The organism is Rosettibacter primus, assembly GCF_036860675.1.
GTDB classification, from domain to species: domain Bacteria; phylum Bacteroidota; class Ignavibacteria; order Ignavibacteriales; family Melioribacteraceae; genus Rosettibacter; species Rosettibacter primus.
Window position 1 is genome coordinate 22,501 of sequence record NZ_JAYKGK010000006.1, and the last position, 115,343, is coordinate 137,843.

Consider the following 115,343-nt stretch of genomic DNA (forward strand, 5'->3'; position numbering starts at 1 on the left):
CTTTTGATAATATTTTTGAAGCTGATTTATTTTCTCTCCAGAAGGTTGATGGAATAAGCAAAAACTTATCACAAAGATTGCTAAAAGCAAAATCACAATTACAAGAGATATCAGCCAAAATTGAAGAAGAACTAAAAAATCTTTCAAAAATAAATGCAAAAATTATTACTTACTGGGATAATGATTATCCTGATATTCTTAAAAAAATTTATTATCCACCTTTAATACTCTACACTTTAGGAAATTTCTCCGAACATGATAAATATTCACTAGCAGTAGTAGGTACAAGACAACCAACAAATTACGGTAAAATTCAAACTGAGAAAATAGTTAAAGAATTATGCGAAAAAAATATAACTATTGTGAGCGGATTAGCAAGAGGAATTGATTCTATTGCTCATAGAACTGCTCTTAATTGCAATTCAAGAACTATTGCTGTAATTGGTTCAGGGTTAGATATTATTTATCCACCAGAGAATCATAAATTATTTTATGAAATTGCTGAGAAAGGAGTTATAATTTCTGAATATGAACTGGGCACTAAACCAGATGCTCAAAATTTTCCAAGAAGAAACAGGATTATTTCAGGATTAAGTTTAGGAACTCTTGTTGTCGAAACAAAATTAAATGGTGGTGCTATGCAAACAGCTGCATATGCGATAGATCAAAATCGGGAAGTTTTTGCAATCCCTGGTAATATTAATGTAAAACAATCTGAAGGACCCAATGCATTAATCCAGCGAGGGGAAGCAAAATTAATTACAAGTGCTGAAGATATTCTTCTTGAACTTAAATTGAAATTAAAACCAGAGGTAGGGAAAAATATTCCCAAACCCTCGGTTGATTTAACATTATTTGAAGAAAAACTTTTGCAGGTACTTGGAACCGAAGCTAAACATATTGATGAAATTGCAACTTTAACTTCAATGTCAACTTCTGATTGTCTGGTAAATTTATTAACACTCGAATTCAAAGGTTTAATTAAACAGTTACCCGGGAAAATGTTTATGCTTGCTGATTAATATTTCTTTCTATTCTTCCAAATACTTTTCAATCTTTCCTTAATAGTTTTTTCCATTCCATTTTCAGTCGGGAAATAATATTGTTTGTTTTTTATTTCTTCGGGTAAATAATTTTCTTCTACAAAATGATTTTCAAAATTGTGAGGATATTTATAACCTGTACCATAACCAGCTTCTTTCATAAAATTTGTTGGTGCATTTCTTAAGTGAAATGGAACAGGATATTGTGGGAGTGTATTTACATCATGGATTGCATTATCAATAGCAAGATAAGATGCGTTACTTTTGGGAGCAGAAGCTAAATAAGTAGCACATTGAGAAAGAATAATTCTCGCTTCAGGCATACCAATTTTTTCGCAAGCACTAAATGTTGCTTCTGCAAGTACAAGTGCATTTGGCATTGCATTGCCAATGTCTTCTGAAGCTAAAATTACCATTCTTCTGGCAATAAATAGAGGGTCTTCACCTCCTTCAAGCATTCGAGCAAGCCAATAAACTGCAGCATCTGGATCTGAGCCTCGAATGCTTTTTATGAATGCTGATATTAAGTTGTAATGTTCTTCCCCACTTTTATCATAAATGATATTCTTCTTCTGTAAAACATTTTGTATTACTTTTTGAGTAATAACTATTTCATCATTATTAATTTCCTGAATTACAGAAGCCTCTAAAATATTGAGCATAATTCTTGCATCGCCACCAGAAATAAAAATCAAATAATCAGGGTCTTCAATCTTTATTTTAACTGAACTAAGAAATTCATCTTTAACAAGAGCACGATTTAAAATACTTTGCAAATCATTTTTGGTTAGTTCATTCAGTATAAATATCCTAACACGAGACCTTAAAGCGGAAATAATTTCAAAAGATGGATTTTCTGTTGTTGCCCCTATTAAAATAATTTCTCCTTTTTCAACTGAAGAAAGAAGCGCATCCTGTTGTGCCTTGTTGTAGCGATGTATTTCATCAATAAATAAAATTGTTCGTTTACTATAATTTTGATTTTCTTTCGCCTTTTCAATTACATTACGTAAATCTTTCACTCCAGATGAAACAGCATTCAACTGAATAAACTCAGAATTGGTGTTTTCAGCTATTATCTTTGCAAGTGTAGTTTTTCCAGTCCCTGGCGGTCCCCACAAAATTATTGAACTTAATGTGTCATTCTCTATCATTACACGTAAGGGTTTACCAGGACCTACAAGATGATTTTGTCCCTGAAATTCATCAAGGTTCTTTGGTCTAATTCTTTCTGCAAGTGGAACTTGTGGTATGTTAACTTTTTTTGTCAATTTAATATTCTTCTACTTTTAAAACTTTCTCTGTTGGTTTTAACATATGATATTTTTCGCGAGCAACCCTTTCTATCTTTTCTTTACTGGTTTTTAACGAATCAATTTCAAGTTGAAGTATATGTAATTTCATTTCTGCATCATTAATTTCCTGTTCAAGTTTTCGAATTTCTCTTCTATCTTTTATATATTTTAATATTCCATTTTCATTAAACAATAAATACATGAATGCTAATATCAAGAGTGAAAAAAATATAATATTATAAACTTTTCTTTTATCTAATTTCATTTAAGAGCATAATTAATTATTCGTTGAATCAATTCATCAAAACTAATACCTGCAGCTTTTGCCATTTTTGGCAATAAACTTGTGCTTGTCATACCCGGTAATGTATTCACTTCCAGACAATAAGATTTAAAGTCATTCGTCAATCTAAAATCGACTCTTGCATAACTTTCACAACCAATTGAATTAAAAGCCAGCAATGCTTGATGTTGAAGATGTTCAGCAACTTTTTTTGGTATATCTGCAGGCACTTCATATTCTGTCATCCCAGATGTATACTTAGAAGTATAATCATAAAAACCAGATTTTGGTTTAATTTCTAGAACAGGTAAAGGTTGTTGCCCTATTATTCCAACAGTAACTTCTCGTCCTGAAATATATTCTTCGATAAGAACTTTATCGGAGTATTGTTGAGCTAACTCAATTGATTTTTGAACTTCTGCATCCCCACGACAGATTGTAAGTCCAATTGTAGAGCCCTGGTCATTTGGTTTTACAACACATGGATAACCAAAAAACTTTTTGATTTTTTCTCTTATTAAATTATAATCTTTTTCATTCTTTCTGACGATGAACCATTTTGGCGTGTTTACATCATAATGCTGGAACATAATTTTCGACATACATTTATCCATTGATAAAGAACTCGCAAGAATTTTTGAACCTGTATATTTAATCCCTCGCATTTCAAGAAGTGACTGCAAGGTCCCATCTTCTCCCCATTTACCATGAAGTGCGATAAATGCTACATCAACATCATCAAATAATGAAGAATTAATTATTTCAATATAATTCCGTGTTGAAAGTTCAGAATAATTTCCGCTCTCAAAAAATTTATTTTCATCTTCAGGTTGATTAAGACCATAGGCAGGATCTAACACTTTTACTTTATAATTTAACTGACGAAGAGCCTGCAGTATTGATTTTCCTGTAGCTTTGGATACTTCTCTTTCTGGTGAAACTCCACCTAAAAGTAAAGCAATTGTCAGATTCGAATCGCTCATAATTATTTCAATATATTATTGAATAATGAAATTTATAGAACAAAAATATTTACAACTCCAATTTTACTACAACGATAAACATGAATAATGATAATACCATTTATACTTTTTTAATAATATTTTTCATTCATTTTGATAGGTTAATGTTATTAATACATATTTGCCCATCTCAACTGCATTATCTATACCTATGAATTCTCTTGAGAGAAACATTGTCTTTCTATCTCTTCAATTATCAGCATATTTTGAAGTGCATCTTCTCCTGTAACAAGTGGCAACTGTTTTTTAAGGAATGTTTTTTGAACAGAACGAATCATAAAAGTAATTTTATTAATTTTTTTTCTAAATACTTTTTTTGATTCTCCATGAAGTGCAATTGTCAATATTGTGGAGAAATTTTTTTTATCAACTTTACTCTCAAGATTAATAGAACCGTTATAACCTATAATATCAACTCGAATTATTGGTTCTTTTGTATCATAAGAAACATTGAATAAACCATAGCCGTCGTTTTGAAACTTTAATATTGCTGCGGCAAAATCTTCAACTTCACTTTTATAAATTATATTATCGAGATAACCCTTAACTTCGAAAACCTCTCCTCCAAAATATCTCAATAAATCTATCATTTGAGAACCAAGATCTCTAAGAACACCACCTCCGCTTAAACTTTTTTTGAATCTAAAATTTTCAGTTGGTGGATTATCTATATTGTAAGTCACATAAATAGAAATAATTTTACCCAGAATATTTTTTTCTAAAAGTTCTTTTGTTTTTATTATCAAAGGATGAAAACGATGCAGGTGGTCAACTATTAAAAAAACATTATTTTTTTTGCAGGTTTCTATCATTTCTTTTGCTTGTTGCGAATTAAGTGCAATTGGTCTTTCACATAAAATATTTTTACCTGCTTCAGCTGCTTTTAATACCTGCCAGTAATGGTCTGAATTTTTACTTGAAATATAAACCGCATCAATATCACTTTTTAAAAATTCATCATAGTTATCAAATGCAAATGGAGCACCAAATTTATTAGCTATAAATTGTGCACGATTAATATCATGACTGAAAACAGAAACGAGTTTACTTCTTTTAATATTTTGAAATGCGGGAAGGAAGGTATTCTCTGCAAAACTACTGCAACCAGCAATCCCCCATTTTAATCGTTTAGGAATTTTAACTTTAATGCTCAAATTTTTTGTTGCAGGTAATATCATTTAAAAACCTAATTTTTTCATAAGCAAATTAATTGGTTTTGAATTCTGCATAATGTAAAAATGAATAGCTGGAACCTTCTTGTTTATTAATTCTTCAACCTGCTTGTATGCCCAGTTTACGCCAATTTCAAGTGCATGTTCTGGTTTAGCTTTATCGAGTTCTTCAACCAATTCAGCAGGAATATCTATATAAAAATTTTTGGGTAATGTATGAGCATGTGATTTAGAAGTTATTATTTTTAGACCAGGAATAATAGGAACATCAATTCCTTCTTTCCTGCATAAATCTACATAATTAAAATAATCTTTGTTATCAAAGAACATTTGTGTTACTATATAAGAAGCACCAGCATCAATTTTAGCTTTTGTATAACGAATATCAGTAATAAGATTTGGAGCTTCATAATGTTTTTGTGGATAGCCACTTACTCCAATGCAAAAATCCATTGGTTCTGCATCAAGTAATCCTTCTTCAAGATATTTCCCTTGATTGAGATCCTGTATTTGCTTTACTAAATCAATTGCATATTCATTAACACTTCTTCCATATCGAACAGGCTTTTTGAAACCACTATCATCCCCTCTAACTGCGAGAACATTATCTATCTGCAAATAATGAAGCTCAATTAAAAAATCTTCAGTTTCTTCTTTTGTAAATCCCGTGCATAATACATGAGGTACAGCATCAACATTATATTTATTTTGAACAAGAGCACAAATTCCAAGTGTTCCGGGTCGTTTTCTTTTTACTTTCATTTTCATCTCACCACCAGGTGTTTCCTCATAAACAACTTCTGCAGGATGACTAGTTATATCAATAAATGGAGGATTAAATTTTACTATGTCATCCAGAACTTTCAATAATTCTTTAATATCACCTCCTCGTTTAGGGGGTATTATTTCAAAACTGATTAATGTTTCGTTGGCTTTTGCTAAATGTTCTGTAACTTTCATAAAAGTTTACTTTTTTACTTCTAAATTTAACATTTTGTTAGGTAAATAAAAGTTACTTATTCATGCGGTGTTAAGATTAATTTGTAAGGGGCATTTTTGCTGAAAATATTTTCATCCAGAGAAATCTTTATATAATCCCCTTTCAACCACTTTAGAGTCATATCTCTATAATGCTTACTCATTAAATTTCCTGATTGTCCTGTTGGCATTATAAATTCCATATATTCTGGTTTCCCAAAATCAAAAATATATCTCATTGAAGGTCCAAGATTATTTGCAAATGGTTTTTCTTTTAGAACTTTTAATTCATAATTGTTATCGTCGAATAAAGCTGTAAATGAATACTCAGTGTTGAATATTGTTGTTCCATCCCCACCAATGGGAAAGGGGCCAATATCAATTAAATCATTAATAAAAGAAGCAATGCCATGAAATGTGTGCTTAAAAGTCACTTGATGAATTTTTCCCCATTGCCATTTTGAAATATCTTTCCCATATTTTTTTTCAAGAAATATTAGTGCATCAACCAGACTTTTTCTAATAATTTCATTTTTTGATTCAATTTGTTGTGTATGAATATTATCAAACAAATAAGAATTATCACTCTCAAGTAATTCAAGAATTTTTCTGTAAGGAATATTAGCAAGAAAAACATATTCTTTAATCAAATCTTTTCCGAGCTCGTCTTCAAAAATATTTTTAATAAGATAATGAAGAAATGCAGCATAAATTGTAGGCACCTGGCTTTTTTCATTAAATTCATAATCCCAGTTGTTCAAAAGTTCAAGTGAGGTTTTCAAATTTTTTTCTTTCACTTTAACATTTAAAAAAGCATCAAGAATTTGTTTTGTTATTTTTTTTGCATAAGGTGAAATAAAATCAAGTTGATATTTCTTAAAGTCATTAACGGAATGAACATGTTTAGAAGTCAACAGCTCAGTAATTCTTTCAATTCTTGAAGATGGTTCCCAAATATTTGATATATGATACTTAAAATTCTTTACTGTTTTATTATTTGCTGAAGCAATAAAATTTTGTGATGGATTAAAAAGTTTCGGCATTTCTTCATAGGATACATAACCTTTCCAATCATTGGCACTTGTAGTTCCATCATAAATTAATGTTGGACTAATTGAATTTCTTAGTGGTAATTTTGCTGCGCAGATGTAACCAATATTTCCAAATTTATCTGCATAAATAAAATTTTGTCCGGGGGCGGTAAAATATCTTAACGCTTCTTTAAAATCATTCCAATGTTTTGATTTATTAATTAAGATTGAGGCATAAATTTCATCATTAAATTCTAATGCTGTCCATCTCATGCTTAAGTTTGCAAAAATTCTCCCTTCTTTCGGATAAAAAACATTGTAAGGATGAATATCAGAAATTATTGGTCCACGATGAGTCTTTTTAATTTCGAATACATAATTAGATGAATCCTTTACTGCAAATGAATCTTTTTCAACAACTAAATTTTTCCACTGCCCATCTAAAAAATATTTTGTTCCAGTTGAATCAATTTTTTCTACATAGAAATCAGCATCATCAGCCATAACATTTGTCATTGCCCATGCAATATTTTGATTTTTACCAATTACAACTGACGGAATTCCCGGCAGTGTAAACCCTTCCACATTTAAATCTTTACTTCTTATAATTACAAAATACCATTTACCTGGAGCTGAAAATGCAAGATGAGGGTCGTTGGCAATAATAGGTTTTCCTGAAGTAGACATTTTACCATTAACGACCCAGCTGTTTGATCCAATATGAGTCCCTGAAAAGCCAAAAAATTCTCTAAACTTTTTATCTGTTTCAAAAAAATGTTTTGATATTTGTGCAAACTTTTCAATTGATTCAGGAATAATTGTAGGTGCATTTTGCGGGTAATTCGGAATTAATTCTTTCGCTTTTTCTGTACCAAGTTTTTGAACAATATTTGAAAAAGCAACATCTGACCACCAGCTCAAATTTAATTCCCATGCCATTAATTTAGCTATTATTAAACTGTGTTCAGGTTTCCATGGATACGGGTCATATCCCAGCACATCAAATTCAATTTGATATTTCCCTTTTGATTCTTTTATAAATTCATTTACTCCTCTTGTATAAGCATCAAGAATTTTTTTTGCAACTGGATTTAAATACTTATAACTATTAAGAGCATTTTTATAAATCCCTATTGTTCGAAACATTTTATCGAATGCTATAGTCTTTTTTCCAAATATTTCACTTAACCTCCCCTCGCCTGCGCGTCTTGCTATATCCATTTGAAATAATCTTTCCTGCGCATGTACATAGCCAAGAGCAAATGCAGCATCCTCATCATTTTCAGCAATAATCATTGGTACAGCAAAAGAATCTCGATATATTTTTACTGTTGAGGTAATACCTTTAACAATTTTTTTACCATCATATTCAGGCAATGATTTTTTAAGCATATAAAATGAAATAATAAAAAGAAAGAGAACAAAAACAAATAAAGAAGCAGATACGCCAATTAAAACTTTTTTCCATTTCTTCATATTCAACTTCTCTGGTTTACAATTCTAAATTTATAAAATTATTCAATGATGAGTTAACAACATTTCAATTTATTTTTTATTTTGCTTTTGCTAAATATAATTTCATTAGGAGAGATTATGATAGAAATTGCTGTTGCAAGTATAATCATAATTATGATAATAATTTTGTTGATGATTTATTCAATCAATAAAAAAATAATTTCTTTCAATCAAGCAGAAATTAAAACAGAGTTCGAAAGAATTGACAGAGCTTTTAGGGATGAACTTTTTAGAAACCGTGAAGAAATTTCTAAGTCGTTAAAATCACAAAGAGAAGAATTAAGTAATTCAATAAATAATTTTGGAGAACTGCTATCAAACAGACTTTATGAAATTGCAAAGATGCAAAAAGCACAATTAGACATTTTTGCAGACCAGTTATTAAAGTTAACACAATCAAATGAACAAAAATTCGATAAACTTCAAATGCGTGTAGAAGACCAGCTAAAAGAAATTCAAGAAAATAATTCTAAAAAACTTGAGGAAATGCGTCAAACAGTTGATGAAAAGCTTCATGCCACACTTGAAAAAAGACTGGGAGAATCTTTCAAACTTGTAAGTGAGAGATTAGAGCAAGTATACAAAGGTTTAGGCGACATGCAGGAACTTGCAAGAGGAGTAGGCGATTTGAAAAATGTTTTAACTAATGTTAAAACAAGAGGCACGTGGGGTGAAATTCAACTTGAAAATTTAATTGAACAGATACTAACACGAGAACAATATGAAAAAAATGTTATTACAAAAAAAGGGAGTAATGAAAAAGTTGAAGTAGCAATTAAACTTCCAGGAAGAGATTCCTTAAAAACAGAAACAGTGTGGCTTCCTATTGATGCAAAATTCCCAATTGAAGATTATCAAAGATTGCTTGATGCACAGGATGCAGCCAATATTGATGCTATTAACGATGCAGCTAAAGGAATTGAAGCTCGCATAAAATCTGAGGCTAAAAAAATTGCTGAGAAATATCTTGACCCACCCAACACTACAGATTTTGCAATTATGTTTTTGCCAATCGAAGGGTTGTATGCAGAAGTTTTAAGAAGACCTGGGCTTGCTGAATTTATTCAAAGAGAGTATCGGGTTACAATTGCAGGGCCAACAAATCTTGCCGCAATATTAAATAGTTTACAAATGGGATTTAGAACTCTTGCTATAGAAAAAAGGTCGAGTGAAGTTTGGAAAATTTTAAGTTCTGTTAAAACTGAATTTGGAAAATTTGGTGATGTTCTTGAGGCAACTCAAAAGAAATTGCAGGAAGCATCAAACAAAATTGAAGAAGCAACAAAATCCACTCGTAAAATAGAAAGACAGTTAAAAGATGTTCAGGTTCTTCCTCCAAATGAACAAATTAAATTGCTTGAATAAAATTAGATTTATTTACCGATAAATTTCTGCACTTCGCCGATTTTTTCTTTATTCAATAAATTTTACTTCCTAATTTTCTTCAGAAAATTATGGAGAAATTATGGCTTATTATTTAAGAACAAGAATTTTAATTGGTCTAATCCTTATAATCATCGGCTTTCTATTCATTCTAAATAATTACGGAATTGAAATTATTCCTGAAGATTTTCTCACATGGGAATATTTTTTCATCTTTGTTGGAATACTCCTATTTACACTTTCTAAAAATAAAATTGCAGGCAGTATTTTTATAGCTATAGGACTTTTTAATTTAATACCTGAACTTTGGCCTCTAATTTTCGTTGTTATTGGTTTACTAATAATATTTCGAAGAAATAAAATTGGAAGTCATTACTGGAATATTCATAAATATAAAAGTTCATTTATGAGCAGAGAACCATCTGAAGATAAAACAAATAAAGGGAAAGAATTTCTCGAAGAAATATCTGTCTTTGGAGGCAGCACAAAAGTTTTACACACAGATAATTTTCGTGGTGGGAATATAATTTCAATATTCGGAGGTTCTGAAATTAACTTGTCTGATTGCATACTTGCAGAAGGTGAGAATGTACTGGAAATTACAGCAATATTTGGAGGTGCATCTTTAATTATTCCATCAAACTGGAAAGTCGAAATAGATGTATTGCCTATTTTTGGAGGTTTTGGGGACAAAAGAATAAAAACCCCTGACATTAAATATGAAGAAGGTAAAGTTCTTTTAATACGAGGTTTTGTTTTATTCGGCGGCGGCGAAATTAAAAATACTTTATAGAGGATAACATGGAACGACATAATTCAAGACTGTGGCTTGGTTTAATTTTTATAATTATTGGAGCTTTATTACTAATTGATAATCTTGGCTTCTTTTATTTTGGCTTTCGTCATTTAATATTTTCATGGCATACTATTTTTATAATAATTGGTATTATACTTTTAACGAAATCAAGAAACAGTACCCCGGGAATGATTTTCTTAGTAATTGGTCTGTATGGACTTTTTAATCACATTTTCAGACCATTTTTTAATTTCACATTTCGAGATTTATTCCCGTTAATTATAATTATCATTGGCTTGTATTTTATATTAAAAAGAAATGAAACAAAAAATGTTCATCAAAAAAATTTTAGACAACAACCTATTGATTCAGATAGTTTTCAAGAAATAAACAGTGATTATCTTGATGAAACTTATATTCTAACTCATTGCAATAAAAAAATTAAAACGAAAAACTTTAAGGGCGGAAGACTAACAATTATAGCTTCTGCAGTAAACATAAATCTCGTTGATTCTAATTTATCATCCGGCGAAAATATTCTTGAGATAACATGTCTTGCAGGAGGCTTCTCAATTTTAATTCCTAAAAACTGGAAAGTTATTACTAATGTAACAACAATATTTGGAGGATTAGACACAAAACAATACATAGTTGATAACTCCTTACCATTTGAAGAAGGATTATTAATTATAAAAGGCACAATATTCTTTGGCGGCGGTGAAATTAAAAGTGTGTAATAGTTTATGATTAATCCATTTATTAAAAACAAAAGACTGCTTTTAATTTATCTAATAATCTGGTTCTCAATTTTTTTACTGCACACAGTTATTCTTAATTGGTTCTTATCAATAAACTTGTATTCAGCTTTTATTGATAGTTTAATATTCAACTTGCTCTATTTATTTCTTGGTTTGAGTGTATGGTATACAGTAAACTTCAATTCACTTGACATTTATTCGATTTCAAAAATATTTATAAACCATATAGCCTCTGCTTTGATTATATCAGGTTTCTGGATTCTTATAGGATTTTATGTTACAAAAAATATTTTAGTAGATGACAATTTTTATCTCGTTTTTTTAAACAAATCACTTCTCTGGCGATTCATTATCGGCATAATGTATTATTCAATTCTTGTAGCAATTGACTATGTAATAATTTATTACAATAATTTTCAAGAAAAATTATTAAAAGAAGCAGAGCTCAAAACATTAATAAAAGAAGCAGAGCTTAAATCACTAAAGTATCAAATCAACCCACATTTTATTTTTAATTGTCTTAATTCAATAAGTGCATTAACTATCAGCAATCCATCCAAAGCTCAGGAAATGACAATTAAGTTATCAACTTTTTTAAGAAATACTCTTTCAAAAAATGAACATCAAAAAAATAAATTATCAGAAGAAATAAGTTATTCAAAACTTTATCTTGATATTGAAAAAATTAGATTTGGCGATAAATTTGATTTTATTGAAGAAGTTGAACAGGAATGTTATAATGTTGAAATTCCGAGCATGATTCTGCAGCCACTTTTTGAAAATGCAATTAAACATGGTGTTTATGAATCATTAGAAAAAGTTACTATAAAACTTAAGTGTAAGAAAATAAATGAATATTTAAAGATTATTGTTGAGAATAATTTTGATCCTGACTCTGTTCCAAAAAAAGGTGAAGGAATAGGATTAAAAAATATTCAAAACAGATTGAAATTAATTTATAATCAAGACAATCTTCTGAAAGCAGAAAAATCAAATAATAAATTTAGTGTAAACATATTCATCCCGGTTTAATTATGAATGAAATTATAAAAACAATAATAATTGATGACGAAAAATTAGCAAGAGATATTATCAAAACATATTTAGAAAAGTATGATAATATTCAAATTGTAGCTGAATGTTCGAATGGCTTCGAAGCTCTTAAGGAAATTAATGAACTTAAACCAGATATTATTTTTCTTGATATTCAAATGCCAAAAATATCAGGGTTTGAAATGCTAGAACTGCTTGAAGACCCTCCAATAATTATTTTTACAACTGCATTCGATAACTATGCAATTAAAGCATTTGAAGTTAGTGCAGTTGATTATCTTTTAAAACCATTTTCCGAAGAAAGATTTGATGATGCTTTAAAAAAAGCTATGAATTTAATTAAGAACAAAGATAATTCAATTAAAAAATTAGAATCACTTGCAAGAGCATTAGATGATAAAAAAGAATATTTAGAACGTATTGTAGTTAAACAAAATCAAAAAATAACAATTATCCCGGTTGACGAAATAAAATATATAGAAGCTCAGGACGATTATGTAATGCTTTACACCAGCAAAGGGAACTACCTCAAAGAAAAAACAATGAAATATTACGAAGAAAATTTAGACCCTAAAAATTTCATTAGAATACATCGTTCTTATATTGTAAAAATATCAAATATCAAACAAATAGATTTATTAGAAAAAGACTCTTACAAAATTATTTTAACTGATGGCACACATCTTCCAGTAAGCAAAAGTGGTTATCAAAAAATTACAAAACTGTTTAATTAAAATTTATTTACAAACTTGATATACATTAATATGTTTAAGCTATAATATTTTCCAGCTCATTTTTTCAAATTGAAGTTTGCATATGTTCTCTGTATTTTTAGTTAAAAATTTGAGAACAAAATGAACTTTGACAAAGATCTCCAATCAATCCAGGAAGCTCGCAACTTAGCTTCTCAAGCTAAAGAAGCACAACTCGAATTCAAGCATTTCAATCAAGAGCAGGTTGATAAAGTTATTAAAGCAATGGCTGAAGCTGGATTTAATGAAGCTGAAAGGCTTGCAAGATTAGCACACGAAGAAACAGGCTTTGGAAAAATTTCAGATAAAATTCTAAAGAATCAATTCGCAACACGAGATGTGTATGAATCAATAAAAAATTTAAGAACCGTTGGGGTTATTGATGTTCAAAGAAACGGGAAAATTATTAAAATAGCTGAACCGATGGGTGTGGTTGCAGCATTAATTCCGTCAACAAATCCTACATCCACTGCAATGTTTAAAGCGCTTATCTCGCTGAAGTGCAGAAACGGAATTGTAGCAAGCCCGCATCCTAAAGCAATTAATTGCACAATAGAAGCATTAAAAATATTATCAGATGCAGCTGAAAAAGCAGGCGCACCCAAAGGATTAATTCAATGTATGACAATTCCTACACTTGAAGGAACAGAAGCATTAATGAAAGACAAAAATATTTCTGTAATTTTAGCTACAGGAAGCACTCCAATGGTTCAAGCTGCTTATAGCTCAGGTAAACCAGCTTATGGAGTTGGTCCTGGTAATGTTCCTGCATTTATTGAAAGAACAGCAAATATTAAAAAAGCAGTTGCTGATATTGTTTACGGTACTACTTTTGATAATGGTGTACTTTGCTCTTCAGAACAAGCAATGATTGTAGATAGACCAATTAAAGAAAAAGTGATTCAAGAAGCTAAAAAATTGGGTTGTTATTTCTTAAACCCCGATGAAAAAAAGAAATTGGAAGATAGAGTTGCAAAGGGTGCCAGATTAAATCCAGAAATTGTTGGGAAAACTGCCAAATGGATTGCTGATTACAGCGGATTTTCTGTTCCTGACAATACAACAGTTCTAATTGCTGAATGCTTCAAAGTAGGAAAAGAAGAACCATTATCAATTGAGAAACTTTCACCAATTCTTGCCTTTTATACTGTTGATGGCTGGCTTGAAGGTTGTCATCGTTGTATCGAATTACTCGAATTTGGAGGAATAGGACACACATTAGCTATTCATTCAAATGATAAAGAAATAATTATGAAATTTGCTCTCGAAAAACCTGCTTTTAGGATTGTAGTTAACACACCTTCGTCACTTGGAGCTGTGGGATATACTACAGGTTTAATTCCTTCAATGACATTGGGACCAGGTACATGGGGAGGTTCAATTGTTTCTGAAAATGTTACTGCTTATCATTTAATTAATATCAAAACATTAGCCTTTGAAATTAGAGCAATTAATGAAGGAAGCGCTGTAAACTCTTTTGATATTCCTCAATTTACATCAAGAAAAGTTGAAAAAAGTTCACCTGGAAATTTTACAAAAATAATTGAAGAAAGATTGAGAGCTCGAGCAGGTAATCCACAGATAAATCCTGTTGGTAATGTAAGTAGAAAATCAGATACACAAAATTTAGGAGCTGGAATTACTGAGGAAGAAGTTAAGAAAATAATTAAGGAATTTAAGCTATAGAAAAAAATTAAATGTAGTTTTTATAAATATTACTCTTTATGCAAAATCACATTTATAATAACTGGAATATCAAAAAAGGAGATTATAAAAGAGACGAGTCAACAACCTGGAGATATCAAAAGAAAATTCAAATAAGAAAAACAATTAAAAAAATATTATTTATAATTTTATACTGTTTAGTAATAGCTGGAATTGCATATTATATTTTTAATAATTAAGAATATCTATCGAGCTTGAATTTTTCTCCAAGGTATAATTTTCTCACATCGCTGTCTTCAGCAAGATCGTGAGCAGAACCTTCTTTGAATATTTTACCATTAATCAAAATATATGCTCGATCTACTATACTTAAAGTTTCGTGAACATTATGGTCAGTAATTAAAATTCCAATTCCTTTATGCTTAAGATTAGCAACAATGTTCATAATATCTTCAACTGCAATTGGGTCAATCCCGGCAAAAGGCTCATCAAGCAAAATAAACTTTGGGTTGGTAGCCAATGCCCGTGCAATTTCGGTTCTTCTTCTTTCCCCACCGCTTAATTGAAAGCCAAGTGTTTTTCTAACATCTTTAATACCAAGTTCATCGAGCAATTTTTCCAAGCGTTCTTTTCGTTCTTTTTGTGAGATATCAAGCATTTGAAGAATAGCCATGATATTATCTTCTACTGTTAAACCACGAAAAATTGAAGCTTCCTGAGGTAAATAACCTATGCCTCTTTTAGCACGCTTATACATTGGTTCATTTGTAATTTCTACATTATCCAAAAAAACTTTACCACCATTTGGTTTTATCATTCCTACGATCATATAAAATGTTGTAGTTTTTCCTGCTCCATTTGGACCTAAAAGTCCTACTACTTCTCCCTGCTGTACTGAAATTGAAACTTCGTTAACAACGGTTCTTTTCTTATAGATTTTTTTAAGATTTTCACTCTTAAGTATTAATTCATTTCCCATTTATAACATCTAAAAGTTGTGTTAATAATTTTTCTTTTTTAAATAATAATTGTTCTTTTTTTGGTCTGCTTTGCACGAGTAAAAAAGTAGGCAAAGTAAAATCTTTTTCCTTACCTGCAATTAAGTTTTCAGGATGATATTCATTATTTGGATTACCATAATACATAACTTTTACAACATTTTTACCATCAAATAAAATTATAGATTTTTCTGCACTCGATTTAACCAATCCATTGGGTTCGCCATCTTCGTATAAATAATAAATACTCAATACATTTCCATTTACTTCTGTTTTTTCTAAACCATTTTCTCCGAAGAGTAAACTTATATTATTCCCGGATATCTGGTCATAACGAAATTCATAATTTTCATTTGATGAAATAATCATTGCATTTGAATTTAGATTCATTCTTTCAAGACGATTATCTTTCAAAAAAATATTGACTGTATCACCAATAAATTGTGTATTTTGATTCCATAATACGGGAGGAAGTCTATCATCTTCATTTTTATGTGTATATAGATGCTGTGAAGTCTGATAATAAATTGAAAAATTATTAATCGAAGCAAATTCACCTCGAAGAATTTTTACAGAATCTTTTGCTATTAATCTTTTTGCACTATCTCCATATGCTTCCATTATTTTAGCAGCAATAATCAAAGTATCAAGTTTATTCGAATTCGTTGTATCTATTTTTATTAAAAATGGATTACCAGTAATTCTTGAAAAATTTTTATCATGATAATCTTCAAGTTTCTCCCCGGATATTAACAATCTATTAGATGGGTCAACAATTCTAATATTTTTGTATGCATACGTAATCTTTTCATTCCTGAAATGAATTAATGAATCTGCATAAATAATTGCAGATGTATCTTGAACTACTACATTGCCAACAGCAATAGTTTTATCTTCATTGTCATAGTAAGTTAATGTATCGGCATTGAGAACTGAAACCGAATCATTCAATTTCACATTTTCGTAGAAAAAAGCTTTCTTCTCATTAAAATAGTAGAAACCATTTTTTGCTTTCAAGTGAACATGTCCATCAAAATAAGTAACCCCGCTTTTTGAAAAAGCTGTTTTAGAGTTCCCATTATAAAAACCAATATCAGTATAAATCGTAATGCTGTCCTGTGTAACAATCACATTGCCGAGTAATTCGGCTTCATTTCTTGTTACATTGTGAATTGCTTTAGCACAGGTAATTTTGACTGCTCCCTGTATCATAACTACATTACCATGAACCTCGCGGATTGATTCCCCATTTATATTTTTACCAACAAGACTATCACCCAAAACACGAATAATGTTTTCTTCCTGTGCAAAAAGATTAGCAACGAAAATAAAAATTAGTATAACAAATTTTATCTTCACTTTTTTTCTTCTTTTTTTAAGACAGCTGAATAGGTTATGTTGTAAATTACATAATTGGTTAAGTGCTGGTCTGATTCAAAACCATATCCCTCAATAATTTCATCTTTTGATTTTATAGAGACAAATTTATCAGTCAGAATTTTTTGGTCTTTATTTCTCCACATCAATTCGCTTGTTTTAAGAACAGTGCCGCTATCATTAACTGCAACAACACTGTCAATTGCATACATATCCATTGTTACATCATTCACTTTTCCATATTTAGATGTAAGAGTTGTTGATTTTTTCTGTGCTGTATTAAAGAAATCAACTTTAACACCTTCGAGAAAAGTAATTTTTTGAAGTTCATATTTTTTGAGATGGTCCGCATAAAGAATTGCTTTTAATTTACCTTCGCGACTAAAAACAACTTTTGAATTCCAGCTTTCATGAATTGGAATTTCTCCCTTAACCGAATTATCATCGATTTTGGGCTTTACTTTTTCTTCAGAGCATGAAACAAAAGAAATGAATGTGATAAATAACATAAATTTCTTCATCGGGGTTGAAGTCCTAATTTAACAAGGTCATGCAGGTGTACAATGCCTTCTGGTTTATAATTTTCATCAACTACAATTAGAGAGGTTATTTTATAATTTTCCATTTGCTGAATTGCAAAAGAAGCAAGTTTATCTTTTGTAATTGTCTTTGGTTTTCTTGTCATTACATCGCCAGCTGTTAAATTTTTTATATCAAGAGTTTTTTCAAGTAATCTTCTTAAATCACCATCAGTAATAATTCCTGTTAATATCCCTTCATCGTTAACAACACATGTAGTACCTAATCTTTTCGAAGAAATTTCATAAATAGTATCCTTCAAAGTTGTATTTTCTTTAACAATTGGAATGTCTTTCCCTTTAATCATAATTTCTTCAATATGAAGAGATAATCTTTTCCCAAGGCTTCCACCGGGATGCAGCATTGCAAAATCTTCTTCTGTAAAACCTCGCATTTCAAGTAAAACCATAGCAAGTGCATCGCCCATAACTAAAGCTGCTGTTGTAGAAGCTGTTGGAGCAAGGTCATAAGGACAGGCTTCTTCTTTTACACTGATATTCAAAATTATATCACATTCTTTTGCTAATTTAGAATCAAGAGAACCAAGCATTCCAATAAGTGTAACATTAATTCTTTTGAACATTGGAATTAATCTTAGCAGTTCTTCTGTGTTCCCACTTTTCGAAATTATAATTACAATATCTTCTTTACGAACCATTCCTAAATCGCCATGAAGTGCATCAGTCGGGTGCATAAAAATAGCTGCTGTTCCGGTTGAATTTAGCGTAGCTACAATTTTTCTGGCTATTAATCCTGATTTTCCCATCCCTGTAAAAACAACCCTACCTTTGGAATTATAAATTTCTTTTACTGCTTTAACAAACTGCCCATCAATGCTATTAACTAAATTTAGGATTGCATTTCCTTCAATTAAAATTACTTCTTTAGCTTTTACGATTATCTGGTCTTCTGACATTTTTCTATACGATTTTTTATGATTTTATTTTATCAAATAATTGTAATATTTCTTTAAATATTTCGTTTGAATTGCTGCTATTAATTATAAAATCAACTACTCTTTTTACTTCGCGTTTTGCGGATTTAGGAGCAGCCGATAAGCCACATTTTCTCAACAACGGGATATCAAGTATTCCATCACCAATAAAAAAAACATTATTACAATTCAATTGTTTACTTTTTATAATTTTTTCAGCTGCAGAAACTTTATCTATAGAAGAATCTAAAACATTGCAATCAGGAATTTCTTCTAAGCGTGCAATTAATTCATCGTGTTGCCTTGCTGTAATTATTGCAAAATCAATTTTTCTTTCTTTAAAATCTTTTACTGCTTTTTCAACAGAATTCAAAAGATTATCAATCAATTGATCATTGATTTCTGATTGAATAAGAAGTACTCCTTCTAAATCAAAAATAATAAGTTGAATCTGCTTTAATTTATCTATAATTGATTTGTTCATTTTTAACAAATTCATCAATTCTTTTTACTATTGAAAGAAGATTCTTTAATTCATTTAGGGGGAATTGACTTGCAGCATCGCTCAAAGCTTTTTCAGGTTCTGGATGAACTTCGAGGAAAAGTCCGGCAATCCCCACAGCTACAGCAGCTTTTGCCAAAGCTGGAATATATTTACGTTCACCTCCGCTTACACCTCCCTGACCTGGAATTTGAACTGAATGTGTCGCATCCATAATAACAGGATAATTAAATTGTTTCATTATTTCAAGACTGCGCATATCAACAATTAGATTATGATAGCCAAAAGTTGTTCCTCTCTCTGTCAGTAAAATTTTTTTGTTGCCCGTAGATTCAATTTTGTCGGCAACATATTTCATATCGTCGGGGGCTAAAAATTGTCCCTTTTTAACATTAACTGCTTTACCTGTTTTACCTGCTTCAAGTAATAATTCTGTTTGTCTGCATAAAAAAGCCGGTATTTGAATTACATCAACAACTTCAGAGACAATCTTAATTTCATTTTCTGAGTGAACATCAGTTAAAATTGTTAAAGAAAATTCTTCCCTAACTTTTTCTAATATTTTTAGAGCCTGCTCAAATTCCAAACCTGTAAAAGATTTTATGCTTGTTCGATTTGCTTTTTTGTAACTTGATTTAAAGATGTAGGGAATATTTAATTCTTCTGTAATTTTTTTAATCTTATCTGCAGTATGAAGTGTAATGTATTCATTTTCAATTACACATGGACCTGCTATCAAGATTAAAGGAAGATGGTTGGCGATTTTTATGTTATTAATTTGTATCATAAAATTTACTTTTCAAATAAGTCTGATTGACCATTAAATTTTTTTCTCTTTTTGTTAAATCTAAGATAAGCTAATTCTGTTGCTTCTCTTCCACGAGGTGTTCTTTGAATAAATCCTTGCTGTATTAAAAAAGGTTCATAGACTTCTTCAATCGTGCCAGCATCTTCATTGACTGCAACCGAGATTGTATTTAATCCTACGGGTCCACCGTTAAATTTTTCAATTATTGTAAGAATTATTTCTTTATCCATTTCATCGAGTCCATATTCATCAACTTCAAGAGCATTGAGAGCTTTTTTGGCTACTTCAATATCAATTACATTTTTATCTTCATAATCAGCAAAATCTCTTGTTCTTCTTAATAATCTATTTGCAATTCTTGGAGTTCCTCTTGAACGTTTTGAAATTTCTTGAGCAGCTTCATCATCAATTTTGATATTCAACAGGTTGGCAGAACGATGTATAATTTTTTTTATTAAGTCACTCTCATAATAATCAAGTCGAGCTTTAATGCCAAATCTATCTCTTAATGGTGCGGTTAATAATCCTGCTCTTGTAGTAGCTCCAATCAATGTATATTTAGGAAGTTTAATTTGAACAGTTCTTGCATTTGGTCCGCTATCAATCATTATATCAAGTTTAAAATCTTCCATAGCTGAATATAAATATTCTTCAACAACTGGACTTAGTCTGTGAATTTCATCAATAAACAGTACAGATTTTTCTTCCAAATTAGTTAGTATTCCAGCAAGGTCGCCTGGTTTTTCAAGAACAGGTCCAGATGTAACTTTAATTTTTACTCCAAGCTCATTTGCAATTATATGAGCAAGTGTCGTTTTGCCTAATCCTGGGGGACCGGTTAATAAAACATGGTCAAGACTCTCATTTCTTTTTTTTGCAGCTCCGATAAAGACTTTTAAATTATCAACAATTTTTGTTTGTCCTGTAAATTCTTCAAAAGTTTTTGGACGTAAAGATTGTTCAATCTTCTTATCTTCGTCTGTAACTAAAGGATTTAAATTTTCCGAACGCTTTTTCAATTTTTTGCTTATCCTAAGTTTCTAAAACAAATTTATTTTTTCTGTAACTCTTAAACTTTTCAATACCAACAACCATTAAAATCATTAACCCAATCATTAATATTGCTGCCAATATAGACATTGCGAGACTCATTCTTTTAGCAAATATTAAGTTTAATCCTGGTACCCATGCACTACCATATAAAATTACAACATGAACTGCATAAACAATTAGAGTATGTCTACCTACCCATTTTACTAAATCAGGTATATTTTTCAATTTTAATGCGAGATAAGACATTAAACTGTTTAATATCAATACCCAGCCCAATCTTAATGTTATTACATAGAAATTGTCCGTTACCAATGATTGATTATTAAAAAATATTACTTCTATAAATTCGATTATCCATGAAATAACCAAAAATCCAAATCCTGCTAAGAACAAATTTCTGCTAAACTTTTTAGTAGTAAATATATCCGGATTATGAGCAAGATAACTGCCGAGTACAGCTCCACTTATAACATAACCTGCCCATGGGAATAATGGAAATAAAGAACCAGTCTTATGAAATAAATAAGCAGCAAAAGGAATGGGCAAATAATTCAACCAGTTAATTTGTTCTGTAATATTGAACATTGCAAAAAAGAAAAACGCAGCTAATGAAAAAACCAAATAATCATTTGCTTTAAATTTTTCGGCTATGCATGAAAGAATTATTATAAATAATAAACCAAATCCTATGAGATGCAATGCGTCAACAGTAAAAAATGTTAACCATTGGGCTTTTGTAACAAAACTAAAATTAAAAAATGTGTAAGTGGGATATCGTAATAAATATCCGATAAGAACTAAAATTAAAAATCTTTTCAAACCTTTAACTATTCGTGGATTTTCATAAAAAGGAACTTTATGCAAACGAAGTAAATAAGTAAAAACAGTCCCGGATGAAAACATAAAAATAGGAGCTGTAAAACCTCGAATAGTGAACCAAATATTATAAAGAATAGATTCTGTAGTGCGGTATTCATTTGACAGAAAAGTATCAATTGTATGACCTTGAACCATCATGAGCACTGCAAATGCACGCATCATGTCAATAAATATTACTCTTTTGGGAGATATGTTATTCATCATGGAATAATTTATTAATTCAATTATTAAAAATAAATAAAGAAAATAACTTAATAAAATATTGACAATTTGTTAATGTTAATTAAAATAAAGAATTGAAGTATAAATTATTTTCTGTTGGCTTTTGAAAACCTTTCATAAAATTTTCTTGCAAGTTCAAGGTCCTTAGGAGTATCAATTGAAAGGCTGTCATATTCAGTTACAACAACTTTTATTTTTATTCCGTGTTCAAGTAATCGAAGCTGTTCTAATTTTTCAATTCTTTCTAAATCAGTCTGACGAAGTGATGTAAATTTAAGTAATGTTTCTTTTCTGAATACATAAAGGCCAATATGTTTATAAATTTCACCTGTTTCAATTCTTTCAAGATTTGTTTTAGCCTCTCTAACATAAGGAATTGGTGCACGGGAAAAATAGAGCGCATAATTGTTGTAATCAAAAACTACTTTTACAACAGAAGGGGATTTCATTTCTTCTACACTTGTAATCCTTTTAACAAGTGTAGAAACATTAACTTTTTTATCAAAAAGAAGTGGTTCAATTGCTTCGTCAATCATTTTGCCATTTATAAAAGGTTCATCGCCTTGAATATTGACAATTATATTAGCTTCGGGAAGTTCCTGAGCAACCAACGCAATTCTATCTGAACCTGAAGCAACATTTTGTGGAGTCATATATACTTCTGCCCCAAAACTTTTCACAACCTGAAAAACTTTTTCGTCATCTACAGCCACTACCACTTTATCAAGCAATTTAGACTTTCTCGCATTTTCCCAGGTATGCTGAATCATTGGCTTTCCACCAATATCAGCAAGTGGCTTACCCATTAATCTTGTTGATGCAAATCTAGCTGGTATAATTCCAACTATCATAATGACAACTATTTGTTAATTACTTTGGGAACTTTGAAAAATTCTTCTGTGCTTGATGGAGCATTTTTTAAGGCATCTTCTCTATCAATGGAAGGCTCAAGTTTATCTTCACGAAATACATTAAAATTCTCAATTGGGTGTGAAAGTGGTTCTACTTTTTCTGTATTCAGTTCGTTAAGTTTTTCAACATAATTTAATATTTCATTTAATTCATGAGTAAAGTTTTCTAGTTCTTCATCATTGAATTTTAATCTTGCTAACTTAGCAATATATTCTACATCCTGTTTGGTTACTGCCATTTTTTACCTCTCAAAATGAATAAAAATTATTACTGTTAAAAGTTCCTCGAATTTCTGAGTAATCTCCTGTATATGGATTATTCTTTATTCTTATTGTCAATGAATGAATATTATTGCCTCGCTTTGGACTTTTGTAGGTCAACAAATAAAAACTATTTGCATAACTAACAATTGATTTTTGTATGTTATCAAATTGTGCTTTTAATTCATTAATATTCGAAATAGAATAATAACCTGCTGTCCCTATTGCTTTGAGCACATCGGGTTGAATTTCGTTGCCAAGTCCAATTGTAAAAACTACTTTATTGTGAATAGCATTTAATGCTTCTGCCAATGTATTGGAACCTTGCGTATCTCTTCCATCTGTAAATACAATCATCATCCCCTGAACAATTTCATCAATTGAAAAAGAATCCTGCCACAAAGAAGTACCTTTAATAATTGCACCATAAAGATTTGTAGTGGAATAACCTAATTTGTAACGATTGATTGCATTGGTTAAAGAATCGAGATTACCTGTAAAATCACTAAGCATTTCGGGTTTATCAGAGAATTGATAAATAGAAATTTCCTGCTGTGAAATGATTTTTTCAATAAACGACTTTGCTGCATTTCTTATTTCTTCTATATTATTTTGAAGACTTGTGCTATTATCAAGCATGATTACTGTTTTTAACTTATAAGGTATTGTTTCCCTTCTTCTAATTTCTACCTGCGATTCTGATTGTGAAATTGGTTCCCCATCTTCTAAGATTTCAAAATCATTTTGTGTTAAATAATCTATTCCTCTGCCATTCAAATCAACTACCTGAAACATAACATGAACATAGCATGGAAGTTCAGTTTGAATTCCATAAAGATTCATTGCAAAGCCATTAAGTGTCGGATAGGTTTGAGGCAAAGTTGTAAAACTCCATACAGGTCCGTCAATTTTTGTTCCGTCACTATTTTTAACAATTACTTTCCAGTAATAAGTTGTATTATATTCTAAATTGGTGACGATAAGGGATTTAGATGTAATATCATTTGCAATTAAAATTTGAGGAGGATTTTTTTTATCAAGATAGACATCAAATTTTTGTGAACCTGCATAATTCCATTGCAATGTTATAACAAGAGGCTGATTAATAGATTTATCTTCGGGTTTAGGATTGCTCGGTAAAGTTTTATTTACAGCAGTTTCAGATTCAGATTGAGTTGGTGGATTATTGTCAAAGGTACATTGTGAAAGAAAAAACATAAATATCAAGAAAGAATATTTCTTAGCAGTTAAACTCATTATCCTCAAACTTATAATCATTTTTCTTTGCAAATATAATTATAAAATCGATTTATAAAATGTTTTATCCTGCACTTTTAATTAAAATAAAAGAAATGAAAAATTTTAGTTGAGTTTTTTTAGTGCAGTTATTCTGTTTTTAATTGAAGGATGGCTGTAAAAAAACCATTCAATAAGTGGATGAGGTTCTTTATCACCAAGATTTTGTTCAGTAAGCTTATTAAGTGTATTAATAAAAATTTCTTTCTTTTTCGTTACTTTTACTGCATACTCATCAGCTTCATATTCAAATTTACGAGAAATGTAGTTTGATAATGGAGTCAAAATTAAACCGATAATGCTTCCCCATAAAACTAAAACAGGAAGTGCCGAAATTTCTAAAATTGAGTTAAAGCCGAATAATTTTATAGTTGATTCATATAACTTAGCGATTAAATAAAAACTTGAGAAGCTAAGTATTGTACTGATAATTATATTTTTAACGATATGTTTCTTTTTATAATGTCCCATTTCGTGTGCAATTACGGTTTCTATTTCATCATTTGAAAAGTTATTCAATAATGTATCACCAAGTAAAATTCTTTTTGTTCTTCCCAAACCTGTGAATGCAGCATTTGCCTTTTTTGTATTCTTGCTCATATCAAATTTGAATACATTCTCAATTTTCAAATTTGCTTCTTTCCCGAGTTCAATTATTCTATTTTTCAAATCTTCATTATCTATTGCAGTAATCTTATAAAACAATGGCAATATAAAAACCGGAAAAATTTGTGCAAGAAACACTGAAAATAAAAACATTATTATCCCAAAAGGAAGCCACCAATAATTATTATAAGTTCTTAAAATGAAATAAAATATAATTAACAATGGCAATCCAATTGCCGCACCTAAAAGTGCTTCTTTAAGATTTTCCCATAGCCATCTCCCAAAAGATTGATTCGATAAATTAAATTTATGTTCAAGATAAAATTCTGAAAAATAGTCTAACGGGAAAAAAAGAATTGAAGAAGCAATACCTAAAATCAAAGTGAAAGCAATTAATCTTAAGTAGTCATTGTAAATGTAGAGTTCTATGAATTTTTCCAGATTATAACTAAAACCAAAGAATACAAAAAGAAATAAAATAACAAAAGAGACCAGTCCTTTAGAAATACCAATTGCTAATTTTGTATTATTATATTTTTTTGCATTATCCATTTGAGCAGAAATATTGCAATTAAATTTTTCCAAATTTATCATCAGGTATCCAGCCAATTTTTCCATCAGACAATCGAATTTTTGACCAATTATTTACATTATCTTCAACAATAAATTTTATTCCTTCATGGATTAAAAATGCATCATTGCTTTTTTCATCAGGAGCAACTTTTGCTGAGTATGCTGATTCTAACAAAATACCATAGTCAGTAGATTTTTCATGATTATATCGTGCAATTAAAATTATTAGCGAAATAATGAAGAAAGTAATGGAAACAACTCCCGTATTAAATGCAATTTTTTGAAGATTTGTTTTTCTGGATAAAAAGTATACCCCTATTGAAGTTAAGAGTAAAAGATAAATTATAATTGTAATAATAGCCCAACCATTCAATGATAATGAAGTAATTAATATTTCCCACCATTGAATAATAAATAATTTTGGCAATTCAGAAATCCTGTCAACTGTTCGTGCATTGGCAATTTTCAAATTGTATGAAATATCCTCGTCACCCGGAGATATTTTAAGTGCCTTCTCATAATACAAAATTGCATAACCAAGTTTGCCTAAACGGAAGTAAGAATTTCCCATGTTGTAATAAAGAGCTGCACTTTCATATCCCTGAGCAATAATTTTTTGATATGTTTGTATTGCATCTTCAAATTTCTGTTCTTGATAATATTTATTGCCTAACTTCATTAATTGTTCTGGAGGCTGCGAATATGCTTTACTGCTAAATATCAAGAATGAAAACAATAAAATTAATATTGAAAAAAGATTTGTTCTTTCTGATAATTTTTTGTCAACTGATTTTTTTGCTGCCATCAAACCTGAATCAAGATTTATAATAATACTTACAGCTTCTTCATAAAGTTCACCTGCTGAGGCAGAATTCATTCCTGAAGGTGCAAAACGAACAAATTCACATTTCTCCGAAACATTTTTTATTCGTGTAATCAATTCTTCTGAAATATTTTTTTGAGCAAGCATTTCAAGTGCTTTTTCAATTGTAAATTCTGATTTTTGAATACCTAATTTATCTTCAAGGTAACCATATAAAGCAAGTGATAACTCAGAATAAAATTCTGAAAGATTATTTTTATCCAGAGCTTGTTTTGCAATTTTCAACCGTTTCTTAGCAGCTTTTTCTGCTTTTTGATATTTCAACAATTGTACATTACTATAAAGTTTTTCTTGTTTTTTTCTTATTCCTACTGCTGCAAAAAGAGCAATTAATGGCAGTGTAATTGAAATCCAGAACCATGGTTGAATTAATGCACTTTCTTTTTTCTTCTCAAATTTAAAATCAGAAGTTTTTATATAACGAATGTCTTCACTAAGTAATTTTATATCTTCTTTAGAAAAATTACCTGCAATTGGTTCATACTGCCCTTGACCTTTAATAACATTTATCTTAAATGAAGGAGAAGTTAATGTTACATACTTATGTGCAGCAGGATTAAAATATGAGAATTCAATTGGAGGAATTTCTTTTTCTCCAGAAGTCCGTGGCACAATTAGGTATTCAACAATTTTTTGCCCTGATATTACCGCTGTTTTATTAACATTATCATAAATTTTAGGTTCATATTTTTCAAAGCCTGCAGGCAATTGAACTTCGGGGAGCTTCAATAATTTTATGTTGCCTGAACCAGAGACAGTCATTCTAAGTGTAAAGCTCTCATTGGTCATAACTTTATTTTTGTCAACATCAACCTTAAAATTAAAATTTCCCACCGCACCATTAAATGATGATGGCACATTCGATGATGGTAAAGGTTCAACCTCAATTTTTAATGTGTTGGATTTTGCTAAGTATTCAATAGTTTCTGTCCTTCCAAAGAATGAATCATTGAAAAACTCATCAAATATATCATTGCCGGTTCTTTTTCTTTTTACGATTACTGGAATATTCAATTCAAATGGTGTTACACTTAAAGTTCCAGTTTTAGTTGGAAAAAGTGCTACGCGTTTAATTGTTGCTATACGATATCTTTCCCCTTTATACATCCCAATATCAAATGAAATTGTTTGAGAAGGTTCAATTTCTTCTGCCCAGAATCCTTGATATTGAGGCAGTTTGGTTATTTGTGGTGATGCAATATTTAATTTCGTATAAAGTTTATATGTAACTGTAATTTGCTCACCAATATATGCACGTGTTTTGCTTGCTTCTGCAACAATAAAAACATTTTTAGATAACTCATCTGAGGTTATACCATCACTTTCTTTTCTCTGCTGCGGTGTTCCTTTCACTACAAATATTTTCAAAGGGGCAGTTCTATAAGTTTTTCCATTATAATCTACAGAAGCTGAACCGATTGTAAATTCTCCTACATTAGTAGGCTGCAGTATATATGAAAATGTAAGCGAAGCAGATACTTTATTATTTATAATTTGCATGCTTGTTGATTGATTTGGACCGCTTAACACTCTAAAACCTTGAAATGAGGGTGGACGAAAATTGCTTAATCCATTTATATCAGAACCATTAAAAGTAAAATAGACCTGAAAATGTTCATATTGCCCTACTGTTGTTTTATCAACAGTGGCATTAAAATCCTGTGCAAAAGAATTGAAATATAATCCTGTGATAAATAAAATTAATATCAGAATAAATTTTTTATTGTTCACTTTCATAAATCATCTCTCCAGAATTTAAACCAAGATAAATTTTTTCAATTACCAGTCTTTATCTACAACAACTGCTTTGCCTTTTATTTTTCTAAGTTTCTTTTGCAAATCCTGTTCATTATTTTTTAATGCTTCAAGAATTCTTTGAGCATCTTCTTTTGTTATTTGATTTTTCTGCTGCTGCGACTGATTTTGTTTATTCTGTTCTTTATCCTGTTGATTTTGCTTATCCTGATTATTCCTATCCTGATTATTTTTTTTATCATCATTCTGTTTATTTTGATTTTTATCCTGATTCTTTTGATTTTGATTCTGTTTTTGTTTTAACATATTTAATGCATAAGAAAGATTGTATTTTGTTTCTACATCATCTGGATTGAGCTTTAAAGCATTTTTATAAGCTTCAATACTTTCTTGATACTTTTGAGATTTTAATAAAGCATTCCCGATATTATGAAAAACCTTAGCTTTATTTAATTTATCTTCTGTAAATGACAAAGCATTTTTATATGATTGAATCGCTTCATCATATCTGCCTTGTTTATAATAGGCATCTCCAAGATTAAAATGTCCCTGAAATAAATCCGGTTTCTTTTCCAAGCCTTTTTTGAAATTTACTTCTGCATCTGCAAATTTTCCTTCTTTATACAAATCAACACCATCATTAATTAAACTTCTATGGCTTTGAGCATTTACGGTCGTTATTAAAATCAAAAAAAATACAGTGAAATATTTCATTTTTGTTCACCTCTTAATTTTTCAAGCCTTGCAAGCCACGAAGATTTATTTGAAGATATGAAGAAATCAATAATCAATAACAAAATAGCAGGGAACAAGAAATAGTAAAATCTATCTTCATATTCTGTAATTCTTTTGGAACCATATTCACTTTGTTCAATTTTAGCAAGGTCATTGTAAATAGCTTCAAGTTCATCTTCAGTGTTTGTACCACGATAATATTTACCATTACATTTTGATGTTATTTGTTTTAGAATTTCCTCATTCAGTCTTGTCAATACAATATTCCCTTGATTATCTTTTTTATAACCAACCTGTACACCTGCTTCATTATAAATTGGGATTGGAACTCCTGCTGGAGAACCAAATCCAATAGCATAAATAGCTACCTCTTTTGAATTTGCTTCATCAAGAACACTTTCTAATTCACCTTGATGGTCTTCTCCATCAGTTATAATTACAATTGCTTTTTTTGTACCATCATCGTATTTAAAAGATTTTAATGCTAACTTGATAGCAGGAGCAATTGCTGTCCCAGGTTGGGGCACAGAATTTACATCAACTGCATTTAAGAATAAATTTGCTGCAGAATAATCTGATGTCAACGGTATTTGAACATAAGCCTCTCCTGCAAATACTATTAATCCAATCCTATCTCCTTTAAGTCTCTGAATTAATTTTGAAATTTCATACTTGGCTTTTTCGAGTCTGCTTGGCTTAATATCTTCAGCCAGCATACTTTTCGAAACATCAAGTAAAATATAAACATCAATTCCAATTTGTTTTACTTCTTCTATTTTAGTTCCAACCTGTGGATTTGCAAGAGCAATTAATATTAACATTAATGAGAATGTAAATAAAGCAAATTTAAGATGAGCTTTAGCATTGCTCTTTAATGGAAATAAAATATTATGAAGTTTACTATCTGCAAATTTTTCTAAAATCTTATTGCGATTTTTTTGTAGATAAATATAAATAAGAATTAAACCAGGAATAATTAACAACGCGTAAAGAAATTCTATGTTAGCGAACCTTATCAATTCAATTCCCCTTATTAATCAAGGTAATTTTCTTAAATAGATTTTTGATAGACCAAATTCTGCAAATAATAAAATTAATCCACTTAATGCCCAGCCAAAATATAGTTCTTGGGCATGACGATATGACGTAACTTCAACTCTTGTTTTTTCAAGTTTATCAATCTCATCATATATTTCAACAAGTTTTCTACTGTTTGTAGCTCTGAAATATTTACCACCAGTAATGTTCGCAATTTGTTTCAATAAATTCTCATCAATTTCTACTGGCACCATTTGATATCTCTTACCGAAAGGAGTTTGAAATGGATAAGGAGCTTCTCCTATAGTACCAACACCAACAGTGTAGATTCTAATTCCAAATTTTTGAGCTATTTGCGCTGCAGTAATTGGGTCAATTTCCCCTGCATTATTAACCCCGTCAGTTAAAAGAATCATAACCTTACTCTTTGATTGACTATCCTTCAATCTATTGACTCCATTTGCAATCGCATTACCTATAGCAGTTCCATCTTCTATCATACCACTGTAAATTTCTGAAAGAAGATTACGAAGCACAGAATAATCAATTGTTAAAGGGCACTGAGTAAAACTTTCTCTAGAAAAAATAACAAGTCCAATTCTATCAGATGTTCTTCCTTTTATAAAATCATTTATAACCTTTTTGGCAGCTTCAAGACGATTTGGTTTAAAATCTTCTGCGAGCATACTACCCGAAATATCAAGAACCATAGCTATATCAATTCCTTCGGTGTAAATATTCTCTCCCGACGAGAAACTTTGTGGACGCGCAAATGCAATTATCAATAAAGCTAAAGATAATATTCTTAATATTATTGGCACATGAATTAATTTCTCTTTCAAACTTTTGGGAACTTCTTCAAATAATTTTATAGAAGAAAAAATTGCAGAGGGAGTAATTTGTTTATTCTTTTTAATATACCAGTAATACATAAATGGCAAAAGCAACAAAAAATACAAAGCCCATGAATTAGCAAATTCAATGTTACTGAACATTTTGTACCTCTTCTTTCTCAGGCTCTATCTTTGGAATAGTATCATTTACAATTTTAAATGCCTGGTTCATCATTTGTTCGTTTACGCTGGGCATTGGCTGAAATTTTGCAAACTTTACCATATCCGCATTATTAAAAAATTCATTAGCCAAATCAACAATGCATTTCCCATCTTCAAGATAACTTAAGCATGCTAAAATTTCTGATGAGGTCATTTCAAGTGCACGGAAGTTAAATCTATCTTCAAAATATTTTCTTATTATTTCTGTGATTTCTGAGTGATACTCTTTAATTAATCCTTGCTGCCATAATTTTTTTTGTTCAAGTTCTCTTAATGAATTTAATGCAATTTCATGTGGTGGGATTAAAATTTCAGGTATTAATGCAGTTTTACTTTCTTTCTTTTTCTTTATGTATTTGAAAATAAAATAAGCAACAATCAAAAGTAATATTATTAACAGTACCAATAATATTATAAACAATAAATTTAAGGGTACTTTAACAGGTTCTTTCACATCACGAATATCCTTCTGTGGTTCAACCGGTAAAGTTTTTACAGTAATCTTTAGTGGATTTACAGAAATAAAACGTTTGCTGGTGTCATTTGCTGATTGATAATAAATTTTATATGAAGGTAATGTAACAACAGCAGAATCATATCTCGAAAAAATATAAACATGCTTTTCGATTATCTTATTGTTTTTTTCTTCTTTTGTTGATTTTAATTCTTTAATAAACTCAAGATTTTTTATGCTATCCTTAACAGAAGGTAAAAATACTTTTATATTTTTTGTGTATGTAAGCTCGAGATTATATTTGATATAATCTCCAACTATGTAATCAGTGGTATCTGTTGAAGCATTAACAGATATATTTTGAGCATTAATTGTAATGGCACTTGTAATTAAAATTATAAATGCAATTAGAATATTTTTTGAAATTATTTTTAGCATGGGATTAAAAATCATTTTAATAATCAAAAACAAAAATTAATATCTTCTTTCACGCATTCTAAAAAAATCTACCAATGGTTTTACATAAGATTTTCCGGTTTGAATTTCTATAGAATCAAGTCTGGAGTTAACAAAAATAGATTTTCGATATTCTTCAATTCTTTTTAGTGTTTCATTAAAATTAATTTTAAAATCTTCATCATTTGTATCAATGTAACGATACTCTCCGGTTTCTGCATCAACAAATTTAATTAATCCAAAATCTGCTAATTCGATTTCTCTTTTATCTTTTATAATTATGCCAATCAAATCATGTTTTTTGCCAACTATTCTTAATATTTTCTCATATCCAAAATCAAGAAAATCTGAGATTACAAAAGCAATTGCTCTTTTTTTAATAGCATGATTAAAATATTCTAATGCTTCTCGTAAATTAGTTTGCTTTTTTATGGATTCTGTATTTTCAGGTAAATCAATTGAGAGAACTTCCCGAATTATTCTCAATGCATGTGTTTTTCCTTTTTTGGGAGGAATAAATTTTTCAATTTTATCTGTAAATAAAATCAAACCAACTTTGTCATTATTTTTTAATGCAGAAAAAGCAAGAATGGCGCTCAATTCTGCAGCGATTTGCTGTTTTGTTTTATCTGAAGTTCCAAACATTAAAGAGCCACTCATATCTACAAGCAGCATAACAGTAAGTTCGCGCTCTTCCTCAAAAATCTTTACATACGGATGTCCAAATCGAGCTGTAACATTCCAATCAATTGTTCTGATGTCGTCGCCAATTTGATATTCGCGCACCTCAGAAAATTCCATTCCTCTTCCTTTAAAAACAGAATGATATTCTCCGGAAAATACTTCATTAACCAATCCGCGTGTGCGAATTTCAATTTGTTTTACCTGCTTAAGTAAATCTTTATTTAGCATATATTAGTAAGGATTTTATTAAGGTACTTCTATGGTATTTAAAATTTTTGATATAATAGTTTCAGAAGTAATATCTTCAGCCTCTGCTTCGTAAGTTACTGCAATTCTGTGTCTTAATACATCTGCACAAATTGAACGAACATCTTCTGGAATTACATACCCGCGTCTTCTGATAAATGCCATTGCACGAGCTCCAAGAGCTAGATTAATTGTAGCTCGAGGTGATGCACCATAACTAATTAAGTCAGTTAATTCATTTAATCCATATTCCTTTGGGTTACGAGTAGCAAATACAATATCAAGTATGTACTTCTCAATTTTTTCATCCATATAAATTTCATTAACTAATTTTCTTGCTCGCAATATATCGTCAGGAGATATTACAGGTTTTAATTCTGGTAAACCATCCGTTGAATTTAATTTCATAATTTTTAATTCTTCTTCACGGGATGGATAAGTAATTTTAACTTTCAACATGAATCTGTCGACCTGTGCTTCTGGAAGAGGATATGTTCCTTCCTGTTCTATTGGATTTTGAGTAGCAAGAACTAAAAAAGGTTCATCTAATTTAAAAGTTGTATCGCTTATTGTAACTTGACGCTCCTGCATTGCTTCAAGTAATGCACTTTGAACTTTTGCAGGTGCACGGTTAATTTCATCAGCTAAAATAAAGTTTGCAAAAATAGGACCCTTTTTAATAGTAAAGTTACCTTCTTTTTGATTATAGATAAGAGTGCCAATTAAATCTGCAGGTAATAAATCAGGAGTGAATTGAATTCTTTGAAACTTTGCTTTCATTGATGCAGCAAGTGATTTAATAGCCAAAGTTTTCGCAAGTCCTGGAACACCTTCAAGTAATATATGACCATTACTTAATAATCCGATTACAAGGCGCTCCAGCATTTGTTTTTGTCCGACAATGACTTTACTTATTTCATTAAAAAGAATGTCAATAAACTCACTTTCACGACGAATTTTTTCGTTGAGTGCTGTAATGTCCAATTTGCTCTCCTCTATAATTTTGAAAAACTGTTTGCTTTTACAAAAGGGATTTTATAAAAGTTTCTCAATTAAGATTGAAGTACAATTTTTTGAAAAACAAATATAACAAATTGCAGTTGCAGATGAATCCTCCAGTAGAATTAATTAATAATTCTTAAAGCAGCAAATTTTAAGTATACTGTCTCTTCCATTGAGAGCAAGACAGGATGGTCTAACGAAGCATTATTAAAATAAATTTGTTGAACTTCTCTATTAACCTTCAATGATGCTTTTCTTAAAATATCAATAAATACTTCATCCTTTATATGATGTGAACATGAGGAAGTAAATAAAAAACCATCTTTATTTAATACTTGCATGGCAAGCCGATTTAATTTTTCATAACCTTTGACTGCAGTATGAATGCTCTTTTTATTTTTTGCAAATGCAGGCGGATCAACTATTACAACATCATACTTTTTATTTTTTTGAATACAATCCTCCAAAAAATCAAAAACATCTGCATCTACAAATTCTGATTCACAGGAAAAATTATTCAACTTAAAATTAAATTCTGCATTTTCAATTTCTCTTTTTGAAGAATCTACAAATGTAACTGATTTAGCCCCCTGTTTTGCTGCATTCAAACCAAAACCACCAGCATTACAAAAACAATCAAGAACATTTTTATCTTTACAAAATTTACCGGCAAATATTCGATTGTCACATTGGTCAAAATAAAATCCAGTTTTATGAGATGAATAGAAATCAATTTTGTATTTAACTTCGCCATCAGAAATAATTTCTGGTGTAACTTCACCTTTATAAATCCTATCTTCTAATTCCAAACCCTCCAGTTGACGAAAATATTCTTCATTTTTTGTAAAAATATTTTTAGCAGAAAATTCATTTTGAAGAATTTCAATTATAGTCTGAATATTCTTTTCCATTCCAGCAGAATTTATTTGTAAAACATATGTGTCATTATATTTATCTATAATTAACCCGGGCATAAAATCACTTTCACTAAAAACCATTCTGAATGAATTTCGATTAGGATAAACATTTTTTCTAAAATTATAAGCAGATATCAATCTTTTCTTGAACAACTCTTTAATATCAATTTCATTTTCTTTTGATAAAATTCTTACCGATATCAATGAATTTTTATTATAAAATCCTTGAGCCAAAAAATTTTTCTGCAAGTCATAAATTTTTACTAAATCACCATTTTGAGGATTACCTTCAACGGTTTGAATCTCATTGCTAAAAATCCACAGATGCCCCTGTTTAATTCTTTTATCTTCATTCTTTTTTAAAATTATTTCTGCCATGTTCATTTCATAACTTAATTTGATAATAAGTTAATTAGTTTCGGAAAACTTTTTTAATTTTCTAATCACTAAAAATAAATAATTAAAAAATGAATTTAGAAAAATATCTAAAGCAATATTTTGGTTTTGATTCATTTAAAGGAAAGCAAAAAGATGTTATAGACAGATTGGTTAATGAAAAGGGCCATTGCCTTTTAATAATGCCAACAGGTGGTGGAAAATCTTTATGCTATCAGCTGCCCGCAATGATTTTTGAAGGAGGGACACTTGTAATAAGCCCATTAATAGCATTGATGCAGGATCAAGTTGATGCATTAAAAAAGAAAAATATTCCTGCTGATTTTATCAATTCAACTATAGGAAGCAAACTACGCACAGAAAGATTAAATAAATTTGTTAAAGGAAAAACAAAATTGCTTTATGTTACACCCGAAAGATTTAAGAAAAAAGAATTTGTTGAAGCTATAAAGAAAGCAAATATTTCTTTGCTTGCAGTTGACGAGGCTCATTGTATTTCTGAATGGGGACATGATTTTAGACCTGATTATTCAAGAATTGGAGAGTTTAGAAAAATTATCAACAACCCTCTTACAATTGCATTGACCGCAACTGCTACTCCCGATGTTCAAAATGATATTATCTCAAAACTTGGAATTAGAAAAAGCGAGATAAAAATTTTTCATGAAGGAATTCAAAGACCAAATCTTCGACTTGAAGCAGTAGAAGTATTTGATGAGAAAGAAAGTATTGATATTATTATAAAAGTATTAAAAAAATACGAGGGTTCTGGAATTATATATTTCACTTTGATAAAAACACTTGAAAAATATTCACAAATATTAAAAGATAAAGGATTCCAGCATGAAATTTATCATGGGAAGTTAACACCAAATGAGCGTAAACAAAAACAGAGAGATTTTTTAACAGGCAAACAAAAATTAATTCTTGCCACAAATGCTTTTGGAATGGGCATAGACAAGCCTGATATACGGTTTGTTATTCACGCTGAAGTTCCAGCATCAATTGAATCTTATTACCAAGAAATTGGAAGAGCAGGAAGAGATGGAAAAGATTCTCTGTGTCTTTTGATTTACAATCAAAATGATTTGTATACACAAATGGAATTTATAAAATGGGCAAATCCAGATGCAGATTATTATGAACGATTATACAATCTTTTATCAATTAGAAATGATGAGGTTAATTCTTATGGAATTGATTTTATAAGAGAACAACTAAGCTATAAAGATAAAAATGATTTTAGAGTAGAAACAGCATTAGGAATTCTTGAGAGATATGGAGTAACAGAAGGTTCACTCGAGGAAAGAAATCTAAAAGTAATTGATGAATTACCCCAACAACTCGAAGATGAAAACTACTTAAAATCAAAATTTCTCAATGATAATAAAAAACTTCTTTCTGTAGTCAATTATTTCCGAACCGAAAAATGCAGAAGAATATTTATCTCAGATTATTTTGGTTTCCCCGGTGAACCTCCCTGCAGAAACTGTGATATCTGTTCAAAGAACAAATTTGATAATAAAGTTTAGTCTTATAGAAAAATATTATTTTACACAATAATTATTTTAATTCAAGAACCACAACAGAACATGGTGGAAGTTTAACATTAAGAATATTATTAACTAATTGAGCATCATTAAAGACTTTTGGCGATACTTTATCAGGCTGTTCGAATGTATTATGGTCCTGAACTTTTTCTGAGGTAAGTATTCTGCCTTTTACAGATGTAACTTTTACTCCTCTTAAATCAATTGTTACTTTTTGCTCGTTTCTAATATCAACATTAACTAAAGAAATATGGATAATACCATTTTTATCTTTGGATGCAGAACAAGATATTGCATCAAGACTTTGATTATCAACAGTATATTTATTGCTACTGACACTAACAGGCAACATTAATGCATCATGATGGACATTGTACATTTCCATTACGTGATATGTAGGAGTTAAAATAATTTTTTCTTTGTCAGTTAAAATTACAGCTTGCAGCACATTAACAATTTGTGCAAGATTTGCCATTTTAACTCTATCACAATGATTGTTAAAAATGTTCAAAGTAGCACCGGCTAAGATTGCATCTCTCATAGTATTTTGTTGGAATAAGAAAGCAGGATTAGTTCCTGGTTCTACATCATACCAGCCACCCCATTCATCAACTATAAGAGCAATTTTCTTTTGCGGGTCATATTTATCCATAATATTAACATGTCCCTTAATCAGCTCATCCATTTTCAAAGCTTGCTGCATTGTTTGAAAATATTGTTTTTCAGTAAAATCAGTAGCAGAACCTTTTTTGTTCCAATCAATAACAGAATAATGATGCAAACTAACACCTTCAATTAAATTGCGAGGAATATTTTTCAATAAAACTTCGGTCCAGTTATAATCATCACCCGGAGCTCCAGATGCAATTCTAAAAAGTTTTGTTCGGGAATAACCTGTCATATAAGTAGCATATTGACGATATAAATCAGCATAATATTCTGGACGCATATGACCGCCACAACCCCATGTTTCATTTCCAATTCCCCAATATTTAACATTCCATGGTTTCTCTCTTCCATTTTCTTTTCTTAAAGTTGTCATAGGACTGATTCCATCAAAATTCATGTATTGAACCCATTCAGCTAATTCCTGAGGTGTTCCACTTCCTACATTAGCAGATATGTAAGGTTCAGCACCTAATAATTCACACAAGTCCATAAATTCATGAGTACCAAAACTATTATTTTCAGTTACACCGCCCCACCACATATTTACAATTGTTGGTCTTTTTGATTTTGGACCAATTCCATCTTTCCAGTGATAAGTATCTGCAAAGCATCCACCAGGCCATCTTAAAACAGGAACTTTCATTTTTTTCAGAGCTGCTATAACATCATTTCGAATCCCTTTTGTATTAGGAATTATCTTATTAGTGTCCCCAACATAAATACCATCATAAATACATCTTCCAAGATGCTCAGAGAAATGTCCATAAATGTTTTTACTTATCGTATCTTTTCCTAAATCAGCATTAATAACAATTTTGTTTTGTGAAAAAATAATTGTCCATGATAAAAAGAAAAGGATTAATGTTTTTTTCATGGTTCACCTCATATTTGGTGGTAGTAAATTAAAATTTATTGTTATGGTTTGTAAATATAAAATCAATTTTACGATTATACCAAATAAAGCAGGAAAATATTGAATTTAAAATCAGATATTACAGATTATACTTTTTCTTCATCCATTCATATGCAGCATTAAGCTGCTTGGTTTTTTTCTCGGCAAGAATTTTTAACTCTTCCCCTAAATCACTTACCCTATCAGGATGATATTTTGCAATAAGTTCAAGATATTTTTTCCTAATTTGAGATTTTGTAACCTTTCCACTCAAGCCAAGTATTTTTCCATAATATTTCGCTTTTTCAAATTCTGTTGCTGTGGTTGGGTCAAACTCATCATCACTCTTCGCTGTTTTCTTTTCATATCGTTCATATCTTTCATATTTCTCATATTTCTCGTATTGTTCATATTGTGTATACTTTTGTTTATTATCTTTATCATCAGTTGATTTGCGATGTGTTTTCTGACGATAGTAAAATCCGACAATTTTATGAACTGAGGTGAATAACTCAGAACTGTTATCCCCGGCATTAAACAAATAATCAAGGAAATAAACATTCACATTAAACCAATCAGTATTTTTTATTTTTTCTGCATTATCAATGATTAATTTTTTAACAGTTTCTAATTTATTGTTTGGTCTTAATTTTTTGAGCAATTGTTCTTCAAATACTGGAGTGGCAACTTTTAAAATAGAATTAATCCAGTCATTCCCTACCTCAAGTATTAAAGTGTGGAGAATTAAATATTCATTTAAAACTGCTTCTGTAGATAAGGTTGAACTAATTTCATTAGAATAGCTGATACATTGAAGATGTCCATGAGTAGTAAACATAAACTCATTTAATGTCTGGTCAATATCTAAATTAAACCATTTCTTAAATACTGATTCAGCAGCATGATTAAAAAATTGAGTTCTTAATTCATAATTTGATTTATAACTTGTCAAATACTGCTGAGAAAAATTTGATATCCCATTATAAACAAATCCAATTGCTGTCCATATTTTATTATAGATTTCGTCATAAACATAATAAGCCTCCTCATACCTGCCCTGTTCAAAGAGGTAATCAGCTGCGCTTCTCATTTTAGCTATATTCATTCGGTGATTCATAGACAATAAAATATTTATTAAAAAAACAAGATTATGGTAAAAACCTTTTATTGCTATTTAATTATCGTTTGAAACAAAAACAAGTTAATACTTTTTTGACAATCAATTTTGCATTTAAAATCAATTTTTATATTTTTCGAACATTCTATTAAAATGTTTGATTATTATGATTATGAATAATGATAATATCCCATCAAAAAAAGATTTAATACTTAGCACAGCAAGACAAATTCTAGCCAAAAATGGTTACGCTAAAACCACACTAGATGATATTGCAAATGCATTAGGCATGAAAAAATCTTCACTTTATTATTATTATCAAAACAAAGAAGCTTTGCTTGAAGATGTTATTAATAGTGAGCGTGATAAGTATTTTTCATTAATTAATAATGCACTTAGTACAGGTAATACTATTCTGGAAAAAATAATTAGCTATGAAAATAAAAAATTCGAATATGTAACATCTGTAATGAAACTTCAGGATGTTTCTCTTAATGTTTTTTATGAAATCAAAAATAAAATCTATAAAATTATTAAAGAAATCAATGAGAAAGAAATTGATATTTTATCGAAAGTATTAAATGAAGCAATTAAGAAAAAAGAAATAAAAAAATGTGATACAAAACGAATTGCTTGTTTATTACTTACTATATCTGAAGCTCTTCGTCATCGTGAATATTACTTTGCTTCTTTTACAGTTGACAAACAAATCGATTTTTCCAAAGCTCATGATGATATGATTTTTGCAGTTAAGTTAATATTTGAGGGTTTATTAATAAAATAAAATCCGGAGGTAAATAAGTGAAAAAGTTAATTTTATTTATTTTGTCTTTTACTATAATTCTCTCAGCACAACAAAGAGAGAAAATAGTATTAGACCTAAACAGAGCTATAGAACTTGCACTTGAAAAAAATAGTGAAATAAAAGTAGCTCAAATGGAGGTTAATAAATCGAAAGAAAAACTTCGCGAAGCTTTAAGCGGTCTTTATCCAAAACTCGATTTAAGTGCCCAGTATCAGCGTTACATTAAAAAACCCGTAATCTTTTTGCCACCTGGGACACCATTCAGTCCAGGGAATAAACCAGGTATTTTAGAAATTGGTTCTGATAATTCTTATAATGGTTCTGCTTCTCTTTCTGTGCCATTATTTGCATGGTCGCTTTATGAAAGCATTGGTGTTGCTTCGAACTCACTGGATTTATCAACAGAAAGTTATAGGAACACTAAAGTTCAGATTATCGGGAATGTTAAAAAGTCATTTCTTGCCGTATTATTATCCAGAGAAATGAAAAATCTTATGGAACTAAGTTTGAAGAATGCAGAAGATAATTTTGAAAATATTAAAAGACTTAATAAAGCAGGTACTCTTTCAGATTATGATGTTCTTAGAGCAGAAGTTCAAGTAGAAAATCTTAAACCAACTGTTCTTCAAATGGAGAATAATTATAAATTATCTCTTGAAGCTTTGAAGGTAGCAATAGGTTTAGATGCCAGTGAGGATGTCGATGTTGTCGGTGAACTTAATTTTGAAGAACCTTATCAATTGCCATCAGAAGATGAAATTATTCGTGAACTTCTTCAAACAAATCCACAACTTTCAATTCTCGAGCAGCAAGTTAAGCTTTATGAAAAAATGGTTTCTCTTGAAAAATCTTCTTATCTACCAACTTTAGCTGGATTTGGAAGTTATCAATATCAAACTCAAGCAAATGATTTTAATTTTTCTGAGTATCGATGGGTCAAAACTTTTGTTGTTGGTCTTCAAATTCAACTTCCTGTTTTTAATGGATTTAGAACTCAATCAAGGGTAAGTCAAGCAGAAATTAGTTTAAGTCAGGCAAAAGAACAAAAAAGAAATTTGACAGAAGCAATAAAAACACAAGCACTAAGTATTCTTTATCGAGTTCAGCAGGCATTGAAAAGAATTGAAGGTCAAAATAAAACAGTAAAACAAGCCGAAGAAGGTTATAATATTGCAAAAAGAAGACTTGAAAACGGACTTGCTACTCAATTAGAAGTTAATGATGCAGAACTTGCACTTCGTCAGGCAAGAATTAACAGACTTCAAGCAATATATGACCTCAAAGTAGCAGAAGCAGAATTAAATACAGTTCTGGGTAAAAATTAAGTTTAGAATTAAAATCAGGAGATAAATAAATGAACATTACAAAAATTCTATCAGTCATTTTAGTTTCTTTAATTATTATTATTGGCTGTTCAAAGAAAGAAATAAATAATGAAACACAAAAAATAATTCCAGTAGAAGTAAGTGTTGTAAAAAAATCAAGTATTGACAGAAATATTGAATTAGTTGGAACTTTAGCTGCATGGAAAGAAGCAAATCTTGGAGCTCAAACATCAGGAAGGATTCAAAAGATTTATGTTGAAGAAGGCTCAAGAGTAAAAGAAGGTGATTTGCTTTTTGAAATGGATGATACTCAACTTGTACAAGCTAAAATTCAATATCAAATTACAAAAGATAATTACGAAAGGATGAAGCCTCTTTACGAAACTGGTTCGATATCTCAATCGCAATACGACCAAATTAAAGCAGCATATGAAACTGCAGAAAAAAATTATAACTTGCTTTTGACCAATACACAATTCAGAGCACCTTTCTCAGGAATAATTACTGCAAAAAAATTAAATGACGGAGAAGTATTTTTGTTGGCTCCAACTGGAGGTGCTCCAACAATTGTAACTTTAATGCAAATTAATCCATTAAAATTACTCTTAAATGTAAGCGAGAATAATTTTAAGGATATTAAAATTGGTCAAAATGTTGAAATACAATCTGACATTTTCCCAAATGAAATTTTTAAGGGTAATGTAAGTAGAATTAATCCTACCATCAATGCATTAACAAGAACTTTTGAAGTTGAAGTTAAAATTCCAAATCCTCAAGAAAAATTAAGACCAGGAATGTTTGTAAGAGCAAAGATTTTATTAGGTCAAACAGAAGGAATTCTTGTTAACAGAGCTGCAATACTCAAACAAATTGGGACTGCTGCATATTATGCTTTTATCATTAAAAATAATATTGCTAAAAGAGTTGATGTAACTATCGGGAAAGAATTTGATAGTGTAATAGAAATTACAAATGGTTTATCTGAAGGTGATTATTTAGTTACAAATGGTCAGGGAATCTTAAAAGATGGAACACAAGTAGAAATAAAAGCAAAAGCAGAGTAAAGGAGAACAAAAATGCGATTACCAGAAATTTCTGTTAGAAGACCAATTACAACAATCATGTTGTTTGTGGCAATCATTATAATTGGATTTGTATCTTTTCAAAGATTGCCTATAGATTTACTGCCGGAAATTGAACCCCCAATGATAAGCGTTTTAACACAATATCCGGGAGCTAGTGCACAAGATGTTGAAATTAATGTAACCAAAAAAATTGAAAGCGGCTTAAGTTCAATTACAAATTTGAAAAAAATCAGGTCTACTTCTATAGATAATATTTCAGTTGTTGTTTTAGAATTTGAATATGGAACAAATTTAGACGAAGCCTCAAATGACATTCGTTCTGCTTTAGAATTTACAAAAAGAAACTTACCACAAGACGCACTTGACCCATTCATATTTAAATTCAGCACCAACATCTTTCCCGTTGTATTTTTAGCTGTAACTGCTGATGAGAGTTATATTGGTTTAAATAAACTTGCAGAGCAAGAAATTGTAGACCCATTAAAACGTGTTAATGGCGTAGGCACAGTTCAGGCTTTTGGCGGACCAATTAGACAAATATTAGTTCAGGTTGACCCAAAGAAATTAGAAGCTTACAATATTTCTACTCAACAAATTGGACAGGCTCTTCAATCAGAAAACATAAATCTTCCTTCTGGAACAATTAAAATGGGAAATATGGAATATAACCTAAGAGTTCCAGGAGAATTTACTGATGTCAACGAGATAAAAAATCTGGTTGTTAGTCAGCAGGGTGGAAGGATTGTTTATTTAAAAGATGTAGCTAATGTTAAAGATAGCTTAAAAGACAGAACAATTAATGTTAGACTTAATGGTGGCCGTGGATTACAAATAATAGTACAAAAACAATCAGGGGCAAACACTGTTGAAGTAGCAAAAAATGTAAAAGCAAAAATTGAACAAATAAAAAAGAATCTTCCATCTGATGTAAAAATTGATGTTATTGTTGATACATCTGAATACATTGTAAATTCTATTAACAATCTTGCGGAAGCTGTTATTCTTGGAGCAGTTTTTGTATCGATAGTAATACTTTTATTTTTAAGAAAGTGGCGCGCAACATTAATTATTCTTTTTACATTACCTGTTTCATTAATTGGGGCTTTTATTTATTTGTATTTTACAGGAAACACAATAAATATAATTTCACTTTCTTCACTCTCAATAGCAGTAGGAATGGTTGTTGATGACGCAATCGTTATACTCGAAAATATTTCTCATCATGTAGAACGAGGTGCAAGACCAAGAGAAGCAGCAATTTTTGGTTCATCAGAAGTTGGACTTGCTGTTACTGCTTCAACACTTACAATAGTTGCAGTATTCTTCCCGTTAGTATTTATTTCTGGAATTGCAGGAATATTATTTAATCAGCTGGGCTTTTTAGTAACAATAATGATTCTTGTCTCACTATTAGCTGCATTAACATTAATTCCAATGTTATCTGCTCAACTCTTAAAATCTAAAAAGGAAGAAAAACCAATTCAAAATCCTTACCTTAAAAAAATTGATTCATCACTCGCTAAATTTCTTAATAGAATAGATGAATTTTACAAAGGAATATTAAATTGGGCTTTAGACCATAAAAAGACTGTAATTGTAGGAGCAATTTTAATTTTTGCCGGTTCACTTGCATTAATACCAATTGTAGGAACAGAATTTTTCCCGCGTTCAGATTCAGGTAATTTTCAACTAACATTAGAACTGCAACCGGGAATTAGACTTGAAGAAACTATAGAATATGTTAAAAAAGTTGAAGAAATCATTAGAAAAGATTTTCCTGAAATCGAATTTATATCTGGACGTTCTGGTGTAAATGATCAGGGTTTCTCAGCAATATTATTTGGACAAAGAGAAGCTGCAAATATTTCTTCAATTCAAGTAAGAACAGCACCAAAAAGTAAACGACAGAGAACAATTTTTGAAATGGCTGATTTACTTCGTCAAAAACTCGAAGTAATTCCTGGTATAAAGAGCTTTACAATAAATACAAGCGGTTCAATGTCAATGTTGACTGGCGGAACAGGTGCTCCTATTGAAGTTGATATTATTGGTCCAAACATAGATGAAACTTATCAATTAGCTACTCGTATTAAAGAACAGATGACCAAAATCGAAGGTACTCGTGATGTAAGAATTGATATTGGGGATCCAAGACCAGAACTTCAAATTACTCTTCAAAGAGATAAAATGGCACTCAATGGTCTTAATACATCTCTTGTTGCTTCGACTTTAAGAAATTATTACTATGGATTTACACCAACAAAATATCGCGAACTTGGAGATGAGTACGACATCTTCATTAGTCTACCACCTGAAAAGAAAAATTCATTAGCAGATATTGAAAACCTTCCAATTAAAACAATGGCTGGAACAACTGTAAGATTAAAAGATATAGGAAGAGTTACTCAACAATATTCACCACCTGAAATTAAAAGAAAAGAGCAAGAACGAGTTGTTGCAGTGTTATCTGATGTTGAAGGTCGTTCACTTGGTGAAGTAACTAAAGACATTCAAAATTATGTTAATAAATTGCAACTTCCACCAAATGTTTCAATTGAATATGCAGGTCAAATTGAACAACAAGCTGATACTTTTAAGGATTTATCTCTTTTACTTATTCTAAGCATCATATTAGTTTATATGGTAATGGCATCACAATTTGAATCTTTGCTAGACCCATTTATAATTATGTTCTCAGTTCCATTCTCATTCACAGGTGTTTTCATTGCATTATTTATTACCAACACTCCATTCAGTGTAATTGCATTTTTAGGAAGTATTATGCTTATTGGAATTGTTGTAAAAAATGCTATTGTACTTGTTGATTACACAAATATTACAAGAGCTCGAGGTTACGAATTGAGAGAAGCAATTATATATGCCGGTAGGAACAGACTACGTCCCGTTTTGATGACAGCATTAACAACATTGCTTGGATTAATCCCTCTTGCAATTAGTAAAGGGGAGGGTTCTGAAACATGGCAACCACTTGGAATCTCAACAATTGGCGGCTTATTCTTTTCTACAGTGATAACTCTAATAATTGTCCCTGTTCTATATTCTATATTTGAAACCAAAATTAAACAGAAAAAAGAAGTTGATTAAGGAGACAAAATGAAAGCAGTAATGATAGTTTATAATCACGGAATTACTGAAGAAGTTGATGAAGCTCTTCAGAGTTTGAATATAAGAGGCTTTACTCGATTCTTAAATGTTCATGGACAAGGAAGTGAAAAAGGTGAGCCACATTTAGGTACTCACATTTGGCCCAGTCAGAATGCAGTAGTTTTTACTGTAATTAAGGATGATTTAGTTGAACCTTTATTAGAAAAAGTACGGCAAATAAATAAAGAAGCTGAAGAACAAGGGATTCATGCATTTGTTTGGAACATAGAAAAAATGGTTTAATCAATAAAATTGAGGCTGTCAGAAAAAGTTTTTTGAATTACAAAATCTGTGTAAATCAATTAAAATCTGTGTTTTTCAGTGTACATGCTTTAATAACTAACTTTTTCTGACAGCCTCGAATAAAAATTACTTTACTTCTATTTCTATAAGCTCCCCTTTGAACTCACATTTTTTATGAGTTCCGTCGCAAAATGGTTTATTAGAGGATTGTCCACATCTGCAAAGAGCAATTGTCTTCTGAGAAAGAATTTCTTCTTCCCCGTTCTTTATAATTTTTGCTTGGGTAACTTCTATTAAATAAGGACCATTCTCTGCTGCTTTTATTTTCATGCCTAACCTCCTTCTTGAAAATTTTTTAAAAATATTTCACATTAATTTGTTTATTACTAAACAACTTTTCAAGTAATAAAATAATCAAATTAATTTCACAAGCTTTCGAGTACTCTTTTCAGTTTTGCTGATACTTCATTTGCTATTTCTTCTAATTCTTTATTGCCAACGGCTTGCATAGTTTCCATTGGATTAATTGTACTTACCTGCACTTTACCATCTTCTTTTTCCTGAACAATTACATTACATGGCAATAAAACTCCAATATTCTCCTCTTTTGATAATGCTTTATAAGCTAATGGTGGATTGCATGCACCAAATATTTTGTATTTTCTAAAATCAACATCGAGTTTTTTCTTAAGTGTTTCTTTAACATCTATTTCTGTTAAAACACCAAAACCTTCTTTTTTTAATTCTTCAAAAATTTTATTTATTGCTTCATCAAAAGAATATTCAACAATTTTTAAATTATAATATGCCATTTTTCAGTCCTCCATTTATTTGATACACATTTGATTAAAATTCTGCTAATCGGATTCAAGCAAGATTAAACAAAAAATAACCACACAAAAAATGTAACTGTTATGATTCCAAAAAAATTAATAATTAAACCAACTCTTGCCATATCAATTATCTTTAATTTTCTGCTACTAAAAACAATTGCATTTGGAGGAGTTGCCACAGGAAGCATAAAAGCAAATGAAGAAGAGATTGTTGCAGGAATCATTAGCAACAACGGATTTAAATTCAATTCAATTGAAAGTGAAGCTAAAATTGGTAAAATTATTTGAGCAGTTGCCGTATTTGATGTTAACTCAGTAAGAAAAGTCAATACAAAACAAACAGAAACAATTAAAAAAATTGGTTCAACATTTTTCAAAGAAGTAAATTGTTGCCCGATAAGTATTGATAATTTGCTGGCAACAAAACCATCAGCTAATGCAAACCCTCCGCCAAAAAGCAAAATTATATCCCATGGAATTTTTTTTATTGAATTAAAATCGAGAATAAAATTTTGTTCTTTACTTTTTTTAGATACAGGTATTATATAGAGTAAAAATGCCATAGTAATCGCAACCGTTCCATCATCTATAAAATCAGGTTTTAAAAATATTTGAGACCAGCCTGGAATTTTAATAAATCCTAAATCCAGTTCTGCTCTAAAAATCCATAATAAAGAAGTAATTAAAAAAATTATCGCTACTATTTTTTCTTCATAAGTAATTCCACCGAGTTTTAATTTTTCTTCCTTAATTAAATTCATTTCAATTGAAGTAAAATTATAATTTCTGAAAAGAACTTTTGTTAAAAAAAGCCATACGAAAACTATCATTACTAAAGAAATTGGGGCTGCAAATTTCATCCAATCACCAAAGTAAATTTCCGGATTGTTTGGGAAATTTATCTTGTAAATTCTTTGGAATACTAAATTTGGCGGGGTTCCAATTGGCGTAGCTATTCCACCTATCGAGCATGAATAAGCAATCCCAAGCATAAGTGCAATAGCAAATCGTGATGTCTTTTCGTTACCGAATTCTTCTTCTAATTTATAAATTATTGATAAACCAATTGGTAATAACATAACTGCTGTTGCTGTATTTGATATCCACATTGAAATCAATGCAGAAGATGCCATAAATCCTAATATAATTTTTGATGGGGATTTACCTGTTATCTCAATAACATTCAATGCAATTCTTTTATGAAGATTCCATCTTTCCATAGCAATTGCAATTATAAATCCACCCATGAAAAGGAATATAGTAGAATTGATGTAAGATTGTGAAATATCTTTTGAAGAAATAACCCCTGTAATTGGGAACAATATCAATGGTATCAAAGAAGTTACTGCAAGTGGAACTGCTTCAGTTATCCACAGAATTGACATTAATACAGCAATTGATGCCACTATTTGTGCATCTTTATACTTTTCTCCAAAATCAAGAAAATACAACACACATACAGCACAGCAAATTCCAATTCCAAGCCAGATTAATTGACTTACAGTTTTTCTATTCATCTAATTTCATTTTTCTGGATGAATTATGTTATAAAGAGCCGAATAATCTTTATCTGATAAATTTGCATCTACAGATTTTATTAAAATATTTCTTACACATTCAACTAACTGAGTATTTACATTATTGTTTTGAAATTCCTGATAAATCAAATTAATATCTTTCAACATATGTTTTAAAGGAAAGTTAGCTTTATCAAAATCTCTTTTTAACATATTTGGTAATTTTTTATCAAAAGTTGGTGCATAAAGTGCACTCTTTCTAAGGATTTCCATAAAAATATTAATATCAATCCCCTTATTGTTAACATATGCTAACGAAGTTGCAAAAGCTGAAAGTAAAGATGGAATTAATTGATTCAAAGCCAATTTGAGAGCCGAAGCTTTTCCAACATCTCCAACATGAATAACACTATTACCAAAATTTTTTAATATTTTTTTCAATCTGTTAAAAGTTTCTGAATTACCTCCAACCATTACAATCAATTCACCTGATTCTGCTTGTTGAGTGCTACCAAGAACTGGAGCTTCAATATATTCACCGCCTGATTGTTCTATTCTTTCTTTCAACAATAAGCTTTCCTGAGGTGCAATTGTACTCATCTGAATTAAAGTTTTCCCTTTGAAATTTGATTTATTTCTAAAGAGAACCTCAACTATTGCGTTATAATCAGTTAACATTGTAATAATTAATTGAGGTTCTTTAATAGCTTCTTCAGGAGCAGTAAAAATTTTTGCTTGATGTTTTTTTAATCTTTCAGTTTTAGAAATAGTGCGATTAAATACATAAAGATTATAGTTAGCTTTTAATAAGCGAAATGCCATTGGTTCGCCCATTAATCCTGTACCAAGAAATGCAATTTTCATTTTGTATCTCCGTTCTTGATGAAGTTAATTAAATCAAATTCAATTTCTTCTTCGCAAAAGAAAGGTTCTCCGTAATCTTTTCCAATTTTAAATCCATAGACCTTTGCTCTTGCCTCTATGTATTTTAAAAAATTTGGCTGGCTTATAAATGTTTCTGGTTCTGTAGAATTTGGATTATGAAATTGTGAGTCATAAGCTTTTATTGCTTCCATTTTGATTTCGAATGTATCACTTATATCTACGATAAACGTAGGTTTGACCTCATAAGTCTGCATGTAATAAAATAATTTTTTTGGTCTGAATGGTATTTGAATTTTCTCATTTTCTTCTGTAACAATTTTTGGTAAACCAGAAAAAAATATGGCTTCTTTAATTAACTGACCACAATTAGTATGATCTGGATGTCTGTCATTAAAATAAGGAGCAAAAATAATTTTAGGCTGATACTTCCTTATCCTTGAAATTATTTTTAACAAATACTCATCATTTACTTTTATAGAACCGTCTTTTAAACCAAGATTTTCTCTGTGAGTAATTTTCAAGATTTCTGAGGCTTTTTGTGCTTCTTTTAATCTTATTTCTGCTGAACCTCTTGTCCCAAGTTCTCCGCGTGTTAAATCTACTACTCCTAACTTCAATCCACTTTTTATGAGCTTTGCTATTGTCCCTCCCATTGACAATTCTGCATCATCAGGATGAGCAGCAAAAATTAATACATCTAAATACATTTATTCCTCTTTTAAAAAAATTATTAATAAATATGATTATAATTTTTTTGAAAGTAAATTATTTCAGAAAATTTTCTAAGCATCAAATCTTTTTTTGACTGCATAAATATAATCATTTGAGAAATATTTATATTCGTGTAACAAAAAATTTTGAATTACTATGGATCCAAAATACGAAGCTGTTATTGGTTTAGAAGTTCATGCCCAATTATTAACAGATACAAAAATATTTTGTGGATGTTCAACAAAATTTGGTTCGGCTCCCAATACAAATGTTTGTCCTGTATGCTTAGGTCATCCAGGTGTTCTACCGGTGTTAAATAAAAAGGTAGTAGAATTTGCAGTTTTAATGGGTTTAGCTACAAATTGTACGATAAATAAAAAATCAATATTTGCAAGAAAGCATTATTTTTATCCTGACTTGCCAAAGAATTATCAAATATCTCAATATGAAGAACCTATTTGTGAGCATGGATATATAACAATTGAATTAAAAGATGGCACAAAGAAAAAAATTGGTATTACAAGAATTCACATGGAAGAAGATGCCGGGAAATCAATACACGACCAAGGTTTCGATACTCTTATTGATTTGAACAGAACAGGAACACCATTGTTAGAAATTGTAAGTGAACCAGACATTCGTTCTCCTGAGGAAGCTTATTTATACTTAGCAAAACTGAAACAGATTTTAACTTATTTAAATATTTGTGACGGTAATATGGAAGAAGGCTCATTACGATGTGATGCTAATATTTCTGTTAGATTAAAAGGTGAAACTAAGTTTGGTACCAAAACAGAAGTTAAAAACATGAACTCATTTAGAAATGTTGAACGAGCGCTTGCTTTTGAAATCGAAAGACAAATCGATTTACTTGAAGATGGAAAAGAAGTAATTCAACAAACTTTACTCTGGGACGCAGATGCAAATATTGCTTATCCAATGCGAAGCAAAGAAGAAGCTCATGATTACAGATATTTCCCCGAACCAGATTTAATGCCTGTTATTGTAACAGAAGAATGGAAAAATGAAATTTTAAAATTGATGCCTGAACTTCCTGATTCACGTAAAGAAAGATTTATTAATCAATACAATTTACCTGCTTATGATGCGGAAATTTTAACATCGTCTCGTGAACTTGCAGATTATTATGAAAAAATTCTTACTGTAACCAAAGATTATAAATCTGCAAGCAATTGGGTTATGACCGAAGTTCTAAAAGTAATTAACGATGAAAAAATCACGATAAATGAATTTCCTGTAAGTCCTGAAAATCTCGGCAAATTAATTGAGCTGATTAATCGAAATATTATAAGCGGAAAGATTGCAAAAGATGTTTTTCCTGAAATGCTTAAAACGAATAAAGACCCAGAAGAAATTGTAAAAGAAAAAAATCTGGTTCAAATTACGGACACAACAGAAATTGAAAAAGTAATAGAAAAAATACTTTCACAGAATCAAAAACAGGTAGAAGAATATCTGAGCGGCAAAGATAAAGTCTGGGCATTTTTTGTTGGACAAATTATGAGAGAAACAAAAGGGAAAGCCAATCCTCAAATTGTTAATGAATTACTTAAAAGCAAATTGGAGGCAATAAAAAATAAAAGCTTATAGAGAATATTAATTACATAAATTTCATATGCTAGATTGGAACAATAATCGGTAGAAAATTTCAGATTCTTCGATTCTATGCAAGAATAGCTAAATAATTATGTAGTTTCATATTAGGTCATTTATGATGATTAACACCAAGATTTAATCTTTTATCCACTCTAATATTATGATTCAAATCATGAGTTATAAGTATTATTGTAACATTTCTTAACGAATTAATCAATGATATAATTTCAGATTTTTGCACTACATCAATTCCTGTAAATGGTTCATCCAAGATTAACCATTCAGGTTTATGATATAATGCACGCGCAATCAAAATTCGCTGACGTTCTCCACCAGATAATTTTATACTATTTTCCCCTAACATTTGCTTTCCTTTATTAGGGAATTTATCAATCACTTCTTCAAGAAATGTTGTTTTCAACACCGATTCCCATTTGGCATCATCATATTTACGTCCAAGTAGAATATTATCCTGCAATGAACGTGAATATAGATACCCATTCTGCTCAACATAACCAATACGAGAATAATACCAATTTTCATCAATTTTGTTAATTGAAATGTTATTGATAAGCAGTATATCATCATTTAATTTTATTAATTTTAACAGTGCGCGGATCAGTGTTGTTTTCCCACAGCCCGAAGGTCCTGTTATTTCAATCCATTCACCTTTATTAAAATTAAATCGGGGAATTGAAATCCCAATTTTACCTTCTTTATTATAGTAATATATTGTACCATGACATGTAATTGTTTCTATACTTTTTTCCTTCGGTAATAAATTCAAATAAATAGTTTTCATTTCAATCTCTTTTAAAATACTTTTATATGATTCTATTGCATGAATTAATTTTATCATAATGTTTGACATACCTGATAGTGAATTTATAAGAATTGCAAAAAGTCCCCAAAAACCAATAATCTGACCAACAGTAGTTAAGTTATATTGAATAAATATAAAGGCAATAAATATTAAATAAAGTGGAGAAATCAACTGCATTAGGCGGTACAGAGCTTGTTGTTTTGATAATAACAAAAAATAATTTATTTGTTTTAACATCACTTTTTCAAAAGAGTGTTTAATATTTTCTTCCTCATATTGTTTTGTACGATAAATTCTTATTAATGAAATAGTTTGTAGTAATTCAACGATATTACTTAAATGTACTTGCCCTACACTACGATATTTATGATAAAGCTCCTTTAACTCTTTATTCCAAATGATGTGGCTAAATAGAAAAGCAGGTATCAGAACAAAAACAGCTAAAGTTAATTGCCAATTTACATACACTAAAATAATTGAAATAGCAACAATAGTAAGTAAATTGATTACTAATGATATTAAATCCCCTGATAAAAGTGGGAAAATATCATCTAATGTTTTAGTAATTGAATGCGCTTCTTCTTTAGCATTTTTGTTTATCCATTCAATGTAAGATTGTTGTTGTTTTGTTAAAATAATTTTTTGATGTAAAGACACCAAAATATGTTTTCCATGTTTTAATATTTGTACCCTATAAAAATATTCCAACCCTACTACAATTAACAAGATTACAAACCAAGCAGCAAGTATCAATATAGTGTTAAAAAATTTTAATTGTTCTGCTTGTTTCATTTTATCAATCAAATTCATAACAAATAAAGGAATTATAAGTGTTAAAATACGTGCAATTAATAAACTGCCCACTCCCCAATACAAATAAGACCTATTTTCTTTCATTGTAAGCAAGATATTTTTTATTAAAAGAATATTTTCTTTTTTCATAATCTTCTTTTCACATTTAAGTTATGAAATATTAAATAACTGTTTCTTATAAAATGAATAATCCAAACGGCTAAAAGAGAGTTAGTGTATAAAAAAAGCATATATAGCAATAAAGAAAATAACCATAGCTCAAACTCTTGCAAAAGAATAATTTTTTTCTTCCATTCCCAATGAATAAAATAAAACATTAATGAACCTATAATAACAATTAATATATTGGAAATACCTAATATAGTAGCAATAACAACAAATGCACTTCGCCAAATTAATTCTTCTTTGAGAGTTTGAAGAAGAATTTTTATTGTCTTCAAATATTTAGTAACTATAAATTTTATCCAGTTCCAAAAACGATAACGATATGAAACGAAATATTGAAATGAGGGTGAAGTTAATAATACAATCAATGGCAGATAAATAACTGCTATGAAAGGTGAAGTAATAATTATATAAAATCCGCCTATTTTTATATTGTATAATCCAATACTCAGTAAAATAATTTCAAGAAAAGCAAAAATGATTCTTATTAAATAGGAATTTATTAAAAAGGGGGCCCAACGAATTAAATATAAGTGACTTATCGTTTGCATTAGATAATACATAAATAAAATATAATTAGCCCATAACAAAGTATTCATAATGTATTTTTTTTAATCGAACTACAATCAGTATAAAAATGACGACAATATTGCATAATAAAAAAAGCCAAAGTATTGATGGAATTTTTTGTTCTGTAAGTAATGGAGAAAAAATATTAATTGATTGTAGAGTGGGATAATTTTTTATAAATCTCTGGAAATCATCGAGAAGTTGCCCATATACAATGAGCAATAATAATAAATTTGCTGCAGCATTAATTCGTAATACTATTGCAAAAAAAAGATTTAAGAGACTACAGAAAATGTTCAATAGGATTATATAGAATATCTTTCCCGTATCAATTGGCGAACCCCATACATGTATTATGATCATACAAATAAGTACAACCATAATATGCGGAATTAATGTTATAAACCATCGATTTAATATAATTGACGAATATGAATAAGCACGCAAATAATTATTATGAATCATACCAGCATCTTCATCTATTTTCATCAAAAAATATTGATTGAACGAAAAAAATAAAGCAATAAAACCTCCAAGATAAATTTGAACCATGGGTAAAAGATTCACCCCTTCTTTTTTTAAAAATGGAAGTAAAAGAAGCGTTCCCAAAACAACAAAAAATGTAATTATTTTTTGATTTTCTAATCCAATCATCCGTACATGATATGAAGACATTTTTGCATTAAGTTTTTGTAATAATAGGGCATAGAATCCTTTAGGATATTTAACTACAAAATTTTTCTCGTTAAGTTTTTTTGAAAAATTATGTCCCCACACAGTAAAAATACATACCGAAATAAACCACGCAATACCATTTTCAAAATTTTTATACTCAGTTATAACACTAACAAACCATGTGTTATTAAACAGAACTCCATTAGAAAAATTATTTATTAATAACGATAGACCATAAAATAATCCAATCAATAAGAGTGTTCGAAATTCATTACCAGTTTTTACAATAATTATTATGCTAATTATAGTCCAGATTATAACATTTCCGAATATACCGACAAAACAATTTATCATATAATAAAATAAATCTATTTTTTTAGGTGCATAGATTGCTTGCTGAATAAAAGCTATGAAATAGGTAGGAAGAACAAACATAATTGTAAAATAAATAATATATACAATAATCAATCCTTTAAAAAATTCTACACTTGATAAACGAGAAGCAGTTATTTGGTATTTAGCTGGGTGAAATTCATTAGGAAAGTGTGAAACGATATTTAAAATATAATTTAATAGACCTACTGAAAATAACATAAAATTGTATGTTCTTATTATTTTTTCACTGCTATAAATTATATTTGGAGCAAAAAAGGGGCTTGCTAAAAACCAAGCAAATCCCACATAAAGAGCAAATACAATTAGCTGTGAAAATGATATTAGTTGACGAAGATGAAATTTAACAAATGTAATCATAAATTTATTTATTAAGATAATATTTCATCGTACTTATACCTGAACTCAAAAAATTAATAAGATATTTGAAAAGACTATCCCCTAATATTTGATTTACCAGTTACAGTATTTAATAGTATTTTGTAAGACTCTTCTATAGTGGGATTAATTTCTTTTTCACCATTAATTGTTAGCAATCGGGAATCGTAATGAATACAATAAAGGCCATCTTTTTTGCTCAAACTTAAAAAACTACTACCATTTTCATTGAGAGTTAAAAAATCTTTGTAATCAACTAAAGCTTCTCTTATATATTGTTTAGTTTGAATTAAAAGTTCATTTGGTGTTCCATCAAAAATTAATTCACCTTGTGAAAGCACTAATAATTTTGAACATATCGCGGCTAATTCATTTATATGATGACTAACACAAACAATTATTTTTCGTTCTGAAATTGTTGCTAAAAAATTAAAAAAATTAACACGTTGTTCAGGATCCAAATTATTGGTAGGCTCATCTAAAAATACAATATGCGGATTGTGAATAAAAGCTTGAGCTATTGCAACTCTCTGTCGTGTCCCTCCAGAAATATGAGCTAAATATTCATCTTGATAATTTTTCAAGTCAAAAATATTAAGTATTTCTTCAATTCTTTCATTTATATTATACTTATTTTTCCATCGTGACAACAAAAGAATATATTCAAGATATTCTCGAATTTTCATTCTTTCATACATACCAGGCATTTGTGGAAGATAGCCTATAATTTTTTTCCAATGCTGAGAATACAAATCTATTTTTTGCTCATTCCAAATAATCTCACCTGTATCAATTGGCAATAAACCGGTTAATAGTTTTAACAATGTACTTTTTCCTGCACCATTTAACCCAAGTATGCCTGTAATACCTTTGTAAAAACATCCACTAATATTTTTTATTACATGTTTAATTTTAAATTTTTTAGAAATATTAAAGAATTTTAATTGCATCTCTATTCTACTCATTATCTAATTGTTGCAATCTGCTTTTTTGATATTCAATTTGTTTTACAAAATATTCGAACTTGAGTTGGTAAGCAATTCTTTTAGCAGCATCCAAATTTTCTACAATTATGGCAATAATATTTTCAATTATTCTACTATTTGATATCCATTGCTTAAATAGTGGAAGTGATATTTCATCATCACCACAATCACCTATAAAAGCTCTAATTAGATAAGAATAATCAGGTTTTGCAATATCCTTTTTATAATCTTTTGCATCATCAATTAACTGATGTGCAATGTGATATTTAATTATTAGTTCTTCACAGTGTGGTATTTTATTTTTTTGATTATTGAGAATACAAAAAGCAGCATAAGTAATCCCTAACGGATATAATTTCCAGCCTAAATATTTAAGATTTTCTTGTAAAAACATCGTTTTCGAAGAAAGGATACAGTTGTTTTTTTCCCATGCCAAAGCCTCATAATACTTCCGCTCATAATGGAATATATATGAATAAATTTCTTGACCGCATAATTTGAGAAATTGCCCAACAGCAAGTTTATGTAAAATGCGTGAATAACACATTTTTATCAGAACATGCTTATACTCATTTAAAGGTAAATTATATTCATCTAGAACATCATCTTCCCTAAGAAAAAAAGAACCATATAATGTATTTATAACTGCTAATTTTCGAATTATTTCTATGTTGTTTTCATTACCATACCTTACTTGATTAGAATCATCGAATAAAAAGTTATAAGGAAATGTTACAAGCCAGTTGGATGCTCGAAATGTCGAATCATTAGATATATCTAAATAATTATTTAAATAAGGATATGTAGATAAAATATGAAGAACATTAGATTTAAGAACGCGAAGTTCTTTTTCTATATCAACTTTTTGAAACATTTTTTTTACACTAAATTATATATAAATAATTTCTTTGTTGTCCCACTCATCTTTTATTATAGAAATTTATTTAAGAATTTAATTAAAAAGATAAATTAACTATTAAAATAAGCGAAGTAATTAATTATTATTATGATTATTCTACTACAATCAATTAGTAAAAAAAATTTTAAAAAATATATAAATTACTCTTATATCACAGAATCCATATTACTAAAGTTCTGGATTATAAATAACACTAAATGCCTTTACTTTTACATTTGGGATTTCATATATCTTTAATCTATCTCTGCCCCCTTTTACAATAACATTCAATGTACTATCACCGTCAACATCCGCAAGAAATACTTCAGATTGAATACTCCCATTTTTAACTCCTTCTACCACTATAACTTCTTCAATTAATTTACCTCTTTTCCCATCTATTATGCTCAATTTCATTTCATCATTTACAGCAAAGATTTCCGGCACTCTATCCCCTGTTATATCAAACAACGAGACTGGCATTTGATTTTCAAAACCAGTATCATACTCCCAAATTATATCTAAGGTCTGCCCATTAAGACAGTAAATATTATAATCTACAGCTGGAGCAATTAAATCTTCAATTCCGTCATCATTAATATCATAAAACTCAAAATTAGTAATAAGTCCCGCATTATTTTCTTTCCCTTTAAATTGTTCTTTTTTTATTATGGGTTTTCCATCTTCAATTCTTAATTTGATAAGATTTCCAACCCCTGCAGAGACAAATAAAAAATTATTATTTATTTTATATTCATTAATATAATTATCATAAGTACCTACTTTAATTCCAAGCCAATATACATTTGATTTTCCAAAATCATAATACCAAACTGTATGTTTATTTTTTAGGTTGTATGCTGCTAAAACATTATTTCTTGTCTTATAAAATAAAATTCCATTTCGAACAATAGGTCTATCATATTGCACTTCATGATTTCGTTTTATATTTGTCAATAAGATTAACTGAGGGTAAGAATAAATATCTACACCTTCATTATAACTTGCTACAAGAATTTTTTTGTTATCGAATTCTTGAATGTTTATTACTTTATATTGATTTCTGGACAAATTAATAGTATCAAGTTCAAAGGATTTCAAATCTATTGAATATAATTTCGTAGAAAATATATAAAGAGTACTTCCATATTGAAATGTATTAGATACATAAATCTCGTTAGGCAAGCTGTAAATATATTTGTTTTTATCAAATATGGATTCGATAACTAATTTGCTTTTATTTTTACTTTTATTATAAATAATAGTATAAATATAAATTGATGGTGGATTATTCAGATATATTAATGAAAAATCTTTAATGCTTTCTATTTTTTTATCTTTAATAATATCATCAAATAAAACTTGTTTTTCACTTTTTATAATAATATCTGATGAACCTAAAAAGAAAAAATAATTTAATAAAATAATTATTATAGTCATGATATTTCCTTCTATTTTAATAAATGCATAAACACCAAGCACATAGTAATGAAGTTTATGTGAAATCAACACCACATCGGTCTACTTCTTCACAACTGGAGCTATAATCAATATAAGTGCAAATATCTTCTTTTGCCGCTAATTTGCCCTGAAATTCTTCATCATCATTGATTAAAATAATTTCGAAGTTTTCATATTCTTGTGTTACTTGATTATTTTTTTCTTCCATATTATTTCCCTCCTTTTAAGTTTACTTCATTATTAAAGATATTTTTAGCATATAAGATTATTAAGTTATTTTATTTATATGTGCCTGGTGGTTTATGCTCATATTATAGTAAAAACTATTTTCGTTTTATATAATTTTCAAAAAGATATTCTTTATCATCTTTATTAAGTTGGTCGTAAATATAAATTGAAAGTTCAACTCTATATTTTAATTCTTGGCACCAATAATCATTAGACACAAACTTTGTTTTATTATATTGCAAATTTTCGTAAATACATCCCCCACCACAGAAATATCTTGCCCAACAATCGTTACATTGCGAATTTGATAATTCACTATTTTGTATATTGATTATATTATTTTGGGTATTAAAATTAAAAATATTACCTATCAACATTGTCTTATCTCCTACAAAACGATGGCATGGATAAATATCCCCTGAGATAGATATCCCGACCATGTTTCTACCCGCCCCACAGAAATAATGTTTTTTCTTCTTTGTTATTAGATATTTAAGGATTTCTATGAATCGTTTATTATAAATTTGATTTTTTTCTTTTATTGCTTTTATTGTTTCGAGTGCTTGTAGCTTTAAGTCTTTAAGTATATTTATAATATCATTTTTTTGAATTTGATAATCTTTGTTTGTTGGTGCTGAAACTACAGCAGTATAAATATTCTTAAATCCAATTTTAATTAATTCATCATATATTTTCTTCAAATTAGTATTGCGATTTGTAATAGTGGCTCGCCCTATAATTCCTTCCCCTTTCCGCATTCTAATAAAGTTTTCAATCTTAGTTCTAATATAATCATATGAACCTTTTCCGCCTTTGAAAGGACGATTAGCATTTTGCATTTCTTTTGTCCCATCAAAACTAATTACAACACCAAATTCATGTTTGTTCAAAAATTTATTTATCTCTTTATTAAATTTTGTACCATTAGTAGTTATAGAGAAATGTATTTTTTTATTCGCCTTTTTAGATTGAGTAGTTGCATATTTAACTACATCCTTAATCAGACTGAAATTTAATAATGGTTCTCCACCAAAAAAAACTATACTTATATTTTTTCTATCAAGTGATTGTTTAATAAGCCAATCAACAGCCTTAAATGCAGTCTGTTTGTTCATGTATCCCTTTTCGCCATATTCACCATCAATTCCATAACAGTAGATACAATTCAAATTACAAAGCTGCGCAATATTTAGAGAAATACTTGCCACAGGAGATATTTCGGGGTTGATTTTTACTACTTTTTTGGGCAGAGCATCTTCAATAATTCCTAATTTCTCAAGTGCATTTATTATATTTTGAGGTACTATATCAACATTTATTTTATTATAAGGCTGGTAATCTTTTAAGGCAATAAACAATGATTTAGTAATCCGGAATGCAGACATCATTTCTGTATTAAACAAATAATAATTATTCATTACTTTGAATGTGTGATAATCTGATATATACTTAATCATTTTAAACCATTATAAGATGATTAATGTATTCAACAATAAAAAATAAACTTTGTATTATTCAATTAAGCTTTATATATTTTTTGGATTTTTATAGAAACAATGATAAAATGTTTGAATATCTTATCATATATTATAATTAGAGTATTGTCTCTTTAGTAATACATAATATTTTTACTTTATATTAAATTATTATATGTTTTCTCTAGTGTCCCTCATATCATGTTCAATTTTTTAAAGCGTTCATCAATATAATATTATTGAATTATATATTGTTGTATTAATCAGCTCGTAAATTTTAGGGGCTTGTGAATTAACATGATAAAATTCAAATATGAAAAAACTAAATGGAGATTTTAATAGATTTGCAAAGACTTTTTTTAATTTATTATTGATAAGAATTTTTCCCTCAAAATTCATCATTTTTAGTGCCCTCGCAACTATATTAACCTAAATTTACGACTAAAATTTAAGGGGGGGGATTAAATTGTCAAGTAAAATTTTTAATTTTTTTCATTATTATTTGTTTACTTTTTTTCTATATCTCTTTATATCTTATAGCAAGTAAAAATAAAATTTTTAATGCATCATTACTAATTATTCTTATATACTTAATATACTAATGAACTTTTATAATCTTTTCAATTTTTAATTCAGCCTTTAATGTAAAGAAACTTATTATAATTTTATTAATCATTTCTTCCATACAAAAAATTAATTTTATTCCCTTTCAACAAATATCTTACAGAATCTCTTGTGCTTAGAGGACTTATCCCAAACGATTTTAATTTATCTATATTCATTGAAACATCATCAACTTTGTAAGGATAATTTTCTTCTTCCATTGTTGTTTTAATCAAAAGATTTTTATCAAAATTAGCTTCTTCACAAAGAATTTCACCTAAATCATATCGAGATAATCTTTCATTGCCTCCAAAATTTATTATTTCGCCTTTTATTTCTTTCTCAATTAATTCATTAATCATTCTTGCTGCTTCATTTAATTCAAGTGGTGAACGATACTGGTCTGTAAATAATTTTATTGGTTTCCCTATCTTAAGATTTTCATACATCTGATGAAAAAAATTTCTCGAGTGATTTAGTCCAAAACCAATTAACAATGCCATACGAAGTATAACATAATTATCAAATGTTTCTTGAATTTTTACTTCTCCCATTAATTTTGTTTCGGCATAGAATGAAATTGGAATTAGTTTAGAATTTTCATTTAAGAATGAACCACGATAACCAGCATATACAAGGTCAGTGGAAATGTAAATCAACTTTACATTATTCTTTTCACAAATCTGAGCAATATTTTTTGTAGCATTTACATTAATATCATATACAACTTTTTGTGGGAGTCTATCTGCTCTTTCAGCATTTGAAATTGCTGCAGCATGAATAACAACATCCGGGCTAAATTCTTTTATAACTTCCTCAACACTTTTATAATCGGTAATAGATAATTTTATTGAATTGAACTCAGCACAATTTCCAATATGTTCATTATACTGAGTTAATATGTTATGCTTTTTGCTAAGAGATTTATTAAGATATTGACCTAAAAGGCCGCTTCCGCCTGTTATAAAAATTTTCATAATGCACCATTTTACTTTTTTATTAATTATTGTTAATCTTGTTTCAGTTACTCTCAGGTTCTAATATAAATTAAAGAGGATTTAAAATGAAACATTTAATAGGAGCACATACATTTCTTACAAATGGACCATCGTCAGCAATTGACATAGCAGAAAGTCTCGGTTTTACTGCAATCCAAATTTTTACAAAAAGTAATAATCAATATTTTGCAAAAGATCTTACTGAAGAAGAAATAACTAATTTTAAAGATAAACTAAAAAATTCACACATAAAATTTGTTGTTTCTCATGATTCATACTTAATAAATCTTTGTGCAAAAGATAAATCAGGTTTAACAAAATCCCGCGCAGCTTTTATAAAAGAACTTGAAAGATGTGAGCAGCTTGGGATTCCACATTTAAATTTTCACCCCGGGGCTCATGGTGGAGCCGGCGAAGAAGACGGACTTAAATTAATTGCCGAATCACTTAATTATATTCACTCAAAAACAAAAGGATTCAAAGTAAAAAGCATGCTCGAAACTACTGCTGGTCAGGGAACGGCTCTTGGATACACGTTCGAACAATTGAGAAAAATTATCGACATGGTTGAAGAAAAAGAAAGAATGAGTGTATGTATTGATACATGTCATATTTTTGCAGCAGGATATAACATTAAAGATTCAAAAGAATATAAAAAAGTTATTCAAGAATTTGATGAAATAATTGGTTTAGAACTTCTTCAATGCATTCATATGAACGACAGCAAAAAAGAACTAGGTTCGAAAATTGACAGACATGAACACATCGGGAAAGGATTTATTGGACTTGAAGGTTTTGCAAACATTATGAATGATAAAAAATTAGAAAGAGTACCTAAAATATTAGAAACGCCAAAAGAAAAAGACCAGAAAGAAGATTTAGAAAATATAAAAGTTTTATTGAGTTTGATAAAAAACAAAAAATCGAAAGATGATTAAATAATTGTCAATCTAACTACTTGGAAGTGATATCATTAATTCTCAATATCATAATACCAGTTTGCTTTTTGTTTGACTTTATATAATCAGCAAGCGGCTTTTCAGAAATTTGAACTTTATATCCAACATTTGGTGCATGAAGAAGATGGATTCTTCCATCACTCGCTCTGATTGCAATCCCTGTATGTGCAATATCGAGACCTTCTATATTTGTTGTAATTCCAATAATATCTCCATCTTGAATTTTGTCTTCTATAGCTTCAATTTTTTCTTGAGGTATAAAATAAAGTTCTCTTCTAGATATATCCTTTTCAATACGAGAAATTTCCTTCTGAAATTTTATATTATTTTTTAATTGCGGATAAGAATCTAAGTGTGTGGTCATGAAATTAATTTTTTTATTATAGGGAATACCTCCAAGTTCTTTTGTAATATCTTTCCCAATTTTTCTTTTATTCATATCATAAATCCAATCAGAAAAATAATGAAGCCGTGAAGTATAATCTTTCAATTTGCCATTACGATAACGAATATTTTCCAGTTCTTTAATATAATCTTCAAATGTCATTAATCCTTTTTTAATACATCGTGCAAAAACAATTGAACTTTCCAAAAATGTATAACAATCCAAACCTGTTAAATTTATAACCAGTTCTTCTTTATCAGTTTTATCTAATGTATGAGCTTCATAATCGGTTCCAATAAAACTTTTCGCAATTGTGATGAGAATTTCATTTAGTGGTTGAGTTGAAAGATTTTTTTGAAGAGCAATTTGAAATTTTGAATTACATATTTCTACATCTTTTTGAGTATAAACTTGAGAATAAAATTGGGAAGACAAAAAAAACAATTCATAAATACCAAAAAGAAAAAGAGAAATAATTTTTTTTAATTTTTTATTTAACATTATATATAATTCTGTAAAATTAGAAAGGAGGTTCTTCAAGAGCTTTTATGCCTTCTTCGCCAGCTGGAAGCTGTTGTCTGAATCTCTCAAGATTTTCAAATCGTGCATATTCTTTGATGAATTTTAATTTGACTTCTCCAATTGGTCCATTTCTCTGTTTACCGATTATAACTTCTGCAATTCCCTCAGTTGATTCACCTGCCATATCTCCACTCGGGAAATTAGTTATTCCATAAACTTCGGGTCTGTATAAGAAAATAACAACATCGGCATCCTGCTCTATCGAACCTGATTCACGTAAATCTGAAAGCATTGGCTTTTTATCTGACCTCTGTTCTACAGCTCTATTTAGCTGTGATAGAGCTATAACAGGAATATTCAATTCCTTAGCCAAACTTTTAAGAGACCTTGAAATTGTAGAAATTTCTCTTTCACGGCTTTCCATAGACGAAGAAGGATTAATAAGTTGAAGATAATCAACTATAATCATTCCAATATTTTTTTCGTTCTTTAATCTTCTTGCTTTTGCGCGTAGTTCAAGAATTGATATTGCTGGAGTATCATCAATATAAATTGGAGCTTTGCTTAATTTATAAACAGTTCGACTTATTTTAGCTCCATCTTCTGCACGAAATTTACCCGTTCTCACATTATGAGCATTTATCTTAGCTTCTGCAGAAATTAATCTTGTAGCAAGCTGAATTGTGGACATTTCAAGTGAAAATATTCCGATGGGAATATTATGGTCAATAGCAGCATTTCGAGCAGCAGACATGGCAAATGCTGTTTTGCCCATGCTTGGTCGTGCTGCTACAATTATCAAATCAGACTTTTGAAAACCGCCTAAAAGTTCATCTAATTCATAAAAGCCGGAAGGCACAGAAAATGTAGATATCTGTTTAGAATGAATTGCTTCAATAAGTTCAAGTGCTTCTTTGACTGCTTTTTCCATTGGTTTGAAGGATTCTTTAATTCCTTCTTCAGATATCTGGAATATTTTTGCTTCTGCTTCGTCTAGTATATCAAAAACATCATCCTTTGCTTCAAAGGCAAGATTGGCAATTTCAACTGAAGATGTTATGAGTTGTCTTAGTATCCATTTTTCAAGAACAATTCTTGAATGATATTCAATATTTGCTGCAGATGAAATATCCTGTGCAAGTTTACTAATATATGTTGCTCCTCCTGCAGCAGTTGCTTTCCCAGATTTTTTTAATTCTTCATAAACAGAAACTGTATCTATAGGTTCATCAGCTTCGTATAAAGTAGTTATTGCTTCAAAAATTATACGATTCTTCAAATCATAAAAAGCTTCTGGTTTCAAAATTTCAATTGCTTTTGGAACTGCACTTGATTCAATAAGCATTGCCCCTAAAACTGCCTTTTCGACATCTACAGCATTAGGTGGTGTTTTAACTGCTTCTTTTAATTTATCAATATCTGAATTTTCTCTTTTAGCCATATTAATTTTCTAATAATTCATCATATAATTTTTTGAATTTCTTTACATCTTCCCAGCAGCCTCGTTTCCATTGAGGATTTCTTAATAATGCTGCTGGATGATAAGTTACAAGAACTTTTATGCCATTAAATTCATAAATATTTTCTCTAAGCGAAGATAATGATAATTTCTTATTTAATAACCCATTTGCTGCAATTCTTCCAAGACATAAAATTAATTTTGGTTTTATCAAATCAATTTGCTTATGCAAATATGGCATGCATGTTTCCATCTCAGATGGCAAAGGGTCACGATTTCCTGGTGGTCTGCATTTCAAAATATTAGCAATATAAACATCATTTCTTGATAGATTAATTGCTTTTAAAATATCATTTAATAATTTACCTGCTCTCCCAACAAAGGGTTCACCTTGAAGATCTTCGTCAGCACCGGGAGCCTCACCTATTAACATTGCATGTGCATTTGGATTTCCTACACCAAAAACAAATTTTGTTCTTGTCTTTCCAAGAGGACACTTTTGACACTGATTTATCATCGAATCTAATTCTTCAAGACTATTAGCACTCATAAAATTTTCTTGAAAAAGATTTTCATTCAAATTTATTTCTACTTTTTCTGATATTTTTATTTCTGTTTGTTCTACAGGAAGATTTTCATAATTAACTTTCTTAAAAGAGTCGAAGAGGTAATCTCCAAATATTTCTTGTTGTAACTTTAATGATTCAATAATTCTTTTTTTAATTTCGCTATCCAAAGTAATCATCACAAAATTTTGAAATGCACAAAATGAATTTAAGAAATATTTTATAAAGATTTGATGAGGCGAGAAAAAATAATATTTATTTAACAAATCAGCTTTTTAGATTTAGCATTGACAAGTATTTTGAAAAAAATTGCTATCTCTAAAAAGCTGATTAAAAAGTTATGATTTATAACGGTATTCTATACCGTTTTCAACTAATTCTTTGATTGCTTTAATATGTGGTTTTTCTCTCTTTTCAAATTCAAGGGATAATTTTAATTGTTCAGGATTTTCTTTATCCTCAAATTCATCATCGTCACTTGTTATAACTGAACTCAACAAAGTATTGAATTCCAGTTTATAATCATCGTTAATTTTACGTGCTCTGCGTGAAGCAACAACAACTGCCTCATATAAATTAGGGATTCGCTCCTTAATCTTGCGTAAATCAATTGGTTTAAGTGCCATATTATCCTCCTTATGATATTTCTTTTTCTATTATCTTTTTTACTTTTTCTTTTGCATCTTCAAGATTTATGTTTTCAACAACATAATCAAATTTATCTTTGTAACTTAATTCCATTTGTGCTCTTTCAAGTCTTTTTCTTAAATCTTCATCTGTTTCCGTATTTCTCTTTTTTAATCTTTCTTTTAATTCATCAATGCTTGGCGGAACTATAAAAATTAGTACAGCATCAGGATAAACTTTTTTAATGTTTAATGCTCCTTTAACATCCACCTCAAAAATTGTTGTGTAGCCATTGCTTAAATTTTCGTCAATAGTCTTTTTTAATGTTCCGTAATAATAGTCATAAAACTTTTCCCACTCAACAAATTCATTGTTTTCAATTTTTCTTTTAAATTCATCTTCCGTGATAAAGATATAATCAACCCCGTCAATTTCACCAGGTCTTTTTTTTCTTGTTGTTGCAGATACAGAAAATTTAAAATCAGGAAAACTTTTGAGTATATCTTTAACAATTGTAGTTTTTCCTGCACCACTTGGAGCCGAGAATACAAATAATTTTGGTTTTGCCACTTTCTACTCAATATTTTGAATTTGTTCACGTATTTTTTCAATCTCTTCTTTAATTAAAATTCCAGCATGCGAAATTTCAGATGAAACTGCTTTGCTATTTATAGTATTTGCTTCTCGATTCATTTCCTGCAATATAAAATTAAGTTTCCTGCCTGCTTCTTCAGAATTTTCCATTGTATCTAAAAATAATTTTATGTGACTTCTCAAACGAACACACTCTTCTGTTACATCAAATCGTTCTGATAGCAAAGCAAGTTCGGTAATTAATCTTTGTTCATTATCAATAAAACTTGAAACTAATTGTCGAGCTTTGTCTTTAAAGTTTTCAAAATACAATCGCAAATTTTCTTCTTTAATTTTTTCAATTTGATAAACTGCTAATTCTATAATTTCAATTCTTTTTCTAATATCTTTTTCAAGTTCACGACCTTCTGCATTTCGCATTTTATTCATTTCAAAAATTGCATTATCAATTACTTGATTGAGCAATTCCATTTCTTCATTAAATTCATCTGGTTCTGCTTTCAAAAAGAGATGCTGGAATTGAATTAAATCAGTAAATTTTATTTTATCTTTTAGACCTGCTGCTTTTCGGATGTCTTTCAACATTTTCAAAGTTGATTTAACAGCTACAGGGTCATAAATAAATAAATCATCTTCTATATTATTTTTTTTGAAAGTTATGTTTAAAAAAACTTTGCCTCTTTTTATTTGACTTCTAACTCTTTCTCTTATTTCAAATTCTTTATCATATAAAAATTTTGGCAATCGTAAGGAAAGTTCGAGATATCTGCTATTGAGACTTTTAATCTCTGCTTCAATAATTAAATCTCCTTTCTGAGCAATTGCTTTACCATAACCTGTCATGCTTGAAATCATCAAGAAACTCCTAAAAAGTAGCTACAAAATTACTCAAAATTATTTTTATCAACAAAGTTAAAGCTATTCTCTTTTGAGAAGTGACAAAAAAATATCAGAAGGCTTCGCCTATGCCGATATGAAATTGGAGTAAATCATTAAAAAATTTCTTTTTTGAAAAATTTTTTTTATTCATCGGGTCATATAATTTTATTCCAAAATCAAGTCGAATTGGGGCAAAATCCGAGTAATATCTTAAACCAAATCCAGCTGCAACTGCAATCTCATTAATTTTAGCATTTTTATAATCGTTCCATGTATTCCCATAATCAAAAAACAAAACTGAACCAATCTTTCCGAACAAACGATTTCTTGTTTCAATTGAGCCTTCGAGCAGAAAGAATCCACCTGTTGGTGCACCTTTTTCAAGAATTGCTTCTAAATCCTCAAGTGATATTTGATTAATATTTTCTATTGGAAGCAATTCCTGCTGAGGAACTAATTGTCTTGTATTCCATCCTCGAACCGAATTGCTGCCTCCTGCATAAAATCTTTGATTTAATGGAATGTTCGATTTATCTCCTCTAAAAGTAAAAATCTGACCAATCTTAAATTTTGCACCTAAAGAATTTTCGGATGATTTATAAACAGGCAAATAAACCGTTGTGGTAAAAAGAGTTTTTACATATAAAGGTCTTGAAAATTCAGAATGAATTAGTCTTGAAAAAAGGTAAGGAATAGAATTTGCTTCTTCTAATAATAAATTCAATGAATATCCTCTTGTAGGGAAAAAAATATCGTTAGTTTTATTAGCTCCCAGTAAAATTCCGAGAATAGCATTTGTACTTGCAGTTGGAAGTTCTCCACCAAGAACATTATAAACCAAATTTTTTGAAATTGAATCAGCTGCTTCAGGTGTATAATTGTAACGTTGATAATAACGAGTAAGCAGATTAATCAGGTATCTACCTTTATAAGTATATTCTGCTCTTTCGACTGTTAAATATGTATTCAAAGAGTTCAAATAAGTATGAATTGGAAGTTCAAAATCGAAACTGAGTCTTGCTCCATAAAGTAATGAATTGTATTCAAGTTTTCTTTTTTGAGCAGTAACGTAGGATTCAATTTTAGTATTAATTTGTTTTCCGAATAAAAATGGTTGTTCAACACTAATTCTTGCATCGCCATAACCAAATATAGTTGAATCTGCAAAAGATGGATGACGAATAAATTCTGAAACATTTTGAGCTGCAGCAGAGGAATTTATTTTAAATTTTCTAGCATCCCCAAAAAAATTTTTTTTAGTAAATCCTATCCCCAGACCAAGATTAAATGTATTATCCTCATTGTTAATAATTAATTCCGGGGACAACTCATGAAGCATTCCAATATCTGCACTTATAATCAAAGGAACTGTATTTCCAGAGGTATCGGATATAATACTGTTAATCACAGATGATGTAAATAAATCTGTTCTATATAATCTAATTTGTCCACGTTGAATATCATAATTACTATAATATTGACCGGGTTTTATTCCAACAATTTCTTTGAGTAAATTATCTTCAACTAAATCTTTGCCGCTTCCTGTCTTTGAAGTATAAATTTCTCGTATTACATATCTTTTACCAGGATTAAAATTTATCTGCACATCAACAATATTTTTCATTGTATCAACAACGATTTCTGGTATATCGCTTACAGCAAGCATGTACCCATTATCACGCAAATAATTAATAACAACATTTTTATAATTTTCAACTAGTTGTTCTTTGTATACTTTATTTGTATCAACTTTAGTTCTGTTAAAAATATATTCTTGAAATTCTTCCGGGAGTGAATTTAGTCCATTTAATTTTAGGGAATGAAATCTTGCTGGCTCACCTTCGTCAATTGTAAAAATTAGAGCTGCAGATTTTTTATCCTCAGATATTATATAATTCGATTTAATCTTTGTTTTAAAAAAACCATTCGATAAATAAAATTGCTTCAAAGCAGAAATATCTGATTGTATTATCAATGAATCAAAATACGAGGGGGCATCTCCAAGACTTGTGAATTTATGCAGAAATTGTGAAATCCAGCCAGGAGATTCTTTCGATAATATTACTGATGATAGCTCAGATTTTGAGAATGAATAATTCCCAATAAATTCAATCTTCTTTAGTTCTATTTCTTTCCCATTTTGAGCAAAAATGCCTATAGTAAAAAACAGAAAAAATATTTTTGTTAATTTAATTCTCAATTGATTTTTTTTAATAAGTGATTTTAACTTTTGTCCCAATTTTTACAACCGAATATAATTCATCAATATTTTTATTGCTTACGGCAATTGAACCGTTTGTCCAATTGAAAGTAAAAGGAAGATTTCTAAAAATAAAATCATATTCGCCAATTCCATGAATACCAATATTAGAACCAAGTTTTGTATCTTTAGGAGGACAATCATTTCTATTAAATGCATCTAAGATTTTTATATATTCATCTTGAGTTATATATCTCTGCTTTAAAGCTTCAGCAGCATCTTTTTCATTTGGATAGTTTATTCTTAAGAACTTATGATATTTTGAATGAATATCAATTTCACAAATCTGATATTCCCCTATTGGAGTTACAAAATCATTAGCAGAAGTTTTTATAATACTATTATTTTTCCCAAAAACAGCTTTATATGTTTTGACAAGAATTTTATCCGAGTAGAGTTCCAGTTTATAATTTCTCCTATCAATCTTTATCCAGGGGTTTTCAAATTTATTAATTCCTTTTCTTTTCATTGCATCGCTCAAATCAATTTCTCTCAAATTAAGAAGGATTCCATAACATAATAATCCAATAAAAAAAATTATTATGCTTGAGCTTATGTATAATATATTTTTAAGCAACTTTAATTATGATTTTATTGGGTGCTGATTATTATTAATCTTTATCCAAATATATTTTAATAAATTAAGAGCGAATCGGGGTGATTCGCTCTTTTAATAATACTGCTAATATATATAATTACTTTGCATTTTCTGCTTCAACAACTGCAATAGCAGAAATATTTATAATATCTCTAACTGTATCTCCTTTCTGAATTACATGAACAGGTTTTTTCATTCCAACAAGTATAGGACCGATAACAATTGCATCAGTTAATCTTTGTAATAATTTGTAAGCTATATTACCAGCATCGAGGTTTGGAAAAATTAAAACATTTGCACCACCTTTAAGATTTGAAAATGGGAATTCTGTTTCAATTTTTTCTGGAACTACAGCAGTATCAGCTTGCATTTCACCATCAATAATTAAATCAGGACATTTTTCTTTTACAATCTTAACAGCTTGAGCAACTTTTTGTGATTGAGGATAAGGAGCACTTCCAAAATTACTGAAAGAAAGCATTGCAATTTTGGGTACAATATCAAACATTTTAACTGCTTCAGCTGTATTTATTGCAATTTCTGCGAGTTGCTCTGCCGTTGGCTCTACATTTACTGTTGTATCAGCAAAGAAAAATATTCTTCTTTTTATTATAACTATATACATTCCTGATACAATTTTGACACCGTCTTTTACGCCAATACACTGAAGTGCCGGTCTAATAGTTTGAGGATAATGAGATGTTAATCCACTAAGCATAGCATCAGCATCCCCGAGCTCAACCATCATAGCACCAAAATAGTTTGGAATTTTTATCATATTTTTTGCATCTCTTTTTGTTACACCTTTTCGCTGACGTTTCTTATAAAATTCTTCTGCATAATAATCTGCTTTAGGAGAATTTTCAGGATCTATTATTTCAAATACATTTTCATCATAATTAAGTTCTTTTATTTTGTTTTTTATAATTTTCTCATTACCAAGTAAAATTGGCACCCCAATATCTTCATCATATACAGAGAATGCAGCATGAATAATTTTCTCTTCTTCTCCTTCGGGATATACAATTCTTTTTGGATTTTTACGAGCTTTATGAACCATAACACGAACAATTTCAGTAGAAAATCCCATTCTTTCTTGAAGTTGATCAATGTAAGCATTCATATCTTCAATTGGTTTTCTTGCAACACCGGTTTCCATAGCAGCTTTAGCTACAGCAGGTGCTACATACCATAAAACTCTCGGGTCAAATGGTTTTGGAATTATGTATTCTGGACCAAAAGAGAATTCTTTTCCACCATATGCATTAATAACAACTTCAGGAACTTTTTCCTTAGCAAGCTGAGCAAGGGCCATTGTAGCTGCCATTTTCATTTCCTGATTAATTTTCCTTGCACGAACATCAAGTGCACCACGAAAGATAAATGGAAATCCTAAAACATTATTTACCTGATTTGGATAATCACTTCTTCCTGTTGCCATTATTATATCTTTTCTTGCATCAACAGCATCTTCATACCTTATCTCCGGGTCAGGATTTGCCATTGCAAAGACAATAGGATTCTTTGCCATTGATTTTACCATTTCTTTTGATAAAATATTTCCAATCGATAAACCTATAAATACATCCGCACCTTTCATTGCATCTGCTAAGTCTTTATAAACAATATCTTGAGCAAATTGAGCTTTGTACTTATTTAAGTCTGTTCTATTTTTATTAATGTGCCCTTTTGTGTCAAACATTGAAATATTTTCTCTTTTTACACCTGCAGCTATATACATATTACAACATGCTATTGCGGAAGCTCCAGCACCTGAAACAACAATGCGAATATCAGATAACTTTTTGCCTGTAATTTCAATAGCATTTATTAGAGCTGCACACGAAATAATTGCAGTGCCATGCTGGTCATCATGAAAAACCGGAATGTTCATTGTTCTAATCAATTCTTCTTCAATCTCAAAACATTCTGGAGCTTTAATATCTTCGAGATTGATTCCGCCAAAAGTTGGTTCCAAAAGTTGAACTGCTCTTATAACTTCTTTTGGATCATGCGTATTTAGTTCAATATCGAAAACATCAATATCCGCAAATCTTTTGAACAAAACACCTTTTCCTTCCATAACTGGTTTCCCAGCGTGAGGTCCAATATCCCCCAAACCTAAAACAGCAGTCCCATTTGATACAACAGCAACTAAATTTCCTTTTGCAGTGTACTTGTAAACATCCTCTTCATTTTTTTCAATTTCTCTACACGGCTCTGCTACCCCAGGGGTGTAGGCTAAAGATAATTCGCGTGCAGTATAACATGGCTTGGTCGGTATTACTTCAATTTTACCTTTACGACCTTCGCTATGATATTTTAGTGCTTCTTCTTTACTAATTAACATTTTAAAACTTCCTTGAATTAATTTGTAAATAATAATTCATGTTCCTTTGGTTCTAAAATATGTATTAACTTTCAAATAAAAAAAGATTTTTATTCCTAAAGAATTAATGATTTTTATATATAATCTTTTTTGAGTCTTTATCAACTTTGATAAAGAAATTTACCTTAAAACTAATTAGCCCATATACTTATAAACTACATTCTGTATTTTTATAAAATTGATTTTAGAACATCAAAAGAATATTTTTGAGACTAAAAGGAAATAAAAATGAAAATTGAAGAGATTATTCGAAGTGTTCCTAAAGTATTGCTTCATGACCATTTAGATGGTGGCCTTCGTCCCCAAACTGTAATCGAATTAGCTAAAGATATTAAGTATAATAAATTACCTACAACTGATCCTGAAGAATTGCGTGAATGGTTTCATAGCGGCGCAAATAAAGGAAATCTTGTTGAATATCTTCAAGGTTTTGAACACACCTGTGCTGTTATGCAAACAAAAGAAGCACTATTTCGTGTAGCTTATGAAATGATGGAAGATATGAAAAATGATGGTGTTTGTTATGTAGAAACTCGATTTGCACCAGTCTTTCATACTCAAAAAGGCTTATACTATGAAGATATACTTAATGCAGTACTCGAAGGTTTGGAAAAGGGAAAGCAAGATTTTGGAGTTGGTTATGGATTAATCCTTTGCGGGATGAGAAATATGAAAAATACTTTAGAGATTGCCGAGCTTGCAGTAAATTTTAGAAACCATGGGGTCGTTGGTTTTGACCTCGCTGGTGAAGAAGGTGGCTATCCTCCTAAAAAACATCTTGAAGCTTTTCAATACATCAAACAAAAAAATTTCAATATAACAATTCATGCAGGAGAAGCATTTGGAAAAGAATCAATATGGCAGGCAATCCAAATTTGTGGCGCACATAGAATCGGTCATGCAACTCGACTAACAGAAGATATTGTATTTGATAAAGATGGAAATGTTGTTGCACTTGGAGAATTAGCTCAATATATTCTTGATACTCGTTTACCACTTGAAATTAATCTATTAAGCAATGTTCACACTGGTGCAGTTGATAGATTAGAAAATCATCCATTCATAAAATTATATAAAGAAAAATTCAGAGTATTTTTAAATACAGACGATAGATTAATGAGCAATACAACTTTAACAAAAGAATACGTCATTGCAAGTGAGTTATTCGGGTTGAATTTGGATGATATTGAAAAACTTAATATAAATGCTATGAAATCATCTTTCATTCCCTATAAAGAGAGATTGCATTATATTTATAATGTAATCAAACCTGGCTTTCAAAAAATGAGAGAAAAACTTCTATCACTAAAGGTATAAGAATTATGGCAAAACAACTTTTCAAGAATTACACTTACCATTTTGACAAGAACGAAAAAAAACTACTGGAAACATTCTGCAAAACTTTATTAAAACAGATGAGTGCTGATGAAAAATTTTATGGTGACATACGTGCATTTAATTCTATATTAAATAAACTAAATGAATCATCGGATGAAATTAGATTCACTAAAGAAGAAAAGACCAAGCTGGTTTTTAGATTAAAGGAAAATGTTGAGCATATAGAAAAGCAATTAAAGAAATCAGGGTTTATCAAAAGATGGCTTTTGAAATCTGTTTTTACACAATATAAAAATTTATTACAAAATCATTTTAATGAATAAACATGTCAACCAGAATTATTAAAGCTCCAGGAGGAAACAAATTAAACTGTAAAGGCTGGATTCAAGAAGCAGCAATGAGAATGCTGATGAATAATCTTGACCCAGAAGTAGCAGAAAAGCCCAATGAATTAATTGTCTACGGTGGTTCAGGAAAAGCAGCACGAAACTGGGAAGCATTTGATGCAATTATTGAATCATTAAAAAATCTTGAATCTGATGAAACACTTTTAGTTCAGTCTGGTAAACCTGTAGCAATCTTCAAAACATATTCTGATGCTCCTCGAATAATAATTTCAAATGCAATGTTAGTACCTGCATGGGCAACATGGGACGAATTCCGTCGTCTCGATGCTCTTGGGTTAACGATGTACGGACAAATGACAGCCGGCAGCTGGATTTATATTGGCACTCAAGGAATTCTTCAAGGCACTTACGAAACATTTGCTGAATGTGCACGTCAGCATTTTAATGGAACTTTAAGCGGAAGATTTTTACTTACTGCCGGTTTAGGCGGTATGGGCGGTGCTCAACCTTTGGCTGCAACAATGAACGGAGCTGCATTCTTAGGAGTTGAAGTTGATCGTTCTCGCATTCAAAAACGAATTGATACAGGTTATCTTGATATTATGACTGAAGATTTAGATGAGGCTCTAAAATTAGTTCTCGGGGCAAAAGAAAAAAAACAACCACTTTCGGTTGGATTACTTGGAAATGCAGGTGAAGTATTGCCAAAAATCTTAGAGAAAAATATTATACCAGATATTGTTACAGACCAAACTTCTGCTCACGATACATTAAACGGATATGTTCCTATGGGAATGACTTTCGAAGAAGCACTTGAACTTAGAAAAACAAATCCTAAAAAATATATTGAACTTGCAAAGAAGACTATAGTTGAACATGTAAAAGCAATTCTCGAATTTCAAGCACGCGGAGCAGTAGCTTTTGACTATGGGAATAATATCCGAGGAGAAGCGAAAGAAAATGGTGTTGAAAATGCATTTGATATCCCTGGATTTGTAGTGGAATACATTCGTCCACTTTTTTGTGATGGCAAAGGTCCTTTCAGATGGGCAGCATTAAGCGGTGAGCCAAATGATATTTATGAAACAGACAAAGCAGTTATTGAAACTTTTCCAGAAAATAAATCACTTGTAAGATGGATTGAGCTTGCTCAAAAGAAAGTTCATTTCCAGGGATTGCCAGCTCGTATTTGCTGGCTTGGATATGGTGAACGAGCTAAGATGGGAAAAATTTTTAATCGCCTTGTTGCAGAAGGAAAAGTAAAAGCTCCAATTGTGATCGGAAGAGACCATCTCGATTGCGGTTCAGTTGCATCTCCAAATCGAGAAACAGAAGGAATGATTGATGGAAGTGATGCAATTGCAGATTGGCCTATTCTAAATGCACTTTTAAATGCAATCGGAGGTGCAAGCTGGGTATCGGTTCATCATGGCGGTGGAGTAGGGATTGGTAAATCAATTCATGCTGGAATGGTTATAGTTGCAGATGGGACTAAAGAAGCTGAAGCTCGGCTCGAAAGAGTATTAAATTATGATCCAGCTATGGGAATAGTTCGTCATGCAGATGCAGGTTACCAAAAAGCAATTGATAATGCAAAAAAATTTGGCATTAAAATTCCAATGATAAAATAAATTAGAGGTAAAAATGAAAGTATTAATAGCTGACAAATTCCCTGAAATTTATATCCAACAATTAAAAGATGCAGGTTTAGAAATAATTTACAATCCTAAATTAGGCGAAAAAGATTTGCCAGAAGTTGCAAAAGATGTTGATTGCTTGGTTGTCCGCTCTACAATTGTAAATGCTGAGACAATTGAAAAATCTGAAAAACTCAATTTAATTATTCGCGCTGGTGCAGGTGTAAATAATATCGACATTCAAGCAGCAAATAAAAAAGGAATTGCAGTTTCAAATTGTCCAGGTAAAAATGCAATTGCAGTAGCTGAACTTGCAATTGGTTTAATTATTTCTCTTGACAGAAGAATTCCACACAATGTTCTTGATTTTAAGCAAGGTAAATGGAACAAAGGTGAATATTCCAATGCTCAAGGAATTTTTGGTAAAACATTAGCAATAATAGGTTATGGAAATATTGGTAAAGAAGTTGCGAAAAGAGCCAAAGCATTTGGAATGAATATTTATGCAAAAGACATTATTAAAATTGAAGACGAGGGTGTTAAACAATTTTCAGAATTTGAAGAAGTTCTTCCAATTGCTGATGTTATTTCTGTTCATTTACCAGCAACTCCAGAAACAAAAAATTTATTTAATGAAAAATTATTCGGATTGATGAAAAACGGAGCAATTTTTATTAATACTTCACGTGCTGATGTTGTTGATGAAGAAGCACTTATAAAAGCCGTAAAAGAAAAAAACTTACGTGTTGGTCTTGATGTATTTAAAGGTGAACCAGAAGAAAAAACTGGTGCAGTTTCTTCTAAGCTTCAAGAATTAGATAATGTTTATGTAACACATCATATTGGGGCTTCGACCGAACAAGCACAAAATGCAGTGGCAGAAGAAACTGTTAGAATAATATTAAGTTACATAAAAGACGGCACAGTTATAAATTGTGTAAGTAGAATTGGAAATTAAGTATAACAATGCTATTTTCTTCCAGTCATTCTGAGGAGTCCCGCCGAAAGGCGACAACGAAGAATCTAATTTCAAGTTTTCATCTTGTTAAGATTCTTCATTTCGCTTCGCACCATTCAGAATGACTGTGTTTTTCTTTCTTATGTCTTTCTCATGAGTTCGCAAAAAGGCTGTCGACTAAGAATCTAAAAACCAATTCTACATTTTTAAGAGATTCTCCCTCGCCTTTGGCAAGTCAGAATGACAATTCAACTTCTCCATTGTCATTCTGAGTGCGCCATTTTTGGCAGACGAAGAATCTAATACTTATTAATTCCTACTTCGTTTTTCTACTCTGGTAATCTTCACAACAAAATCATTTCGTCAGCATCATTTTTTTAACAATAAAATTCTTCCCTGCTTGAAGCGTGTAAAAATATACTCCACTTGAAAGATGATACTCATCAGCCGAAAATTCTACTTTGTAACTGCCTGCATCTTTGTATTCATTTACTAAAGTTGCTACTTCTCTGCCTAATATGTCATATACCTTTAATGTTACAAAATTTTTCTCTAGTAACTGATAACTGATAACCGTTGATGGATTAAATGGATTGGGATAATTCTGGCTTAAAAGGTAATTCTCAATTATGTTACCTTCTTCTATAACATCTGTAGATATTGGGACCAAATTTTTAATTGCATTTTCTAAATCAAACTTGGCTTTATATAAACTATCAGCTGCTGATTCCGAATTTGTATAATTTTTGCTCATAATATTTTTTGCATATGTTAAGGCAGTACTTAATCTTAACCATGAATCAGTTGTATATTCACTTTCCTTTAATGTATTGACAAATGATAAGAGTGAATCTAATGCATTGTAATTTATTCCAACTGAAACCACTGCATAAAATGCTGGCTTACATTTATTTTTACTATCCCATAAAGACGACGACTGATTAGTCTTGAAAGTATATTGGTCGTTTAATCCATCTTTAGAAACACTAATAATTTTGCCTCTGCCTGAGAAATAACTTCTTTCAACAAAGCATTTAAATAATTGAGCATATTGATTAGCTTGTTTCTGTAAAATTGAAGCAGACGGATTTGCATAACCAGTGGTTATATCAAGTTCTGTAATTGCCATTTCATTACATATTGGATAAAATTTATTATATGTAGAAATCCATTGAGAAGCAGTTGGTGAATTTAAATCATCATGTTCTTGCATTCCTATTCCATCTAAGTATCCTGCTTCAAAAATTGGTTTACAAATTTTTACAATTCCATCAGCTTTTGCTGGTAAATGTGTATTGTAATCATTATAGTAAAGTTTAATTTGAGTTTCACCATATTCGATAGTGTATTTGCGAGTTAGTTCAAAGGCTTTCATTATATAGCTATTATCGCCAAATGTTTGATACCATTCACTTTCTGTTCTATCACCTCCGTTATCATTCACTGCTTCATTTACTACATCCATAGCTGACAAAAGACCAGGCCAACCTTCATGCAATAATCTAATTACTTCTTTAATGTAATTTTCCATACGCTGAATCATTTTTTCTTTACTTAATCTGGGACCATTAATATTATAACCTGAACGGAAAAATTCAGCTGGAGTCTGACTATGCCAGATTAATGTATGTCCACGAAATGTAAATCCCTGGCGCTTAGCCCAATTTAATTGAGCAATTATATCACCATTAAACTTTACTATTGGATGAGTATCAGCATAATCTTTGTCTGTTGCTGCTAAATATGCTGAAGCGCTTGCACTAATATCAACAGTATATTGTGGTTTCATATTGTTGCCTGGAGACATGCTATTCATATGATATTTAATTAAATAACCACCGTTGGGGGCAACAACAGATGACTGACCCGGAACATATGGGTCGGCTGGAAATCCTATATGCCGATAAGATAAAAGACAACCAATATAAAAATCTTTTGCAAAAACATTTTTTAATGCTGGCACATTAGTTTCAATTGTATCTGATTGTGCATAAAGTGAGGATATTAAAAATAAAATAACTAATTTGATATAAATTACTGGTAAAATATTCTCCGATAAAATTTTAAATTGTTTTTTCATAATTATTGTCCTTAATTAAAAAAAATGACTGTAACTTAATTTTATTGATGGATTAATTTATCACCCTTTGTTTTATTCATTTATTATTATCATGATAATTTTTCAAATATTCTCCAATATCAATTAAAGGTGCTACCCAAACATCTTTTTCATTTTGTTTAAGATAATATAAAAGTTTACGATGAGCTTCCGATGAAACATTTATTGAGTGCTCTCCACCAACTCCATGAAAAAGAAAAACTAAAAGTGCATTTTCATTCATAACTTTTTTGACAAGCTCAATTAAATCTTCACCTGATTGCCCATTAACCATAAAACATCCAATATTAAACAAGTCAATTTCATCAATTTTTTGTATTACTCCACCAACTCCACGAGCTGCGATAAAATATTTTTTGACTATATTAACAAAAGATGTATCGCCTACTTTCATATCTCCGCAAGTGTAAGCAAAAGTTCTGTTTTTCTTTCCATCAATTGCTTCGAGCAGAACATTAGTCATTTCGATTTCATCAGTTATTCTTTGAAGTGTATATGAGTTCAAATCATATTCAGGCTTGACCCATTCCCTACCTTTCATATTTCCTATGCAAGGATGAAACAAAGTATGATTGCCTAACTCATGACCATTTTTGGAAGCTAATGCCCAATCTTGAATTCTGTTCTTGAATGCTAAAGCATTCCCTGGAATATAAAATGTAGCTCTAAAATTCAAAGAATCTAATAATGGAATTACATTATCGAGATGTACATTCAACGCATCATCATAAGTTAATGCAATTGCACATTTTTTATTATTCCACAATTTTTTCTCCTGAGCATATGATATACTTTGAAGAAAAATCAAAGTGGATAAAAAAATTTGTGTTATCATGAATAAAGAAAAATACTTGCGATTTACTGATTTCATAAACACACCTGAAAATTATTTCTAATTAGAATTAATTATTTTATTATTTTTTAGAAACTCTCGAATTTCTGAAAAACATTTTATTAGAGTTTCTTTATTAAATCCACCGTGTTTTCCACCTTTGACTGTGATTAATTTATTAGGCACTCCATATTTATCCAATGCAACATGTAGTCTAACTGCTTGATTGTAAGGCACGATATCATCCAACTCACCATGAATAGTAATAATTGGTGGTAAATCAGAACGGACATAATTAATTGGGGATAACTGCTCTGCAAGTTCTTTTCTATTTTGTAAACTGCCAAACCATTCAATTGCATAATGTTTGGCATTTTGTCCTTCAAGAAGTTCAGCAACATCTGTAATACCATACCAATTTATAATTGCAGCAACTTTAACTTGAGGTTCAAAAGCACTTTGCCAGCGAGTGCTGTCATGAGTTGCACATTGTTTATCAAAAATAGATTGTGGTGGAAGCATACCTGTAATCAAAGCAAGATGTCCACCAGCAGAACCGCCTGTTAAAACAATTTTAGACAAATCAAAATTGTATTGATTTGCATGATAATAAACCCATCGAAGTGCACATCTGCAGTCTTCTACTGCAGCAGGAGCTAATGAAATTTTTGCAATTCGATATTCAACATTAATTACAGCCCAACCCATAGATAAATATGGAAGAAGTTGCATTACATTTCGTTCTTTTTGTCCTGCAACCCATCCACCTCCATGGAACAGCAATAATGTTGGCAATGGATTAGTACGATTTTTAGGTAAATACAAATCAAGTTTTAGTTCATAATTGTTAGCTACTGTATAGGTGATATTAGGGAAAATGTCATATTCACCAGAAGCATAGTCTACCCAATTTGATGGAACTGATAATTGCTCTTGGCCATAAATTGTGAAAGAAATAAATAATATTGCAATAATCAAAAATGTTCGATGCATAACAGCTCCTATGTGTTAATATTTTATTACAACTTACCAAGCATAAGTTTTAATGAAAGAATTATCACGTTTTTCAGAAAAATAATTTTTACAGTATCATTAACGAAATAAATTTCGCTTTACAAATGTTTCACTATCTTAAAATAATGTATTAGAATTTTCTAATAGACGAATTATTTAATATAAAATCTTATATCTAATTATTCTGATACGAAAGTTGTTATACTTAATGGTTCCAAAGTAAAAGTAAATTTACCGTTTACAACATTAATTACATTTCCTTTCTGGCAATTCTTCTTTTCTGATGTTGTATATGGTGTAAATGAAATTACATTACTGTTTTGTATTCTAAAAACATTTTGTATTTCATTAGTGCTGGAATTTAAAGCAACAATTATTAGTTTAGATGATGAAGGATCTTTATAAGCTGTAACATCAACACTGCTAACAGCAGGAGCAACACTGCTTTCAACTCTATAGAAACCAGGTCGAATAAATCTTGCGAACTGTGACATCACATAACCTTTTTTTGTAACCTCCCCTTTTATTCCACTGTTATTCGTTCCATCACTTATTGGTCCATAAAATCTTACGATATACCACCACACATATGCGCTCATACCAGCTTGCATTACATCAGTTATTTCTTGAGCTACTGGTAAAGCTAAAGACCAGCTTGTTGGATTAGTTGTATTATCACTTCCCGTTAAGTGTTCAGTCATCCAGATTTCTTTTCCTCTTTGTTCAGCTAATGGATAAGGAGCTAAACCACCGCCATAAATATGTCCTGCAACTATATCAAGATTTTTGCTGGCTACTGAATCATTAAGTATCGGGTCAGACATTTGACGCCTGAATTGATATGATTCTGGTGCCATTACCTTAGTTTCTATCAATGAGGCATTTTCTCTTAAGAACTTAACCATTTGTTCCGGAGTCCAATCGCATGATTCATATGTCACTTTAATATCAGGTTCATTTTGTATTGAAACAGCATAAATTGGTACTCCCTGATTTTCCATATATTTCACAAATGCATTAAGATGCTTTGCATAATCATCATAAGCATCCTCTCTCAATTCTCCACCCACAAGATTATTGTTTGTCTTCATTGATGCAGGTGGACTCCAGGGTGATGCAATTATAATTGCTCCTTTTTCATATGCTTTTTTTGCTGTTGAGACATTAGTATACCATAAATTACTATCAGGTTGAATCCTGATTCTTAATATTGTAAAACCAAGTTGTCCTTCTCCTGTACCAAATGCAGTTTCAATTTCAGAATCAGTCATATCTGGTCGCCATTGAACAATATTTGCAGCTCCAAAACCTCTTATAATCTGATAAGTTTTTTCAGGGTTAATTGAAAGAGTAGTAATATAATTTACTGAAAAATTTATTGTAGTATCCCTATTAATTACAATTTTATCATATTCAAGAGGAACTATTATGGGTGTAGTATTTTCACCATTTTGAATTCTCACTTTATATGATGTGCTCTGGAAACTTTTAGATAAATTATTAAAATCAATATTCTTCATAGAAAAAGAATAATTCAATGGCATAAGCCCATTTGCATTTTGAGTAAATATCATTTTCTTAACTTGCGATTCGCCGCCTGCATCAAGCTTATAGAAATAAATACCGTTAGCTACTTTTTGTCCAAAATTATTTCGACCATCCCACACAATATTATAAATACCTCTTGATTGTAAACCAAAATTAAATTTTCGCACAACTCTACCAAGTATATCATAAATTGTAATTTGAACATCAGATTCTTTATTCAAGCCATATGGAATAGAAGTAGAAGTTGAAAAAGGATTGGGATAATTTTGACCAAGAATAAAATCATTGGGAATTTCATTTGGATTATCGATTACAGAAGTAAGTATATCAATTTTATAATTCCCTGAATTATCTGTTAATGTCGTATACTTCTTTGTAGTATCTGAATTATCAATAAAAGTTACTACTGCATCTTTAACTGGAAATCTTGAGGAAGTAATTTTACCATTAATCGATAATGTTTGAGAGTAAAGTGAAATAGAAAAAATGAAACAATTAATTACTAAAAGAATTCGCAATTTAATACTCATATTAATTCCTTCTAAATTTTTGAATAACATTTAAAAAAAGAATTTATTATTTATAAAATTATCTTTGATTCATTAACTTACTTTCAATAATAATTTTTGCTTCTTTTAATCCTTCAGCTTTAGCAGTAATTTTTATTTTGCCATCTTCATTATATTTAGAACGAACAATTGCTAAAGCATATCCATTAAATGCTCTGCGAACATGTAAAGGAAATGGTGTCATGTCTGTTGGGTCTCCATTATCAGTTGCAACTATTTCACCAGGTCCTTCTATCTCAAATTTAATTTCATTTGATGCAGTCGGTACAATAATCCCATTTTTATCTAATACTTTAAGTGTTATAAATGATAAATCTTCTCCATTTGCTTTTATGATTTTTCTATCTGCTTCTAAATTTAATTGAGCGGGTTCTAAAGAAGTTCGAACGATATCTTTAGCCCAAACTTTGCCATTTTTATAAGCAATTACCTTTAATTCACCCGGTTCATATTTTACATCGTCCCAACGCAGACGATATTCATACTGTCCTTTTTTCTTTTTGCCAAGTGATTTGCCATTAAGAAATAATTCTGCTTCGTCACCTGATGTAAAAACATGAACTGGTGTAATTTTTCCAATTCTGTCAGGCCAATTCCAATGCGGTAAAATATGAGCCATTGGGAGTTCGGGTCTCCAATATGATTGATATAAATAGAAACGATCCTTCTTAAATCCCGCTAAGTCAATAATTCCAAAATATGAACTTCGTGATTCATAATAAGGGGTTGGTTCACCAAGATAATCCCAGCCGCTCCATACAAATCCACCGGCTACAAAAGGATGCTGGTCAAGAGTAGCAAAAACCTTATCAGCTGATGAACCGAAATCAGCAGTGTGTAATTCATAAGCACTTACATATCTTTTATTTGAATCCCCTCCTAAACTGTCGCTTACAGGTGCACTGATACCACTATACACTGGGAAAAGATAAGTGCCGCGGCTACTCAATGCTGCTGCATTTTCGCTACTTAGTATAACTTTATCCGAAAATTTTTTGTGAAACGCCAAATAGAGTGGTTCAGTTTTTATTCCTTTTAAATGCAAATATGCTGGTGCATTTCGTATTCCTTCTCCTTGATAATTAAGACTAATTACATCCCATACTTTTGAAAAAGGCATATCTGGTTTTGCATAATTCATTGCAGCGGTTACTGGCCGAGTTGGATCTTCTTCCTTAGCAATATTTCGTAACTTTCGAGCAATAGAAGCACCTTGTTCATCTGTATATTGTTCTCCTACTTCATTTCCTACACTCCAGATAATTACAGAAGGATGATTTCTATCTCTACGAATAAATGCTCTTAAATCCTGCTCATGCCATTCAGGAAAAATAAGATGAAAATCCAGAGGAGTCTTTTTTCTTTCCCAGACATCAAATATTTCATTTATAACTACAAAGCCCATCTTATCAGTTAATTCAAGAAATTCTGGAGCGGGTGGATTGTGAGCAAAACGAATAGCATTGCAACCCATTTCACGAAGTACTTCGAGTTGACGCTCAGCTGCTCGCATATTAAATGCTGCACCTAATGCTCCAAGGTCGTGATGCAGATTTACTCCATTAATTTTTACTTTTTTACCATTTATAAAAATGCCTTTGTCCGGATTGAATTCAATTGAACGTATGCCAAATTTTGTTTCGTAATAATCTACAAGTTTGCTATCTACATATAATTCTGTAACTGCTACATATAAATTTGGTTTTTGGGCTGGAGGTGGCCCCCATAATTTGGGGTTCTTAATTAAAACAGAATCTGAAATTTCAGCTGTTTTGCCTTCAGTAATTTCGAGTTTAACAGGTTTAGAACATGCCACTGCCTTTCCAACTTTTTCTCCTTTTTCATTTAGTGCAAAAATTTTTGTAACTGTTGAAACCGTAACATTATTATCCGAATCATTTTTAATTACCACTTTCAAATGAACTATTGCTGATGAAAGAGATACATTACTGGTTGTTATATAAGTACCCCAATTATTTACATGTATGGGATTAGTTTTAGACAACCATACATTTCTATAAATTCCTCCTCCAGGATACCACCGAGACGAGTTAGGAGGATTATCTAATCGAATTGCAATAATGTTTTCATCACCATAATTGATATAAGGAGTAATATCTAAATACCAGGAAGCATACCCATAAGGCCAGCCGCCTGCAAGATGACCATTTACCCAGACCATTGCATAAGACATAGCACCATCAACTTCAAGAAAGATACGTTTTTCTTTATCTTCTTCTGGAATGAAAATTTTTTTTCTATACCATGCAATACCATGACTTGGTAAACGTCCCATGCCACCACCTACTTCAGCATCCTTTCCTTCTAAAAATGGTCCTTTAATAGCCCAATCATGTGGCAGATTAACTTCTTCCCATGATCTATCATCGTAATTTTTTAATAAAAATGGGAAATCACCACCAGGATTGCCTGCAGGTTTTTTATAATGTTTAGAAGTATCTTTTATAAACTCATTCCCTGTTGGTAATATCCAGGGTTTAAGAACCATTTTATTAACATTCACAATTTGAGCTTCAGTCGGAATTTCATCTGCAGGTTTATTATCATCGTAATTTTTTATATCAGGCCTCACGTCGTATATTAAGCTATCGGCACAATCGAGTGATTCATACTTATAAAAACGCCACCCATTATTAATTAGAATTTTTTGTCGAACTTGATTTATACTTTTATCAAACCGCTGTTGTGAATATGTTGAGGAAAAAATAAATATTGCCAATAAAAGCTGAGAAATAATTTTAGCAACCATTTTAATACAAGTATAGTTTTTTATTTTTATGCTTGAAGTACCAGTTATGAATTGTATTAACTAAAAAACTTTTAGGAATCATAGTACCAAAGAAAATACTTCATTAGTAAATTATTTTTGAATTATTAATTTCCTGTTAAAAATTTTATTGTCTGCTCTTAATTGATAGAAATAAATACCACTTGCAATATTAGAAGCATTAAAAATTATTGAATAGGTACCAGGATTTTTTTGTTCGTTCACGAGAGTTTTAATTTTTCTCCCAAGTAAATCATAAACTGTTAAAGATACATTTACATTTTTATCTATACTATAACGAATTACTGTAGATGAATTAAAAGGATTAGGGTAATTCTGGAATAAATAAAATTCAGTTTTTATAATATTGTCATCAACAGAAAGAATTTTATCTCCAGTAGTAAACTTAACTGCCGTTGTAAATTCACTTTCTCCATATGAATTAATTGCTTTTACACGCCAGTAATAAGAACTGTTTGCTTCAAGCGGTTTTAAATTAATAAGAGTATCTTTAACTAGTGTATCGATTTCTATTCTGATAAAACTATTATACTTAGATACCTGAATTTGATAAGATTCAGCTCTTAAAGATTTTTTCCATATCAATGTTGCATTTCTAAAAACATTAGTAGAGTCAACCGGGGAGAGCAAAATTGGTTGAATTGGAACATTAACATATTGCTTAAGCCACTGCATTGCTGCTCTTTCATCATTGTTTGATAAAATTAAATAAGTATAAGGATGGGCTGACCAGACATCTCCTTGAATATAACCCCAGAATGTTATTCCTTTAACTTGAGGATGAGACCAGAAAATTGGGAAATAAATTTTATATTGTTCAAGCTGGGCCTGGTCATTAAATTCATCAATATCAAATTCTGTAATGTAAATTGGAAGACCTGTAGCAGATAGTCTTTCAAGATTGGATTTTATAGTATTGATGTTATAAACATACTTATTAGTTGTTGCATCTGTTTCGCTACGAAACTCAAAATAATGTCCTTGTATTCCAATGCCGTCAATCAAATTTCGGCTTTTTAATAATTCAATTAATTTAATATAGTTAGTTGTAGTTGTATTATCGTGGAGAACATTATATTCATTCAATAAAAGTTGAGAAGATGAAGAACAATATTTTCTTGCTAATTCAAAAGCACGAATTACCCAATCCCAGCCAGTTGAACCATTTCCACCAAGTGCTTCTTTGTATGAAGGTGGTGCATGAAAAGGTTCATTAACTACATCAACGAGTGCCATTTTAGGATATCTTTCACCAATAGCTTTAATCCAGTTTTCTACTGCCTGACGTTGCTGAGATGTATCGAGAGATTTAATCCATGAAGGTTCCTGCTGTCCCCACACTAAAGTATGTTCTTTAAATAGTAACCCTCTATTTACAGCAAAATTATAAATCTTATCTAAGTTAGTCCAATTATACACTCCACGAATAGGTTCTACTGAACCCCATTTGCCGTCATTTCCAGGAGTAACTTGATTCCAGTATTTATCAAAATTACGCCATATGTAACTGCTGGTTCCAGCACCAAGAAATTTTTCTTTTCCTTCAGCAAGCGGTTGACTTAATATTCTTTGATTAATTATTAAAAAGAAAAATAAAATAAAATTGTTTATTAGGATTTTTTTTGTTCTATATGAAATCATTTTTAATCAATATCAAGTATTAAGTATAAAAGTGAAATTAAAATACAGCCCGCATAGAAGCGGGCTGTATAGATAAAATTAAAAGTTGAAAAGCAAATGATTATTTCATAAGTATCAATTTTTTAACACTTACAAAATCACCAGCTTTCAGTGAATAGAAGTAGACACCAGAAGAAAGATTAGAAGCATCAAAGTTAACTTTGTAATATCCTGCATTCAGATTGTCGTTAACTAATTCAGCAACTTCTCTTCCTAATACATCATAGACAACAAGTTTAACATTTTCATTCTTTGGCAAACCAAATTCAATTGTAGTAGATGGATTGAATGGATTTGGATAATTCTGGCTAAGAACATAATCTGTAGGAATTTCTCCGGCAGCTAATTCTCTTACAGAAACAATCGAATCTGGTACAACAATCGGTGCGCCCATATCAACTTGAACATCATATAGATTAAGTTTAACAGCATTAGCAAGATTACTGAGTGCAAAATTAATGCTGTTTATTTTCTTTACACTGCTCTTATTATCTAAAATAATTCCACCAAAATTATATGAGCCACCTTCTTTACTAATCAAGAAACGAACTTCGGTTTTACCAGATTCTTTTGGCTGGATAGAGAATGCAAAGTTATACATTCCTGCTGTAGCTACAGCGTTCTTTGGTTTTTGACGAATATCTGAAATCACATAATTATCTGCACCAAGAGTTTCGAGCCATGTATTATTAACAATAACTCCTACAGTTCCTTTGCTGGTTCCATCACCCCAGGAAGTCAAATCATTCTTACCACTATGAGGAATAAATAGATAACCAGTGTTGATGGCTTCTGAACCACTCCATTCATATCCATTTTCAGTTTGATTGAGTCTACCTGGATTTGGATTATAAGTTAATCCAATTCTAAGAGATGACCAGCCTTCGAAACCACCGCCGATTAATTCCATTTTACCTGTAACAATCAATGCTTTTTTAGTTGTTAAGTCAATAGGATCATAGAATCCACCTCTTATAGCTGACCAACCAAATGATTTTCTATCACCTGAAATTGTAGCATTCCCAATAACATCACCTGGGGTTAATTTCCAGCCACCTGTTTTTGCACCAATAAATCCCCAGCTCTCAACATAATAAGCCTGCCATGGAGCTTCAGGAACAACTACTGGATCTCCCATATCAACCTGAACATCTTCTAAATACATTCCTGTTATAGGATTACTTGAATTCAAGGAGAAGCATACACCATTAAATGTTGGAGCTATAGTTGTTGTATCAATGAGAGTTCCACCCCACCAATAACTGTTGTCTTCTTTAACAATATAGAATCTTAATTCTTTTGTTCCGTCTGCTTTTGGTTGAACTGAAATTGCAAAATTATACGTCCCTTTGCTAAATCTTGCACCTGATGGTTTTTGGTATACAGGACCTAACGACAAATTATTCCCGAAAGTACTAATCCAGTTACCATTTCTAACAACACCGACATGACCTGCCCCTCCAGCTGCCCAGCTTGGCAGTTCATTAGCATCACTTTGAGGTGTTAACAAATATCCTCTTGCATAATTTTCTCTACCTGTCCAGGATGCATCAGGTGTCCCTTTGTTCTGAAGTGTTTTTGCACTATCATGATAAAAGATACCATATCTCAAAGCACTCCATGTATTGGGGTCAGCTCCTTCAAATCTAATTTTTCCTGTTACAATAACAGCTTTTTTAAGTGTAGCAGTTACAGGTTCTAAGAATCCACCACGAATAGATGACCATACACCACCAGTAGTAATTCCTGAACTACCGGCTTTTGCTTTTATGCCTGCATTACCTACTACATCTCCTGGAACAAATTCTGCTGTTGAACTAAATCTTACAAATTTACCCCAGTTTTCAATGTAGTAAGCCTGCCATGGAGCTTCTGGGACTTCGATTGGAGCGCCCATATCAACCATTACATCTTCCAGGTACATTCCTTTCAGTGGATTATTTTCAGCACCATTTCCACCATTTAATCCAAAGCAAATACCATTAAATGTTGCAGGTATCCAGGTTGTATCAGTAAATGTTCCACCCCACCAGTAGCTATTATCTTCTTTAATAATATAGAATCTTAATTCTTTTGTTCCATTTGCTTTTGGTTGAACTGAAATTGCAAAATTATATGTTCCTGCGTTAAATATTGCCCCTGATGGTTTTTGGGTAACAACACCTAATGATAAATTATTTCCAAAAGTACTAATCCAATTACTATTTCTTACTACACCAAGCATACCTGCACCACCAGCAGCCCAACTCGGTAATTCATTTGCACCGCTATGCGGAATTAATAAGTATCCTTTTGCATATGTTTCTTTTCCAGACCATGCTGCATCTGGAGTATTAGCATTTTGTAAAACACCTGCACTATCGTGCTGGAATAAACCCATTCTCAGACCACTCCATGTACTTGGACCTGCCCCTTCAAATCTAATTTTTCCTTTAACTATAATTGCTTTTGTAAGTGTAGCAGTAATAGGTTCTTTAAATGCACCTCTAATTACAGTCCAACCTTGATTGCTTGGTATTTGACCGCCGTCTTTACCTTTTACACCTGCATTACCTACAACATCCCCTGGAACAAACTCAGCCGTAGGGCTAAATCTTACAAACTTACCCCAATCTTCAAGATAATAAGCCTGCCATGGAGCTTCAGGGACAGTAATTGGATTTCCAAGTTCTACTCTAACTCCATATAATTTGAAAGCTTTCATTTTGGTTGTAATACCATCACCAACACCAAAACATATACCATTAAACTTTGTAGAGACTTTTTCAGAATCAATTACAGTACCACCGAACCAATATTTTTTATCAACATGATACATATACCAACGAATTTCGTTTGTTCCATCTGGTAATGGACGTACAGAGATGGCAAAATCATATTTACCAGCAGCAATTTCAGCAAGGGCAGGTTTTTGAGTAATTATAGCTAAAGGTTTCCCATTATTAGTCCATGTACTGTTCCAACCTCCGCCTCCATTAACTGTCCATATCGTTCCTGCTCCACCAGCTCCATTTGCAATATCAGTACCAGCTGAACGTGGAGTAAATTGATAACCATAATGAACACCAGTACCTGTCCATCTTGCAGAATCAGTATATTGTTTAATTAATTGTCCTTCATCTGTCCAATAAGTTAAAGCATATCTTAAAGGAACATAACTTGCACCTGGACCATCACCCTCATATTCAAATTGGCCAGAAACTACAATTGCCTTTTCGGTTGTAGCTTCAATAGTTCTTCCAAAGCCACCACGAATTGTTGCCCATTTTGGTGGAGGACCATCTGCACCCATACCAGCGTTGCCAGGAGGAGTATCTTGTCTATTTAAAATTGGCCAGCCATCACCTCTTGAAGGTGTTGAACCCCATAATGTTACAAACGATGGATCTGGCATTCTTGTTACTATAATTTTATCAACCCAGATAGTAGTATTATCATTATAAGCACTGCCAAAATGTAATTTTACTTGATTGTCAGGTACATTTTTAGTAGCTGTCATTTCATATGTAAATGTTTGAGGTGTTGTAGTTACATCTGCAGTGTCATTTAGATATTTTGTATAAGGGTCCCCTTTAATTTCAAAAAGTGCATTAATCTTTGCATTTTTACTTGCAACTGCCATAAAAGAAAGAGTATACTTATAACCAGCAACAAGGGGTAAATCAGCTACGCGTTGAACTCTCCACATTTCAACGCCGCCTTTTGTGATAGTAAGTTTGTAAGAATTAGTACCAGAAAGTTTTCCAGTATTATCAATAGCCACAGTTACACTGGTAGTTGCATTATCAATCCAGCCAGTGTTCCACTTACCATCTCCATTATCGAATTCATCAGAAAGCACTACTTCCTGTGCAAGCAGTGCTGATGAAATCCAGAAAGTTGCTAATATTAATAGTTTTAGTTTTTTTAACATATTTTTTCTCCTCCTGATTTTTTAGAGAAATTTTTATTTATTAAATAAAGAACAACAACCTGTATCTTAATTATTTTATTAATACAAGTTTCTTTGTAATCGATACATTTTCAGATTCTAAGCGATACATATAAACACCACTAGATAAATTAGAAGCATCAAATGTAGCTACATAATTACCTGCATTTTGATTACCTTCAAAAATTGTAGCAACTTCCTGTCCTAAAAGATTATATACTTTTAATGTTACAAAACCGGCTTTTGGAATTGAATACTTAATATTTGTTACAGGATTGAATGGATTAGGATAATTTTGATCAAGAACGTAATTATTTGGTAATGCCCCTGGTAATTCTTTTACACTGCTTGGATTAGGAGACCCATAATTAAGCCAGTTATTTATTGTTTCCCACTCTTTTGCACGTTGATTAGCTTTCCATTGTTCATATTTATCCGGGAACCAATTCAAATCTCCGAGCGGATACCCACCCATAGCTGCAGTCAATAGTTCAGAATCCGTATAAGCTAAATTTTCTGGCAATGGCCAAATTTGTTTAAATCCAGCTTCAGGTTCATAAGACCAATCAATATCAGCATTATTCCACCATTTATACATAATGAATTGTTTTGCAGCATCCAAATTAGTTGCAGGCACAATAAAATTAGGGTCTTTGTTATAAATAGTTTGCCAGTCAACATTAATAGTCTTAAATACTTTATTGCCATTTGCATCAACAGAGTCAATAAATCTAATTTCATTTTCACCTAACATTGGGGCAGGATTGAATAACAACATCTGCTCTCTATTTCTTATACGTTCTTTGCTCCAATCACTGCTTTTGTACCAATCAAGCATCCAATCCTGATATGCATAATTAATATTTCCTATAAATATTTTTCTGTCGAAATCTGTGAAATCAACCTGAAAACCAAACGAATCAACAGGTGTAATTCCATTAATTAAACCGCCACCAGGAGAATTACACTTGCCAGCAAGGAAATCATTATATGTCATACCTGAGGGACATACATCATAAGCACGATATCCATACATATAAGGATTAATAAAGAGTGAATTTGTTATTACTGCATTTCTAATCCAACCTGCTGACTGGAATACCCACTCAATTGTATTTAATACAGTGCAATGATTTATATAAACATTATCGCTATATTCATTTCCCTCTTGCATAATAAGTCGACTTAGATTTGTAAAAGTACAATTCTCGAAGAACAGAGTATCATAATGCCAGCCGGAACTCTGATAAGGGAATGATACTGCTCTTCCGTAATATCTAAAATGATTATCTGAATTATTTCTCCAGTAACAATTAGTAAATTTACCCACAAAATGATCAGCTTTGACGCAAATTGCCCCTGCAGATTCAGCACCAATACCTGCATAATCAAAAAGACAGCCATCGAACTCACCTCTTTCAGGATCATTAGCATCATTCTGATTTTCAAAGGTAATTGAGGTCATTATTTTATTACCCAAAAAGTCAGCGTAACGGAACCAGATATTTGATGCTTTAATATCACCATAACTTTGAATTATATAATCTCTAGCAATTCCTTCTTCAGTCCAAACAATTTGAGGTGGAGCACTTTCCTGTGTTTTTCCTGGTTTTGGGGCATACAGTTCCAGATTTTGTCCATGGTCTAAAAAAATACTTCTACTTAATACATATACTTCATATGGTTTTAATTTAAATACTGTGTTATTTATAGTTCCTTTTTGAATTGCATCCTCTATTGCATCATTTAAGGTACCATATTTATTTGTTTCATAGAAACCTGGAACTACTACCGTATCTTTTTTTTGAGCATAAATAAAACTGCTCAAAATAACTATTGATAGTATTAATGTTAATTTTTTCATATTGCACTCCTTTTTAGTGATATGTGATAAGTTATAAATTATATTAAATTCAATATCTTACTCTTATACCAACATTTGCTACTAAACCATAATTTTGAATATTTGTAAACCCACCTATTGATCTTTGAATAGATTGTATATTAGCATTGTTCAAGTTATTGAAGTCTAAGTATAATTCACTATTAAATACAGGTAGTTTTTGACGTGCTGAAAAATCAACTCTGAAATAATCTTTAGCATATGAATCATTTTCTGGATATCTTCCCCCGTTGCCTGTTGTTATCTGGTCATTATAAACAAATGAGAATCTAACAGAAAAATCTTTATAATCAAAACCAATAAATGTATTCAACACATGATTAGGTTGGTCTATTAAACGACCAACAGCAGAACTATCTATCAGAACAGGTATTCTATCTCTACCTACAATTTTAACCTTCACATCATAGAATGGATATCTGGTTTGAGAATATATTCGAGAATAATTTATGCCTAATATTAATCCGTTAAATGGATAAGGCAAATACCAGAATGTATGCTGGAAGTCAAGCTCTAATCCTTTTACAATAGCATCATAAGGATTATTCAATGGACGAAATACAGTAGCATTTGATTTCTTTGTTGTCTGATTAATAATAGGTGTAACTACAAGAGCTCCATCTCGAATAATTTGATAACGTCGCAGAGAATCAATACCTGCACCTTCTGCAGCATCCAATTGATAAGAAGCATTGTAAACAAAATCCTTAATAGTTTTATAGAATCCACCAATAGTTAAAAGACCTATTTGATTGCTATGAAATGTAAAACTGAGATCATGATTAAATGCTCTTGCAGGTTTTAATTCAGGGTTGCCTGTATATATTTGATTATTTTGTGTAATTGTAAACTTTGGACTAATTAAGTGATAATCAGGTCTTGAAAGTGTTTGTGTATATGCGTAACGAACATCCAACCATTTAAGTGGAGTATATTTTGTTTGAACCATCGGGAGAAAGAATTCATTTTGCTTATAAGAAGTAGTATCATACATAATTTGAGCTTGAGCATTTCTCATATCTCTGGCATTGTAAGCGAAGTATTCAGATTTAACTTTTTCATAGCGCACACCGCCAATAACCATAAAATTCAAGAAATTAATTTTCGACATTAAATATGAAGCATAATATTTTTCTTTATAATTATAATCATTTGTTAATTTTTGATATGGCCCATTATACCAACCGCCTTTATCACCCGAACTATAATCTTTATTAGAAGCATCAAATTCTGGTCGTCCAATAATATAATTTAATATATCATTTAATACTCCTTTGTTTGCTACATAAAATATTGAGCCATATTTATTATCAAGAAAAGGATCATAAAGTTTGCTATCATTATCTATAAAGGAACTACCGACTAACTCTCCTCTTGTATTTGTTGAAATACCAAATTCATTTTTGATTGTTCTCATCAAATTAGTTTGAATATCATTATCAGTAGAGTTAGCATTTCCATTAAATCCTAAATATGGAGATTCTTGGTCAGTGCTGTTTTTCTGGTCATAAAAGTACCCACCAAACTTTAACGAACCATTTATGAAATTAAAGAAATTAAAAGGTACTTCTATATCGCCCTTCAAAGAATATTTCTTCTCATTATAGAAATTGCTAAATAGATTACCGCTTCTTAAAACTACTTCATTAGCCCCTTTATATTTTGTTAGAAGATAAGTTAAGTCTTCAGGTTTTACATTATCTCTTTTAACACCAGATTGTAGCGCATCTGTTTGATTAAAATTAAATACAGGAGAATTTTCCAAATTATTTGATGCTGAAGTATAACTGGCTGATAAATCTAAAGTCAAAAAATTCAAATCATAATCTAATTTAATAGAATTCATTTGTTGGTCAATTACATTTTCGCCAGATCTTAATTGCCATTCCATTCTACCATTGTCATAGTTAATAGTTTGTCGGTGTTCAGTAAAATCTGAATTCAATCTGGCAAACATATTAACTAGTTTTAGTGACCCATTTGGTATATTATAATCTAAAATTAAGTTAGCACCATAACGTTGCCTTGTTTCCAAGTGACGATTGAACGTTACAGATGCAACTTTTATTGGACGAAAACCTGTAGTTGGATCTATTTGAGCCTCTTCAGCTGCAAGACTATAACCAGCATTCATATTATCAGAATTTCTATCGTATGCTTCTAAATTTATCAGTGCATAAACACCTAACTTATCATTAAAAAATCTATTACTTGCAGAAGCAACCCCACGATAATTACCATAATATTTACTTTTTGCAGTATAACCTTGCTGCCATAGTACATTCCAGTGAAAGCCAGTAGGAGCTTCTCTTAATTCCATATTAACAGTACCACCAATTGAATTTGCATTCATGTCAGGTGTTAATGATTTATAAACTGCAATTGTTCTTAACATGTAGGGAGATATCATACTTAAATCCACACTACGGTCATTATTTAATCCTCCAGTTTGAACATAGGTATCCGATGTAAGACCAATAGAAGAACTACCAGTAGCTGAAAGTTTTACCCCTTCTACTTCAATTGAATTGTATTTTGGTGATAGACCACGAATAACTACTTTATTATCCTCTCCAGAACTCTTAGTTGTAGTTATTCCAGGTAAACGACTTAAAGCCGCAGCTGCATTAAAGTCAGGTAATTCTTGAATTCTTGCTTCAGAAACAACATTTACAATTTTATCTGATGTAAGCTGTTGATTAATGGCAGCTAATTGTCCCTGTGCTTGTGCTGTAATTATAATATCTTGACCTTCAATTGTTGTTAATTTGAGATAAAAATCTTGAGATAGTGTTCTATTCGCCTGTATTTCTACATTAATAGTTTGTGATTCATAACCTATATAAGAAACAGTAATTGTGTGCTTGCCTGCAGGTATATTTCTTATAACATATTCTCCATCGAGATTACATGCTGCACCAAGTGAGGTTCCTTTAATTAAAACATTTGCCCCTGGCAGTGGTTCTTTAGTATCCTTATCATATACAAAACCTTTAATAGAACCACGACTTTGTGCAACTATGGATTGACTAAAAATCAAAAATATTATCATACAGATTTTAAATAAGCCTATAGTATACTTTCGAAGCATATAGCCTCCTTCTTAATTATATATTATTATTTGATATAGATATAGCCCAAAATAGTTTCGCATAAAATGATTTTTTGATATACATTAACGAATAAAAATCATACAGGATTTTAGAATAAGACTGAAAGCTTGCGAAGTTATTATGAGAGTTATTCTTCAGTAATAAAAGATTAATAAAATTAATTTGCAATAAGTTATCAATTAATAGAGTAATGCTAAGATGGTTTTCTTTAGTAAACTGATTTAAAGTTCTGCACTTATTATTGCTTGCAGTTAAGTGCTTATTTGTTTTTATAATTTTTTTCATTCTTACTTGCCCGAATTTGGGCTCTTATTATAAACTATTATAATTTATATTATTTTTTTTTATTATTCTACGGTTAAATTTGTCTTAAGTAAATCTTCATCTCTTGAAGAATTTCCAACCATAATTTCAAATTCTCCTGGCTCTACTGTGAATTCCATATCAATGTTAGTAAAAGAGAGAAGTTCTGGTGTAATATCAAATATTACAGTTTTCGATTCACCTGGCTGCAATTTAATTTTTTTGAATCCTTTCAATTCTTTTACAGGTCTTGTTACAGAACTAAATATGTCTCTTATATACAATTGTACTACTTCTTCACCAGCCATATCTCCAACATTCTGAACTACAACAGATAATTGAGTAGTTTCACCAAGTTTAATTTTATCTTTAGTAAGTCTATGATTAATAAATTTGAATTTTGTATAACTCATTCCAAAACCAAATGGGAATAAAGGAGTAACATCATCAAATAAATATCCTCTTCTTGCAGATGGTTTATAATTATAATAACAAGGAATATGTCCTGCAGACCTTGGAATAGAAATTGGTAATTTACCACTTGGATTATAATCACCGAACAATACATCAGCAACAGCTTTTCCTGTTTCCTGTCCAAGATACCAGCATTCAAGTATAGCATGAGCATTTTCTTTAATATAATTAATCGAATTAGGTCTACCATTAAAGAGAAGCACAATAACTGGTTTACCTAATTTGAGCATTTCTTCAACTAATTTATTTTGTCTTCCTACAAGGTCGAGATTTGGTCTATCACCAAGATGAGTTTTACTCCAGGCTTCTCTTGATGTTTGTTCATTGCCTCCAATTGCAAGAACAATTACTTCGGATTTCTTTGCCACTTCAATTGCTTCTTTAATGAGTAATTCATCATCTTCAGGTTTTGGTAAAACTACTTCATCTTCGTTCCATGAACCACCAATAGTTATTTTGCATCCTTCACTATAAAGTACTTCAATATTATTATTAGCTTTTTCTTTTATTCCCTGATATACAGATATATAAAATTTTGGGGTCCCATGATATCCACCAAGTAAAACTCTATCAGCATTTGGTCCAATTACAGCTATACTTTTAACATTTCTTAATGGAAGCACATTGTTTTCATTTTTCAGTAATACAATTGTTTCCCTAGCAGCCTGCAGTGCTAATTCTCTATCCTTAATTAATTTTTCTTCAAATTGATTATTTGTTGCTTGAATATATGGATTATCAAATAAACCAAGTTGAAATTTATATCTCAGCATAGGTTCAATTAATTCATCAATATCAGATTCATGAATTATTCCGCTTTTAACTAATTCAACAAGATTCAAATAACAATCAGGATTCGGAAATTCTATATTTACACCCGCTTCAACTGCTAATTTTGCTGCTTCTGCTTTATCCTTTGCTACTGAGTGACTTAAAGCTTCTTCTCTAATATTCAATTCTTTAATTGCATAATAATCAGAAACAACATAGCCTTTAAAATTCCATTCGTCTCTCAAAACCTTTTTCAACAACCATTTATTGGCATGAGAAGGAACTCCATCAATTTCATTATAAGAAGCCATAACACTAACAGCATTAGCTTTTTTAATTACTTCTTTAAATGGATATAAAAATACATCTCTCAAAATTCTCTCAGAAAAATTTGCCGGTGCACAATTTATTCCGGATTCAGGTTGTCCATGCGCAGCAAAATGTTTTAATGTAGCAATAACCTTATTTTGCTCATCAAATTTTCCATCTCCCTGTAATCCTTTAACAGCAGCAATTCCCATTTGAGCAATTAGATATGGGTCTTCGCCAAACGTTTCTTCTACACGTCCCCATCTTGGGTCCCGAGCAACATCTAAAACTGGAGTTAATGCTTGATGAACTCCTCTGGTTCTTGCATCCTCAGCAATTGCAGAAAATATTTTTTCTACCAACTTCGTATTGAAAGTCGAAGCCAAACCAATAGGCACGGGATAGCTTGTAGCTTCTTTAGCAGCTAAACCGTGCAGACATTCTTCATGAAAAATTACAGGTATACCCAATCTTGTTTCTTCTACAAAAAATTTCTGGAGAGTATTTGCCATTTCTACCATTTCTGTTGGGGTTAACCCTCCATTTGTATCGCTCAATCTTGCTATCTGTCCTATTCCATTACTAAGATGTTCCCTAATTTTTTCTAAACTAAAATTTCCATTCTCGTCATAAAAAATAGTTTTTTTATCTTCCCAAATGCATAACATTTGAGCAACTTTCTCTTCAAGAGTCATTCGCTTAATTAAATCAGCTGTTCTTTTTTCAGGTGAGAGTTTTGGATTTTTATAATCAACTATTACTTCTGATTCAATCTGTTTATTATTCGATATTTGTTCCATTAATTATACCCCTTTATTTACATATATAATTTTCAATGACCGATTAGTATAAACAGCTCTGTATAAGATTGGATTATTATAAAAATTAGTAAGTAATGCTTCATCAATTTTTGAATAATTGTATTATCAGTTCAAATTTAATTATACCGTTTCAATAATACAAGAAATTATTTTTTTTATCAATAACATTTTATATTGAATTTTTGAAAACCAGAATGGTTATTAAAATAATTTGAATTTACTCCATAATATTAATTACATTAAATTTCTTCTTAAATAAAAAGATAATTTTGGAATGACTTTATTATCTTTTCATTTGTATTAAATAATTTTAAAGACTGCTATGAGAAAAATTGAATTCATCAAGTCTATATATAAACTTGATGATTTGCCAAAAAGAGAACTTCCGACGGTCATTTTATGCGGCAGGTCTAATGTTGGCAAATCTTCATTTATAAATTCAATTTTTTCACCCTTGAAAGTAGCAAAAACAAGTTCTACGCCAGGCAAAACAAGGTCGTTAAATTATTATCTTGTTGAAGATAAATTTTATATTGTCGATTTACCTGGTTTTGGATATGCAAAAGTATCTCGTAAGGAAAGAATTGAGTGGCAAAAAATAATTGAATCTTTTATCGAGCTGAATAAAAACATCGTTTTAGCTTTTCATTTAATTGACAGCAGATACAATCCCATGCCTCTTGATTTCATGTTAAATGAATACTTGAGAAGCAAAAACATCCCTTATTATGTTATATTCAATAAAATTGACAAACTAAAACAGTCTGAAATTGCTTTGCTGAAAAAAAATATTAATAAGTTTTTTCCTGAATTAATATTTGGCACAAATGCATTTTTATATTCTTCGATAAAAAATACAGGCAAAAAAGAAATTGTAAAACTTCTTTCAATGTTGATGCTTTCATGAAAAATTCACAAAACTTTATTATTATTGAATAAAATTTTGAATTAATTATTTGAATTAATTGGAGAAAGATGGGATTATCTGATAAATATCGAAAAAGATTATTAATTTTTATTTTCATTCCCATCTTAATAGTCATTCCATTTTTAACAGATGATTCACTTCTAAAAATTATTTCCGGCGTTATACTTTTAATTTATGTAGGCTTTATAATTTTTTTAAGGGATACAAAATCAGAAACTTCTGAATATGAAAAATCAGATGAGAGTCCACCAAAAATTAATGAATCAAAAATTGCTTATGAACCTGATGATGGTGAAGAATTTAAAATCATTTCACCTGTAAAGAACATTGAAGTAATAACTGCAGAAAATTTTACTCCCTCAGTAGCAAGAACAAGTAAAGATTTTTTCAAGCCGCCTGATTTCAAAGAAAACTTCGATAAAATTGTTCGCGAAGAACTACCAAAAGATTTAAGTCAAGATGAACAATTTGGTTTTGTATTGGAAAAAATATTGAGTGTAGTAAAAGATGCTTTCATGGCTCATACAGCTGCATTTTTCTGGTATAACAAAAATCGAAAAAGGTTGACACTTGAGAGATATATTTCGAGTTCATCTCAAATTACCAAACAAAAATTTGATTTAGAAGATGATATACTGGGAAAAATTGTTCAAAAAGAAGAACCAGAAATTTTAACAGATATTTCTCCAAATGCAGAAGCTGATGTGATTCGTTATTACAGCGCACCACAAGGAATAAAAAGTTTTGTGGGTGTCCCTTTATTTTACGGAAAAAATTTAACCGGCATTCTGGTTCTTGATTCAAAAGTTAATGATGCTTTTGGTATCGAACAAATTTATTCACTCGGGAAAATTGTTAGAATTATTTCTGTAATAATCAGTCTATTTGATGAAAAATTTTCTGAAACTCAAGCAGAACAAAGACTCAAAGCATTAATCGGAATTCTTGGGACAGATAAAAAATTTGATAACGAAACCGACATTTATTCTGCTCTTGATAATTCCATGAAAGATTTACTCGACTGGGATGTTTTCACATTTGTAGCTTATAGCCCAATCGAACAAAAATTTAAAATTGCAAGGATAAAAAACAAAACTTCACTCAAATATGCTGGAGAAAATCTGGAAGTAGAATTAAGTGGAACACTTGTAGGAAAAGCCATATTAAGTTTTACACCAGTAAAAATTGATGACACTTCGAGCATTGACATCCCACGATTTTCTAAAAACGAAGATGTTAGCTTTGACGGTTCATTCCTTGCAATTCCACTGGTTTATGATGAACAGAATTATGGTGTCCTTTGTTTTGAAAGTCTCAAAAAAAATATTTACACAAATAACGAAGTAACATTTATTAAAAATGCCACAAAGTTTTTTGCGTTCATTCTTCACTCATATTCAACAATAAACATTCTGAAAAGTCTTTTAACATATGACATTGAAACAAAAGCTCTGAATTACGATGCTTTTATTGAAAGATTAACAATAGATCTTGTAAGAAGCAACGAATTAAATTTACCTGGAGCATTAGCTTTAATCAAAATTGATGATTTTCTGGAACAAGAATCTTTATTTGATGGCAATCCTTTTCCTAAAGTCTTAAAAGCCATATCACAAATGATAAAAGATGAAATGACCCCAATGAATTTATGGGGCAGATTAGATGAAAGAATTTTCGCAGTTTACTTTTTCAATACAACACCAAAAGATGTATTTCTATGGGCAGAAAAATTAAGAATAAAAATTGCTCGCAAGCCCATTGCAGTAGTTTCCCGTCAAACTACTTTCACAGTTTCAATTGGAGTTGCTGCAACTACGAATAAAACTGATGTTAAAGAAATACTTTATAATGCAGAACTTGCACTTAAAAAAGCTCTCGAAAAGGGAGGTAATACAGTAAAAAGCATTTAACGAGACTGTGTGAATAATTTTATTGTAATCATACTTGATGGATTAGGCATCGGTGAATTGCCCGATGCTTCAAAATACAACGACGAAGGAAGCAACACTTTATCAAATATGGCAGAATTTGTCGGAGGACTTAGTCTGCCAAATCTTGAAAAACTTGGTCTTGGTAATATTGAATCCATCAAAGGAATTTTACCTCAAGCTAATCCTTTAGCATCATTTGGTAAAATGATTGAAATTTCTGCCGGGAAAGATTCAACCACAGGTCATTGGGAAATTGGAGGATTAAAAATTGAAAAACCTTTTCCACTTTTCCCTAATGGATTTCCAAAAGATATTATTGACAAATTTATAGAAGAAACAAAAGTAGAAGGAATTCTCGGAAATATTCCTGCTTCAGGAACAGAAATTATAATGCAGCTCGGAGATGAACATGTTAAAACAAAATTTCCAATAGTTTACACATCTGCCGATTCAGTTTTTCAAATTGCTGCTCATGAAGATGTTATTCCTGTTAAAAAATTATATGAAATTTGCGAAATTGCAAGAACAAAAGTATTAACTGGTCAAAATGCTGTAGCCAGAGTAATTGCAAGACCATTTGTAGGAACATCAAATAATTATCAAAGAACAACTAACAGAAAAGATTTTTCATTAGACCCATTTGATAATACAATCTTAGATTATCTTTATAACGAGAAAATACAAACAATAGCAATTGGCAAAATCAATGACCTTTTTAATTATCGTGGGATAAAAATCCAGATTAAAACCAAATCAAATTCTGAAGGGATTGAAAAAATTTTTTTAACAACTAAAGAAGTATCACATTCTTTTATATTTGTTAATCTTGTTGACTTCGATGTTTACTTTGGTCATAGAAATGATCCTTATGGCTTTGCTAATGCTCTTAAAGAATTTGATAATCATTTACCGAATATATTAGAAAATTTAGATGAGACAGATGCTGTAATTATCACAGCAGACCATGGCAACGACCCAACAACTCCAAGCACAGACCACAGTCGTGAATATGTTCCATTATTATTTTATAGAAAAAATAAAAAAGGTAAAAACTTAGGTATTAGAAAAACATTCGCAGATGTTGCTCAAACAGTTGCACATTTTTTTAAAGTAAATAATTGTCTTTTTGGAAGGAGCTTCTTAAATGAATGAAGAAAATTTATCAAAGTTATTTTCTTTTGAAACGAATATTAATAGTGACGGTTCTATTGGATTACCCACAGAAGAATTTAAAAAACTTTTTAATCAAGGATTTAGAGAAATTAAAATAGACATTTATGGTGCTGCATCACAAGCATTACAAAATTCTAATTTAGATATAAATTTATTCAATCAGATAAAATTAAAACAACAACTGCCCGATATTGTTGTATTGAACTTTCTAAAATCAAAAGGAAGTTTAATTAACTCAGCCATTAAAAAAAGAATTTATACTAAATGAAAAATGAAAAACATTTTTTAATTGAAACTGATATCTTGCTTGAACATTTGCAGCATTATGATAAAAATACTTTATCTGACTTAGAAATTGCAATGATAAGTGGAATTTGTTTTACAACAGTAATTAATTCAGCCGAATTATATTTTGCAGCGGAAAGTCAAAATGAAAAAGAAGCAGTTGATAATCTTATGAAAGCATTAAAAGTACTTGGATTAAATTCCCGTTATAGTTTGAACATTTCAGAATTTTTTAATAAAGTTGCAACCGTTCGTGATGCTTTGTTCTGTACAATTGCTAAAATTAATGATATGATAATTCTTACTAATGACATAGAGAGATACAAAAAAATTAATCTAAAAATTTTACAACCAGAAAATTTAAGAGGGAATAATTGATACTTGGTAAAGTAATTGGTACAGTTTGGTCAACAAAAAAAGATGAAAATCTTGTTGGAGCAAAATTTCTAATTGTTCGACAATTAAATCTCGATTATACACCAAAAGAATCTACTGTTATAGCTGTAGATTCTGTGGGAGCTGGAGTTGGAGAAGTTGTACTTGTTGCTCAGGGCAGTTCAGCACGTCAAACAACTTTTACAAAAAATAAACCTGTTGATGCCGTTATAATGGCAATTGTAGATAAATTAGATATTGCTATTAAAGAGTAATCAAAATGTATCTTGGAAAAATTATAGGGACCATTTGGGCAACACGCAAATATGAATCAATAACAGGCTATAAAATGCAATTGGTTCAACCACTTAATGGTGAATTAGAAAAAGTTTCTTCCCCAATCATCGCTTTAGATACAATTGGTGCTGGACCAGGAGAAATTATTTACTATGTAACTGCAAGCGAAGCAGTAATTCCTCTTGATGTAGATATGGCTCCAGTCGATGCATCAATTGTTGGAATAGTAGATTCAATTTATGTAGAAAAAAAATAGGAGATTTGCCGTGAAGATAACAAAACAATTTACAAATCGTGAAAGTCTATCATTAGACAAATATCTTCAAGAAATTGGCAAAGTAGATCTCTTAACTCCAGATGACGAAATCGAACTTGCAATAAGAATTAAACAGGGAGATGAAAAAGCTCTCGAAAAACTTGTAAAAGCCAATCTGCGTTTTGTAGTTTCAGTAGCAAAACAATATCAAAATCAAGGATTATCACTTGGTGATTTAATAAATGAGGGAAATCTCGGTTTAATCAAAGCTGCTAAAAGATTTGACGAAACCCGCGGTTTTAAATTTATTTCTTATGCAGTATGGTGGATTAGACAATCAATCCTTCAAGCTCTTGCAGAACAATCAAGAATTGTTCGACTTCCTTTGAATAGAGTTGGGGCTTTAAATAAAATCGGGAAAGCTTACAGCAATCTTGAACAGGAATTTGAACGAGAACCAAGTGCTCAGGAATTAGCTCAAGAACTTGACATGGATGTAAGTGAAATTAATGATGCTCTTAGAGTTTCGGGCAGACATGTTTCTATGGATGCACCATTTGCACAGGGAGAAGATAATCGTCTACTTGATGTTCTTTCTAACGAAGAAGTTCCTTCGCCAGATTATCGATTAATGAATGAATCACTTAAAAAAGAAATTGAAAGAGCACTTTCGACTTTAACAGACAGAGAGGCAGAAGTAATAAAACTTTACTTCGGATTAAATGGAGAACATTCTCTTACACTTGAAGAGATTGGAGAAAAATTTAATCTGACAAGAGAAAGAGTTCGTCAAATAAAAGAAAAAGCAATTAGAAGATTACGACATACATCAAGAAGCAAAAATTTAAGAGCTTATCTGGGATAATTATTTCTGTCATGTTCATTAGATTAATAAAATCATTTTTAATAGGAATTATATTTCTAATTTTATTTGAAGGTTGTACCCCATCTTCAAGTACACAAAGATACAATCAATCAAAACATAACAAAGAACAACAAAAAAAATCTATCAGATTCGCATCAAAAGATACATTAAAAAAGCAAATTGAAAAGCCACCCAGAACCAATACAACAAATAATACAGTTTATTCTGATACAACTCAGGATGAATTTGATGAACTCCCGATCGAAGAAAATCCAATCGATAAAGAAAAATTTGTTGCAAACTATAAAAATTATATAAATCCTGACATCCCTCTAACATTTAGAGAAAAAATATTGCTCGAAGTAATAAAATATCTCGATGCACCATATAAATACGGTGGGAACTCTAATGATGGAATTGATTGCTCAGGATTTACAAGACAAATTTTTTTGAATACATTTTCTATTGAACTGCCCCGCTCTGCTAAAGAACAATTTGAAATAGGTGAAAAAGTAGACAGAGATGATTTAGAATTTGGGGATTTAGTTTTTTTCAATACAAGTAGAAGGTCAAAACCAGGGCATGTTGGAATTTATTTAGGGGATAATCAATTTATCCATTCAAGTCGTAAACTTGGTGTTACAATTTCTTCCCTAAATGAAAAATACTATTCAAAAAGATTTTATGGTGCAAGAAGAATCGAAATACCAGCCGAATAATTTTTTATTTATCAAATCATTCTTGCAAATGTAATTTGTAATGATAATATACTTCATCAAATATGCATCAAAAAATGTAGCCACTTTCCTACTTATTGAAATTCATAATTCATTAATCTAATTTGAGATATAAAATAATAACACTATCAATAACATAAACGAGGTTTAATTATGGAATACAGAATTGAAACTGATAGCATGGGAGAAGTAAAAGTGCCCGCAGATAAGTATTACGGAGCACAAACTGCTCGTTCACTTATGAATTTTAAGATTGGGGGTGAACGTTTTCCATTTGAATTGATAAGAGCTCTTGCAATAGTTAAGAAAGCAGCTGCAATTACAAACAATGAACTGGGATTGTTATCCGATGAAAAACGAGAATTAATTGTTAAAGCAGCAGAAGAAGTAATTGAAGGAAAACTTAATGAACATTTTCCTCTTGTTGTCTGGCAAACCGGCAGTGGTACTCAAACAAATATGAATGTGAACGAAGTAATTTCAAATCGTGCTATTGAAATGGCAGGCGGTATATTAGGAAGCAAAAAACCAATTCATCCAAATGATGATGTCAACAAAGCTCAATCAACCAATGATGCATTTCCAACAGCAATTCATATAGCAGCTGTCGAAGAAATTCATCGCAGATTAATTCCAATGGTTACTAAACTTCGTGATGCACTTGAAGCTAAATCCAAAGAATTCAAAAATATTATAAAAATTGGAAGAACCCATTTAATGGATGCAACACCATTAACATTAGGACAGGAATTCTCTGGTTATGCACAACAATTAACTAATGGCCTTGCAAGAATTAATGATGCATTGAAAAGACTTTATGAAATCCCGCTTGGTGGAACAGCAGTTGGAACAGGATTAAATACACATCCGGATTATGCAGTTAAAGCAGCTGAAAAAATTTCTGAAATCACTGGCAAACCATTTAAGACAGCACCAAACAAATTTGAAGCAATGGCAGGTAAAGATGCATTAGTTGAAATGAGCGGAGTATTAAAAACTTTAGCTGCTTCACTAATGAAAATTGCAAATGATATTCGATGGTTAGGTTCAGGACCAAGATGTGGAATTGGAGAAATATCACTCCCTGAAAATGAACCCGGCAGCTCAATTATGCCTGGGAAAGTTAATCCGACACAATCAGAAGCTATGACAATGGTTTGTGCTCAGGTATTTGGTAATGATGTTACAATTAATATCGCTGGCGCAAGTGGAAATTTTGAATTGAATGTTTTCATGCCTGTAATTGCATATAACATTTTACAATCAATCAGATTATTGGCTGATGCTTGTGAAAGCTTTACTGATAATTGTGTTGTAGGAATTGTTGCAAATGAAAACAATATTAAAAAACATCTTGAAAATTCTTTAATGCTTGTCACTGCATTAAATCCAGTAATCGGATATGATAACGCAGCTAAAGTTGCTAAGAAAGCTCACAAAGAAAACAAAACACTAAAAGAAGCTGCTGTTGAACTTGGATTATTAACAGCTGAACAATTTGATGAGGTAGTAAGACCTGAAAAGATGATTGGACCAAGAAATTAAAAAAAGTCGGGGTTGTCTATAAAGTAAAGCTTTTAGAAAAAATTTAACACTGAAAACACAGATTTGAAAGATATTTACAGTTTATAAAACTGAAAAATTACTTTTTAGACAACCCCTATATTACAACAAAGATTTAATTTAATTAAGCAGATTTTTCTTCTACAACTTCTTTCTTTTCTTCAACAACTGGTGTTTCTTTTTCAACTTTTTCTTTCTTTTCCGGTTTTGGCTTTACTAATCCGCTATAATCAACCAGTTCAATTATAGCCAATTCAGCACCATCCCCTTTTCTTTGACCTAATTTAACAACTCTTGTATAACCACCGGGTCTATCGCCTATTTTTGGAATAATTTCTGTAAAAAGTTCTTTCACAACACTTTTGTCTTTAATCTCAGCAGCAACATATCTTCTTGAAGCAACTGAATCAACTTTTGCTTTTGTAATTAAGGGTTCTACAAAAGTGCGAAGTTCTTTTGCTTTTGCAACTGTTGTTTTAATCTTTTTATGTTTTAAAAGAGAAGTTGCAAGATTTCTGAGTATTGCAAGTCTATGCTCAGAAGTTCTTTTTAATTTTCTTCCTTTAACTCTGTGTCTCATTATTCAACCTTAGCTATTTTTTTTCTAATTTATCTACAAGATATTTATCGACGTCCATTCCAAAGTGGAGTCCAAAATTTTCTACAATTTCTTTCAATTCAGCTAAAGATTTTCTACCAAAATTTCTGAACTTGAGCATTTCATTCTCGTCTCTTCTTACTAAATCTGCAATAGTTTTAATGTTTGCAGATTTTAGACAGTTATGCGAACGAACACTGAGTTCAAGATCTTCAACATTTGTTAATAGAATCTTTCTAATTCTTTCCGTTTCTGCATCAACTTTAGTTTCAACTTTTTCTTCTTCAGGTTCAACATCAAAGTTGATAAATAACTGAATATGGTCCCTCAATATTTTTCCAGAAGTAGATAGAGCTTCTTCTGGGGTAATTGAGCCATCAGTTGTAATTTCTAAAGTTAATTTTTCATAATCATTTCTTTCACCAATACGAACATTTTCAACATCGTATCTAACATTAACAATTGGAGTGTAAATAGAATCTATAGGAATCGTGCCAATTGTCATGTCAGGTGTTTTTTGTTCTTCTGCAGGGACATAACCTTTACCAATACCAAAGCGTATTTCCATATTTAACTTTGCATCTGCATTAAGTTTTGCAATATGTAGGTCTGGATTAAGAATTTGTATATCTGGACAAGCATTTTGAATATCGGCAGCTTTAAATTCTGCCGCCCCAGCAATTGATACTTGACATGATGTTGCTTTCTTGTCAAGAATCTTGAGTCTTACTTTTTTAAGATTTAGAATGATTTCTGTAACATCTTCCAGAACACCTGGAATTGTAGAGAATTCATGAAGGACACCTTCAATTTTGACTGCAGTTATAGCTGCGCCAGGAAGAGAGGATAGTAATACCCTTCTTAACGAATTACCTAATGTTACTCCAAATCCTCGTTCTAATGGTTGAATAATAAATCTTCCAAATGTAGCACTTTTTGAGGATTCGTCTTGAACAACGCCATCGGGCATTTTAATAAACGGATAGCTCATGTAAATTATCCTCTATATTAAATTTATAAAATTACTTAGAATATAATTCTACAATCAATTGTTCATTAGCATTAAGTGGAATTTCTTCTCTTTCAGGAATATTCATGAATGTTCCTGATAGAGTTGCTTTGTCAACAGACAACCAACCGTAGACATTATCTTTTGTTCTTCGTAAAGAATTATGAATTACATCAAGTTTTTTACTTTTTTCTCTTACTGCAACAACATCACCTGGTGAAAGTAAATAAGATGGAACATTAACAATACGATTGTTGACAGTAAAATGTCTGTGCAAAATTAATTGACGTGCTGCTTTTCTTGAAGGAGCAAAACCGAGACGATAAACAACATTATCAAGTCTTCTCTCAAGTAATTTAATTAAGTTAGCACCAGTCACACCCTTTTGTCTCATTGCTCTATCGAAGTAGATACGGAACTGAGTTTCTTGCAACCCATAAATTCTTTTTACTTTTTGTTTTTCTCTTAATTGAACTCCATATTCAGAAAATTTTGCACGTCGTGTTAAACCGTGTTGTCCCGGTGCATAATTTCTTTTTTCAAGAGGACATTTTTCGGTATAACACTTTGTTCCTTTTAAAAATAATTTTTGTCTTTCTCTTCTGCATAATTTGCAACTTGGACCAATATATCTTGCCATCTAAATTTTCTCCTGTTATACTCTTCTACGTTTTGGTGGTCTACAACCATTATGTGGAATTGGAGTATTATCTTTAATTGATAATATTTCCAATCCAGCTGTATTTAATGCTCTGATAGCTGCCTCTCTGCCTGCACCTGGACCTTTGATTATAACATCAACTTTTCGAAGTCCAAGGTCATAAGCTTCTTTAGCAGCAGCTTCAGCAGTAACCTGTGCTGCAAATGGTGTATTTTTTCTTGAACCTTTAAAACCATTCTTTCCTGCTGAAGACCATGAAATTGTATTTCCATAGATATCTGTAATAGTAACAATCACGTTGTTGAAAGAAGCTTTAATATGAGCTACTCCAACTGAATCAACGTGAACTTTTTTCTTTGCTTTTTTAACTGCCTTAGCCAATTTAACTCCTCAATTATTTATTACTTCTTAGCCGGTGCTTTTTTCTTTCCAGCAACAGTTTTACGTTTTCCTTTTCTTGTTCTTGCATTTGTTCTTGTTCTTTGACCTCTTACAGGCAATCCTCTTCTATGACGCAAACCGCGATAACATCCAATATCCATAAGTCTTTTAATATTCTGCTGAACTTCACTTCTTAAAGCACCTTCAACTTTATATTCAGCAGTCATTATAGAGCGGATTCTTGCAACTTCTTCTTCTGTAAGTTCTCCAATTCTTTTATCAGGATTTACCTCGGCTTTTTGAAGAATGTCCATAGCACTCTTTCTGCCGATACCATAAATATAGGTCAATCCTATAAATGCTTTTTTTTGTTTTGGTAAATCAATTCCTGCTATACGAGCCAATCTTTTTCCTCCTAAATTTTAACCTTGTCTTTGTTTATGTTTGGGATTTTTACAAATTACCCTTACAACTCCTTTACGTTTTATAATCTTACAATGTTCACACATTTTTTTTACAGATGCTCTTACTTTCATAAATTCCCCGTTATTTATATCTATATGTAATTCTTCCTTTATTTAAATCGTATGGCGAAAGCTCTACTGCAACTTTATCTCCAACTAATATTTTTATAAAATGCATTCTCATCTTTCCTGAAATATGAGCAAGGATTTCATGCCCATTTTCAAGTCGAACCTTGAAATGAGCATTTGGTAATGTTTCAGTAACTATTCCATCTACTTTTATTGGTCCTTGCTTTGCCATACTTTTTAATTCAACATATTGTTAAAATTTCTGGTTTACCATCAATTACTGCTATTGTATGTTCAAAATGTGCAGATGGCAAACCATCCATTGTTTTTACAGTCCAGCCATCTTCGTCTACAAAAACTTTATATGAACCCATATTAATCATGGGTTCGATTGCTAAGGTCATTCCATTTTTAATTAAAGCTCCTGTTCCCCTTTTCCCGTAATTCGGGATTTGCGGATCTTCGTGCAAGTGTTTTCCAACACCGTGTCCACACAAATCTCTTACAACAGAGAAACCAAAAGATTCAACATAAGTTTGTATTGCATTCCCAATATCACCAATTCTATTGCCTGCAACAGCCTGCTCAATTCCCAGATAAAGAGATTTTTCAGTTACATCCATCAGTTTCTTTTTTTCTTCAGACATTTTACCAATCGCAATACTTATTGCAGCATCTCCATAATAATTATTTTTTTCAACACCTACATCAATTGAAAGAATTTCACCTTCTTTAAGAACACGGTTGCCTGGAATTCCATGAACAACCTCATCATCAATTGAAGAACAAATTGAGCTCGGATAATCAAAAGAACCTGATTGTGAATATCCTTTGAAAGCAGCTCTTGCATTATTACTTAGAATATAATCTTCAGCAATTTTATCGAGCTCAAGTGTCGTTATGCCAGGTTTAGCATAACGCTTCATTAATTGTAAAACTTCCGCAACAATTCGACAGCTTTCTCTTATATAATCAATTTCTTTTTTTGTTTTTATTAAAATCACAATAAGCTGTCGTTAACTAAATTAAAATCTTCTTCCTCTAATTTTACCAGATTTCATAAAGCCATCATAATGGCGCATCAACAAATGAGATTCTATTTGCTGCAAAGTATCAAGTGCAACACCTACAACTATCAGTAAACTTGTTCCTCCGAAGAATGAAGCAAAACTGCCAGATACTCCAATTTTTGAAACGAATGCTGGCAATATTGCTATGATAGCTAAAAAGATTGAACCTGGTAAAGTAATTTTAGTTAGAATATTATCTATAAATTCAGCGGTTTGTTTGCCTGGTCTAATTCCCGGAATAAAACCGCCTTGCTTTTTCATTGTCTCTGCAACATCCTGCGGATTAAACGCAATTGCAGTATAAAAATATGTAAAGAAAATTATCATCAAAGCATAAATAAAAGAATATGTAAATGATTGATAAGTAAAATAACCAGCAATTGATGCTATAAATTCATTATTCGGGAAAAATGAGAACAATGTACTTGGAATAAACATAATTGATTGAGCAAAAATTATAGGCATAACACCAGCAGTGTTAACTCTAAGTGGAATATACTGAGTTACACCACCATAAACTTTTCTGCCAACTACTCTTTTTGCATATTGAACAGGAATTCTTCTTGTCCCCTGAGTAACAAGAACAACTCCAGCAATTACAAGAACCATAAATGCCAGAATTACAATTTCGATAACTAAATTTCTCTGCCCAGCTGCAAGCAATCGATATTCATCGAGAACTGCAAATGGGAAGCGGTCAATAATGCCGATGAAAATTATCAATGAAATTCCGTTACCAATTCCCTTTTCTGTAATTTGCTCACCCATCCACATAATAAACATTGTTCCAGCAACAAGAAATACAATAGTTGAAAGAGACCAACCAATACCTCTTACTTCTTCTGGAACGATAGGAGCATTATTATAACGAATGTTTAATAAGTGAATTGTAACACCCCATGCCTGGAAAGCAGAAATAATTACAGTACCATAACGGGTCCATTGCGTAATTTTCTTTCTTCCTTCTTCTCCTTCTCTTTGCAGTTTTTGAATATAGGGGATTACTGCACCTGCTAATTGTAAAATAATTGAAGCAGAAATATAAGGCATAATCCCGAGAGCAAATAAAGCTGCGTTTCTAAAGGCACCGCCTACAAATAAATCATACAAGCCAAAAAGATTATCAGATGTGGAATTGGTCATAGCTGAATTAAGAAGATATGAATCAATTCCAGGCAATGTTACATGTGCACCAATTCTAACTATTATGAGCAAGGCAAGAGTGTAAAGTATTCTTTGCCTCAGCTCGTGAATTTTAAATATGTTCCGAAAAGTTTCTTGAAAAGTTGCCATTAAGCTTTAATCTCTTTTATGGTTCCACCAAGTGATTCTATTTTTTCTTTAGCTGAAGCACTAAAAGCGTGTGCTTCAATATTTATTTTTGATTTTAATTCTCCATTACCGAGAATTTTATAAGGTGCTGCAGCTTTTGAAATTAATCCATTCTTATAAAGTGTAACAGCATTGATAATGCCATCTTCAATTTTTTTGTTATCAATTAATTTTTGAATACTTCCAATATTAACAACCTGATACTCAATTTTAAATGGATTACGAAAACCTCTCTTAGGCAATCTTCTTTGAAGAGGCATTTGACCACCTTCAAACCAGATTTTGAATTTAGCACCTGAACGAGAACGTTGACCATTCATACCACGAGTTGCAGTTCCACCATGTCCACTACCTTCACCTCGGCCAATTCTTTTTTCTCTTTTGTGTGAACCTTTTGCTGGTTTCAAATTACTAAGTATATCCATTTAATCACCTATTCTTCTATTTCTTCTACTTTTACTAAATGTGATACTTTTCTAATCATTCCTCTTATTTGAGGAGTATCATTATGAATTACTTGATAATTAGGTCTTCCCAAACCGAGTGCTTTAATAGTAAGTTTCTGTGGTTTAGGTCTATCAATTATACTTTTCGTTTGTATTATTTTTAATTTTTTAGCCATTATTAAAACCTCACTATAAACTGAATAACTCGCTTACTTTCATTCCACGTTTATAAGCCATAGTTCTTGCATCAATTAAATTAAGCAGAGCTTTCAAAGTTGCTTTAACTTGATTATGTGGATTTGAAGAACCTAATGATTTTGTAAGAACATCTTGAACACCTGCTGCCTCTAAAACGGCACGGACTCCACCACCAGCAATTAATCCTGTACCTGGAGAAGCTGGTTTTAAGAGCACTTTGCCTGCTCCAAACTTGCCTATAATTTCATGTGGTATTGTGCCTTTAATAACAGGTACTTTATAAACATTTTTCTTAGCATCGTCGATTCCTTTAGCGATAGCATCGGTAACTTCATTTGCTTTCCCAAGTCCAACTCCCACGTGACCATTACCATCACCTACTACGACAATGGCATTAAAGCTGAATCGACGGCCACCTTTAACTACTTTTGCAACTCTGTTAATATGGACTATTTTTTCTTTTAAGTTTTCTAAACCAGTAACTTTTTTGTGCTTGAAGTTCACTTTAACTCCTATCTTTCATCAATTTCAAAATTTTCTTTAGAGCTGCCGGAGGAGGATTCGAACCTCCACATACGGCTCCAAAGGCCGCTGTCCTGCCATTAGACGATCCGGCAAGAAACTATTTTTCTTGCAATTGGCAGGATTAAAACTTTAATCCGCCTTCTCTTGCTCCTTCTGCAATTGCTTTTACTTTACCATGATATGGATAACCACTTCTGTCAAATACTACAGTGGTTATTCC

Annotated in this window: 103 protein-coding genes and 1 tRNA gene (2 of these 104 only partly in view); 29 read left to right on the top strand and 75 right to left on the bottom strand. The window is 30.7% G+C overall.

What is annotated here, in order from left to right; all coding sequences use genetic code 11:
• On the top strand, positions 1-1,022 hold the 3' portion of the coding sequence (gene dprA / locus VJY32_RS08835; RefSeq protein ID WP_353677546.1) for a DNA-processing protein DprA. It extends 100 nt beyond the left edge of the window; only the last 1,022 of its 1,122 coding nucleotides appear in the window; its start codon lies beyond the left edge, outside the window; its stop codon occupies positions 1,020-1,022.
• On the opposite strand, the gene VJY32_RS08840 is transcribed toward dprA, so the two are convergent.
• From VJY32_RS08840 to VJY32_RS08865, 6 genes are all read right to left on the bottom strand, one after another.
• Positions 1,019-2,314 (bottom strand): replication-associated recombination protein A, encoded by a 1,296-nt coding sequence (locus VJY32_RS08840; RefSeq protein WP_353677547.1) that lies wholly within the window; start codon positions 2,312-2,314, stop codon positions 1,019-1,021. The two genes, dprA and VJY32_RS08840, sit on opposite strands and share 4 nt — an antisense overlap.
• 1 nt (position 2,315) lies before the next feature.
• A complete protein-coding gene (locus VJY32_RS08845; RefSeq protein WP_353677548.1) occupies positions 2,316-2,603 on the bottom strand; it encodes an FtsB family cell division protein in 288 nt (95 codons plus the stop codon).
• Entirely contained in the window at positions 2,600-3,604 is a 1,005-nt protein-coding gene (locus VJY32_RS08850) for a D-alanine--D-alanine ligase family protein (RefSeq protein ID WP_353677549.1), read from the bottom strand. Before VJY32_RS08850 ends, VJY32_RS08845 begins: the two co-directional genes overlap by 4 nt.
• Positions 3,605-3,792: 188 nt before the next feature.
• Positions 3,793-4,821 (bottom strand): Gfo/Idh/MocA family protein, encoded by a 1,029-nt coding sequence (locus VJY32_RS08855; protein ID WP_353677550.1) that lies wholly within the window; start codon positions 4,819-4,821, stop codon positions 3,793-3,795.
• Complete coding sequence (locus VJY32_RS08860) at positions 4,822-5,775, bottom strand: methylenetetrahydrofolate reductase (protein ID WP_353677551.1); 954 nt, start codon at positions 5,773-5,775, stop codon at positions 4,822-4,824.
• A 56-nt stretch (positions 5,776-5,831) separates the two neighbouring features.
• Positions 5,832-8,300 (bottom strand): penicillin acylase family protein, encoded by a 2,469-nt coding sequence (locus VJY32_RS08865; protein ID WP_353677552.1) that lies wholly within the window; start codon positions 8,298-8,300, stop codon positions 5,832-5,834.
• A 117-nt stretch (positions 8,301-8,417) separates the two neighbouring features.
• On the opposite strand from VJY32_RS08865, the gene VJY32_RS08870 reads away from it, so the two are divergent.
• The 6 genes from VJY32_RS08870 (at position 8,418) to VJY32_RS08895 (ending at position 14,767) form a co-directional block, all read left to right on the top strand.
• Complete coding sequence (locus tag VJY32_RS08870) at positions 8,418-9,704, top strand: DNA recombination protein RmuC (RefSeq protein ID WP_353677553.1); 1,287 nt, start codon at positions 8,418-8,420, stop codon at positions 9,702-9,704.
• Positions 9,705-9,804: 100 nt separating this feature from the next.
• Positions 9,805-10,515 carry a LiaF transmembrane domain-containing protein gene (locus VJY32_RS08875; protein ID WP_353677554.1) on the top strand — a complete coding sequence of 237 codons (711 nt, stop codon included), beginning with the start codon at positions 9,805-9,807 and terminating at the stop codon, positions 10,513-10,515.
• A gap of 8 nt (positions 10,516-10,523) precedes the next feature.
• The gene (locus VJY32_RS08880; protein WP_353677555.1) at positions 10,524-11,255 is read left to right on the top strand and encodes a LiaF transmembrane domain-containing protein; all 732 of its coding nucleotides are present in this window, start codon (positions 10,524-10,526) and stop codon (positions 11,253-11,255) included.
• 6 nt (positions 11,256-11,261) lie between these two features.
• Positions 11,262-12,308: a sensor histidine kinase gene (locus VJY32_RS08885; protein ID WP_353677556.1), complete on the top strand. Its 1,047-nt coding sequence runs from the start codon at positions 11,262-11,264 to the stop codon at positions 12,306-12,308.
• Positions 12,309-12,310: 2 nt separating this feature from the next.
• Entirely contained in the window at positions 12,311-13,063 is a 753-nt protein-coding gene (locus VJY32_RS08890; RefSeq protein ID WP_353677557.1) for a LytR/AlgR family response regulator transcription factor, read from the top strand.
• A gap of 120 nt (positions 13,064-13,183) precedes the next feature.
• Positions 13,184-14,767 carry an acetaldehyde dehydrogenase (acetylating) gene (locus tag VJY32_RS08895; RefSeq protein WP_353677558.1) on the top strand — a complete coding sequence of 528 codons (1,584 nt, stop codon included), beginning with the start codon at positions 13,184-13,186 and terminating at the stop codon, positions 14,765-14,767.
• A gap of 214 nt (positions 14,768-14,981) precedes the next feature.
• On the opposite strand, the gene lptB is transcribed toward VJY32_RS08895, so the two are convergent.
• The 20 genes from lptB to VJY32_RS08995 form a co-directional block, all read right to left on the bottom strand.
• Positions 14,982-15,725 carry an LPS export ABC transporter ATP-binding protein gene (gene lptB, locus VJY32_RS08900; protein WP_353677559.1) on the bottom strand — a complete coding sequence of 248 codons (744 nt, stop codon included), beginning with the start codon at positions 15,723-15,725 and terminating at the stop codon, positions 14,982-14,984.
• The gene (locus VJY32_RS08905) at positions 15,715-17,103 is read right to left on the bottom strand and encodes an OstA-like protein (protein ID WP_353677560.1); all 1,389 of its coding nucleotides are present in this window, start codon (positions 17,101-17,103) and stop codon (positions 15,715-15,717) included. Before VJY32_RS08905 ends, lptB begins: the two co-directional genes overlap by 11 nt.
• Positions 17,100-17,630, bottom strand: coding sequence for an LPS export ABC transporter periplasmic protein LptC (gene lptC / locus VJY32_RS08910; protein WP_353677561.1), 531 nt, complete (start codon positions 17,628-17,630; stop codon positions 17,100-17,102). The genes VJY32_RS08905 and lptC overlap by 4 nt, the downstream gene beginning before the upstream one ends.
• An 8-nt stretch (positions 17,631-17,638) precedes the next feature.
• Positions 17,639-18,616 carry a KpsF/GutQ family sugar-phosphate isomerase gene (locus VJY32_RS08915; RefSeq protein ID WP_353677562.1) on the bottom strand — a complete coding sequence of 326 codons (978 nt, stop codon included), beginning with the start codon at positions 18,614-18,616 and terminating at the stop codon, positions 17,639-17,641.
• Positions 18,617-18,632: 16 nt separating this feature from the next.
• On the bottom strand, positions 18,633-19,118 hold the full coding sequence (locus VJY32_RS08920) for an HAD hydrolase family protein (RefSeq protein WP_353677563.1): 486 nt from the start codon (positions 19,116-19,118) through the stop codon (positions 18,633-18,635).
• The gene (gene kdsA / locus VJY32_RS08925; RefSeq protein ID WP_353677564.1) at positions 19,096-19,923 is read right to left on the bottom strand and encodes a 3-deoxy-8-phosphooctulonate synthase; all 828 of its coding nucleotides are present in this window, start codon (positions 19,921-19,923) and stop codon (positions 19,096-19,098) included. Before kdsA ends, VJY32_RS08920 begins: the two co-directional genes overlap by 23 nt.
• 5 nt (positions 19,924-19,928) lie before the next feature.
• Entirely contained in the window at positions 19,929-20,963 is a 1,035-nt protein-coding gene (gene ruvB / locus VJY32_RS08930) for a Holliday junction branch migration DNA helicase RuvB (RefSeq protein WP_353677565.1), read from the bottom strand.
• Between the two features lie 13 nt (positions 20,964-20,976).
• The gene (locus VJY32_RS08935) at positions 20,977-22,080 is read right to left on the bottom strand and encodes a heparan-alpha-glucosaminide N-acetyltransferase domain-containing protein (protein WP_353677566.1); all 1,104 of its coding nucleotides are present in this window, start codon (positions 22,078-22,080) and stop codon (positions 20,977-20,979) included.
• A gap of 104 nt (positions 22,081-22,184) precedes the next feature.
• Entirely contained in the window at positions 22,185-22,952 is a 768-nt protein-coding gene (gene kdsB / locus VJY32_RS08940) for a 3-deoxy-manno-octulosonate cytidylyltransferase (protein WP_353677714.1), read from the bottom strand.
• Between the two features lie 5 nt (positions 22,953-22,957).
• On the bottom strand, positions 22,958-23,248 hold the full coding sequence (gene gatC, locus VJY32_RS08945; protein ID WP_353677567.1) for an Asp-tRNA(Asn)/Glu-tRNA(Gln) amidotransferase subunit GatC: 291 nt from the start codon (positions 23,246-23,248) through the stop codon (positions 22,958-22,960).
• Positions 23,249-23,258: 10 nt separating this feature from the next.
• Positions 23,259-24,527, bottom strand: a complete 1,269-nt coding sequence (locus tag VJY32_RS08950) for a VWA domain-containing protein (protein WP_353677568.1) — start codon at positions 24,525-24,527, stop codon at positions 23,259-23,261.
• 105 nt (positions 24,528-24,632) lie between these two features.
• On the bottom strand, positions 24,633-25,766 hold the full coding sequence (locus VJY32_RS08955) for a M48 family metallopeptidase (protein ID WP_353677569.1): 1,134 nt from the start codon (positions 25,764-25,766) through the stop codon (positions 24,633-24,635).
• Entirely contained in the window at positions 25,744-28,365 is a 2,622-nt protein-coding gene (locus VJY32_RS08960) for a BatD family protein (RefSeq protein WP_353677570.1), read from the bottom strand. Before VJY32_RS08960 ends, VJY32_RS08955 begins: the two co-directional genes overlap by 23 nt.
• 42 nt (positions 28,366-28,407) lie before the next feature.
• On the bottom strand, positions 28,408-29,097 hold the full coding sequence (locus VJY32_RS08965) for a tetratricopeptide repeat protein (RefSeq protein WP_353677571.1): 690 nt from the start codon (positions 29,095-29,097) through the stop codon (positions 28,408-28,410).
• Positions 29,094-30,137, bottom strand: coding sequence for a VWA domain-containing protein (locus VJY32_RS08970; RefSeq protein WP_353677572.1), 1,044 nt, complete (start codon positions 30,135-30,137; stop codon positions 29,094-29,096). The genes VJY32_RS08965 and VJY32_RS08970 overlap by 4 nt, the downstream gene beginning before the upstream one ends.
• A gap of 18 nt (positions 30,138-30,155) precedes the next feature.
• A complete protein-coding gene (locus VJY32_RS08975) occupies positions 30,156-31,151 on the bottom strand; it encodes a vWA domain-containing protein (RefSeq protein ID WP_353677573.1) in 996 nt (331 codons plus the stop codon).
• A complete protein-coding gene (locus VJY32_RS08980) occupies positions 31,141-32,103 on the bottom strand; it encodes a hypothetical protein (RefSeq protein ID WP_353677574.1) in 963 nt (320 codons plus the stop codon). The genes VJY32_RS08975 and VJY32_RS08980 overlap by 11 nt, the downstream gene beginning before the upstream one ends.
• A 36-nt stretch (positions 32,104-32,139) precedes the next feature.
• A complete protein-coding gene (locus VJY32_RS08985; RefSeq protein WP_353677575.1) occupies positions 32,140-33,033 on the bottom strand; it encodes a DUF58 domain-containing protein in 894 nt (297 codons plus the stop codon).
• A gap of 18 nt (positions 33,034-33,051) precedes the next feature.
• Entirely contained in the window at positions 33,052-34,035 is a 984-nt protein-coding gene (locus VJY32_RS08990) for an AAA family ATPase (protein ID WP_353677576.1), read from the bottom strand.
• 140 nt (positions 34,036-34,175) lie between these two features.
• Positions 34,176-35,348, bottom strand: a complete 1,173-nt coding sequence (locus VJY32_RS08995) for a class I SAM-dependent rRNA methyltransferase (protein ID WP_353677577.1) — start codon at positions 35,346-35,348, stop codon at positions 34,176-34,178.
• 89 nt (positions 35,349-35,437) lie between these two features.
• On the opposite strand from VJY32_RS08995, the gene VJY32_RS09000 reads away from it, so the two are divergent.
• Positions 35,438-36,898 carry a RecQ family ATP-dependent DNA helicase gene (locus tag VJY32_RS09000; RefSeq protein WP_353677578.1) on the top strand — a complete coding sequence of 487 codons (1,461 nt, stop codon included), beginning with the start codon at positions 35,438-35,440 and terminating at the stop codon, positions 36,896-36,898.
• A 31-nt stretch (positions 36,899-36,929) separates the two neighbouring features.
• Here VJY32_RS09000 and VJY32_RS09005 read toward each other — a convergent pair whose 3' ends face one another.
• Together VJY32_RS09005 and VJY32_RS09010 are read right to left on the bottom strand one after the other, a co-directional pair.
• Positions 36,930-38,459, bottom strand: a complete 1,530-nt coding sequence (locus VJY32_RS09005; protein WP_353677579.1) for an alpha-N-arabinofuranosidase — start codon at positions 38,457-38,459, stop codon at positions 36,930-36,932.
• 118 nt (positions 38,460-38,577) lie between these two features.
• Positions 38,578-39,582, bottom strand: coding sequence for a J domain-containing protein (locus VJY32_RS09010; RefSeq protein WP_353677580.1), 1,005 nt, complete (start codon positions 39,580-39,582; stop codon positions 38,578-38,580).
• A 184-nt stretch (positions 39,583-39,766) separates the two neighbouring features.
• Between VJY32_RS09010 and VJY32_RS09015 the strand changes: the two genes are divergently transcribed.
• Genes VJY32_RS09015 through VJY32_RS09035 form a run of 5 tightly spaced genes read left to right on the top strand, consistent with a single transcriptional unit; the run spans position 39,767 to position 46,217 of the window.
• The gene (locus VJY32_RS09015; RefSeq protein WP_353677581.1) at positions 39,767-40,378 is read left to right on the top strand and encodes a TetR/AcrR family transcriptional regulator; all 612 of its coding nucleotides are present in this window, start codon (positions 39,767-39,769) and stop codon (positions 40,376-40,378) included.
• A gap of 17 nt (positions 40,379-40,395) precedes the next feature.
• Positions 40,396-41,724 (top strand): TolC family protein, encoded by a 1,329-nt coding sequence (locus VJY32_RS09020; protein ID WP_353677582.1) that lies wholly within the window; start codon positions 40,396-40,398, stop codon positions 41,722-41,724.
• A gap of 29 nt (positions 41,725-41,753) precedes the next feature.
• Complete coding sequence (locus tag VJY32_RS09025) at positions 41,754-42,788, top strand: efflux RND transporter periplasmic adaptor subunit (RefSeq protein ID WP_353677583.1); 1,035 nt, start codon at positions 41,754-41,756, stop codon at positions 42,786-42,788.
• 12 nt (positions 42,789-42,800) lie between these two features.
• Positions 42,801-45,914 carry an efflux RND transporter permease subunit gene (locus VJY32_RS09030; protein ID WP_353677584.1) on the top strand — a complete coding sequence of 1,038 codons (3,114 nt, stop codon included), beginning with the start codon at positions 42,801-42,803 and terminating at the stop codon, positions 45,912-45,914.
• 9 nt (positions 45,915-45,923) lie between these two features.
• Entirely contained in the window at positions 45,924-46,217 is a 294-nt protein-coding gene (locus VJY32_RS09035; protein ID WP_353677585.1) for a PG0541 family transporter-associated protein, read from the top strand.
• A 126-nt stretch (positions 46,218-46,343) separates the two neighbouring features.
• Here VJY32_RS09035 and VJY32_RS09040 read toward each other — a convergent pair whose 3' ends face one another.
• From VJY32_RS09040 to bshB1, 5 genes are all read right to left on the bottom strand, one after another.
• Positions 46,344-46,547: a CDGSH iron-sulfur domain-containing protein gene (locus VJY32_RS09040; RefSeq protein WP_353677586.1), complete on the bottom strand. Its 204-nt coding sequence runs from the start codon at positions 46,545-46,547 to the stop codon at positions 46,344-46,346.
• A gap of 95 nt (positions 46,548-46,642) precedes the next feature.
• Positions 46,643-47,029, bottom strand: a complete 387-nt coding sequence (locus VJY32_RS09045; protein WP_353677587.1) for a DUF302 domain-containing protein — start codon at positions 47,027-47,029, stop codon at positions 46,643-46,645.
• A gap of 65 nt (positions 47,030-47,094) precedes the next feature.
• Positions 47,095-48,567, bottom strand: a complete 1,473-nt coding sequence (locus tag VJY32_RS09050) for an SLC13 family permease (protein ID WP_353677588.1) — start codon at positions 48,565-48,567, stop codon at positions 47,095-47,097.
• A 6-nt stretch (positions 48,568-48,573) separates the two neighbouring features.
• Positions 48,574-49,431 (bottom strand): NAD(P)-dependent oxidoreductase, encoded by an 858-nt coding sequence (locus tag VJY32_RS09055; protein ID WP_353677589.1) that lies wholly within the window; start codon positions 49,429-49,431, stop codon positions 48,574-48,576.
• Positions 49,428-50,159 carry a bacillithiol biosynthesis deacetylase BshB1 gene (bshB1, locus tag VJY32_RS09060; protein WP_353677590.1) on the bottom strand — a complete coding sequence of 244 codons (732 nt, stop codon included), beginning with the start codon at positions 50,157-50,159 and terminating at the stop codon, positions 49,428-49,430. Before bshB1 ends, VJY32_RS09055 begins: the two co-directional genes overlap by 4 nt.
• Before the next feature lie 160 nt (positions 50,160-50,319).
• Between bshB1 and gatB the strand changes: the two genes are divergently transcribed.
• Positions 50,320-51,774: an Asp-tRNA(Asn)/Glu-tRNA(Gln) amidotransferase subunit GatB gene (gatB, locus tag VJY32_RS09065; RefSeq protein WP_353677591.1), complete on the top strand. Its 1,455-nt coding sequence runs from the start codon at positions 50,320-50,322 to the stop codon at positions 51,772-51,774.
• A 115-nt stretch (positions 51,775-51,889) separates the two neighbouring features.
• Here gatB and VJY32_RS09070 read toward each other — a convergent pair whose 3' ends face one another.
• The 9 genes from VJY32_RS09070 to VJY32_RS09105 all read right to left on the bottom strand — a co-directional run bounded on the left by VJY32_RS09070 (position 51,890) and on the right by VJY32_RS09105 (position 62,225).
• Complete coding sequence (locus VJY32_RS09070) at positions 51,890-53,545, bottom strand: ATP-binding cassette domain-containing protein (protein WP_353677592.1); 1,656 nt, start codon at positions 53,543-53,545, stop codon at positions 51,890-51,892.
• Positions 53,542-54,180 carry a CPBP family glutamic-type intramembrane protease gene (locus tag VJY32_RS14315; protein ID WP_434968535.1) on the bottom strand — a complete coding sequence of 213 codons (639 nt, stop codon included), beginning with the start codon at positions 54,178-54,180 and terminating at the stop codon, positions 53,542-53,544. The genes VJY32_RS09070 and VJY32_RS14315 overlap by 4 nt, the downstream gene beginning before the upstream one ends.
• Positions 54,158-55,579, bottom strand: coding sequence for a hypothetical protein (locus VJY32_RS09075; protein WP_353677593.1), 1,422 nt, complete (start codon positions 55,577-55,579; stop codon positions 54,158-54,160). Before VJY32_RS09075 ends, VJY32_RS14315 begins: the two co-directional genes overlap by 23 nt.
• Positions 55,580-55,653: 74 nt before the next feature.
• Entirely contained in the window at positions 55,654-56,547 is an 894-nt protein-coding gene (locus VJY32_RS09080) for an ABC transporter ATP-binding protein (RefSeq protein ID WP_353677594.1), read from the bottom strand.
• Between the two features lie 7 nt (positions 56,548-56,554).
• A complete protein-coding gene (locus VJY32_RS09085; protein WP_353677595.1) occupies positions 56,555-57,457 on the bottom strand; it encodes a hypothetical protein in 903 nt (300 codons plus the stop codon).
• Positions 57,458-57,670: 213 nt separating this feature from the next.
• On the bottom strand, positions 57,671-58,921 hold the full coding sequence (locus VJY32_RS09090) for a PQQ-binding-like beta-propeller repeat protein (protein ID WP_353677596.1): 1,251 nt from the start codon (positions 58,919-58,921) through the stop codon (positions 57,671-57,673).
• Positions 58,922-58,976: 55 nt separating this feature from the next.
• The gene (locus VJY32_RS09095) at positions 58,977-59,150 is read right to left on the bottom strand and encodes a hypothetical protein (protein ID WP_353677597.1); all 174 of its coding nucleotides are present in this window, start codon (positions 59,148-59,150) and stop codon (positions 58,977-58,979) included.
• A 115-nt stretch (positions 59,151-59,265) separates the two neighbouring features.
• Positions 59,266-60,627, bottom strand: coding sequence for a radical SAM/SPASM domain-containing protein (locus VJY32_RS09100; RefSeq protein WP_353677598.1), 1,362 nt, complete (start codon positions 60,625-60,627; stop codon positions 59,266-59,268).
• Positions 60,628-61,313: 686 nt separating this feature from the next.
• Entirely contained in the window at positions 61,314-62,225 is a 912-nt protein-coding gene (locus tag VJY32_RS09105; RefSeq protein ID WP_353677599.1) for an SDR family oxidoreductase, read from the bottom strand.
• 86 nt (positions 62,226-62,311) lie between these two features.
• On the opposite strand from VJY32_RS09105, the gene VJY32_RS09110 reads away from it, so the two are divergent.
• Positions 62,312-63,184, top strand: coding sequence for a deoxyribonuclease IV (locus tag VJY32_RS09110; RefSeq protein WP_353677600.1), 873 nt, complete (start codon positions 62,312-62,314; stop codon positions 63,182-63,184).
• A gap of 16 nt (positions 63,185-63,200) precedes the next feature.
• On the opposite strand, the gene VJY32_RS09115 is transcribed toward VJY32_RS09110, so the two are convergent.
• The 9 genes from VJY32_RS09115 to pta form a co-directional block, all read right to left on the bottom strand.
• Positions 63,201-64,091, bottom strand: coding sequence for an N-acetylmuramoyl-L-alanine amidase-like domain-containing protein (locus VJY32_RS09115; protein WP_353677601.1), 891 nt, complete (start codon positions 64,089-64,091; stop codon positions 63,201-63,203).
• A gap of 19 nt (positions 64,092-64,110) precedes the next feature.
• Entirely contained in the window at positions 64,111-65,553 is a 1,443-nt protein-coding gene (gene dnaB / locus VJY32_RS09120; protein WP_353677602.1) for a replicative DNA helicase, read from the bottom strand.
• A gap of 1 nt (position 65,554) precedes the next feature.
• The gene (locus VJY32_RS09125; RefSeq protein ID WP_353677603.1) at positions 65,555-66,307 is read right to left on the bottom strand and encodes a uracil-DNA glycosylase; all 753 of its coding nucleotides are present in this window, start codon (positions 66,305-66,307) and stop codon (positions 65,555-65,557) included.
• Between the two features lie 168 nt (positions 66,308-66,475).
• On the bottom strand, positions 66,476-66,763 hold the full coding sequence (rpoZ, locus tag VJY32_RS09130) for a DNA-directed RNA polymerase subunit omega (RefSeq protein WP_353677604.1): 288 nt from the start codon (positions 66,761-66,763) through the stop codon (positions 66,476-66,478).
• Positions 66,764-66,773: 10 nt separating this feature from the next.
• On the bottom strand, positions 66,774-67,334 hold the full coding sequence (gene gmk / locus VJY32_RS09135) for a guanylate kinase (RefSeq protein ID WP_353677605.1): 561 nt from the start codon (positions 67,332-67,334) through the stop codon (positions 66,774-66,776).
• Between the two features lie 3 nt (positions 67,335-67,337).
• Complete coding sequence (locus tag VJY32_RS09140) at positions 67,338-68,213, bottom strand: YicC/YloC family endoribonuclease (RefSeq protein ID WP_353677606.1); 876 nt, start codon at positions 68,211-68,213, stop codon at positions 67,338-67,340.
• A gap of 94 nt (positions 68,214-68,307) precedes the next feature.
• Positions 68,308-70,476 (bottom strand): BamA/OMP85 family outer membrane protein, encoded by a 2,169-nt coding sequence (locus VJY32_RS09145; RefSeq protein ID WP_353677607.1) that lies wholly within the window; start codon positions 70,474-70,476, stop codon positions 68,308-68,310.
• Complete coding sequence (locus VJY32_RS09150; protein ID WP_353677608.1) at positions 70,448-70,966, bottom strand: L,D-transpeptidase family protein; 519 nt, start codon at positions 70,964-70,966, stop codon at positions 70,448-70,450. Before VJY32_RS09150 ends, VJY32_RS09145 begins: the two co-directional genes overlap by 29 nt.
• A gap of 226 nt (positions 70,967-71,192) precedes the next feature.
• On the bottom strand, positions 71,193-73,445 hold the full coding sequence (gene pta / locus VJY32_RS09155; RefSeq protein ID WP_353677609.1) for a phosphate acetyltransferase: 2,253 nt from the start codon (positions 73,443-73,445) through the stop codon (positions 71,193-71,195).
• A gap of 267 nt (positions 73,446-73,712) precedes the next feature.
• On the opposite strand from pta, the gene VJY32_RS09160 reads away from it, so the two are divergent.
• From VJY32_RS09160 to VJY32_RS09175, 4 genes are read left to right on the top strand one after another with little or no spacing between them, the layout of a single operon-like run.
• A complete protein-coding gene (locus tag VJY32_RS09160) occupies positions 73,713-74,801 on the top strand; it encodes an adenosine deaminase (RefSeq protein WP_353677610.1) in 1,089 nt (362 codons plus the stop codon).
• 5 nt (positions 74,802-74,806) lie between these two features.
• Complete coding sequence (locus VJY32_RS09165; RefSeq protein ID WP_353677611.1) at positions 74,807-75,145, top strand: hypothetical protein; 339 nt, start codon at positions 74,807-74,809, stop codon at positions 75,143-75,145.
• A gap of 2 nt (positions 75,146-75,147) precedes the next feature.
• Positions 75,148-76,800 carry a urocanate hydratase gene (hutU, locus tag VJY32_RS09170; RefSeq protein WP_353677612.1) on the top strand — a complete coding sequence of 551 codons (1,653 nt, stop codon included), beginning with the start codon at positions 75,148-75,150 and terminating at the stop codon, positions 76,798-76,800.
• Between the two features lie 13 nt (positions 76,801-76,813).
• A complete protein-coding gene (locus tag VJY32_RS09175; protein ID WP_353677613.1) occupies positions 76,814-77,764 on the top strand; it encodes an NAD(P)-dependent oxidoreductase in 951 nt (316 codons plus the stop codon).
• 355 nt (positions 77,765-78,119) lie between these two features.
• Here VJY32_RS09175 and VJY32_RS09180 read toward each other — a convergent pair whose 3' ends face one another.
• The 10 genes from VJY32_RS09180 to VJY32_RS09225 all read right to left on the bottom strand — a co-directional run bounded on the left by VJY32_RS09180 (position 78,120) and on the right by VJY32_RS09225 (position 99,939).
• Positions 78,120-79,844 (bottom strand): endo-1,4-beta-xylanase, encoded by a 1,725-nt coding sequence (locus VJY32_RS09180; protein ID WP_353677614.1) that lies wholly within the window; start codon positions 79,842-79,844, stop codon positions 78,120-78,122.
• Positions 79,845-79,920: 76 nt separating this feature from the next.
• On the bottom strand, positions 79,921-80,754 hold the full coding sequence (locus VJY32_RS09185; RefSeq protein WP_353677615.1) for a polysaccharide deacetylase family protein: 834 nt from the start codon (positions 80,752-80,754) through the stop codon (positions 79,921-79,923).
• A gap of 21 nt (positions 80,755-80,775) precedes the next feature.
• Positions 80,776-81,708 carry an alpha/beta hydrolase fold domain-containing protein gene (locus VJY32_RS09190; protein ID WP_353677616.1) on the bottom strand — a complete coding sequence of 311 codons (933 nt, stop codon included), beginning with the start codon at positions 81,706-81,708 and terminating at the stop codon, positions 80,776-80,778.
• A 200-nt stretch (positions 81,709-81,908) separates the two neighbouring features.
• Positions 81,909-83,807 (bottom strand): FlgD immunoglobulin-like domain containing protein, encoded by a 1,899-nt coding sequence (locus VJY32_RS09195; protein ID WP_353677617.1) that lies wholly within the window; start codon positions 83,805-83,807, stop codon positions 81,909-81,911.
• A gap of 58 nt (positions 83,808-83,865) precedes the next feature.
• A complete protein-coding gene (gene galB / locus VJY32_RS09200; RefSeq protein WP_353677618.1) occupies positions 83,866-86,616 on the bottom strand; it encodes a beta-galactosidase GalB in 2,751 nt (916 codons plus the stop codon).
• A gap of 111 nt (positions 86,617-86,727) precedes the next feature.
• A complete protein-coding gene (locus tag VJY32_RS09205; RefSeq protein ID WP_353677619.1) occupies positions 86,728-88,296 on the bottom strand; it encodes an endo-1,4-beta-xylanase in 1,569 nt (522 codons plus the stop codon).
• 100 nt (positions 88,297-88,396) lie between these two features.
• Entirely contained in the window at positions 88,397-92,248 is a 3,852-nt protein-coding gene (locus VJY32_RS09210) for a T9SS type A sorting domain-containing protein (protein WP_353677620.1), read from the bottom strand.
• Positions 92,249-92,318: 70 nt separating this feature from the next.
• Positions 92,319-94,130 carry a T9SS type A sorting domain-containing protein gene (locus tag VJY32_RS09215; RefSeq protein WP_353677621.1) on the bottom strand — a complete coding sequence of 604 codons (1,812 nt, stop codon included), beginning with the start codon at positions 94,128-94,130 and terminating at the stop codon, positions 92,319-92,321.
• A 49-nt stretch (positions 94,131-94,179) separates the two neighbouring features.
• Entirely contained in the window at positions 94,180-97,260 is a 3,081-nt protein-coding gene (locus VJY32_RS09220) for a TonB-dependent receptor (RefSeq protein ID WP_353677622.1), read from the bottom strand.
• Between the two features lie 369 nt (positions 97,261-97,629).
• A complete protein-coding gene (locus tag VJY32_RS09225; protein WP_353677623.1) occupies positions 97,630-99,939 on the bottom strand; it encodes a glycoside hydrolase family 3 N-terminal domain-containing protein in 2,310 nt (769 codons plus the stop codon).
• A gap of 343 nt (positions 99,940-100,282) precedes the next feature.
• On the opposite strand from VJY32_RS09225, the gene yihA reads away from it, so the two are divergent.
• From yihA to fumC, 10 genes are all read left to right on the top strand, one after another.
• Positions 100,283-100,867: a ribosome biogenesis GTP-binding protein YihA/YsxC gene (gene yihA, locus VJY32_RS09230; RefSeq protein ID WP_353677624.1), complete on the top strand. Its 585-nt coding sequence runs from the start codon at positions 100,283-100,285 to the stop codon at positions 100,865-100,867.
• A 68-nt stretch (positions 100,868-100,935) separates the two neighbouring features.
• Complete coding sequence (locus tag VJY32_RS09235; RefSeq protein WP_353677625.1) at positions 100,936-102,798, top strand: sensor domain-containing diguanylate cyclase; 1,863 nt, start codon at positions 100,936-100,938, stop codon at positions 102,796-102,798.
• Between the two features lie 9 nt (positions 102,799-102,807).
• On the top strand, positions 102,808-103,971 hold the full coding sequence (locus VJY32_RS09240; RefSeq protein ID WP_353677626.1) for a phosphopentomutase: 1,164 nt from the start codon (positions 102,808-102,810) through the stop codon (positions 103,969-103,971).
• Positions 103,964-104,260, top strand: coding sequence for a hypothetical protein (locus VJY32_RS09245; RefSeq protein WP_353677627.1), 297 nt, complete (start codon positions 103,964-103,966; stop codon positions 104,258-104,260). The genes VJY32_RS09240 and VJY32_RS09245 overlap by 8 nt, the downstream gene beginning before the upstream one ends.
• The gene (locus VJY32_RS09250) at positions 104,257-104,655 is read left to right on the top strand and encodes a PIN domain-containing protein (protein WP_353677628.1); all 399 of its coding nucleotides are present in this window, start codon (positions 104,257-104,259) and stop codon (positions 104,653-104,655) included. Before VJY32_RS09245 ends, VJY32_RS09250 begins: the two co-directional genes overlap by 4 nt.
• Entirely contained in the window at positions 104,652-104,927 is a 276-nt protein-coding gene (locus VJY32_RS09255) for a EutN/CcmL family microcompartment protein (RefSeq protein ID WP_353677629.1), read from the top strand. Before VJY32_RS09250 ends, VJY32_RS09255 begins: the two co-directional genes overlap by 4 nt.
• Positions 104,928-104,932: 5 nt before the next feature.
• Positions 104,933-105,205 carry a EutN/CcmL family microcompartment protein gene (locus VJY32_RS09260; protein ID WP_353677630.1) on the top strand — a complete coding sequence of 91 codons (273 nt, stop codon included), beginning with the start codon at positions 104,933-104,935 and terminating at the stop codon, positions 105,203-105,205.
• 10 nt (positions 105,206-105,215) lie between these two features.
• A complete protein-coding gene (locus VJY32_RS09265; RefSeq protein ID WP_353677631.1) occupies positions 105,216-106,070 on the top strand; it encodes a sigma-70 family RNA polymerase sigma factor in 855 nt (284 codons plus the stop codon).
• An 11-nt stretch (positions 106,071-106,081) separates the two neighbouring features.
• The gene (locus VJY32_RS09270; protein ID WP_353677632.1) at positions 106,082-106,789 is read left to right on the top strand and encodes a C40 family peptidase; all 708 of its coding nucleotides are present in this window, start codon (positions 106,082-106,084) and stop codon (positions 106,787-106,789) included.
• 171 nt (positions 106,790-106,960) lie between these two features.
• Positions 106,961-108,352, top strand: a complete 1,392-nt coding sequence (gene fumC / locus VJY32_RS09275; RefSeq protein ID WP_353677633.1) for a class II fumarate hydratase — start codon at positions 106,961-106,963, stop codon at positions 108,350-108,352.
• Positions 108,353-108,494: 142 nt separating this feature from the next.
• Here fumC and rplQ read toward each other — a convergent pair whose 3' ends face one another.
• The 14 genes from rplQ to rplR form a co-directional block, all read right to left on the bottom strand.
• Positions 108,495-108,950 carry a 50S ribosomal protein L17 gene (gene rplQ, locus VJY32_RS09280; RefSeq protein WP_353677634.1) on the bottom strand — a complete coding sequence of 152 codons (456 nt, stop codon included), beginning with the start codon at positions 108,948-108,950 and terminating at the stop codon, positions 108,495-108,497.
• A gap of 13 nt (positions 108,951-108,963) precedes the next feature.
• Positions 108,964-109,959: a DNA-directed RNA polymerase subunit alpha gene (locus tag VJY32_RS09285; protein ID WP_353677635.1), complete on the bottom strand. Its 996-nt coding sequence runs from the start codon at positions 109,957-109,959 to the stop codon at positions 108,964-108,966.
• A gap of 31 nt (positions 109,960-109,990) precedes the next feature.
• A complete protein-coding gene (gene rpsD, locus VJY32_RS09290; RefSeq protein ID WP_353677636.1) occupies positions 109,991-110,617 on the bottom strand; it encodes a 30S ribosomal protein S4 in 627 nt (208 codons plus the stop codon).
• A 15-nt stretch (positions 110,618-110,632) separates the two neighbouring features.
• Positions 110,633-111,019, bottom strand: coding sequence for a 30S ribosomal protein S11 (rpsK, locus tag VJY32_RS09295; RefSeq protein WP_353677637.1), 387 nt, complete (start codon positions 111,017-111,019; stop codon positions 110,633-110,635).
• Between the two features lie 20 nt (positions 111,020-111,039).
• Positions 111,040-111,423, bottom strand: a complete 384-nt coding sequence (rpsM, locus tag VJY32_RS09300; RefSeq protein WP_353677638.1) for a 30S ribosomal protein S13 — start codon at positions 111,421-111,423, stop codon at positions 111,040-111,042.
• Between the two features lie 18 nt (positions 111,424-111,441).
• The gene (gene rpmJ / locus VJY32_RS09305; protein ID WP_353677639.1) at positions 111,442-111,555 is read right to left on the bottom strand and encodes a 50S ribosomal protein L36; all 114 of its coding nucleotides are present in this window, start codon (positions 111,553-111,555) and stop codon (positions 111,442-111,444) included.
• Positions 111,556-111,565: 10 nt separating this feature from the next.
• Entirely contained in the window at positions 111,566-111,784 is a 219-nt protein-coding gene (infA, locus tag VJY32_RS09310; RefSeq protein ID WP_353677640.1) for a translation initiation factor IF-1, read from the bottom strand.
• 10 nt (positions 111,785-111,794) lie between these two features.
• The gene (gene map, locus VJY32_RS09315; RefSeq protein WP_353677641.1) at positions 111,795-112,556 is read right to left on the bottom strand and encodes a type I methionyl aminopeptidase; all 762 of its coding nucleotides are present in this window, start codon (positions 112,554-112,556) and stop codon (positions 111,795-111,797) included.
• Between the two features lie 21 nt (positions 112,557-112,577).
• A complete protein-coding gene (gene secY, locus VJY32_RS09320) occupies positions 112,578-113,915 on the bottom strand; it encodes a preprotein translocase subunit SecY (RefSeq protein WP_353677642.1) in 1,338 nt (445 codons plus the stop codon).
• Entirely contained in the window at positions 113,915-114,379 is a 465-nt protein-coding gene (gene rplO / locus VJY32_RS09325; protein ID WP_353677643.1) for a 50S ribosomal protein L15, read from the bottom strand. Before rplO ends, secY begins: the two co-directional genes overlap by 1 nt.
• 8 nt (positions 114,380-114,387) lie before the next feature.
• Positions 114,388-114,576 (bottom strand): 50S ribosomal protein L30, encoded by a 189-nt coding sequence (rpmD, locus tag VJY32_RS09330; RefSeq protein ID WP_353677644.1) that lies wholly within the window; start codon positions 114,574-114,576, stop codon positions 114,388-114,390.
• Between the two features lie 13 nt (positions 114,577-114,589).
• The gene (rpsE, locus tag VJY32_RS09335) at positions 114,590-115,102 is read right to left on the bottom strand and encodes a 30S ribosomal protein S5 (RefSeq protein ID WP_353677645.1); all 513 of its coding nucleotides are present in this window, start codon (positions 115,100-115,102) and stop codon (positions 114,590-114,592) included.
• Between the two features lie 42 nt (positions 115,103-115,144).
• Positions 115,145-115,215 (bottom strand) — tRNA-Gln (locus VJY32_RS09340).
• Positions 115,216-115,244: 29 nt separating this feature from the next.
• Positions 115,245-115,343, bottom strand: the end of a protein-coding gene (gene rplR, locus VJY32_RS09345) for a 50S ribosomal protein L18 (RefSeq protein ID WP_353677646.1). It continues 267 nt past the right edge of the window; 99 of the gene's 366 nt are visible here — the last part of the coding sequence; its start codon lies off the right edge, out of view; the stop codon is at positions 115,245-115,247.

What these genes read in the sequence shown, in the direction of transcription:
- rplQ (WP_353677634.1), bottom strand. Translation starts at nt 108,950, where the DNA reads ATGAGACACAGAGTTAAAGGAAGAAAATTAAAAAGAACTTCTGAGCAT.
- VJY32_RS08980 (WP_353677574.1), bottom strand. Translation starts at nt 32,103, where the DNA reads ATGCTAAAAATAATTTCAAAAAATATTCTAATTGCATTTATAATTTTA.
- VJY32_RS09250 (WP_353677628.1), top strand. Translation starts at nt 104,257, where the DNA reads ATGAAAAATGAAAAACATTTTTTAATTGAAACTGATATCTTGCTTGAA.
- VJY32_RS14315 (WP_434968535.1), bottom strand. Translation starts at nt 54,180, where the DNA reads ATGAATACTTTGTTATGGGCTAATTATATTTTATTTATGTATTATCTA.
- VJY32_RS09195 (WP_353677617.1), bottom strand. Translation starts at nt 83,807, where the DNA reads ATGAGTATTAAATTGCGAATTCTTTTAGTAATTAATTGTTTCATTTTT.
- rpmJ (WP_353677639.1), bottom strand. Translation starts at nt 111,555, where the DNA reads ATGAAAGTAAGAGCATCTGTAAAAAAAATGTGTGAACATTGTAAGATT.
- VJY32_RS08845 (WP_353677548.1), bottom strand. Translation starts at nt 2,603, where the DNA reads ATGAAATTAGATAAAAGAAAAGTTTATAATATTATATTTTTTTCACTC.
- VJY32_RS09220 (WP_353677622.1), bottom strand. Translation starts at nt 97,260, where the DNA reads ATGCTTCGAAAGTATACTATAGGCTTATTTAAAATCTGTATGATAATA.
- VJY32_RS09235 (WP_353677625.1), top strand. Translation starts at nt 100,936, where the DNA reads ATGGGATTATCTGATAAATATCGAAAAAGATTATTAATTTTTATTTTC.
- VJY32_RS09185 (WP_353677615.1), bottom strand. Translation starts at nt 80,754, where the DNA reads ATGAAATCAGTAAATCGCAAGTATTTTTCTTTATTCATGATAACACAA.
- VJY32_RS08985 (WP_353677575.1), bottom strand. Translation starts at nt 33,033, where the DNA reads ATGCTAAATAAAGATTTACTTAAGCAGGTAAAACAAATTGAAATTCGC.
- VJY32_RS09010 (WP_353677580.1), bottom strand. Translation starts at nt 39,582, where the DNA reads ATGAATATAGCTAAAATGAGAAGCGCAGCTGATTACCTCTTTGAACAG.
- VJY32_RS09030 (WP_353677584.1), top strand. Translation starts at nt 42,801, where the DNA reads ATGCGATTACCAGAAATTTCTGTTAGAAGACCAATTACAACAATCATG.
- VJY32_RS09115 (WP_353677601.1), bottom strand. Translation starts at nt 64,091, where the DNA reads ATGTTAAATAAAAAATTAAAAAAAATTATTTCTCTTTTTCTTTTTGGT.
- VJY32_RS09095 (WP_353677597.1), bottom strand. Translation starts at nt 59,150, where the DNA reads ATGGAAGAAAAAAATAATCAAGTAACACAAGAATATGAAAACTTCGAA.
- gatC (WP_353677567.1), bottom strand. Translation starts at nt 23,248, where the DNA reads ATGGCAGTAACCAAACAGGATGTAGAATATATTGCTAAGTTAGCAAGA.
- VJY32_RS09005 (WP_353677579.1), bottom strand. Translation starts at nt 38,459, where the DNA reads ATGAAAAAAACATTAATCCTTTTCTTTTTATCATGGACAATTATTTTT.
- VJY32_RS08870 (WP_353677553.1), top strand. Translation starts at nt 8,418, where the DNA reads ATGATAGAAATTGCTGTTGCAAGTATAATCATAATTATGATAATAATT.
- VJY32_RS09215 (WP_353677621.1), bottom strand. Translation starts at nt 94,130, where the DNA reads ATGAAAAAATTAACATTAATACTATCAATAGTTATTTTGAGCAGTTTT.
- VJY32_RS09055 (WP_353677589.1), bottom strand. Translation starts at nt 49,431, where the DNA reads ATGAAAATTGCATTTCTTGGTACAGGATTAATGGGCGAACCAATGGCA.
- VJY32_RS08920 (WP_353677563.1), bottom strand. Translation starts at nt 19,118, where the DNA reads ATGAACAAATCAATTATAGATAAATTAAAGCAGATTCAACTTATTATT.
- VJY32_RS09090 (WP_353677596.1), bottom strand. Translation starts at nt 58,921, where the DNA reads ATGACTATAATAATTATTTTATTAAATTATTTTTTCTTTTTAGGTTCA.
- VJY32_RS09085 (WP_353677595.1), bottom strand. Translation starts at nt 57,457, where the DNA reads ATGTTTCAAAAAGTTGATATAGAAAAAGAACTTCGCGTTCTTAAATCT.
- rpmD (WP_353677644.1), bottom strand. Translation starts at nt 114,576, where the DNA reads ATGGCTAAAAAATTAAAAATAATACAAACGAAAAGTATAATTGATAGA.
- VJY32_RS09045 (WP_353677587.1), bottom strand. Translation starts at nt 47,029, where the DNA reads ATGGCATATTATAATTTAAAAATTGTTGAATATTCTTTTGATGAAGCA.
- dnaB (WP_353677602.1), bottom strand. Translation starts at nt 65,553, where the DNA reads ATGGCTAAAAGAGAAAATTCAGATATTGATAAATTAAAAGAAGCAGTT.
- VJY32_RS09080 (WP_353677594.1), bottom strand. Translation starts at nt 56,547, where the DNA reads ATGCAATTAAAATTCTTTAATATTTCTAAAAAATTTAAAATTAAACAT.
- VJY32_RS09075 (WP_353677593.1), bottom strand. Translation starts at nt 55,579, where the DNA reads ATGATTACATTTGTTAAATTTCATCTTCGTCAACTAATATCATTTTCA.
- VJY32_RS09035 (WP_353677585.1), top strand. Translation starts at nt 45,924, where the DNA reads ATGAAAGCAGTAATGATAGTTTATAATCACGGAATTACTGAAGAAGTT.
- VJY32_RS08875 (WP_353677554.1), top strand. Translation starts at nt 9,805, where the DNA reads ATGGCTTATTATTTAAGAACAAGAATTTTAATTGGTCTAATCCTTATA.
- VJY32_RS08950 (WP_353677568.1), bottom strand. Translation starts at nt 24,527, where the DNA reads ATGAGTTTAACTGCTAAGAAATATTCTTTCTTGATATTTATGTTTTTT.
- VJY32_RS09270 (WP_353677632.1), top strand. Translation starts at nt 106,082, where the DNA reads ATGTTCATTAGATTAATAAAATCATTTTTAATAGGAATTATATTTCTA.
- VJY32_RS08975 (WP_353677573.1), bottom strand. Translation starts at nt 31,151, where the DNA reads ATGTTCAGTAACATTGAATTTGCTAATTCATGGGCTTTGTATTTTTTG.
- rpsD (WP_353677636.1), bottom strand. Translation starts at nt 110,617, where the DNA reads ATGGCAAGATATATTGGTCCAAGTTGCAAATTATGCAGAAGAGAAAGA.
- kdsA (WP_353677564.1), bottom strand. Translation starts at nt 19,923, where the DNA reads ATGATACAAATTAATAACATAAAAATCGCCAACCATCTTCCTTTAATC.
- secY (WP_353677642.1), bottom strand. Translation starts at nt 113,915, where the DNA reads ATGGCAACTTTTCAAGAAACTTTTCGGAACATATTTAAAATTCACGAG.
- fumC (WP_353677633.1), top strand. Translation starts at nt 106,961, where the DNA reads ATGGAATACAGAATTGAAACTGATAGCATGGGAGAAGTAAAAGTGCCC.
- VJY32_RS09285 (WP_353677635.1), bottom strand. Translation starts at nt 109,959, where the DNA reads ATGAGCTATCCGTTTATTAAAATGCCCGATGGCGTTGTTCAAGACGAA.
- galB (WP_353677618.1), bottom strand. Translation starts at nt 86,616, where the DNA reads ATGGTTGCTAAAATTATTTCTCAGCTTTTATTGGCAATATTTATTTTT.
- pta (WP_353677609.1), bottom strand. Translation starts at nt 73,445, where the DNA reads ATGTTAATTAGTAAAGAAGAAGCACTAAAATATCATAGCGAAGGTCGT.
- VJY32_RS09025 (WP_353677583.1), top strand. Translation starts at nt 41,754, where the DNA reads ATGAACATTACAAAAATTCTATCAGTCATTTTAGTTTCTTTAATTATT.
- VJY32_RS09175 (WP_353677613.1), top strand. Translation starts at nt 76,814, where the DNA reads ATGAAAGTATTAATAGCTGACAAATTCCCTGAAATTTATATCCAACAA.
- VJY32_RS09040 (WP_353677586.1), bottom strand. Translation starts at nt 46,547, where the DNA reads ATGAAAATAAAAGCAGCAGAGAATGGTCCTTATTTAATAGAAGTTACC.
- rplO (WP_353677643.1), bottom strand. Translation starts at nt 114,379, where the DNA reads ATGGATATACTTAGTAATTTGAAACCAGCAAAAGGTTCACACAAAAGA.
- VJY32_RS08860 (WP_353677551.1), bottom strand. Translation starts at nt 5,775, where the DNA reads ATGAAAGTTACAGAACATTTAGCAAAAGCCAACGAAACATTAATCAGT.
- VJY32_RS09205 (WP_353677619.1), bottom strand. Translation starts at nt 88,296, where the DNA reads ATGATTTCATATAGAACAAAAAAAATCCTAATAAACAATTTTATTTTA.
- VJY32_RS09165 (WP_353677611.1), top strand. Translation starts at nt 74,807, where the DNA reads ATGGCAAAACAACTTTTCAAGAATTACACTTACCATTTTGACAAGAAC.
- VJY32_RS09190 (WP_353677616.1), bottom strand. Translation starts at nt 81,708, where the DNA reads ATGCATCGAACATTTTTGATTATTGCAATATTATTTATTTCTTTCACA.
- yihA (WP_353677624.1), top strand. Translation starts at nt 100,283, where the DNA reads ATGAGAAAAATTGAATTCATCAAGTCTATATATAAACTTGATGATTTG.
- VJY32_RS08885 (WP_353677556.1), top strand. Translation starts at nt 11,262, where the DNA reads ATGATTAATCCATTTATTAAAAACAAAAGACTGCTTTTAATTTATCTA.
- VJY32_RS09260 (WP_353677630.1), top strand. Translation starts at nt 104,933, where the DNA reads ATGTATCTTGGAAAAATTATAGGGACCATTTGGGCAACACGCAAATAT.
- VJY32_RS08880 (WP_353677555.1), top strand. Translation starts at nt 10,524, where the DNA reads ATGGAACGACATAATTCAAGACTGTGGCTTGGTTTAATTTTTATAATT.
- VJY32_RS08895 (WP_353677558.1), top strand. Translation starts at nt 13,184, where the DNA reads ATGAACTTTGACAAAGATCTCCAATCAATCCAGGAAGCTCGCAACTTA.
- VJY32_RS08955 (WP_353677569.1), bottom strand. Translation starts at nt 25,766, where the DNA reads ATGATAAATTTGGAAAAATTTAATTGCAATATTTCTGCTCAAATGGAT.
- VJY32_RS09140 (WP_353677606.1), bottom strand. Translation starts at nt 68,213, where the DNA reads ATGATTTCAAGCATGACAGGTTATGGTAAAGCAATTGCTCAGAAAGGA.
- VJY32_RS09050 (WP_353677588.1), bottom strand. Translation starts at nt 48,567, where the DNA reads ATGAATAGAAAAACTGTAAGTCAATTAATCTGGCTTGGAATTGGAATT.
- VJY32_RS08995 (WP_353677577.1), bottom strand. Translation starts at nt 35,348, where the DNA reads ATGGCAGAAATAATTTTAAAAAAGAATGAAGATAAAAGAATTAAACAG.
- VJY32_RS09245 (WP_353677627.1), top strand. Translation starts at nt 103,964, where the DNA reads ATGAATGAAGAAAATTTATCAAAGTTATTTTCTTTTGAAACGAATATT.
- VJY32_RS08865 (WP_353677552.1), bottom strand. Translation starts at nt 8,300, where the DNA reads ATGAAGAAATGGAAAAAAGTTTTAATTGGCGTATCTGCTTCTTTATTT.
- VJY32_RS09105 (WP_353677599.1), bottom strand. Translation starts at nt 62,225, where the DNA reads ATGAAAATTTTTATAACAGGCGGAAGCGGCCTTTTAGGTCAATATCTT.
- VJY32_RS08935 (WP_353677566.1), bottom strand. Translation starts at nt 22,080, where the DNA reads ATGATGAATAACATATCTCCCAAAAGAGTAATATTTATTGACATGATG.
- VJY32_RS09000 (WP_353677578.1), top strand. Translation starts at nt 35,438, where the DNA reads ATGAATTTAGAAAAATATCTAAAGCAATATTTTGGTTTTGATTCATTT.
- bshB1 (WP_353677590.1), bottom strand. Translation starts at nt 50,159, where the DNA reads ATGTATTTAGATGTATTAATTTTTGCTGCTCATCCTGATGATGCAGAA.
- VJY32_RS09015 (WP_353677581.1), top strand. Translation starts at nt 39,767, where the DNA reads ATGAATAATGATAATATCCCATCAAAAAAAGATTTAATACTTAGCACA.
- VJY32_RS09225 (WP_353677623.1), bottom strand. Translation starts at nt 99,939, where the DNA reads ATGGAACAAATATCGAATAATAAACAGATTGAATCAGAAGTAATAGTT.
- VJY32_RS09180 (WP_353677614.1), bottom strand. Translation starts at nt 79,844, where the DNA reads ATGAAAAAACAATTTAAAATTTTATCGGAGAATATTTTACCAGTAATT.
- VJY32_RS08915 (WP_353677562.1), bottom strand. Translation starts at nt 18,616, where the DNA reads ATGTCAGAAGACCAGATAATCGTAAAAGCTAAAGAAGTAATTTTAATT.
- VJY32_RS08850 (WP_353677549.1), bottom strand. Translation starts at nt 3,604, where the DNA reads ATGAGCGATTCGAATCTGACAATTGCTTTACTTTTAGGTGGAGTTTCA.
- VJY32_RS08960 (WP_353677570.1), bottom strand. Translation starts at nt 28,365, where the DNA reads ATGAAAGTGAACAATAAAAAATTTATTCTGATATTAATTTTATTTATC.
- VJY32_RS08890 (WP_353677557.1), top strand. Translation starts at nt 12,311, where the DNA reads ATGAATGAAATTATAAAAACAATAATAATTGATGACGAAAAATTAGCA.
- VJY32_RS08855 (WP_353677550.1), bottom strand. Translation starts at nt 4,821, where the DNA reads ATGATATTACCTGCAACAAAAAATTTGAGCATTAAAGTTAAAATTCCT.
- gatB (WP_353677591.1), top strand. Translation starts at nt 50,320, where the DNA reads ATGGATCCAAAATACGAAGCTGTTATTGGTTTAGAAGTTCATGCCCAA.
- VJY32_RS09210 (WP_353677620.1), bottom strand. Translation starts at nt 92,248, where the DNA reads ATGTTAAAAAAACTAAAACTATTAATATTAGCAACTTTCTGGATTTCA.
- VJY32_RS08965 (WP_353677571.1), bottom strand. Translation starts at nt 29,097, where the DNA reads ATGAAATATTTCACTGTATTTTTTTTGATTTTAATAACGACCGTAAAT.
- lptC (WP_353677561.1), bottom strand. Translation starts at nt 17,630, where the DNA reads ATGTTATTTATCACATTCATTTCTTTTGTTTCATGCTCTGAAGAAAAA.
- VJY32_RS09160 (WP_353677610.1), top strand. Translation starts at nt 73,713, where the DNA reads ATGAAAATTGAAGAGATTATTCGAAGTGTTCCTAAAGTATTGCTTCAT.
- rpoZ (WP_353677604.1), bottom strand. Translation starts at nt 66,763, where the DNA reads ATGGCACTTAAACCAATTGATTTACGCAAGATTAAGGAGCGAATCCCT.
- VJY32_RS09110 (WP_353677600.1), top strand. Translation starts at nt 62,312, where the DNA reads ATGAAACATTTAATAGGAGCACATACATTTCTTACAAATGGACCATCG.
- VJY32_RS09070 (WP_353677592.1), bottom strand. Translation starts at nt 53,545, where the DNA reads ATGAAAAAAGAAAATATTCTTTTAATAAAAAATATCTTGCTTACAATG.
- hutU (WP_353677612.1), top strand. Translation starts at nt 75,148, where the DNA reads ATGTCAACCAGAATTATTAAAGCTCCAGGAGGAAACAAATTAAACTGT.
- VJY32_RS09100 (WP_353677598.1), bottom strand. Translation starts at nt 60,627, where the DNA reads ATGATTAAGTATATATCAGATTATCACACATTCAAAGTAATGAATAAT.
- infA (WP_353677640.1), bottom strand. Translation starts at nt 111,784, where the DNA reads ATGGCAAAGCAAGGACCAATAAAAGTAGATGGAATAGTTACTGAAACA.
- lptB (WP_353677559.1), bottom strand. Translation starts at nt 15,725, where the DNA reads ATGGGAAATGAATTAATACTTAAGAGTGAAAATCTTAAAAAAATCTAT.
- VJY32_RS09150 (WP_353677608.1), bottom strand. Translation starts at nt 70,966, where the DNA reads ATGAAAAGAAAAGGAATTAATAAATTTGAAAACCCCTGGATAAAGATT.